Source organism: Serratia sp. FGI94 (assembly GCF_000330865.1).
In the GTDB taxonomy this organism is placed as follows: Bacteria; Pseudomonadota; Gammaproteobacteria; order Enterobacterales; family Enterobacteriaceae; genus Serratia_B; species Serratia_B rubidaea.
Genome location: NC_020064.1, coordinates 807,401 through 922,743, shown reverse-complemented (window position 1 = coordinate 922,743; position 115,343 = coordinate 807,401). Strand labels below are relative to the sequence as shown.

Here is a 115,343-nt window from a genome sequence, read left to right as displayed (position 1 = left end):
GACGGCTCGTCGCCCAGCAGCCACCGGGTTTGCGGCTGCATGCCCGGCGCGCGGCCGGTACGCAGGCTGTGCGCGGTTTGCGCCAGGGTCATGCCCAGCGCGCTGACCATGCCCAGCGCGGAGAAATAAATCATCGCTTACTCCTCCAGATTCTCAATGGCGATCCGGTAGTGGAACGCCGACTGGCTGATGGACACCGGATGACGACGTTCTGCCGTCTGGTAGCGGATCTCGCTGATCAGCACCCCGCGATCGTCATACAGACGGCGGCGATCGTCGCGCTCCTCCAGCCGCCAGCCTGCCGGCAGCCGCGCCTGCCACTGCGCCTGCGGCCAGTAGCTCAGCATAATATCCGCCAGCACCTGGGCGGCCGGCGGCAGTTCGCCCAGCTTGATAAACTGCCGACTGTGAATACCCTGCTCATCATAAACCAGATTAAACAGGCGAATGCCCAGCGGCGACATCCCCACCAGCGTCAGGCGCTGACCATCGGCATTGAGCAGCACCATCATCGTATGCCGCTGCCCTTTCACTTCGGCGGTCAGCAACTGTTGCTGGCTGAACGGTTCCGCCAGCGTCGGCGACGGCAGGGCCACCCGGGTGCCGGGCTTCAGCCAGGCGCTGGGCGCATCGGCCGTAGAAGATGAACCGGCACAGCCGGTCAGCAACGCGCCAAGCAGCACGATCGGGAGCAATAGGCCGCGCATCAGACATTACCTCTTAACGTTTTTCTCAGGGTCAGCGGCGCCAGCAGAAACGCCACCGCAATACCGCCGCTCAGCACGATGCCAAAGCTGGCGATCGCCTGCGTATGGCTGAACACCAACATGCCGAAGGTCAGCTGCGTGGTGAACACCGCCATAAAGATGGCAAACATCGAGGTGGTCGGCGTTCCGCGCGGATTGGTGAAAAACAGCGTGTAGTTAATCCCAATCCCCAGCACCAGCACCAGCGCCAGCAGTGAAAACAGATTCAGCGTATGGCCGCTTAACGCCAGCGCCGCAATGCCGCCGCCCAGCGACAGCAGGGTCGGCACCATACAGCGCAGCGCGTGACGCAGGCCGAAGCGCCACAGATAGATGACCGCGATAGCCGCCACCGACAGCATCAGTAAATAGGACAGGTACAGGCGGTAGTGGCCAAACAGCTCGCTGAACTCCGTTTTACGGTCGATCCAGCCGCCGCCGGGAATCTGCTGCGCCAGTTTCAGCATGGCGGCGCTGTCCTGCACGCCGCTGACGGGCACCAGCACCGCACTGCGGCCGTCCGGCAGCGACAGCCATAATAGCCGCCACCCTTCGCTGACCACGCTGGTTAACCATTGTTCCGGCTGCACCCAGCGCGCCTGCAGATCGGGCGGAGCAACCTCAACGCCGGCCTGCTGCAGCTGCGCCGTTACCTGCGGGGCAACGCGCGCCAGCAGCGCCGCATCTTCACGCTGCTGGCGCAGGGAAGGCAGCGGCAGCAGGCGGTAATCCTCCAACAGCCCCCGCTGCTGCGCCTGCTGCAGTTTCGGCCGCAGCATTTCCAGCCGCTGCAGCGTCTGCTGGGCATTCTGCCCATACACCACCAGCCATTTCTGAGCGTTATGCTGCCCGGTCAAGGCGGCGATCTGCCGCTCCTGCTGCTGCAGCCCGGCCGGCAGCGACTGCAGCTGGCCAATATCATCATCAATGCGCAGCTGGCCAATCCCCGCCACCACCGTCACGGCGATCGCACCGGGCAGGCCGAAGCGCAGCAGCGGCCGACACCAGGCCCGCAGCCAGCGCATAATCAGCGTCAGTCCCGGCGCGCTACGCACCGGCAGGCGGCGCGACAGCTGCGGATACCAGCAGATTACCGTCATGCACGCCGCGCTCAGCCCCACGGCGGCAAACACCGCCAACTGCTGCAACCCGGGGAACGGCGCGATCAACAGCGCCAGATAGGCCACCACCGTCGTCAGCAGCGCCATCGACAGCGCCGGCAGCAGCTTGCGCAGGCTCTGCAACGGCGTCGACTGCCGGCCATGCACCATGCGTTCGCTGAGGAAGTACAGCGTATAGTCGGCGGAAATGCCGACGATGCTGATGCTCAGCACCAGCGTCATCAGGTGAATCTCGCCAAACGCCAGCAAGGTGGCGACCGTTCCCGCCAGCGCGCCGACGCCGACCGACAGCGCGCACAGCAACAACGGCAGCGGCGAACGGAACATCAGCAGCACCAGCAAAAATACGCCGGCCACGGAGGCCAGCCCGATGGTGGAAATATCGTGCTCAGCCTGCTGGCTGGCATAGTCGCTGTAATACAGCGCGCCGCGCTTCAGTACTTCGCTGCCCGGAAAACGCTGCTGCAACTGCTGCTGCAACGCGTTCAGCGTCACCACCATCTGCCGCGCGCTGTGCATATCGTAAGAGGAGGCACGTAATTCGCCATGCAGCAGGTACCAGCTGCGCCCCTGCCGATCCTGCGCCGTCAGCCAGCCGTCCTGCAAACGCAGCGCGCCGCCGTTTTGCTGCTGCGCCAGCTGCGCGCCACGCACCAGCAACAGCGGATCGTGCGCCAGCTCTTTGCCGCTGACGCCGGCGAACGCCGAATACAGCTGGCCGAGGATCCACTGGCTTTGCGCCTCCGCGCCCTGCCGCAGGCGCTGGCGGGTCGCGTCATCCAGCAGCGCATTGCGGTGCTGATAGAAAAACTGTCCCCACTGCTGCTGACGCCCGGCGTCCAGCGGGCCGGCGACCTGCTGCAACGTCGGCAGCGCCCGCAGCTGCTGATACCACCAGATCACCGCAGCGTCGCCTTGCCCCGGCGCCGGGCTGACCAGCCACATCAGTTGGCGATCCAGGCGCTGGCTGAAGCCGTCCGCCAGCGCCTTCGGCACCTGAGACTGCGAGGAGTGCGGCAGCAGCGCCAGCACGCTGCTGTTAATCTGGCTGCGCGGCGCCAGCACGCACAGCGCCGCGAGTAATAACACGCAGACCGCCAGCCAGCCGTAGGCCAGCCGACGGTGGACGTTAGGGCGCAAAACGCTGCTGCTCCTCGGCGGTCAGCGTCGCCGGTTCGGTTCGCTGATTAAAAAAGCGAATATGGGTGGCGTCGTTTTGTTTATCATCAATATCAATGGTGTTCAGGAAGCGGGCGCCGTTGAGCGTAATGCGCGTAAACAGCTTATCCAGCGGGGTGGTTTTCGGCGTCAGCACCAGACGCCAACGTTCGTCGCCCAGGTCGCTGAACTGCAGGGTGAAGTTTTGCTCCAACGCCTGACCGTCCGCATGAAACAGCGCGCTCAACAGATGGTTGAACTGAAACATCTGCGGGTTATTTTCCGCCGTCACCACCTGCGGCGCCTGCCCGGCCACGGTTTGCACCATGCGCCGATCGTCCAGCAGCAGCGTCAGCGGGAAGGGACGCTGCTGCGCCCACCACAACCCTTTCTGCTGGGAGATCAATAGCTCACCGCCGGACTGCAGCGGCTTGGCCATCCCGCTGATGCTGCGCTGCTGCTCAAATTCGGCGCGCAGCACCGCCTGCTGGCTGAAGCGCTGTTGCAGCTGTGGCAACGTAACGGCCTGCGCCCCTACGGCGAACAGGCACAGCGCCATCAATAGCCACTTTTTCATCGCTTCTCCTCCAGCTTGTCCAGCAGCACCTGCGGCGCAACAAAACACATCTCCTGACGGCTCTCGTCCACCGCCACCTGAATGGTGTAACCACTGGTGGTGCGCTGGCCGCTGTCCGCGTCCAGGATCTGGTAGCCGATACGCAGGCGATTCTCGTACTCCTGCAGCGTGGCGCAGACAATCACCCGCTGCTCAAAACGCAGCGGCGCGATGTATTTCACCCGCGTGTCCACAATCGGCCAGACGTAGCCTGAGGCCTGCATTTGCCGATAGCCGTAATCAAACTGCTTCAGCAGCGCTTCGCGCGCCACTTCAAAATAGCGGAAGTAGTTGCCGTGCCAGACCACGCCCATTGCATCGACATCGTGAAACGGCACGGTAATCTCCACCCGTACGGAAAAACGCGGATCGTCTTGCAGGCTCATGCCTCAGGCTCCTGTCGTGCCGGCGGCTCAACGGCCGCCAAATGCCAGAAATCGAAAAAGTTAAACCAGTCGAGCGGCGCCAGCAGGCAGTAGTGCTCCAGCCGCGCCGCATAGCGATCCACCGCCTGCTGCAGCGCCCGCTGCCGATCGCCGCGCGGCAAAGGCAGCGGATCGGCGAAGGGTTCGAAATAGACCCGCAGCTCGCCCTGCTGTTTAAGGCCAAACATCAGGAAAACCGGGCAGCGCAGCGCCGCGGCCAGCACGAACGGCCCTTGAGGAAACGGCGCCGCCTGGCCGAGAAACTCGCTCCAGACCACGCGCGGCTGTTCGCCGCGCTGATACTGCCCGGCGGAGGTGCGATCGCCGACGATGGCCACCCATTCACCGGCGTTCAGCTTATCCATCAGCCGCATGGCGGTTTCCGGCCCCAGCGAGGAAACCTGGATCAGGTTCAGATTGGCGCGCGGGTTTACCTCGCGCATCACCTGATTAAAGCGTTCGGCATGTTCGGTAAACACCAGCGCATTGACCTTAACCTCGGCGCCCAGCTCTCCCAGCGCGCGACAGGATTCGATATCACCGAGGTGCGACGCCAGAATCAGCGTGCCCTTACCCGAGTCGATCTGCTGCTGGCAACGCTGGCGATCCACCAGCCGGATCCCCTGTAGCTCGCCCTGCCAGCTGGCCAGCTTATCCAGCATCGCGTCGCCAAAGCGCATAAAGTGGCGAAAGCTGTTCAGCGGCTGCGGCAACGGCTGCTGGCGCTGCTGCGCAAAATGGTGCAGGCGCTGCAGGTAATCGCGCGATGCCCGGCGCTGCGCCCGCCCGGTCAGCCAGAAATAGCCGATCACCGGGTACAGCAGCAGCTGAAACGCCCGACGGCCGAACAGTTTATACACCTTGAGCATCAGACGGATGCCCCACAGCCCCTGACGCTCGCGCGCCGCCGACCAGTGCTGCGGCTCTGCCTGCCGCCGACGCTGGCGTAATAGCCGCGGAATGCGCGGCAGCATGCCGAGAAACAGCCGGGTGTGCATCCAGGAAATACGTAGGTTGTCGCGCAGCGCGTCAAAATGGGAAATGCCGTCCGCCGGATAGATCACGCGGGTGGGTAAAAAGCGGCTGGGCACGCCCCGCCAATACAGACGCACCATCACTTCGGTATCGAAATCCATACGCTGCCCCAGCCGGCGGCTGTTCAGCAGCGCCAGCGTTTCCGCCAGCGGATAGACGCGGAAGCCGCACATGCTGTCCTGCAGCGAAAAGGAGAGCGTCTCCAGCCATACCCAAAAGTGCGTGATATAGCGGCCGTACAGCCGCGCCTTCGGCACCGACGCATCGTAGAGCGGGCGGCCGGAGATCAGCGCCTGCGGATAGCGGCGGGCCTCATCCAGCATGGCGGGGATATCGCTTAACTGATGTTGACCGTCGGCATCCAGCTGCAGCGCATGGCTGAAGCCACGCTGCTGCGCCAGTTGCAGGCCGGCGCTCACGGCACCGCCCTTGCCGAGGTTCTGTTCCAGCCGCTGCAGCGTCACCCACGGCCTCTGTGCCGCCAGGCGCTGTAACTCCGTCGCCGTAGCGGCATCGCTGCCGTCGTCAATCACCAGGCACGGCAGCTGATAGCCCGCCAGCTGATCCAGGACATCGGCCATCATCGCGCCGTGATTAAAACAAGGGACGAGCAAACAGGGTCGAAACTCATGATTCAGCGACATAGGGCAATCTTTCCGCTGCTGGCGATAACCTCACCGACGCGATAGCTGAACAGCAGTTTCTGTCGGGCCGGCTGCCACTCCAGCGTCAACGTCACCGTTTCCAGCGGCAGGATCGGTCGCTGGAACTTCAGCACTTCCATACCCGAGAAGCCGCCCTCAATCGGCAGCAAGGCGGCGGCAAACTGCATTGCCCAGTTGACCTGCGCCACGCCGGGCAAAATGGGATGCTGAGGGAAATGACCGCGAAACCACGCCAGCTCGGCGGGCAGCCGCATCGTCACCGCGGCATGGTTCGTCTCCGTTGTCTGTTGTTGCAGCACCTCGGGATGCATCATAAAAAGAGTTCCTGTAATTCGGCATAGGCGCGTTTACCCTGCGGATTACGCGGGATCGCCGTGACAATCCGCCAGCTGCGCGGCAGCGCGACCGGCTCCAGCCACGGACGCAGCGCCTGATGTAAACGCCGGGTGAACAGACCTTCCGGCAGCGACTGACGCTCGGCGCGTCCCTGCGCGGACAGAACGATCACCGCGGCCAGGCTGGTGCGCCCCTTACGCCGCAGCGGCAATACCGCCGCATCGCTGATGGCCGGCAGCGCCAGCAGCCGTCGTTCAACTTCGCTGAGCGACAGGCGTTTTTCTTCAATTTTGATAATGCGATCGCTGCGCCCCAGCAGCTGAAAATAACGCGTATCCGCCGCCGGTTGCAAAATATCATTCAGCGCCAGCGGCGCATCAAGCAGCGGAGAATCGATCTGCGCCAGCCCCTGCGCATCCACCTGCAGGGTGACGCCGTCAAACAAACGCCACGGCGTCTCTGGCCGTTGCTGCTGCCGCCAGCCGATAACGCCGGTTTCCGTCGCGCCATAGATCTCCAACGGCAACGCGCCCAGCAGATGCTGTGAGCGCTGTGCCTCAGCGAACGTCAGCGGCCCGCCGGCGGAGAACACCTGTGTGCAATCCAGCGGGCTCAGCGCGCTATCCAGGCGTTTCAGCCAGGCCGGGCTGCTGATAAACAGCAGTTGTCCCACCTGACGTTTAGCAATCAGCTGTTCATGGTATTGCGTGAGCTGCGCGTCGAACGGCACGCCGCAGGCCATCGGCATAAACAGCCGGAAGCTCAGGCCGTATAAATGCTGATGAGAAACGGAGGCGGCGATCCAGCACCCCTGAAACTGCGGCAACCAGCAGGCAGCCAGCAGCGCGCATTCATCATCCAGCACAGCAACCGACTTATGCACCTTCTGTGGCTCCCCCGTCGACCCGGAGGTATAGAGAACCAGACCGGCGTCCTCCGGCCAGTCCGGCAACGCGGCGCGCGCTGTGCGCCCTTCTGTCACCGTCAGGCTCGGCACGCCAAGCATCAGCGGCAAATCACTCAACAACGCGTCAAAGTCCGCGCGCTGCTCTTGTAAAATGGCTTCCCGCTGATGACCGAAAATAATTGGCTCTTTACCGCAGTACAACGACGCTAACAACGCGACCGTAAAACGGTAGCAGTCATCAAAACAGAGCGCCCAGCGCCGTTCCCTGCGCGCATTCAGCTCGTGATACAGCCCGGCGACATCGCGACGCAGCTGGCCCAGCGTTATTCGCTGCTCGCCACGCCAGGCAACCACGCGGTCAGACGCCCGCTCCTGCGCCAGCCAGCGGCTCATCGGCAAGGTCAGCGGCGTTTTATCCTTTGTCTCGCGATCCATTCTCCCCCCATCAGGGCGCCCATCAGCAGGTAACTGATCCCGCCGTTGTACAACGTCCATAGCTTGATATCCCCCAGTTGGCAGGTGATTAACGCTATTGAGGCGTTCACAATAAAGAACCCGCACCAAACCTGGGTGACCCGGCGCGTATAGGCTACGCCCGCGGCGGACAGCTCCGGCTCACGCAGGCGCGCCAACCGCTCGACCACCGTCGGAGGAAACCACAGGGAACCGGCGAACAGCGCCAGCAACAGCAGGCTGACCAGCACCGGGTAATACAGCAGCCAGTGGGATTGCCCCAGCAGCCAGCTGCTCAGCGCCAGTACCATGCCGACCAGGGCCAGCATTTTCGCCAGGCCGCCGTGCTGACGCCACCCACCGCGCAGTGACAGCAGACGCAGGGTGAACAGCACGGCCAGCAACGGCGCCAACAGCTGCGTGCCCCAGCGGCTAACGCCAAACCATATCGCAAACGGATACAGTACCAGCAATAGCCAGGTCAGCGCCTGCAGCAGCGTTCGGCTACGCGCCAGCCAGCGTCTCACCGTACGCCGCCTGCGTCAGCTGCCGGGGTTGAGCAATTGATCGATTGCATCGACCACGTCTTGTACCGTACGCACCGACTTGAACATTTCCGGTTTGATCTTTTCACCGGTAATCTTTTGCAGGTGCACCACCAGGTCAACGGCGTCGATGCTGTCCAGATCCAGTTCGTCATACAGACCGGACTGCGGCGTAATCGTCTGGGCATCAAGCTCAAACAGCTTGGCCATCAACGTCTGAACCTCGACAAAAATCTGCTGCTTATCCATGAAAACCCCTTATTTGCTACGCCGTGCGGAAACAAACGCGGCCAGCGTTTCCACAGAATAAAAATGCTGACGCATATCGTCGCTTTCGGCCGACAACACAACGCCATAACGGTTTTTCAGCGCCAGACCCAATTCCAGCGCATCAATCGAATCCAGACCTAAGCCTTCGCCGAACAAAGGCGCCTGTGTGTCAATCTCATCCGGCGTCATACCTTCAAGATTGAGCGAGTCAATAATCAATTGCTTGATTTCGGTGCTCAATAAATGCATTCCACTATTTCTCATTATTTATAGAATCTGACTGTAAGGCGTCAGTTAAATGCTGGGTTAAACGTCTTGCTGCGCGGGCAGGAGAAACATCGTCCTCGTGCATAAAAGTGCGAGTGTCGATCTTATCCAGAACAGTTACGCGAAACTGCGGTTTTATCGCCGGGATATTATACCATTTGCCCTGTTTCGTCAGCATTGGCGGCTCGCAGCGGATCTGGACCAGCCGAATCGGACACTGACTGCGAATCGCAATATTTGCGGCGCCGCGCTGCAGCGTCAGCGCACTTCCCGGTGTGGTGCGCGTTCCTTCGGGAAAGATAAGGATCGTGCCGCCGCTGGCCAGGCGCTGCTGACACAGCGCCAGCAGACGCTCGGATTCGGCATTAGCCAGATAGCCTGCCGCCTTGATCACACCGCGCACGAACACATTACACAACAGCGCCTGTTTAACGATGCAGTCACAGCGAGGCATGCGCGAAGCCAGCAGCACATAGTCCAGCAAGCTGGGGTGATTGGCGATCACCAGACAGCCGGCATCCTCCTGCAGGCGTTCTTCATGTTCGAAAGCATAATCAAACACGCCGAAAAAACGGCAGGCGGACAGAAAAGCGCGAAAGCTGTAGCGAATGGCATCCTGGGTTAGCTGGTGACGTCGGCCCGAGTCACGTACTACCAGGCGTAACAGGTTGAACCAAACGCAGGAGAGCAGCAGACCGCCGACGCCAAATAAGGCAAATAATCCGCCGGTCGCCAACACGCGCCAGCAGCGGTTCAGCCAGGATGAAGGGGCGGCCCGATTTGCTGCGTTAGCCATGATGCGTCCAGCGCCAGTCGTGGCGCGGGCCTGGTACGATAAAATCGCGTTGCCCGCTTAGCCAGTAGCGCAGAAAGGATAAACTTTGTGGTAAGGGTTCAGCGGCCTGACGCCTGGCAACCGCCGCGCATTGCCATGACTCCCCCGCCTCCAACAGTAGCGCCAGCGCATAGGGCCGAGCGGTTAGCGCGACAAAAGGCTGATAGACCTCAGGCAGCGCGCCGTCAAAGTCCACCAACAAAACCCGTGTCGCCGCGCCGCTGGCTAATGCTCCCTGCGCTTCAATCATTCCCTGCTGAAAGCTGTCTTCGCCAGCCGCCAGCGAAGTGGTAGGTAACGTATTTTTAGCAATGATGGTTAACCAACCTGCGGCGGTATTATGCACCGACATGGCAAAATCGGTCGGCGATAGCGGCTGTTGCTGATACAGGTGCTGCAGGATCTTATGGGTACGCTCCAGCTCACCGTGGCGGCTGGTAAAGATAGCCAGATCCACAGGCTGCTGCTCCAACAGAGTCAGCCCACACTCGACGGCCAATCGCGTACCTGCGCTCATACGCCGTGAGGACATCATAGGGATATGCGGGCAAGGCGGTAACGTCTGCGGGGTGACCTCACCGAGTGGCTGGCTGGCCCATTGACGCCAGCTATCCGCGGTTTCATATCCGGCGGCCAACGCCCGCCAATTGAGTATCTTCATGCGACCCGCTTGTCACCAGAATATATCGTGCATAAATTTATGATATTTATCCTCGGATAACATGGTTAAAAATCTGATTTTATAACCTGCGTTTATTTCAATGAAAATAAATTTTATTTATTAGTCAGTTAACTATATATCAACCGGCGGCGCGTTGCGCTAACGCATTAAAGTTAATCGAAGTGGCAATTAAATACGCGGATAGCCGCAGCTTTCTTTCAAAAACAGGTATTAAGCGTTTTAGCAGGCGGGGATTTTTGGCATATGAAAAAGCCCTGAGTCAGAGACTCAGGGCTTATCAATAAAGTGGCGGAACGGACGGGGCTCGAACCCGCGACCCCCTGCGTGACAGGCAGGTATTCTAACCAACTGAACTACCGCTCCACCGATTCTGTTACGTTGCTTTTTACAAAGCAGCAAGGTCTCTTTTCAACCTTGCGATTATCAGACGTCACGCTGATAACGTTTATTTGATGCCTGGCAGTGTCCTACTCTCGCATGGGGAGACCCCACACTACCATCGGCGCTACGGCGTTTCACTTCTGAGTTCGGCATGGGGTCAGGTGGGACCACCGCGCTATTGCCGCCAGGCAAATTCTGTTTCATCCCGACCGCTACCTCGTAGCCATCAGAACCAATCTCGGAACTTCACTGAAAATATCAACCAATCTCTCTAAAACACCTTCGGTGTTGTAAGGTTAAGCCTCACGGTTCATTAGTACTGGTTAGCTCAATGCATCGCTGCACTTACACACCCAGCCTATCAACGTCTTAGTCTTAAACGTTCCTTCAGGGGCCTTAAAGGCCCAGGGAAGACTCATCTTGAGGCAAGTTTCGCGCTTAGATGCTTTCAGCGCTTATCTTTTCCGCACTTAGCTACCGGGCAGTGCCATTGGCATGACAACCCGAACACCAGTGGTGCGTTCACTCCGGTCCTCTCGTACTAGGAGCAACCCCTCTCAATCTTCCAACGCCCACGGCAGATAGGGACCGAACTGTCTCACGACGTTCTAAACCCAGCTCGCGTACCACTTTAAATGGCGAACAGCCATACCCTTGGGACCTACTTCAGCCCCAGGATGTGATGAGCCGACATCGAGGTGCCAAACACCGCCGTCGATATGAACTCTTGGGCGGTATCAGCCTGTTATCCCCGGAGTACCTTTTATCCGTTGAGCGATGGCCCTTCCATTCAGAACCACCGGATCACTAAGACCTGCTTTCGCACCTGCTCGAGCCGTCACTCTCGCAGTCAAGCTAGCTTATGCCTTTGCACTAACCTCACGATGTCCGACCGTGATTAGCTAACCTTCGTGCTCCTCCGTTACTCTTTGGGAGGAGACCGCCCCAGTCAAACTACCCACCAGACACTGTCCTCACCCCAGATTATGGGGCCGAGTTAGAACATCAAACATTAAAGGGTGGTATTTCAAGGATGGCTCCATGCAGACTGGCGTCCACACTTCAAAGCCTCCCACCTATCCTACACATCAAGGCTCAATGTTCAGTGTCAAGCTATAGTAAAGGTTCACGGGGTCTTTCCGTCTTGCCGCGGGTACACTGCATCTTCACAGCGAGTTCAATTTCACTGAGTCTCGGGTGGAGACAGCCTGGCCATCATTACGCCATTCGTGCAGGTCGGAACTTACCCGACAAGGAATTTCGCTACCTTAGGACCGTTATAGTTACGGCCGCCGTTTACCGGGGCTTCGATCAAGAGCTTCTCCTTACGGATAACCCCATCAATTAACCTTCCGGCACCGGGCAGGCGTCACACCGTATACGTCCACTTTCGTGTTTGCACAGTGCTGTGTTTTTATTAAACAGTTGCAGCCAGCTGGTATCTGCGACTGGCTTCAGCTCCATCCGCAAGGGACTTCACCTACGCGCCAGCGTGCCTTCTCCCGAAGTTACGGCACCATTTTGCCTAGTTCCTTCACCCGAGTTCTCTCAAGCGCCTTGGTATTCTCTACCTGACCACCTGTGTCGGTTTGGGGTACGATTTCGTGTTACCTGGAGCTTAGAGGCTTTTCCTGGAAGCTTGGCATCAACTACTTCTGCACCGTAGTGCATCGTCATCACGCCTCAGGGTTAATAGCGTTCCGGATTTACCAGGAACACCCCCCTACACGCTTAAACCGAGACAACCGTCGCTCGGCTAGCCTAGCCTTCTCCGTCCCCCCTTCGCAGTAACACCAAGTACAGGAATATTAACCTGTTTCCCATCGACTACGCTTTTCAGCCTCGCCTTAGGGGTCGACTCACCCTGCCCCGATTAACGTTGGACAGGAACCCTTGGTCTTCCGGCGAGCGGGTTTTTCACCCGCTTTATCGTTACTTATGTCAGCATTCGCACTTCTGATACCTCCAGCAACCCTCGCAGGCCACCTTCAACGGCTTACAGAACGCTCCCCTACCCAACAACGCCTAAGCGTCGCTGCCGCAGCTTCGGTGCATGGTTTAGCCCCGTTACATCTTCCGCGCAGGCCGACTCGACCAGTGAGCTATTACGCTTTCTTTAAATGATGGCTGCTTCTAAGCCAACATCCTGGCTGTCTGTGCCTTCCCACATCGTTTCCCACTTAACCATGACTTTGGGACCTTAGCTGGCGGTCTGGGTTGTTTCCCTCTTCACGACGGACGTTAGCACCCGCCGTGTGTCTCCCGTGATAACATTCTTCGGTATTCGGAGTTTGCATCGGTTTGGTAAGCCGGGATGGCCCCCTAGCCGAAACAGTGCTCTACCCCCGAAGATGAGTTCACGAGGCGCTACCTAAATAGCTTTCGGGGAGAACCAGCTATCTCCCGGTTTGATTGGCCTTTCNCCCCCAGCCACAAGTCATCCGCTAATTTTTCAACATTAGTCGGTTCGGTCCTCCAGTTAGTGTTACCCAACCTTCAACCTGCCCATGGCTAGATCACCGGGTTTCGGGTCTATACCTTGCAACTAGACGCCCAGTTAAGACTCGGTTTCCCTACGGCTCCCCTATTCGGTTAACCTTGCTACAAAATATAAGTCGCTGACCCATTATACAAAAGGTACGCAGTCACACCACGAAGGATGCTCCCACTGCTTGTACGTACACGGTTTCAGGTTCTATTTCACTCCCCTCGCCGGGGTTCTTTTCGCCTTTCCCTCACGGTACTGGTTCACTATCGGTCAGTCAGGAGTATTTAGCCTTGGAGGATGGTCCCCCCATATTCAGACAGGATAACACGTGTCCCGCCCTACTCATCGAACTCACGACCTGTGCATCTTCGTGTACGGGACTATCACCCTTTACTGTGCGACTTTCCAGACGCTTCCACTGACACACAAGCCGATTCAGGTTCTGGGCTGTTCCCCGTTCGCTCGCCGCTACTGGGGGAATCTCGGTTGATTTCTTTTCCTCGGGGTACTTAGATGTTTCAGTTCCCCCGGTTCGCCTCCTGCCACTATGTATTCATGACAGGATAGTGTGTCGAAACACACTGGGTTTCCCCATTCGGGTATCGTCGGTTGTAACGGTTCATATCACCTTACCGACGCTTTTCGCAGATTAGCACGCCCTTCATCGCCTCTGACTGCCTAGGCATCCACCGTGTACGCTTAGTCACTTAACCTCACAACCCGAAGATGTTTCACTTCGCGTTGCAAACATTTGAGAGACTCTATGACAGGTTACTCCTTATCCCAAACTTATACGGAGGGACAAGTTTCAGCCGTCATGTTTCAATTTTCAGCTTGTTCCAGATTGTTAAAGAGCAAATATCTCAAACATGACTCGCAAGTCAGTTTTGAGATATCGTTTGATACCGTCTTTCACCCGATATCAGCAAGTGGCGTCCCCTAGGGGATTCGAACCCCTGTTACCGCCGTGAAAGGGCGGTGTCCTAGGCCTCTAGACGAAGGGGACACGAAATTTGCTTAGCGAATCACTGATTCGCTAATTTCGTGTAAGGGTGAGATTTTCCCAGGAAAATCGAGCGACATTGTTATTTGTCACCGTACCCCCAACGCATCGACGCTTTGCTCGTTCTTTTCATCAGACAATCTGTGTGGACACTGCACAGTCAGGATATCTTTCGGTAAGGAGGTGATCCAACCGCAGGTTCCCCTACGGTTACCTTGTTACGACTTCACCCCAGTCATGAATCACAAAGTGGTAAGCGCCCTCCCGAAGGTTAAGCTACCTACTTCTTTTGCAACCCACTCCCATGGTGTGACGGGCGGTGTGTACAAGGCCCGGGAACGTATTCACCGTAGCATTCTGATCTACGATTACTAGCGATTCCGACTTCATGGAGTCGAGTTGCAGACTCCAATCCGGACTACGACGTACTTTATGAGGTCCGCTTGCCTTCGCAGGTTCGCTTCTCTTTGTATACGCCATTGTAGCACGTGTGTAGCCCTACTCGTAAGGGCCATGATGACTTGACGTCATCCCCACCTTCCTCCAGTTTATCACTGGCAGTCTCCTTTGAGTTCCCGGCCTAACCGCTGGCAACAAAGGATAAGGGTTGCGCTCGTTGCGGGACTTAACCCAACATTTCACAACACGAGCTGACGACAGCCATGCAGCACCTGTCTCAGAGTTCCCGAAGGCACCAATCCATCTCTGGAAGTTCTCTGGATGTCAAGAGTAGGTAAGGTTCTTCGCGTTGCATCGAATTAAACCACATGCTCCACCGCTTGTGCGGGCCCCCGTCAATTCATTTGAGTTTTAACCTTGCGGCCGTACTCCCCAGGCGGTCGATTTAACGCGTTAGCTCCGGAAGCCACGCCTCAAGGGCACAACCTCCAAATCGACATCGTTTACGGCGTGGACTACCAGGGTATCTAATCCTGTTTGCTCCCCACGCTTTCGCACCTGAGCGTCAGTCTTCGTCCAGGGGGCCGCCTTCGCCACCGGTATTCCTCCAGATCTCTACGCATTTCACCGCTACACCTGGAATTCTACCCCCCTCTACGAGACTCTAGCTTGCCAGTTTCAAATGCAGTTCCCAAGTTAAGCTCGGGGATTTCACATCTGACTTAACAAACCGCCTGCGTGCGCTTTACGCCCAGTAATTCCGATTAACGCTTGCACCCTCCGTATTACCGCGGCTGCTGGCACGGAGTTAGCCGGTGCTTCTTCTGCGAGTAACGTCAATTGATGAGCGTATTAAGCTCACCACCTTCCTCCTCGCTGAAAGTGCTTTACAACCCGAAGGCCTTCTTCACACACGCGGCATGGCTGCATCAGGCTTGCGCCCATTGTGCAATATTCCCCACTGCTGCCTCCCGTAGGAGTCTGGACCGTGTCTCAGTTCCAGTGTGGCTGGTCATCCTCTCAGACCAGCTAGGGATCGTCGCCTAGGTGAGCCATTACCCCACCTACTAGCTAATCCCATCTGGGTTCATCCGATGGTGTGAGGCCCGAAGGTCCCCCACTTTGGTCTTGCGACGTTATGCGGTATTAGCCACCGTTTCCAGTGGTTATCCCCCTCCATCGGGCAGATCCCCAGACATTACTCACCCGTCCGCCGCTCGCCGGCGAGGAAGCAAGCTTCCTCCCGCTGCCGCTCGACTTGCATGTGTTAGGCCTGCCGCCAGCGTTCAATCTGAGCCATGATCAAACTCTTCAATTAAAAGCTTGATTCGCTAAGTTAATAGCTGTTGCTCAAAGATTACTGCATGAATTTTACTTCAGTTAGTCACTCTTCAAGACTTGATATTTTTTGCATCCGAAGATGCTGGATATCGTCTTGTGAGTGCCCACACAGATTGTCTGATAAATTGTTAAAGAGCATCGCCGGAGATAATTCCCATCGGCGCGGGCTGCGTATACTACGCTTTTCACCCGGAGAGTCAAGCGTTTATTTCGCTTTCTTCTCGCTGACCCGGCGGCTTGTCAGTCGTTGTTCCCGGTCAGTGGAGGCGCATTATAGGGAGTTCTCAGAACGCCGCAACCCCTAATTGCAAAAAAAATGCCAACCGCACAAAAAACACTCAGAATCGCCGTTTTAGGATGTTTATTAGGCGGAAAGGGTGTGTTTTTCCTCCTATTCAATAACAAACCCGGTAAAGCCCGCAAAAAGAAAAAGGAGCGGTTGCCCGCTCCTCTTTATAACTACCACTCGTGCCGCTTACTGTTTGGCGACAATGTGGTCGTTTTCCACATCCAGCGTCACCGGTTTGCCCGGCACCAGCTCGCCCGACAGGATTTGCTGCGCCAACGGGTTCTCGATCTCCTGCTGGATTGCGCGTTTCAACGGACGCGCGCCATAGACAGGGTCGTAACCGGTCTTGCCGAGCAGCTCCAACGCCGGTTCGGTAATGGTGACTTCGTAACCGCGCTCTTCCAGACGTTGATACAGACGGTCCAGCTGAATCTTGGCGATGGCGGCAATGTGTTTCTGCCCCAGAGGGTGGAATACCACGACCTCATCGATACGGTTGATGAATTCCGGACGGAAGTGGTGACCCACCATTTCCATAACCGATTCTTTCATCTGCGCATAGTTCATCTGGCCAAAGTGCTCCTGAATCAAATCGGAGCCCAGGTTCGAGGTCATGATCACCACGGTGTTACGGAAGTCGACGGTGCGCCCCTGGCCATCCGTCAGGCGACCATCATCCAGCACCTGCAGCAGGATGTTAAACACGTCCGGGTGCGCCTTTTCCACTTCATCCAGCAGAATGACGGAATAAGGACGACGGCGGACGGCTTCCGTCAGGTAACCCCCTTCTTCATAACCGACATAGCCCGGAGGTGCGCCCACCAGCCGAGATACTGAGTGCTTCTCCATAAACTCGGACATATCGATGCGCACCATCGCGTCGTCGCTGTCGAACAGGAACGATGCCAGTGCCTTACACAGTTCGGTTTTACCCACCCCGGTCGGGCCGAGGAACAGGAAAGAACCGATCGGCCGGTTCGGATCCGACAGGCCGGCGCGGCTGCGGCGAATCGCATTGGAGACCGCACTAACCGCTTCGTCCTGGCCAATCACCCGAGAATGCAACTCTTGCTCCAGACGCAGCAGCTTATCGCGCTCGCCTTCCAGCATGCGCGCCACCGGGATACCGGTCGCTTTGGCCAGCACTTCGGCAATCTCTGCGTCCGTCACGCGGTTACGCAACAGCTTCATGGTCTTGCCTTCGGACTGCGTCGCCGCCGCCAGCTGTTTTTCCAGATCGGGGATCTTGCCGTACTGCAGCTCAGACATCCGCCCCAGGTCGCCAACGCGGCGCGCCTGCTCCAGTGAGATCTTCGCCTGTTCCAGTTCAGCCTTGATCGTCTGCGTACCGGACAGGGAGGCTTTTTCCGCCTTCCACTCCTCTTCCAGTTCAGAATATTCGCGCTCTTTCTGTTCCAGTTCAGTACTCAGCATTTCCAGCCGTTTCTTGCTGGCGTCGTCGGACTCTTTATTCAGCGCCTGCTGTTCCAGCTTCAGTTGGATAATGCGGCGTTCCAGACGATCGAGCGATTCCGGTTTGGAATCCATCTGCATGCGGATGCTGGAAGCGGCCTCATCGATCAGGTCGATGGCTTTATCCGGCAGCTGGCGGTCGGAAATATAGCGGTGCGACAACGTCGCCGCCGCCACGATCGCCGGGTCGGTAATCTGCACGTGGTGGTGAAGCTCATAGCGCTCTTTCAGACCACGCAGAATCGCGATGGTGTCTTCCACGCTGGGTTCCGCCACAAAGACCTTCTGGAAACGACGTTCGAGCGCCGCATCCTTCTCTATATACTGACGGTATTCGTCCAGCGTCGTCGCCCCGACACAGTGAAGCTCGCCGCGCGCCAGCGCCGGCTTCAGCATATTGCCGGCGTCCATCGCGCCGTCGGCCTTGCCGGCCCCGACCATGGTGTGCAGTTCATCAATAAACAGAATGACGCTGCCTTCCTGTTTAGCGAGATCGTTCAGCACGCCTTTCAAACGCTCTTCAAACTCGCCGCGATATTTGGCGCCGGCAATCAGCGCGCCCATATCCAGCGACAGCACGCGTTTGTTCTTCAACCCTTCCGGCACTTCGCCGTTCACAATACGCTGCGCCAGCCCTTCGACGATCGCGGTTTTACCCACGCCCGGCTCACCAATCAGCACCGGGTTGTTTTTGGTACGGCGCTGCAGCACCTGAATAGTGCGGCGGATTTCTTCGTCACGGCCGATGACCGGGTCAAGCTTGCCCTGTTCGGCGCGTTCGGTCAGGTCGATAGTGTATTTCTTCAATGCCTGACGCTGATCTTCAGCCCCTTGGTCTTCCACGCTGTCACCACCCCGCATTTGGTCAATTGCCTTGCTGATTTTGTCGCTCGTTGCGCCGGCGGCTTTCAGCAGTTCAGTCAGGGTGCCGCGATCTTCCAGCACCGCCAGAACGAATAATTCGGAAGAGATAAATTTATCGGCGCGCTTTTGCGCCAGTTTGTCGCACAGGTTCAGTACGCGCACCAGTTCGTGGGACGGCTGTACGTCACCACCGGTGCCTTCAACCTGCGGCAGGCGCGATAACGCCTGTTCGATATCAATACGTACGCGACCGGCGTCAATACCGGCGGACGTTAATAAAGGACGAACCGAGCCCCCTTCCTGATTAAGCAAAGCGCTCATCAGATGTAACGGTTCAATAAATTGGTTGTCGTGCCCAAGGGCGAGAGACTGGGCATCGGCGAGGGCCAGCTGGAATTTGTTGGTAAGACGATCCAGACGCATAACACCTCCAATATGGTCAAAATTGCTACTGGAGATTAAATGAGGTCATTCCTCAAATTTTCAAGGTTATTTCGACACTATATTATCGGTACGACGTTATGCGTCAGTGGATCGTCCTAATTCAATAGGTTATATCAGCCAGATTAAACTTGCCAGACGTCCGGTGACGCCGTCGCGCCGATAGGAAAAGAAATCGCTCTTTTCGCTAACGGTACAGCGGTCGCCGCCGTAGACGGCGCTGACGCCGGCACGCTGTAAACGCTGGCGCGCCAGCAGATAGATATCGGCCAGGAATTTCTCCCCGTAAGGCGTAAAAGCCTGTTCGGCATAGGGGTCCGCCGTGATAAATGCCGCCCGCACCTCTGCGCCGACTTCAAACCGGCGCGGACCGATCGCCGGCCCGAGCCAGGCGCTGATATCGCCCGGTGCGGCCTGAAACTCAGCGAGCGTCTGCTCCAACACGCCGTTACACAGCCCGCGCCAACCGGCGTGGGCGGCGGCCACTTCGTCGCCGCGACGGGAGCAAAACAGCACCGGCAGACAGTCCGCCGTCATCACCGCACATACCTGCCCCGGCACACGCGTATACGCCGCATCGGCCTGCAGATCGGCGGGCGTCAGCCCGTCAAGGCGCACCACCCGCGTGCCGTGCACCTGCTCCAGCCAGTACGGCATCTGCGGCAGGCCGGCGGCACTCACCAGGCATTCCCGGTTCTGCTGCACCGACTGCGGCCGGTCGCCGACGTGCATGCCGAGATTCAATGAGTCGTAAGGCGGCAGGCTGACTCCGCCCCTGCGGGTCGTGCTGCAGGCCTGAACGCCTTGCGGCAACGGCCAGTCGGGCAGAATCAACGTTTCCATCACCAATCCATCTGATCTTTAAATTCTTCGGTATCCGCTTTCAGCGCGTCGATCAGATCGACCATATCCTGCGGCAGCGGCGCATGCCACTCCATCTGGATGCCGCTGATCGGATGGTACAGACGCAGCATGGTGGCATGCAGCGCCTGACGGTCAAACCCGCGCAAGGTATGGATAAACGCTTCCGATGCGCCCTTCGGCGGACGCGGACGGCCGCCGTACAGCGGATCACCCACCAGCGGGTGGCTGATATGCGCCATATGCACGCGAATCTGGTGCGTACGCCCGGTTTCCAGCCGCAGCCGCAGGCGCGTATGCGCGCGGAAGTGCTCCATAATGCGGTAGTGGGTCACCGCCGGTTTGCCCATCGGATGCACCGCCATATGGGTGCGTTTGGTGGAGTGGCGCGCAATCGGCTCTTCCACCGTACCGCCGGCGGTCATAGTGCCGATCGCCACCGCTTCATACTCACGGGTAATCTCACGCGCCTGCAGCGCTTCCACCAAGCGCGTCTGCGCCGGTACGGTTTTGGCGACCACCATCAGGCCGGTGGTGTCTTTATCCAGGCGGTGCACGATGCCGGCGCGCGGCACGTCGGCAATCTCAGGATAATGGTACAGCAAGGCGTTGAGCACCGTGCCGTCCGGGTTGCCCGCCCCCGGGTGCACCACCAGATCGCGCGGTTTGTTGATCACCAGAATATCGCCGTCTTCATAGACGATATCCAGCGGGATGTCCTGCGGTTCCCAACGCGCTTCTTCTTCAATCTGCGCATCAATGGCGACCGTCTCTCCTCCCAGCACCTTCTCTTTCGGTTTGTTTATCGTTTTGCCGTCGACCTGCACCCGATCGTCCAAAATCCACTCTTTTATGCGAGATCTTGAATAATCAGGGAACAATTCAGCCAAAGCCTGATCTAAACGTTGTCCGAGTTGAGATTCGGCCACCGTTGCGGTGAGTTGTACTTGTTGTGCCATATGCAGCTTCTTCGTTAACGTTGGGTTTTCACGGCGATGCCGTTTAATATAATGTGCTATTGTAACTGGTCTTTGTCGGGAGCTTAACGGACAGTCTCCCGGAATAACACCCTGAGGATAATCAAAACGTCATGACGCGTATGAAATATCTGGTGGCTGCAGCCACGTTGAGCCTGGCGCTGGCAGGTTGCTCCAGTTCCAAGGATGCGGTTCCCGACAACCCGCCTTCGGAAATCTATGCTAACGCCCAGCAAAAACTGCAGGACGGTAACTTCAAGGGCGCGATTACGCAACTCGAAGCGTTAGACAACCGCTATCCGTTCGGGCCTTACTCCCAGCAGGTACAGCTCGATTTGATCTATGCCTACTATAAATCGGCCGATCTGCCGCTGGCGCAGGCGTCCATCGATCGCTTTATCCGCCTTAACCCGACGCACCCGAACATCGACTACGTGATGTATATGCGCGGGCTAACGGATATGGCGCTGGATGATAGCGCGCTGCAGGGCTTCTTCGGGGTCGATCGTTCAGACCGCGATCCGCAGCACGCCCGTGCCGCATTCCGCGACTTCAGCCAGCTGATTCAGCAGTATCCGAACAGCCAGTACGCGACCGACGCGCAAAAGCGTCTGGTGTACCTGAAGAACCGTCTGTCCAAGTATGAGCTTTCAGTGGCGGAATACTACACTAAACGCGGTGCGTACGTCGCGGTTGTTAATCGCGTCGAGCAGATGATGCGTGAATACCCGGACACCAAGGCAACCCGCGATGCGCTGCCGCTGATGGAAAATGCATACAAGCAGCTGCAGCTGAACAGCCAGGCGGACAAAGTGGCGAAAATCATCGCCGCCAACCGCGCCTGATGCATCCAGCATGGCAGAACGACAAAACGGCAGCCCTGGGCTGCCGTTTTTTTTTGGCGCACGCTCCACGCATGAGGAAAAATACGCCAGTGAAAACACGGCGTTAGCAAAGAACTTTCACCGGTTAACCTATCAATAATGCGCCATTGCGCGCCAAGACTCAAGCGCCAGTTAACGGTTTCCGAAAGCAAATCACAGATTGAACTAACTTTGCAAAAAGTGACAAAAAAAGGCGATTTTCCTCGCCCATTTACGCCAAAACGGGGGTATGCTGAATTCATCCAAAGACGGAAAGACAAGAGAGGTAAGTCATATGACAATCAACATTACCAGTAAGCAAATGGATATCACCCCCGCAATCCGTAGTCATGTCGAAGACCGTCTCACCAAACTGGATAAATGGCAGGCCCAGCTGATTAACCCGCATATCGTGCTGTCCAAAGAGCCGAAAGGGTTTGTGGCTGACGCCACCATCACTACGCCGAACGGCCCGCTGGTCGCCAGCGCCAAACATGAAGATATGTATACCGCCATCAATGACCTGCTCGCCAAGCTGGAGCGCCAGCTGAACAAGGTGCAGCACAAGGGCGAAGCACGCCGCGCCTACGCCAGCGTGAAAGATATCGTGCCGGAAGCGGCGCCGGAACAAGAATCATAAAATCAGGCAGAGGCCACATCAAACGCGCCGGAAGGCGCGTTTTTTGTCTGTCGGTTTTTATTGACACAGGGAAAAGCCTGCGGTTACTTTAAAACCTGTTGGTTAAAGACTTGGGTACCCAAATGCAGCGCACACCGTTTTTCTTCGCATTCTTTTTTACCTTCCCCTGATTGGGAGGCGTTTCGTCGTGTGATAAAGAATGCGAAGACGAACAGCAAAGCCTCCTGGAAACAGGGGGCTTTTTTTATGACTATTAGAAAAACATAAGGCAAACCTGATTATGACCGATAACCCGTTACTGGTGCTGCGCGAACGCATCAGCGCCCTGGATCTGAAACTGCTGGCGCTGCTGGCAGAGCGCCGTGAGCTGGCGCTGGAAGTAGGGAAAAGCAAGCTGCACTCCCACCGGCCGATTCGTGATAAAGAACGCGAGCGCGACCTGCTGGATGCGCTGATTGCCGCCGCCAAGCCTTATGACCTCGACGGTTTTTACGTCACCCGCCTGTTCCAGCTGATTATCGAAGACTCGGTGCTGACTCAACAGGCGCTGCTGCAACATCAGCTGAACCAAACCAGCCAGCACTCCGCGCGCATCGCGTTCCTTGGCCCCAAAGGCTCCTATTCGCATCTGGCGGCGCGCCAGTACGCCGCCCGCCATTTCGACCAGTTAATCGAGCATGGCTGCCAGAAATTCCAGGACATCTTCACCCAGGTTGAAACCGGCCAGGCGGACTACGCGGTGCTGCCGATTGAAAATACCAGCTCCGGCTCCATCAACGACGTCTACGATCTGCTGCAGCACACCAGTTTGTCAATCGTCGGCGAGCTGACCAATCCGATAGACCACTGCGTGCTGACCGCCGGTAACAGTACGCTGGATCAGATTGAAACCGTCTACAGCCACCCGCAGCCGTTCCAGCAATGCAGCCAGTTCATCAACCGCTTCCCGCATTGGAAAATCGAATACTGCGAAAGCAGCGCCGCGGCGATGGAAAAAGTCGCCAAGCTCAATTCGCCAACGGCCGCAGCCCTCGGCAGCGAAGCCGGCGGCGCGCTGTATGGCCTGCAGGTCCTGGAGCACAACCTGGCCAACCAGCAGCAAAACATCACCCGCTTTATTGTGCTGGCGCGCAAGGCTATCGATGTCTCCGAGCAGGTGCCGGCGAAAACGACGCTGATTATGGCGACCGGCCAGCAATCCGGGGCATTGGTGGAAGCGCTGCTGGTGCTGCGCGAGAACGGCATTATCATGACCAAGCTGGAGTCGCGCCCGATCAACGGTAACCCGTGGGAAGAGATGTTTTATCTGGACGTGCAGGCCAATATCCGTTCGGAGGCGATGCAAAAAGCGCTGCAGGATCTGACGCCAATCACCCGCTCGCTGAAGGTGCTCGGCTGTTATCCCAGCGAAAACGTGGTGCCGGTCAACCCGTCCTGACCCACATAAAAAAGGTCTGGCACATGCCAGACCTTTTTTTCACCGAAACGCTTTAACGGCGGCTGTCGTTCGCCTGGCGCAGCAACGAGCGGCTCTCGACCAGGAAACGCTGGGCATAATCGCCAAACCAGTGCTCGACCTTACGGAAGCTGTCGATAAACGCCTGCTTATCCCCCTGCTCCAGCAGCTGAATCGCCTCGCCAAAGCGGGCATAGTAGCGCTTAATCAGCTGCAGGTTATCGCCCGAAGACATAATAATATCGGCGTACAGTTGCGGATCCTGCGCAAACAGCCGCCCCACCATCGCCAGTTCCAGGCGGTAAATCGGCGATGACAGCGCCAGCAGCTGCTCAAGCTGGACGTTCTCTTCCGCCAGATGTAATCCGTAAGCAAAGGTGGCGAAGTGGCGCAACGCCTGAATAAACGCCATATTCTGGTCGTGCTCCACCGCGCTGATGCGGTGCAGCCTGGCGCCCCACACCTGCAGCTGTTCCAGCAGCCATTGGTAGGCCTCCGGCTGGCGACCGTCGCAGTACACCACCACCTGCTTGGCCACGCTGCCGACGTCCGGGCCGAACATCGGGTGCAGGCCCAGAACCGGCCCGCTATGCGCCGAAAGCATCGCCTGCAGCGGCGGGTTCTTCACCGAGGCCAGGTCAACCAAGATGCAATCGTCCGGCAGTTTGGGCAGGCGGCCAATCACCTGCTCCGTCACGTGGATCGGCACGCTGACGATCACCATGCCGGCATCGCTGAGCAGGCTTTCCGCCTGCGGCCAGTCCTGCTGATCCAGCACTTTGACCTGATAGCCGGACAGCGTCAGCAGGCGGTTGAACAGACGCCCCATCTGCCCGTTGCCGCCGATAATTACGATGGGCCGCAGCTGCGGACACAGCGTTTTAAACCCTTTGTCATTTTCGCTGGTGTACGATTCGCGCATCACCCGGCGCAGGATATCCTCAATCAGATCCGGCGGCACGCCGAGCGTTTCCGCCTCCTGCCGGCGCGACGCCAGCATGGCCGCCTCCCGCTCGGGGACATACACCGGCAGGCCGTAGCGGCTTTTTACTTCTCCGACTTCCGCCACCAGATGCAGGCGCTTTGCCAGCAGATCCAGCAGCGCCTTATCCACCTCATCAATTTGATCGCGTAATGCGGTCAGTTCAGCCACCATAACTTGCTACTCTCCAGTGCGGGTCATCAGCGCGGCACCCAGTTGCTGGTGCATGTCTCGCAGCAGCGTTTCCGTGCTTTCCCAGTCGATGCAGGCATCGGTCACGGACACGCCGTAGCGCATATCCGCGCGCGGCTGTTCGGAAGACTGATTGCCTTCATGCAGGTGGCTCTCCAGCATAATGCCGGTAATCGAGCGGTTGCCCGCTTTAATCTGTTCAACCACGGAGGCGGCAACCGCAGGCTGACGACGGTAATCTTTGTTTGAGTTGCCATGGCTGCAATCTATCATCAGGGACGGGCGGAGTCCCGCATCGCGCATCTGTTTTTCACAGTCGGCGACATCCTCTGGGCCGTAGTTCGGCGTTTTGCCGCCGCGCAGAATCACATGGCCGTCCGGGTTGCCCTGCGTCTGCAGCAGACACACCTGCCCGGCCTGATTGATGCCGACAAAGCGGTGCGGCATCGCCGCGGCGCGCATGGCGTTAATGGCCGTACTCAGGCTGCCGTCGGTGCCGTTCTTGAAGCCGACCGGCATCGACAGACCAGAGGCCATTTCGCGGTGGGTCTGAGATTCGGTGGTGCGTGCGCCAATCGCCGACCAGCTGAACAGATCGCCCAGGTATTGCGGGCTGTTCGGGTCCAGCGCTTCGGTCGCCAACGGCAGCCCCATGTCCACCAAATCCAGCAGCAAACGACGGGCAATATGCAAACCCGCCTCAACGTCAAACGAACCGTTCATATGCGGATCGTTGATCAGGCCCTTCCAGCCGACGGTGGTTCTCGGCTTTTCAAAATAGACGCGCATAACGATATACAGCCGATCGCTCAAGTCGGCCGCCAGTGCTTGCAAACGACGGGCGTAGTCCAGCGCCGCATCCGGATCATGGATAGAACACGGCCCGCAGACCACCAGCAGACGGGGATCGCGCCCCTGCAGAATATCGGCGATAGTTTTGCGCGCCGTAGCGATCCTGGCTTCATCCGCCACGCTGAGCGGGAACTGATTCTTCAGCTCTTCCGGCGTAATCAAAACCTGTTCTGCACTGATGTGCACGTTGTTGAGCGCGTCTTTTTGCATGGTGTTTATCCTGTCGTTTGCCGTTATGCATAAATGAAGTAAAACATTGAGCGTTTCGAGGACTACCTTACCATGCATTGTAAAGTTTTCAATCCATTTACTGTAAATTAAAAATTACCACGGCAACACGCAAGGGAGTTAAAACAAAAAATCATGTAAAAACAATTGGTAAAATAAACACCTTGCTATAGAAAGCATAGAGGAAAAACAAATAAAAAATACAGACAGTAAAAATAAGTTTACACCATAGGCCGGATAAGTGAGTTACCAGCAACGACATAAATCATAGAATACAGCGAGTTATTATTACGCACAAAGAGCAAGCGAGAAATTTAACCGATTGATTTTAAATATTTATATAAGGCAGACATAAGTAATTACCGCCCACCGCTCGCATAAACATTGAGCTATCTCAAGATTTCATCCCCTTAATTCGTTAATGATACGAGGAAAACGGTTTGTACCTCTTTCCGGTGACCCTCATAAGATCGCCGGTGCCGGCAGGCAACCGCATTTTTATTTAATGCTGCTCAGGGATTTGCATGATAACTCTGGAATTCATCATCATCATTGTCTGCCTATTGGTCGGCACGCGCTATGGCGGTATGGGGCTGGGATTAATCAGCGGCATCGGTATCTTCGTGCTGTGCTTTGTTTTTGGCTTACAGCCGGGTAAGCCGCCCATTGAGGTGATGCTGACCATTCTGGCGGTCATTGGCTGCGCCTCGGTACTGCAAACCGCCGGGGGACTGAACGTACTGATGCAATACGCCGAACGTCTGCTGCGTCGACACCCTCAGCACATTACGCTGCTTGCGCCGCTGACTACCTGGACGCTGACGTTTTTGTGTGGCACCGGCCACGTGGTGTACACCATGTTCCCGATCATCGGTGATATCGCGCTGAAAAAAGGCATCCGCCCGGAACGCCCGATGGCCGTTGCCTCGGTCGCCTCACAAATGGCGATTACCGCCTCACCGGTTTCCGTGGCCGTTGTCTCTCTGGTATCGATTATCGCCGCCGGGCACGGAATAGGTCGTGCATACTCTCTGGTGGAGATTCTGGCGATTTCCATCCCCTCCTCGCTGGTCGGCGTGCTGATTGCGGCGCTCTGGAGCCTGCGGCGCGGCAAAGACCTGGAGCAGGATGCCGACTTTCAGGCACGCATCCGCGATCCTGAACAGCGCGCCTATATTTACGGCGCCAGTGAGACCTTACTGGATCAGCGCTTTGCCAAATCTGCCTATGCGTCAACCCTGATCTTTTTCGCCGCGATCGCCGTCGTCGTATTACTCGGCGCCTTCTCCGAGTTGCGTCCGTCCTTCGCCGTCAACGGAGTGTTGAAGCCTCTCTCGATGAACCTGGTGATCCAAATGATGATGCTGATTGCCGGCGCCGCCATACTGATTGGCTGTAAGGTCAAACCGGGCGAGATCGCCAACGGCGCGGTATTTAAAGCGGGTATGGTCGCCATTTTCTCGGTATTCGGCGTCGCCTGGATGAGCGACACCTTTTTCCAGGCGCATATGGGGGAGTTAAAACTGCTGCTTGAGGACGTGGTCAAAAGCCAGCCCTGGACTTACGCCATCGTGCTGTTTCTGGTCTCGAAACTGGTGAACAGCCAGGCGGCCGCGCTGACCGCCATTGCGCCGATGGCGTTACAACTGGGCGTCGAACCGAAAATACTGCTGGCGTTTTTCCCGGCGGCCTACGGCTACTTTGTACTGCCCACCTACCCCAGCGATCTGGCCTGCATCGGTTTCGACCGCTCAGGTACGACGCGCATCGGGAAATTTATCATCAACCACAGTTTTATCGTGCCAGGGCTGATCGGCGTGTCATCCGCCTGCGTTACCGGCTATCTGCTGGTTACGACATTTCTGTAGGCCAACCTTTTACGCCTGCGGCGTCAGCGTCAACCACACCATACCCAGTGCCTTAACCGCATCGGTGCAGCACTGGAAATCGGCACTGTTGCCGCTGACCTGCAGCTGATTGCCCGGCAAGCGGGCAATATCGTACACGTCCAGGTTACCGTCGATATCAAGCAGCCAGCGTCCGTTGGCGATATTCGTCACCGACAAATCCACCAGCCATGCGAGGCGGCCGCCGTCCACATACGCCGGCCGTTCAGCCGTGGACGGAATCAACGTTCGGTCGGCCAACCACTCACCGCCATCTTTTAACTGACCGGCGATCAGCCGATACAGCGGCAATGCACGTACACCTTCCGCTTGTGTCGACTGCGCCGTCGCATCGCGCATTTCCCCTTCTCCGGTCGCTAACCACTGCAGAGAAACGCCGGTATCCAACGCACAGGTCACCACAATATCCCCCGGGAAATAGTTGCGGCGCACCCAGGTGCTCATAGTGCCAGACGAAATTCCCAGTAAATCGCCCAGCTCTTTCTGTAGGCTGAAACCATAAGCGTCCAAAATGCGACGCAGCACGCCTTTACCGCCGGATGCCAGTACGCGCTCGTACAGTGCTTTACCGTGAACCGCCGCCTGTTGCTTGGCCTTCGGTTTCACCGCGGTGGACTCGCCGGTCATTAACCAGGCCAAATCAGCGCCGGTGGTCAATGAGCAATTGATAATGACATAGCCTGGTACGCTGCCGCGCTGCTGCCAACTGCTCACATTATTTGGCGCAATGCCCAAAATCTCACTCAACTCTTTCTGCGTCGTAATGCCGTAAGCAGACAGAATTCTTTCTATCACGGCCCCGACGGCGGCCCGCTCATTCACAGTATCTTCAGCCATATTTTCCCCGGTCACAATTAAAGCTTGCATAAGCAAGTCACACTTTACGACTTAGCCTGGATAAAATGCATGATCAACACCAGGTTAGCCTATTATTTAACCTATGGTTAAATAATGCGGTATGGACGCCGAAAATACAAATACCGTCACAGGCCACAAAAATCGGCCTATGATAATTAGTTGCCTATTTTGTCTGCACCGGAATGATAATTAAAGAAAAATATCAAGCTCGATTTTGCGAGAAATAACGGCATAAAATGCATGGCGGCCACTCTCCGCCTTGCCTCACATGGCTCAGAGCAGCAGTGCCCACTCACCGAGTGCTTTATCCCTCCTTATCATTTCAGATTAATCCGTATTTGCCGTCTTCAGCGTCAACAATTGGCGCGCAGAAGCATTGACCCATTTAGCATTTTGCTTAATACTGTATAGATACACAGTATATTTAAGCGAGGGCAAACACGGTGGAAATTATGGATAAACAACAACTAACACTGTCACGCATCCAGTTCATCGCCGATGTATCACAGGCTGCACAGTGCACCCCGTCCGAGTTCCTGGTCGCCATGTCACTGATTTCCGATCTGGCCGCGCAGGAACTCCCCGAGAACGATTATCAAACCGTCTACTATCCGGCAGACCAGCAGCAACGCTCCCGCTAGCCCCCGCACCCTACATTTTGCTGCCAATTTTTACCCGCCGACCGGCGGGTATTTTTTTATCCGCACCACGGTAATTATCCCGATCCGTTGTGTCACTACGCCCACAACCCTATTGCATTGTGGCGACAAGACTCTGCCGGGAAACTACGGATAACCGGGCGCACTCCCTGCGTCCCTGACCAACAACCGCATCGCAGGATGGTAATGATGAAAATTTATGCACAACAAGGCGACACCATTGACGCGATGTGCTGGCGCTATTACGGCAGCACAGAAAACGTGGTGGAACAGGTTTATCGCGCTAATCGCGGGCTGGCGGCATACGGAGCACGCCTGCCGCACGGCTATCCGGTAGAAATGCCTGAACTTAACGCCGCCGCCAGGCGGGAAACGGTGAAATTGTGGGACTAAACGATGGAAAAACTCACCTCAACGCTCTCCTACCTCTCCGCTGCCGCACTGGCATGGTTTGGCCGTTACTCAACGGCGGATATCACCACCATGCTCGGCGCAGCGGTCGGCGTAGGCACCTTCGCGGTGAACTGGTACTACCGCCATAAAAGCTACCAGTTACAAAAGTCGCTTAATAAAGAAAATTCTCAAACGGTGGAAAAACGATGAGCCCAACTCTTAAACGCTGCAGCGCCGTCGCCATTTTAGCGCTGGCCGCCACACTGCCGCAGTTCGGCCAGGTACGCACCTCCGAACAGGGATTACGCCTGATTGCCGACTTTGAAGGCTGCCAGCTGTCGCCCTATCAATGCAGCGCCAACGTCTGGACCAACGGCATCGGCCATACTGCGGGCGTAAAACCCAATACGGTGATCACCGAACGTCAGGCGGCGGCCAACCTGTTGGACGACGTACGCAACGTGGAAAAAGGCATCGCGCGCTGTATGAACGTGGACATGCCGCAACCGGTTTACGACGCGGTCAGCGCCTTTGCCTTTAACGTCGGCGTCGGCGCCGCCTGCGGCTCCACGCTGGCGGGCTTTATCAAACAGCGCCGCTGGCAACAAGCCTGCGATCAGCTGCCGCGCTGGGTGTATGTCAACGGTGCCAAAAGTAAAGGGCTGGAGCGCCGTCGCCAGGCCGAGCGTGCTCTGTGTCTACAAGGGGTGTCGTCATGAACCGCTGGCTGCTCAGCCTCGGCGCGCTGCTGTTAGCCCTGCTCGCCGCGTCGCAATGGCAGAACCAGCATCTACAGCAGACGCTGGAACAGCAGCAGCAGCGTCTTGGCGCCACGCAGGCCACGTTAACGGCACGCGACGCCCAAATCAGCCAACTGGAACAACAGCTCCAACAGCGTGAGCGCGCTGAACTGGCGCTGCGTCAGGCGCTGAGCGGCGCTCAGGGTTTAACGCTGCAACGTGAACAACGGTTACAGGGGTTACTCAATGAAAACAAGAAACTACGCGACTGGTATCGCACTGGGCTGCCTGATGATGTTATCCGGCTGCACCAGCGTCCTACCTTCGCCAAACCCGGAGATTACCTACGCTGGCTGTCCGAAAGTCAACAGTTGCCCCATTCCCGGTAATCACCTCGCCACTAACGGCGATCTCAGCGCCGATATCCGTCAGCTCGAACACGCGCTCATACAGTGCGCATTACAGATAGAAGCGATTAAACAGTGTCAGGAGAAACATGATGTTAAAACCCAACCAGCTGCGTGACGCCTTGTTCAAGGCGCTACCGGACCTGCAGGCCCAGCCGGAAAAACTGACGATGCAACTGGCGGACGGCCGGATCGTCGCTACGCCGGGCCCATCGTTGTCATTTGAATACCGATACTCGCTTAAGTTGACGCTGGCCGAACATGCGGCCGACTGCGATCTGGTGATGGTTACCGTATTGGCGTGGCTGCGTAACCACCAGCCGGATCTGCTGGCTAACGTGGAAAAACGCAACAACGGCTTTGCGTTCAGCCTCGACGTTACAGAGAACGGCCAGCTCGACATTCAGCTGCAGCTTACCGAACGGATTTTGGTCGAGCAGCGTGAAGATGCATTGCATATCACGCCGCTGCCGGAACCGCCGGAGCCGCAAAACGTGCTGCGTTTTACCGACGTCTATCTGCATGGGGAGCTAATCAGCCACTTGCAACAGCCTTAACCCCGGACAGGGCGACGGGTTTTGTTGTGCTGTCAGCAGTCAAACCCCGCCGCGTTGCTGCCCTTTTCTCTTACCGGCATGGTAACCCTATGAACACATATAACCCCGATATTCAGCGCCTGGTGCGCAACCTGATCCGTATCGGCACCGTCAGCGAGATCGATCTCGAACGCGGACGCTGTCGCGTGACCACCGGTGGCAATCACACCGACTGGCTGAACTGGCTGACCAGCCGCGCCGGCAGCGCCCGCAGCTGGTGGGCGCCCAGCCTCGGCGAGCAGGTGCTGGTGCTGTCGCTGGGCGGCGAACTGGACACCGCTTTCGTGCTGCCCGGCATTTTCTCCCATGACTTCCCGCCACCGTCGCATTCGGCCGAAGCGCTGCATATCGCCTTTGGCGACGGTGCAGTCATTGAGTACGAGCCGGCGCAAGGCGCCTTGACCGCCCGCGGTATTAAAAGCGCCACGCTGGAGGCAGCGGAAGCGGTAACGGTCAGCGCCGCCAATATCGTCTGCCGCGCCAGCAGCAAAATTACCCTGGATGCCCCGGAAGTGGAGTGCAGCCAACATCTGGTCACCGGTTCGCTCGCCGTCCGTCAGGGCGGTGATGTCACCGGTAATGTCACCCACTCCGGCGGCAGCCTCACATCTAACGGCGTCGTGCTGCATACCCACACGCACGGCGGCGTACAAAACGGCGGAGGCCAAACGGATAAACCCTTATGAACAGTGAAAAATATATTGGCATGAACCGTAACTCCGGCCGTGCCATTAACGATATCGAACACATTCGCCAGTCGGTGAGCGATATTCTGATTACCCCGATTGGCTCACGCGTCATGCGTCGTCAATACGGTTCTCTGCTTTCCGAGCTGCTGGATCAACCGCAAAACGATGCGCTGCGGCTACAAATCATGGCCGCCTGTTACAGCGCGCTGCTGCAGTGGGAGCCAAGGATTCGTCTGACCGATATCGCGATTAACACCACCTTTGACGGAAAAATGGTGGTCGACCTGACCGGCAGTCGTACCGACACCCCGGATAACTTTTCCCTTTCAGTTTCAGTGAGCTAATACCATGCCTACGATTGATTTGAGCTTATTGCCCGCCCCGACGGTGGTGGAACCGTTAAATTACGAAAGTTTACTGGCCGAACGTAAGGCCAGGCTACTCGCCCTGTCTCCTGAAGATCAGCGCGATGCTATTGCCCGCACCCTGGCGCTGGAATCGGAGCCGCTGGTTAAGCTGCTGCAGGAAAACGCCTATCGCGAACTGATTTTGCGTCAACGCGTGAATGAAGCAGCGCAGGCGGTGATGCTCGGCTACGCCACCGGCAGCGATCTGGATCAGATCGGCGCCAATTTCCAGGTTGAGCGCCTGATAGTGCAAAAACCCGATAACAGCGTCGTGCCGCCGGTGCCAGCGATTATGGAGTCCGACAGCGACTTCCGCGTGCGTATTCAGCAGGCATTCGAAGGGCTGAGCGTTGCAGGTTCCAGCGGCGCCTATGAATACCACGGACGCTCGGCGGACGGGCGCATCGCCGATGTTTCCGCCACCAGCCCCAGCCCAGCCACCGTTGTCATCACCGTGCTGTCCCGCGAGGGTGACGGCACCGCCAGCGATGAACTGCTGGCGATCGTCGAACGCGCGCTGAACGACGAAAACGTGCGGCCGGTCGCCGATCGCGTAACGGTGCAGTCCGCCGCGATTGTCAATTACGCCGTTGATGCGACGCTGTACCTTTACCCCGGCCCGGAAGCCGAGCCGATTCGCCAGGCGGCCGAAGCCAAACTCAAACAGTACATCAGCGCCCAGCACCGTCTGGGGCGCGATATCCGCCTGTCAGCCATTTACGCCGCGCTGCATGCCGAAGGGGTACAGCGCGTCGAGCTGGCCAGTCCGAAAAACGACATTGTGCTGGACAAAACCCAGGCCTCTTACTGCAACAGCTATGCGCTGAAAGTCGGAGGATCGGATGAGTAGCCGCCTGTTGCCGGTCGGCTCCTCGCCGTTGGAAGTTGCCGCAGCGCAGGCCTGCGCCGAGCTGGCCGAAACGCCGGCACCACTGCGCGAACTGTGGAATCCGGCGACCTGCCCGCTCAATCTGCTGCCCTATCTGGCATGGGCATTCTCCGTCGATCACTGGGATGAAAGCTGGAACGAAGAGACCAAACGCAGCGTCGTCTCCTCCGCGTTTTTCGTTCACCGCCATAAGGGCACCATCGGCGCCATTCGCCGCGTCGTGGAGCCGCTCGGTTACCTGATTCGCGTCGCGGAGTGGTGGCAATCCGATGAACCGGCGGGAACGTTTCGTCTTGACGTCGGCGTGCAGAATCAGGGGATTACGGACGAGATGTACCAGGAACTGGTGCGGCTGATCGACGATGCCAAACCGGTCAGCCGTCATCTGATCGGGCTGGCAATCAATTTATCCGTACACGGCCGAGCCAACGTTTTTGCCGGCTGTTACAGCGGCGATGAGTTCACCGTTTATCCCTACCTGCCTGAGCTCCTCAGCGTTAGCGGCTACAGCCACATAGGCGGAGCTATCCATATTATCGACAACCTAAGAGTAAACGTATGAATACCAAATTTATTGCCATATTAACCAATCAAGGTGCGGCCAAGCTGGCCAATGCCACCGCACTGGGCACTCAATTGGAAATAACCCAGATGGCGGTCGGTGACGGCGGTGGCACGCTGCCCACCCCAAACCCTGAACAAACGGCGCTGGTGGCGGAAAAGCGCCGGGCCTTACTAAATTCCCTCAGCGTTGATGCCAATAACAGCGCGCAAATCATCGCCGAACAGATAATCCCCGAAAATGAAGGCGGCTGGTGGATCCGTGAAATTGGCCTGTTCGATAAAGAGGATACGTTGGTGGCCATCGCCAACTGCCCGGAAACCTACAAACCCCAGTTGCAAGAGGGCAGCGGCCGTACGCAGACCATCCGTATGGCGCTGATTGTCTCCAGCAGCGATGCCGTGACGTTAAAGATCGACCCTGCCGTCGTTCTAGCGACGCGTGCCTATGTGGATGATGAAATTCAAAAACATGCCAAGACCCGCAACCATCCCGACGCCAGCCTTGCGGATAAGGGGTTTGTGCAACTGAGTAACGCAACGGACAGTACCGATGACACCTTGGCGGCAACGCCAAAAGCGCTCAAAACAGTGAACGACGACGTTGCAAAACGCCTGCTGAGAACGGATATGCCCGTCGGTATTCCACTGCCATGGCCAACCGACACGCCGCCTGCAGGCTGGCTTAAATGCAATGGCGCAACATTTAATAAAACGAAATATCCGCTGCTGGCTCAGGCTTATCCTACATTGCAACTGCCTGACTTACGTGGGGAATTTATTCGTGGTTGGGATGATGGGAAAGGCGTTGATAGTGGGCGCAACTTACTCTCGTCACAAGCGGCGACGAGTATAGCAGTAGCACTTGGGGCGTTTAATCAGTACCACGGTATTGACACAGATAGTGCTGAGATAGGTGTATATAACCCTTCTTATGCTGTTTATAAAGCCCAGACAACACAGACATCAACGGGTACAGCATACCGAGCCGTACGCCCGCGAAATATCGCATTTAACTATATCGTGAGGGCCGCATAATGGCTAAAGCAAAACTTACTAAAAAATTGATCGCGACCACCGCCGGGGATATTACCGTCTTTAACTACTCTGGTGATACGCGCGAATATCTCTCTTCATCCGTGGAATATCTTGCTGCTGGCGTTGGCCTGCCGGCAAACTCATGTATCGACGCGCCGGGAGACAAAAAAGACGGCTATGCCATCTGCAGAACGGCCGACCTCTTGGCCTGGGAATATCTGCCGGACCACCGCGGCGAAACGATCTACGGCACCCTCACCCGGGAGCCGCAGCTCATGACCACGATCGGTGATTACCCGCCCGACACCACGCCGGTTGCCCCCCGTTCGCCCTATGACAAGTGGAAAGGGAAGAAATGGGTTACGGACAGCGCAGCGGAGCGCGACGGCGATATCACCGCGGCAGAACAGCAGCGACAAACGCTGCTGGCACACGCCGACGCCATCATCACCGACTGGCGGGTTGAGTTGATGCTCGGTGACATCAGCGCCGGCAATAAAACAAAACTGTCAAAGTGGATGGCCTATAAAAAAGCGGTAAAAGCCGTCGATGTTTCGACTGCGCCGGATATCAGCTGGCCGGCACAGCCCAAACTGTAGGCCCGTTACCCGTTGACGTAACGTCACGACTCCATCACCAACAACGCCCCTCCCGGGGCGTTTTTTTACCTTATTTTTCCTGATGTTGTGTCAGATTTGATACATACCCAATGACGTGCACGCCCGCCTTGAGAAGCGCATCCTACTCCTACCAACCAACAAACGGAGTAATACTATGGGTGACTATCACCACGGCGTACGTGTCCTTGAAATCAACGAAGGCACTCGCGTAATTTCCACCGTCTCAACGGCGGTCATCGGCATGGTTTGTACCGCAGAAGATGCCGATGCCAGCGTTTTTCCACTTAACCAACCGGTGCTGATCACCGACGTACTGGCCGCCAGCGGCAAAGCCGGTAAAAAAGGGACGCTGTCCGCTGCGCTGCTGGCCATTGCCGAGCAAGCCAAACCGGTCACCGTGGTCGTACGCGTCGCCGAAGGTCAGGACGAAGCGGAAACCACCTCCAACATTATCGGCGGCGCCGATGAGAACGGTAAATACACCGGCATGAAAGCCCTGCTGGCGGCACAGGCCGAACTGGGCGTGAAACCGCGTATTCTCGGCGTGCCCGGCTTCGATAATCTGCAGGTCGCTACGGCGCTGGCAGCCATTTGTCAGCAGCTGCGCGCCTTCGGCTATATCAGCGCCTACGGCTGTAAAACCGTTACGGAAGCCATTGCCTACCGTAAAAACTTCAGCCAGCGCGAGCTGATGCTGATTTGGCCTGACTTCGTCAGTTGGAACACCACCACCAACAGCAGCGATATTGCCTATGCCACCGCCCGTGCGCTCGGCCTGCGCGCCAAGATTGACCAGGAGACCGGCTGGCATAAGTCACTGTCCAACGTCGGCGTCAACGGCGTCAGCGGTATTTCCGCCAGCGTCTTCTGGGATCTGCAAACGACAGGCACCGATGCCGACCTGCTGAATGAAGCCTGCGTCACCACGCTGATCCGCAAAGACGGCTTCAAATTCTGGGGTTCACGCACCTGCGCCGACGATCCGCTGTTCCAGTTTGAAAACTATACCCGCACCGCACAGGTGCTGGCAGACACCATGGCCGAAGCACACCTGTGGGCAGTGGATCGTCCCCTGACGCCAACGCTGATCCGCGACATGATCGACGGCATTAAAGCCAAATTCCGCGAGCTGAAATCCGCCGGCCTGATCATCGACGGCGACTGCTGGTACGACGAAAGCGCTAACGACCAGGAAACCCTGAAAGCCGGCAAGCTGTTCATCGATTACGACTACACCCCGGTGCCGCCGCTGGAAGACCTCACCCTGCGTCAACGCATTACCGATCGCTACCTGGCGAACTTCGCCGCGTCCGTAAACAGCTAAGGAGAACAACAAGATGGCATTACCAAAGAAATTGAAATACCTGAACCTGTTTAACGACGGCTTCAACTATATGGGCGTGGTTTCCTCGCTGACCCTGCCAAAACTGACCCGCAAGCTGGAGAAATACCGCGGCGGCGGCATGAACGGCGCGGCATCGGTCGACTTTGGCCTGGACGATGATGCGCTGGTGGTCGAGTGGACCATGGGCGGCATCGATGAACTGGTACTGAAGCAATGGGGCCAGGTCGACGCGGTACCGCTGCGTTTCACCGGTTCTTTCCAACGCGATGACAGCGGCGACGTTTCCGCGTTGGAAGTGGTGATGCGCGGCCGCCACAAAGAGATCGACAGCGGTGACTTCAAGCAAGGCGAAGATACGGAAACCAAGGTTTCGACCGACTGTACCTACTTCAAGCTGAGCATCGACGGCAAAGAGCTGATTGAGATCGATACCGTCAACATGATCGAAAAAGTGGACGGCGTCGACCTGCTGGCCGCACACCGCAAGGCCATCGGCCTGTAATCGTTATACCGACGGCCAGCCGGGCGCTGGCCGCTTTACCCCATAGCCAACACAGTTAAGGAAAAAACAATGGAAATGAACACCTCTCAGGATACCAGCGTCGTACTCGATACCCCAATCAAACGCGGCGACAGCGAAATTAGCGAAGTCATGGTCACCAAGCCCAACGCCGGCAGTCTGCGCGGCATCGGCCTGGCGGCGCTGGCAAATGCCGACGTGGACGCGCTGATCACCATTTTGCCGCGCGTCACCTACCCGAACCTGACCAAAGAAGAGTGCGCCCGTCTGGAACTGCCGGATCTGATCGCGCTGGCTGGCATGGTGATCGGTTTTTTAGCGCCGAAGTCGGCGGAGTAAACATCGACCCGGTGCTGACCGTGGACGATCTGATGGCGGATATTGCGGTGATTTTTCACTGGCCGCCATCGGAGATGAACGGTATGGGGCTGGGGGAGTTGATCGACTGGCGTCGCCGAGCCCTTCAACGTAGTGGAGTAGAAACCGATGAGTAACCAACAGGCTGCCGACGATATTATTCTCAACGGCATTACGCTAAAAGCAGCCAACCGCGATGTCATTCTGTCGACCAAGCGGGTTCACTATGCGCAAAAACAGCTCGCACAGCTGAAAAAGTTGGCGGCGCTGAAGCGCCAGGCTGACGAGGTTCAACAACAGTTAAATCACAACCGGGCGGCGCGCGCATCGCAGCCCGCCACCATATCCTCTATGGAGGATATCAAAACTGGTCAGCAATTAATCTTCGATGCCGTCTTCCAACAGGCGCGGAGCAAAATGCTGGCCTTCCAGCAGGGCCGGCTGAGCAAAAAACTCGGAAAAAAAGGTGTCAACACCGCGCAACTGGATGAGGCCACGCAACAGCAAAGTAAGCGCCTGAATTGGGAGCAAATGTTGCTCGGGGCGAACAAATCCATACAAAACGACCAACGTCAGCGCAGTCGTGCACAAGTATTTGTTAACCAGGACCGCCGTCAGGGGCGTATTGATGCGCTGGGCAAATTTACCGAACCCGCAGCCGCAGTCAGCAATACGCTGTTCAGCGGCGGCAAGCAGCTATTTACGCCTGGCGTGCAGTTTGAGCAGCAGCTTTCTGCTCTGCAGGCACAGCTGGGATTGGCACAAAACGATCCGCACTTGCTGGCGCTGCAACAGCAGGCCAGCCAACGACAAAACGGCGCCGATACGCCAGCCGATATACAGCAGGCACAGGCGGCGCTGGCAAACAGCGGCTATGACGCCAACGCAGTGCTGGCCGCCGCGCCGGCCGCATTACGTTTAGCCAAGGCAAGCGGCAGCAGCATTGACGAGGCGGTAAAAGCGCTCACCGGCGTACAGCAGGCCTTCAAACTGCCGGTCGATCAGGCCAATAACATCGCCGACGTTATGGCCAAAGCCAGCAACAGCTATGCGCTCCCTCTGACGGACCTGAACAAACAGCTGGTCTCGGCAGCGCCCGACGCGCTCAGCCGGGGAACAGGCCTGGAACAAACGGCGGCGCAATTGGCTCCGGCCGGTAAACAGTTAGGCAATGTTGCCGGCGCCGCTCAGGCGATAGTGACGGTACGGGGCGACAACCTGGACGGCGATATACAAAAACTGTTCGCCAGCTGGGATCGCATCCGCATTGATCTGTTCGGCGGACAGAACAGCGCGTTGCGGGAGCTAACGCAAACGGCGACCAAGTGGCTGGATACGCTGCAGCAATGGGTAACCAATAACCCGGAACTGACCGCAACGCTGATCACCGTTGCCGGCGCTATAGCCGTACTGCTTGGCGGCCTTGCCGGCATCGGCACATTTATTGTTCCGGCCCTCAGCGCCATCAATATGCTGATGAGCGGCGCCGCACTGCTCGGCGGTATTTTCAGCGGTGTCGGCAGCGCCATCGCCGCCGCATTTGCCGCGCTTGGCCTCCCCATTTTTGCGGTCATCGCCGCCGTCATCGCGGGCGCGGCGGTCATTTATAAATATTGGGAGCCAATTTCCGCATTTATTGGCGGCATTATCGACGGTGTTCTTGAAGCACTCGCGCCGTTTAAAAGCCTATTCGAGCCGATCGGTGAAGTGTTCAGCTTCATCATAGGAGAAATCAAGGAGTTCCTTACTCCGGTCAAAATGACGCAAGAAGGCTTAAACAAGATTTCAGACGTTGGGAGATCCATGGGGAAAGCCTTGGCTGAAGCCTTAACCGACCCGCTATCGCTCGTGAAAAGCGTCAGCGGTTACGTCGTCGGGTTGCTGGAGAAAGTGGGTTTGCTGAAGAAGGAGGCAAAACAGGAAAACAGCCTGCCACCGCCTGCCGCTCCCGTATTGGAACACGATACCCCCATTAACGCAGTGCGTTCTCCGCTAACGACCTATCAACCGGCCATAACGCCCGGCGTCGCTGCCACGGCCGGCAACAGAACGGTGACCAATAACGTGACGATTCATACCACGCCGGGCATGGACCGCGAAGAAATTCATAATATCTATTACCAACTCAATCAGGAGCAGCAGTGGGAAAGCGACCGTTTATCACAATCCCAATTTGCCCATATTTAAGGAGCCAACGCCATGATGCTAACCCTTGGGATCTACGTATTTAAGCTGCGTACGCTTCCCTACCAAACCATTAAACGTGATGTCACCTATCAGTGGCCGGAAAACAAACGCGTAGGCCAACGCGCGACCTCGCAGTTTCTCGGCCCCGACGTCGAAACCATCACCCTGGCGGGACAGTTAATGCCGGAACTGACGGGAGGCCGCATCTCGCTCGCCGCTTTGCAGGCAATGGCGGACCAGGGGCGAGCCTGGCCGCTGATTGAAGGGAGTGGAACGATTTACGGCATGTTTGTGATTCAACGGTTAAGCCAGACCGGCACGCAGCTGTTCCCCGATGGCCAACCACGACAAATTAATTTTGATATCACGCTGAAGCGCGTGGATGAGTCGCTGCACGCCATGTTTGGCGATCTGCGTACGCAGGCGGAAGGCGTGTTGCATAAAGCCGGCGTGCTGTTGGACAAGGCAAAACAGGCTGCGGGACTTAACTCATGATCACCGACACCGCTTTGCCAATGGGGGGCAAGATTGCCCCTGACTTTATTATCACGTTGGATGACAAAGATATTACTGCGTCCATCGCACCCCGGTTGATTTCGCTGAAGCTTAAAGACGTCAGCGGCTTTGCCGCAGACTCTCTGAGCATCACTTTAGACGATAGCGACGACCAGCTCATCATGCCCAGACGCGGCGCGCTGTTAACGCTTTATATTGGCTGGCAAGGTTCGGCGTTATTTGGACATGGCTCATTCGTCATTGACACCATTACCCATACCGGCGCACCGGACCAACTGACAATATCGGCTAACAGCGCTGATTTTAGACGCTCACTCAACCAATTACGCAGCCAGTCTTATTCTGATATTGCACTGAGAGACATCATTAAACAAATATCGGAACGCAACCAGCTGCGCGCCCCGAATGTAGACACAGGGCTCAGCGAAATAACCATTCCGCATATCGATCAGACCAATGAGTCAGACCTGCAATTCCTGGTACGGCTGGCGACGCTCAACGGCGCCAAGGTGAGTTTACGCTTCCAGAGGATTTCATTCTTCAAGCCTGGAGTGGGCGGCGTCAGCAACGGTGAGCCTCTGCAAGTACAGGTTCTTACCCGCAATGACGGTGATAGCCATCACTTCAATATCGCGGATAAAAACGCCTATAGCGGCGTCAGCGCCGTTTGGCTAAACACCGATAAACCCAACGAAGCGAATAAAAAAATTCGTCTCGACCGCCAGTTGCCGGGAGGCTCCAAAAATACCGCCGGTTCACCACCAGCAAAACCTGGCGCTCAAACATCGCCAAACAACTATCTACTCGGTGCCGGAGACAACATATTTAATATCCCCAAGGTCTTTCGGGATAAAGATGCTGCGATGCGCGGCGCCGAAGCCGTATTCAAACGAATACAGCAAGGATTGGCCAAGTTCACCATCAACCTGGCTATCGGGCGACCGGACCTGGTGCCAGGCACGCCAATCATCGTTCGCGGCTTCAAATCGCAGATTGATAGTCAGCGGTGGGCCATCAACACCATCACCCACATCCTGAGCAGCAGCGGATACACCTGCACTTTGGACCTACAGGTGATGCTTGATGACGTCACTTACCACACAACAGAAATATGAACTCAATTACGAGTTAATATCTTGTATTTGCGAGATACGGATGTAATATAAATCACAGAGCTTGAATAAACGATAGAGGGATTTGATTATGATGCACTGTCCAGTATGCGGTAACGTCGCTCACACCCGTTCCAGCCGTTACCTGAGCGAATCAACCAAAGAACGCTACCACCAATGCCAGAACATTAACTGCAGCTGTACGTTTGCTACGCACGAGTCGGTTGCGCGCGTCATCGTTAAGCGTGGCGATACCCCGCAGGCACCGGCTGCAGTGGCCACGGGCAAAGCGCGCCCAACAACGCAAACCGCGGCCAAGAGGTAAACCATGTCAGCGTTTGACGCCGATTTATTACCGAATCAGGCAACCAACCGGCTGTTGCCGGTTGGTTCAACGCCGCTCGAAGTCACCGCCGCCCAGGCCTGTGCCGAACTGGAACACGTATCGGTGTCACTGCGCGACTTATGGAACCCGGCAACCTGCCCGGTCAATTTATTACCTTACCTGGCCTGGGCCTTTTCCGTCGATCACTGGGATGAAACATGGCCGGAAGAGACAAAACGCAGCGTTATCGCCTCAGCCTTTTTTGTCCACCGGCATAAGGGCACGCTCGGTGCAATACGCCGCGTAGTTGAACCACTGGGCTACCTGATTAACGTTGACGAATGGTGGCACGGCGGCGATGACCCACCCGGCACCTTCCGGCTCAATATCGGCGTACTGGAAAGCGGCATCAGCGAAGACATGTACCTTGAGATGGAACGCATGATCGCCGATGCCAAACCCGTAAGTCGCCATTTACTTGGCCTGACAATTTCACAAGCCGTGGCAGGATACGTCTATACAGGCGCAGCGGCTCTTGACGGTGATGTCACCACCGTTTACCCCGGATAGAGATACCCAACATGACGAAATATAAAGCGATAATAACCACTGCCGGCGCAGCAAAAATTGCCGCCGCAACGGCCGGCGGGACACAGCTAAAGATTACGCACATGGCCGTCGGCGACGGCAATGGCGCACTGCCCGAACCCACGCCAGAACAAACGAAGCTGCTTAATGAACAATACCGTGCTGCGCTCAACGCATTGGATATTGCCAATGCGTCGAAAGATCATATCGTCGCCGAACAGATCATACCGGCAAACGTCGGCGGTTTCTGGCTGCGTGAAATGGGGTTGTTCGACGAATCCGGCGAACTGATCGCCGTCGGCAATATGGCCGAAAGCTACAAACCCAAGTTGGAAGAAGGTAGCGGGCGTACGCAAACGCTGCGCATGATCCTGATCGTCAGCAATACCGACGCCATCCAGGTAATTGCCGGTGACGATACGGTGTTGGCGAGCAGAGACTTTGTCGAGAAAGCCTTATTGGATCATGAAGGCTCACGCCGCCACCCCGACGCCACCACCACGGCAAAAGGTTTCGTGATGTTGTCAAACGCCACTAACAGCCCGGATGAAAACAAAGCAATAACTCCGGCGGCGCTGAAACAGGTCAATGATGCCGGGTTGAAAAAAGCGTCAAACCTCAGCGACGTGCCAAATAAAGAAACGGCCCGACGTAATCTGCAGCTGGGTAGTGCAGCCACCAAAAACGTCGGTACCGAAAGCGGGCAGCTGATGGCCGTAGGCGCTTTCGGCCTGGGGGGAGCGGCAATTAACATCAGCGATGCTAATGCTGCCAGTAAAACCGGCTTTTACAAGTTAGCACCTGGAGCCGCAAATACACCTAATCCCGCAGCCAACTGGGAAATGCTGTGTATTAAATACGATGCAATATCCGCCAAACAGCTTTTTTGGCACGCTGGTGCAAATACTACCCGCACATATATACGCTACTGCACCTCTCCCGCAGGCGTATGGGGGCCATTTCAACAGTACTACAGCACGGAAAACAAACCGACGTCTGCGGATGTGGGAGCCTGGAGTAAAAATGAAGCGGATGGAAGATATTTGAAACTAACGGGAGGAAAAGTTTCGGGGAAAACAGAATTTTCCAACGGTATTTATGTTGGGGAAGACACGACCCTCAACAATAATCTGTTCATCAATGGTTATTCATACGTTGAAAAACGTGGAAACATGGAAGATCTCCCTAACAACTATCGCAATACCGCTGGTCATCGCATCTGGGGGGCCGGGGATCTGTTCGTTGACCTCTATCACGGTGAACGTATTGGCCAACATCACTTTTTCGGTATTCATGTTGCCAATGGTGGTGCGGACGGCTGGTACGAGTTCAGAAATGGTGGGGAATTCATTGCCAGTTCGACAGTCGGCGCCGGAGGCGGGGGCGGGGGCGGTTCAAAACTCTACCCTGATGGTAATATTTCAGGTTCACTATGGGGGGGTTATCTGTTCAATTACATTAATAATCGCACCCATGTAGCCGGCGGCCGTAATGCCTGGTGGTACAAAGATGAAGCCTCGGGACTGATATTTCAGGGTGGAATCGTTAATCGAGCTTCAGACGTTACCTGGGTAGGATTCCCAATAGGGTATCAGAGAGAGTGTTTCGGCATTCAGATGACTTTACATAGCCGCGTAGGTGATAGTTCGTCCAATATTGAAGCTCGTAATCCGCAGAATGGCGGCTTTGATGCAGTCATGTTTAGCAATGAGCGCCAAGCATTTTGGTGGGCTGTAGGAGTATAAATATGACTTATGGATATAGCGCAACAACCAATACATTTTATGTAATCGAAAATAAAGCTGGCTATGAGCAATTCGGCAACTGGCCCACAGATGTTAAACCTGTTCCCGATAAGGTATGGGAGACATTTATTGAACAAGGCCCCCCGGGAAAAATGCGCGGTGCAAGTGAAAATGGCTTCCCGACTTGGGTAGATATTCCCGCACCAACACAAGAGCAAGCAATAGAAAGTGCCACGATACAGAAAGTAAGGTTAATGGCTGAAGCGACGAAAACAATAGCCCCGTTGCAAGATGCTGACGATCTAGGTATTGCAACAGCGGATGAACTGGAGAAGCTAAAAAGCTGGAAAATATACCGGGTGCAGTTGAGTCGTCTTACCCCCGAAGATGCCCCAAACATCCGCTGGCCATTGACTCCAGAAGCATAAGCCTCAAAACAACGTTTCAGCTGATAAAAAAAGCGAGGACGAACCTGCCCTCGCCATAACATTCAGCACTTCTACACCGCAGCCGACAAGCCTGCTCCTGCAGGCTTTTTTACCCTCAGCCACCAAAGTAGCAATTGCAAGCCAAGCTAAATAATCCGCAAAACAATAACTTCCAGTATATTAAACTTACAATCAATCAGCTACCATGATGATAGTGTGGGAATAACATCATTCTCAACGCTCAGGCTTCGTTCAAAAATCACTCAGACAGGGAACATAGTCGCAATATGGCGGAACCGGATCCTCCCGCCCTTATCAATACTTCAATAAACTACACGCACAAAGAGGTTGTCATGCAAGTTAAAAAAACGCTGCTCGCCCTGGGGTTACTGCTGCCTATGGCGGCGATGGCTATGCCGAAAGGCTTTGTCGATCCCACCACCTTCAAAGGCAGCGAGGCGGAAAAACAGTCGGCGATCAACTACATCAAAGCCAGAACGCAAAAAGATATGAAAACCATCGGGGTCGATAGCCCGGCCACATTACGCATGATGGAACAGAGCAATCTGGACGCCTTTAAACAGCTGACGGCGGCTACCGATAAGAAACTGCTGAAAAAAGTCATCAAGACGTATTGCGGCCAGATCGATATGTGCACCTATCAAAACCTGAAGATGATGTACGACCGCGATCTTGAGGCCAGCAAGCAGGACTTAAACTGGTAAGCTCCCTGTTTTTATTTGACCATAAAAAAAGGGTCTGCCATCAGGCAGACCCTTTTATCACTATTAACTTTCGGATGCAGCGTTAGCCGACGCGGTTCAGACGCTCTTTGATACGAGCAGCCTTACCAGTACGCTCACGCAGGTAGTACAGTTTGGCTTTACGAACGGCACCACGACGTTTCACAGTAATGCTGTCGATTACTGGGGAGTGAGTCTGGAATACGCGCTCAACACCTTCGCCGTTGGAAATCTTACGAACAGTGAATGCAGAGTGCAGACCGCGGTTACGGATAGCGATAACCACGCCCTCGAATGCCTGCAGACGTTTTTTGCTACCTTCAACGACCCATACCTTAACTTCCACGGAATCACCCGGACGGAACGCAGGTACGTCTTGCTTCATCTGCTCTTGTTCAAGTTGCTTAATAATGTTGCTCATAATATGTCTCTTACCCTAGGTAAACTGATATATCGGCGTCGTCTTAGACGTTGCCTTCATAGTCCTGTTGCGAAGCCCGATGTTCCCGTTGGAACTCGGCCAGCAACACCTCTTGCTCGTCAGTCAGAGCTAGGCTTTCTAGAAGTTCAGGTCTTCTAAGCCAGGTTCGGCCCAGCGACTGCTTTAAGCGCCAGCGACGTATCTCGGCATGGTTTCCCGACAGTAAAACCGGCGGTACCTCCATCCCTTCCAACACCTCAGGCCGGGTATAGTGCGGGCAGTCCAGCAATCCGTCGGCAAAAGAGTCTTCTTCTGCTGACGCCTGACGTCCCAGCACGCCCGGAATAAATCGGGCGACCGAATCGATCAGGGTCATTGCCGGCAGTTCCCCGCCGCTGAGTACGTAATCGCCGATTGACCATTCTTCGTCAATTTCGGTTTGGATCACGCGCTCATCAATCCCTTCGTAGCGACCGCACACCAAAATCATCTTTTGGTTGGCCGCCAGTTCGCACACGCCGGTTTGATCCAGCTTGCGCCCCTGAGGTGAAAGATAAATCACCTTTGCACCCTCGCCTGCCGCTGTTTTCGCCGCTGCGATGGCTTCCCGTAAAGGTTGCACCATCATCAGCATTCCCGGGCCGCCGCCGTATGGGCGATCGTCCACGGTACGATGCCGGTCGTAGGTGAAGTCACGCGGACTCCAACACTGGACGCTCAGCAGGCCATTCTTTACTGCCCGGCCAGTCACTCCGTAATCGGTGATGGCGCGAAACATTTCAGGAAACAGGCTTACAATACCAATAAACACAAGCCAATCTCCGTACCGTTATTCCGCTTGCTTCGACCGTATAATCCGGAGGTCAAAAACCAGGATCCCAATCTGCCTCGATAACCTTGGCAGCGAGATCGACTTTCTTGATAACCTGCCCATGAAGGAATGGAATTAACCTCTCCTTCATACCGAATGCATCTTTCAGGTTTGCCCGCACGACCATCACGTCGTTTGAACCGGTCTCCATCATATCGATGACTTTGCCCAGATCGTAGCCGGAGGCGGTGACTACCTGGCAGCCCATCAGGTCTTTCCAGTAGTAATCATCCTCTTCCAACTGCGGAAGCTGATTGGAATCCACGACAATTTCGCAATTGGTCAGCAGATTCGCTTCATCCCGATCGTCAATGCCTTTGACCTTAACGATCAGATCCTGATTGTGGCGACGCCAGCTCTCAAGCTCAACGTGCTGCCACTGGCCCGCCTTCTGGATAAACCAGGGCTGATAGTCAAAAATGCTTTCGGCGTTCTCGGTGGATGAAAACACTCTGAGCCAACCACGAATGCCGTAACTGGAGCCCAGTTTGCCGAGTACAATCGGCTGCTCAGGCGCCAGCGGTTTATGTTGCTTGCTCATTGCCACCACCGCGACAGATTAAGCTGCTTTCTTAGCGTCTTTGATCAGCGCGTGAACGCGATCAGAAACGGTTGCACCCAGGCCGACCCAATGTTCGATGCGGTCCAGGTCCAGACGCAGTGCTTCAGCCTGACCAGAAGCGATCGGGTTGAAGAAGCCTACGCGCTCGATGAAGCGACCGTCACGAGCGTTGCGGCTGTCGGTCACTACTACTTGATAAAACGGACGCTTTTTAGCGCCGCCACGTGCCAAACGAATTGTTACCATAACATCCTCTTTAGTTAATAAAACAGCCGGGCCCCATTGAGGGACGGGGCCCGGTTGCAATATAAAAAGCCCGAAAATTTTACTCATTTTGGCGCAAAAAGCAATCTAAAGCGTAGATTGCCGCTAATTCGTTTTGTCGCCATCACACTTTCGGACGTTTTTTTGCCGCAAGCGGCAATACGGTCAGCGTCGCAATCACTGAAGATCGGCGACGCTTAGCGGCCCGGGAAGCCCGGCGGCATCATGCCCTTCATGTTGCGCATCATCTTCGCCATGCCGCCTTTTTTCATCTTCTTCATCATGCGCTGCATTTCGTCAAACTGCTTGAGCAGACGGTTGACGTCCTGCACCTGCATGCCGGAACCCGTCGCGATACGGCGCTTGCGCGACCCTTTGATGATTTCCGGTTTGGCGCGCTCTTTCAGCGTCATCGAGTTGATGATCGCTTCCATACGCACCAGCACTTTGTCATCCATCTGCGATTTGACATTATCCGGCAGCTGGCCCGCGCCCGGCAGTTTGCTCAGCATGCTGGCCATACCGCCCATATTGCGCATCTGTTTCAGCTGGTCCAGGAAGTCGGTCAGGTCGAAGCCGTCGCCTTTTTTCAGCTTGCTGGCCAGTTTCTCAGCCTGCTCGCGGTCAACCTTGCTCTCGATATCTTCGATCAGCGACAGCACGTCGCCCATGCCGAGAATACGCGACGCCACACGGTCCGGGTGGAACGGCTCCAGCGCTTCGGTTTTTTCGCCGACGCCGAGGAATTTGATCGGTTTACCGGTGATATGACGGATGGAGAGCGCGGCACCGCCGCGCGCATCGCCGTCAACCTTGGTCAGCACCACGCCGGTCAGCGGCAGCGCTTCATTAAAGGCTTTAGCGGTATTGGCGGCGTCCTGGCCGGTCATGGCGTCGACCACAAACAGCGTTTCCACCGGGTTGATCGCCGCGTGCACCTGTTTGATTTCGTCCATCATCGCTTCGTCGACGTGCAAACGGCCGGCGGTATCGACGATCAGCACGTCGTAGAACTTCAGCTTCGCCTGCTGCAGCGCGCGGTTGACGATATCAAGCGGCTTGTCTTTGGCGTCAGACGGGAAGAAGTCGATGCCGACGTTTTCGGCCAGGGTTTCCAGCTGTTTGATCGCCGCAGGGCGATAAACGTCGGCAGACACTACCAGGACCTTCTTCTTCTGTTTCTCTTTCAGGAATTTGCCGAGCTTACCGACGCTGGTGGTTTTACCCGCGCCCTGCAGGCCCGCCATCAGCACCACTGCCGGCGGCTGGGCCGCCAGGTTCAGCTCGGTGTTCACCTCGCCCATCGCGGCGATCAGCTCGCCCTTAACGATTTTGACGAACTCCTGACCCGGCGTCAGGCTTTTGTTGACTTCATGACCGACCGCGCTCTCTTTTACGCGATTGATAAAGTCCCGCACTACCGGCAGCGCAACGTCGGCCTCCAGCAATGCCATCCGCACTTCGCGCAGGGTGTCTTTGATATTCTCTTCTGTCAGCCGCCCGCGGCCGCTGATATTGCGCAGTGTGCGCGATAATCGATCGGTTAAATTTTCAAACATCGTCTCAGGCTCAACGTAATGACAGGCCGCCATGGCGACACAATTGCGGCGATTATAACACGAAGCGTGAACGATCTCTGCCTCAGCGTTGGAGATCGGTTGGAGTGCGGCGCGCTCAACGCTATACTGACCCTTCGATTAACCACGCCGATGCCTAAAATAACGCTATGCCAGTATTTTCCATCGTGGCTTTGATAGCCTACCTGCTCAGCCTTGGACTGATCATTCCCAGCTTGTTGCGGCAGAATAGCGCATACCGTCGGCTCGCCATCATTTCCGCCGTGGTGGCGCTGGTCAGCCACGCCATTGCACTGCAGCAACGGGTGTTCGACGTCAGCACCGGACAAAACCTGAGCCTGCTGAACATCGGCTCGATTGTCAGCCTGATCATCTGCACCGTGATGACCATCGTCGCCTCGCGCAACCGCGGCTGGTTCCTGCTGCCGATCGTCTACAGCTTCGCCATGATCAACCTGGCCTTCGCCAGCCTGCTGCCCGGCGAATTTATCACCCATCTGGAGGCCAGCCCCGAACTGATGGTGCATATCGGCCTGGCGCTGTTCGCCTACGCTACGCTGATTATTGCCGCGCTGTACGCGCTGCAGCTGGCCTGGCTCGATTATTTGCTGAAGAACAAAAAGCTCAGCTTCAGCGCGGATATGCCGCCGCTGATGAGCATTGAACGTAAAATGTTTCATATCACGCAGATCGGCGTCGTATTGCTGACGCTAACCCTGTGCACCGGGCTGCTGTATATGGATAATCTGTTCAGCAAGGAGAACGTGCACAAGGCGGTGCTGTCGATTATGGCGTGGTTTGTCTATATCGTCCTGCTGTGGGGCCACTACCACGAAGGCTGGCGCGGCCGCCGCGTGGTCTGGTTCAGTTTCGCCGGGGCGTTCTTACTCACGCTGGCCTATTTCGGCAGCCGACTCATTCAGGAAATCATGGTGCGCTGAGCGCGCCATGCCTCATTCACCCATGAGGCTATTTTTCTCCATCTATAAGGAATCTCGCGTTGGAGCACGTTTCGACCGCCACCCTAATCATCATTCTGGTGATCATGATTGTGGTTTCCGCTTATTTTTCAGCATCCGAAACCGGCATGATGACGCTCAACCGCTATCGTCTTCGTCACCTTTCCAAACAGGGCAACCGTTCTGCCCGCCGGGTAGAAAAGCTGCTGCAAAAGCCTGACCGCCTGATCGGGCTGGTGCTGATCGGCAATAACCTGGTGAATATCCTGGCTTCTGCACTGGCAACCATCGTCGGGATGCGTCTGTATGGCGATCTGGGCGTGGCGATTGCTACCGGCGTGCTCACCTTCGCCGTCCTGCTGTTCGCCGAAGTGCTGCCGAAAACCTTTGCCGCCCTGTACCCGGAACGCATCGCGTTCCCCAGCAGTATGCTGCTGGCGCCGCTGCAAAAGGTCATGTTCCCGCTGGTATGGCTGCTGAACGGCATTACCAGCATCGTGCTGCGGCTGTTCGGCATCCGTATTAACCACCAGATCAGCGACGCCGTCAGTAAAGAAGAGCTGCGCACCATCGTCAACGAATCCCACTCGCAGATTTCACGCCGCTATCAGGACATGCTGATTTCGGTTCTCGATCTGGAAAAGGTCACGGTGGAAGACATCATGGTGCCGCGCAATGAGATCATGGGCATCGACGTTAACGATGACTGGAAGTCCATCATGCGCCAGCTGACGCACTCACCGCACGGCCGCATCGTGCTGTATCGCGACTCGCTGGACGACGCCATCGGCATGCTGCGCGTGCGCGAGGCCTACCGCCTGATGACGGAAAAGAACGAGTTTAACAAAGAGAACCTGCTGCGCGCCGCCGATGAGATCTACTACGTGCCGGAAGGCACCCCGCTTAACGTGCAGCTGGTCAAATTCCAGCGTAATAAAGAGAAAGTGGGCATCGTCGTTGATGAATACGGCGATATTCAGGGGCTGGTCACGGTAGAGGATATCCTGGAAGAGATCGTCGGCGACTTCACCACCTCCATGTCCCCGACGCTGGCGGAAGAGGTTACGCCGCAAAGCGACGGCTCGGTGCTGATCGACGGCACCGCCAACGTGCGGGAGCTGAACAAAGCCTTTAACTGGAACCTGCCGGCCATTGAAGCGCGCACTATCAACGGGCTGCTGCTCGAAGAGCTGGGGGAGATCCCGGAAAGCGGCACCCGCATCCGCATCGGCCACTATGATTTTGATATTCTGGACGTGCAGGACAATATGATTAAGCAGGTGCGCGTCACGCCGATTAAACCGCTGCAGGAAAGCGTGCAAAATAGTTAACGCTCGCGCGGCATCCATAAAAAAGACGCGATCATCGCGTCTTTTTTATTGTCTGCGGCCGGCACCTTATCAGATGTGCAGTTCCTGCAGCTTCTCTGCCGGCAGCGCCAGATCGTCGTTGCGGTTGACCACTACGTCGCGATCCAGAATATGCTTGGCGATATCCTGCGCTTCCTGCAGCGAGTGCATCTCATACGTCCCGCACTGGAATTCATTCAGCTCAGGGATTTTACGCTGGTCGGTCACCTTCAGCACGTCCGCCATCGCCGCTTTCCAGGCGTCAGCAACGCGTTGCTCTTCCGGCACGCCGATAAGGCTCATATAGAAGCCGGTGCGGCAGCCCATTGGCGAGATATCGATAATCTCTACGCCCTGGCCATTCAGGTGATTACGCATAAACCCTGCGAACAGGTGTTCCAGCGTATGAATGCCGCGCTCTGGCATCACTTCTTTGTTTGGGATGCAAAAACGCAGGTCAAACACGGTGATGGTATCGCCATGAGGAGTTTTCATGGTTTTCGCAACGCGGACAGCCGGGGCTGCCATGCGAGTGTGGTCTACGGTAAAGCTATCCAGCAGTGGCATGTTGTCACCTCCTCGTAAAAGAAAAATTATTTAGGATTTTTTTTAGCGATCCAAGGAAACCTTTTCCCACCCTGCGAGTCTCAGTATATGAAAGACGCGCATTTGTTATCATCATCCCTGTCATCAGAGATGCATATTTGGCCACATTGATGTGGCCTTTTTCTTTTTCAGCCCCCGCCGTTTGCCTTCAGGAACTGTTCAAAGCTTAGCGTATCCGCCGCTTCTGTGTCGCGCTGTCGTTGCCACGACTCGCGAGACTCCTGTGCAAACAGCTCGTCGCTGAGAATCTCCAGCGGTTCAGCGCGTAGCATCTGACGGTAATGCTCCGCCAGCTCCAACCCTACCTTACCGGTTCCGTCTTCCAGCATCGCCTTTAAGATGCGGGCGGAGAAGGTCTGCTCCGGATCGTCGAAAGCGGCGACCAGCCGATCGCACACCTGCTGATACGCCCGGTCGCCGGCTTCACTGTCCAGCACTTCCGCCACGCGTCGCAGATCGGCAAACAGCGCCTTGCCCACCTGGACCAGCGGTTTACGCGTATCGTTGCAGCCGATGCCGATGGTCTGCCCCGGTTTACGGCCTTCCAGAATCACGCGGTTCCAGTTTTTACGTGTACACAGCAATTCATCGCTGTTCATTTCCGGCGCGTCCGCCAGGGTGCACCAGATCAGGAACAGATCCAGGAAACGCGCCTGCACCGCATCGACGCCAATCGGCGAGAACGGGTTGATATCCAGCGAACGCACTTCGATATATTCAATGCCGCCGCGCAGCAAGGCATCAGACGGCGTCTCACCGCTGCGGGTTACGCGTTTGGGACGAATCGGCGCATACAGTTCATTTTCAATCTGCAGCACGTTGGTATTCAGCTGCAGGTAATGGTCGCCCTGCTTCACCCCTAGTTGCGCAAACTCTTCCGACGGTGTCGCTATCGCCTTCTTCAGCCCTGCAACATAGCTGTGCAGGTCGTTGAAGGTAATTCCCAGATTGCTTTGCGACTTGTTGGTATAACCCAGATCGCTCAGGCGCAGCGAGGTGGCATACGGCAGATACAGCATGCCGCGCCCGTTGCTTTCAAACGGCAGCGAGGTTTCCCGCCCCTTCAGGAACGAGGAGCAGATAGCCGGCGAGGCGCCGAACAGATAAGGGATCACCCAGCCAAAGCGGTAATAGTTGCGGATCAGGCGGAAATAACCGGCAGATATCTGCTCTTTACCGCTTTCCTCGTCCTCACCCCCCGCCCAGGCCCGCCAGAACTCCAACGGCAGCGAGAAGTTGTAGTGAACGCCGGAAATCGTCTGCATCAAGGCGCCATAGCGGTTTTTCAGCCCTTCGCGGTACAACGTTTTCATCCGGCCGATATTCGATGAGCCGAACTGCGCCAGTTCAATATCCTGCTCGGTGCCGATAAAACACGGCATGCTCAGCGGCCACATGCGCTCTTCGCCAATATTACGCGCCACGTAGCGGTGGATATCGCGCAAGAACGTCAGCAGGTGATCGATATTGTCATCAACCGGCGTAATAAACTCTAACAGCGCCTCGGCAAAATCCGTGGTAATCCAATGGTGCGTTAATGCTGCCCCCAGATGTTCCGGATGCCCGGTCGTCGCCAGCTTGCCATCGGCCGTTACGCGTAGGGTTTCGCGCTCAATACCGCGGCGAATGCCTTTTAATGCCTGAGGGTGGGCTTCCAACCAAGAAAGCGCCTGTGATACGTCCGGGATCAAATTGACCTCCCGCTCCAAAAAACGATGACTCGTAAGCATACTGAAACCACGCCCGAAGAATATTGTATTCATTCCCACCCATGCCGGCCGCGGCAGCGCGCACGCCGTTCACCGCCAACCTAATGGCGTTTGGGGTTATGTTTAACTTCGTTAGTGCCACCAGGAAATCCCCTGTAGCGTTATCATAGTCAAAATGACGTAACGCAGCGCTTTTCCGATCGTCAGAAACAGCACCACAGGTCCCCATGGCATGCGCAGCCAACCTGCCAACACGCACAACAAATCGCCCACTACCGGCAACCAACTGAGCAACAGCGCAGCAGGGCCAAAGCGTTGCAACCACTTCAGCGCCGTTTCCAGCCCGCGTTGTGGTTTTAACGCCGGTAACAGGCGCCCGATAATCACATTGGTCAACCCGCCAAGCGTATTGCCCAACGTCGCCGCCAACACTAACCATGCGGGGGCAACCAGACTTTTCGTCAGCAAGGCGACCAGAAGAATTTCTGAATTTCCCGGCAGCAGCGTCGCACTGAGAAAACTGCTGCCGAACAATGAAAGTAGCGTTAGCGTACTACTCACAGCGTACGGACGTCTACCACCGCCATATTGGCGCTGCGCGCCGCCTGAATGCCAAAGTCCGCATCTTCAAACACCACGCACTGTTCCGGCGCTACGCCTATCAGTTCAGCGCAGCGCAGAAACGTCTCCGGTTCCGGCTTGTGACGTTGGACATCATCAGCGCCGACAATCGCGTCAAAGCACTGATACAGCCCCAGATGGCGCAGCAGTCGCTCCGCCATACGGTGTTCACTGCCAGTGCCCACCGCCATCGGACGGCGGCCATGATAAGACTTCACCACCTCCGCCAGCGGCAACGGACGCACGCTGTCGAGCAGCATCGCTTCCACCGCGCGAGTTTTCTCTGCGGCGAGCTGATGAGGATCAAGATCGGCCTGATGAGCGGTAAGAATCGCTTCGGCGATGCGCCAGGCCGGCGAACCGTTCAGCGCCACCACGGCAGACTCGTCAAACGTCATGCCATAGCGCCCCAGCACGTCACGCCACGCCTGCCGGTGTGTGGGTTCGGTATCCAGAATCGTGCCGTCCATGTCAAAGATCAGACCTTGGTAGCGATCGTACATCGTTACTCCATGATCATTGCGGAAAGAAAACTACTTTATCGCAAAGCAGGGAAATTGTCGCCGATCGCGTGATGTCTGAAAATGCCGCGTTGTGGGTAAGGACTTCATGGATGATGCGGAGAACAGAAAGCGAAAAACCCGCCGAAGCAGGTTTCTCTTAGAGGGGGCATCCGGGAGGATGATTCGGCTGCGCCTCCCCTGCGGGCCGTTGCTGACGCAACGTTGTCTCTCTGCGCTCGGCTCGAACCTCCAACCGCTCTCCTCGCGGCCGGAAAAGCGAAAAACCCGCCGAGGCGGGTTTTTCTTAGATGGTGCATCCGGGAGGATTCGAACCTCCGACCGCTCGGTTCGTAGCCGAGTACTCTATCCAGCTGAGCTACGGATGCATTGTCTATTTTTGCTTTCCTGATAATCAGGTAAGACTTGAAGAATGGTGCATCCGGGAGGATTCGAACCTCCGACCGCTCGGTTCGTAGCCGAGTACTCTATCCAGCTGAGCTACGGATGCACAGTAATTCTTTTTGATACCGTATGGTATTTTGTTACTCACCCTACCATACTGCTCTATGGCGTGACACGAGTTCGAATTACGACGTTCAAACACATGCCTAAATATGGTGCATCCGGGAGGATTCGAACCTCCGACCGCTCGGTTCGTAGCCGAGTACTCTATCCAGCTGAGCTACGGATGCAAATGGCGGTGAGGCGGGGATTCGAACCCCGGATGCAGCTTTTGACCGCATACTCCCTTAGCAGGGGAGCGCCTTCAGCCTCTCGGCCACCTCACCAACACGCTTCTTTCGAATTGTGCCTAACTCGCTTTAGAGAAGCTCATCGGCACTGCGTGGCGCACATATTACTTTCCCCGACTTATAAGTCAAACAATTTTTCCCAACTTATTTTTGTTTGCACACTTCGCAGGCAATATGGGCAATTCGACGACAAAAAGGGTGTTTTATCAACAGGCAAACGGCGATAGGCCGGCAATAAAGTGAATAACGCCCAGAGAAAAAATTGTCAGCGAGAGAGGGAAAAACCAGAGGAAAGAGAGAAAAAAGGCAGAAGCGTCCCGTCAGAGGCAACGAGACGCTACGATTGAAATCAGTAAGTCGTCTGCTGAGACTTCTCGGCCTGGATACGTTGATAGATTTCTTCCCGGTGTACGGACACTTCTTTCGGAGCATTTACACCAATACGAACCTGGTTGCCTTTTACCCCTAGCACTGTGACCGTAACCTCATCGCCAATCATGAGGGTTTCACCAACTCGACGAGTCAGAATTAACATTCTTTGCTCCTTGAAAGATTAAAAGAGTCGGGTCTCTCAGTTTCCCCGCCATTATCCATCATATGTGGTGAAAAAGTAAGCCATAGAACCCACAATAAATGTAAGTAGACTTGGTATCACCCCAGTTAATGATAAGTTTAGCCGACCTGAAAAACTTTGTTCCCGTTATTATAACCGCATTGTTTTAGCACCCTGAAAAAACGCCATAATCAACAATAGGTTATGGCGTTCATCTGGGCTATTTATTTATATTCACAGTTTCGAAGCCACCCAGGCTTCTACGCTGCCTAATGCCGCAGGCAAGGCGTCGACGTCGCTTCCCCCCGCTTGCGCCATATCCGGACGACCACCGCCCTTGCCACCCACCTGCTGGGCGACGCTGCCGATCAGCTCGCCGGCTTTTACCCGGTCGGTCAGATCTTTGGTCACACCAGCAATCAGGCTGACTTTACCGTCAGCAGCCGTAGCCAGAACGATGATTGCAGAACCCAGTTGATTTTTAAGATCGTCAACCATGGTACGCAGCATTTTCGGTTCAACGTTATCCAGCTGGCTAACCAGCAGCTTCACGCCGTTCACCAATTGCGCCTTACTGGACAGCGACGCGCTTTCCGACGCCGCCTGTTGGTCTTTAAGCTGCTGCAGCTCTTTTTCCAACACGCGGGAACGATCGAGCACCGCACGTACCTTGTCCGTCAGGTTGTTGCTGTCACCTTTCACCAGGTGGGCAACCCCCTGCAGTAAATCACTCTGCTGATGCAGTGAGGCTATCGCGCCTTCACCGGTCAGCGCTTCAATACGGCGGATCCCCGCGGCCGTACCCGACTCGCTCTGAATACGGAACAGACCGATATCACCGGTGCGGGCCACATGGGTGCCGCCACACAGTTCGGTAGAGAAGTCGCCCATGGTCAGTACGCGCACATGGTCATCGTACTTCTCACCGAACAGCGCCATCGCGCCCTTCTCTTTCGCATCCTCCAGCGCCATCACCTCGGTCTGCACCGGCAGATTACGACGCACCTGCTGGTTGACCAGGTCTTCCACCGCACGCAGCTGTTCCGGCTTGATCGCCTCAAAGTGCGAGAAATCAAAACGCAGGTATTTATCGTTAACCAGAGAGCCTTTCTGCGCCACATGCTCACCCAACACCTGGCGTAATGCCTCGTGCAGCAGGTGGGTGGCGGAGTGGTTCAGACGGATGCGATTGCGGCGCGCCTGATCGATCTCGGCATCAACACTGTCGCCGACTTTCAGCGTACCTTGCGCCAGCTTGCCCTGATGACCGAGCGCCTGACCATATTTTTGCGTATCGGCGACGACAAATTCCGCCGCTGCCGCTTTCAGCACCCCTTTATCACCAACCTGGCCGCCAGACTCGCCGTAGAACGGCGTGCTGTCCAGCACCACCACTGCGTCTTCGCCGGCATGGATTGCTTCAACGGGTTGGCCGTCACGGAACAGTGCGGTAACCTTGGCCTGCAGCTTGTCATGGTCATAGCCGCAGAACTCGCTGGTGCCATCAACGCGGATCATACTGTTGTAATCAGCGCCGAAGCCGCTGGATTCACGCGCACGACGGCGCTGCGCTTCCATCGCCTCGTCAAAGCCAGCCTCATCAACCTTCAGGCCGCGCTCGCGGCAAACGTCTGCGGTCAGATCAACCGGGAAGCCGTAGGTGTCATACAGACGGAAGGCCGTTTCACCGTCCAGCGTATCACCCTGCAGCTTGGACAGCTCTTCATCTAGCAGCGCCAAACCACGCTCCAGCGTGCGGGCAAACTGCTCTTCTTCCGTTTTCAGCACCTGCTCAACCATCGCCTGCTGGCTCTTCAGCTCTTCAGCCGCCGGCCCCATCACTTCGATCAACGGCGCAACCAGCTTGTAGAAGAAGGTATCTTTTGCACCCAGCATATTGCCGTGACGTACCGCGCGGCGAATGATGCGACGCAGCACATAGCCACGGTTCTCATTGGATGGGATAACGCCGTCGGAAACCAGGAAGGCGCAAGAACGAATATGGTCGGCGATAACGCGCAAGGATTTGTTATCCAGATCGGTCGCGCCGGTGACTTTGGCAACCGCCGCAATCAGGGTGCGGAACAGATCGATTTCATAGTTGGAATTAACGTGTTGCAGTACCGCGGTGATACGCTCCAGTCCCATGCCGGTATCAACCGATGGTTTAGGCAGCGGCAGCATCGTGCCGTCAGCCTGACGGTTAAACTGCATAAAGACGATATTCCAAATCTCGATATAACGGTCGCCATCCTCTTCCGGGCTGCCCGGAGGGCCGCCCCAGATGTGATCGCCGTGATCGTAGAAAATTTCGGTACACGGACCGCACGGGCCGGTATCACCCATCTGCCAGAAGTTATCGGAAGCAAACGGCGCGCCCTTGTTGTCGCCGATGCGAATGATGCGTTCAGCAGGGATACCGATTTCGTTCTGCCAGATAGCAAACGCTTCATCATCGGTTTCGTAGACGGTCACCCACAGCTTTTCTTTCGGCAGGTTAAACCAGTTTTCACCGGTCAGCAGTTCCCAGGCATAGGCAATGGCGTCACGTTTGAAGTAATCACCGAAGCTGAAGTTACCCAGCATTTCGAAGAAGGTATGGTGGCGCGCGGTGTAACCGACGTTTTCCAGGTCATTATGCTTACCACCTGCGCGTACGCAGCGCTGAGAGGTGGTCGCGCGGGTATAAGCGCGTTTATCCAGCCCCAGGAAAACATCTTTGAATTGGTTCATACCGGCGTTGGTAAACAGCAACGTCGGATCATTGTTAGGCACCAGGGAGCTGCTTGCTACGACCTGATGACCTTTACTATGAAAGAAATCGAGAAACGCTTGACGGATCTCAGCGGTGCTCTTGCTCATATTTTTCCCGGAAAGACTAGAATAACGATACGTGAACAGGGCGCGCGTCATCCTTACGATGGCAGCCTGCTCACGAACTAAAGTGGGGATAAGATAAATTTTCTTCAGAGGGAAGTAAAACCCCGTGTGCGATGATTACGCAAAATCACGGTAAATCGACTGAATTTCTTCCTGGAAAAAGCCTCGATAAAGCAGATAACGCTGCACTTTAGCTTTGTCTTTCCACTCTTTCGGCAATGGTTCGCCAAATTTGCGCTGAGCAACCTCTTTGGCCTGTTCGCACCAGTCGATGTCACAGTCGGCCAACGCCGTCTGCACCACCTCTTTATCCACACCCTTTTGCATCAGCTCGGAACGAATGCGCTGCGCGCCGTAGCCCTTACGGCTGCGGCTGCCGATATAGCTCGCAGCAAAACGCCGATCGTCCAACCAATTATGCTGATAACAATAATCAATGACCTGTTCGACAACGGCTGGGTCGGTGGGTTCATCGCAAGATGGGGAGTCGTTTTTGTCGGAGAATCTGGCGCGGGAGAAAAACGGCTGCGCCGCAAGCTTGCGGCGCAGTTCGTCTTCACTATGATCGCGTTGTGACAGCAAGCGCATCGCGCGGCTCAGCAGGTCATTCAGCGTGTTTCCGGTCTTTGGGGAAACCCGTTCGTTCATAGGATTACAACCTTGGCGTGCGGCGATACGCCAGAATCAGTGCGTACCGCCACTGTCGCGATTAAAACTCTTCGCTGGTTTCAGCTTCGTCATCGAAGCCTTCATCCGCTTCAACGGCGCTGCTGTGCAGCAGCAGATCGCGCAGCTTCTTGTCCAGTTCGGCGGCAATTGCCGGGTTTTCCTTCAGGAAGTTGCAGGCATTTGCCTTACCCTGGCCAATTTTATCGCCGTTGTAGCTGTACCAGGCGCCGGCTTTTTCAATCATCTTGTGCTTCACGCCCAGGTCAATCAGCTCACCGCGGCTGTTGATGCCTTCGCCGTACATGATCTGGAATTCAGCCTGTTTGAACGGTGCGGCAACCTTGTTCTTCACCACTTTTACGCGGGTTTCACTACCGACCACTTCATCGCCCTCTTTAATCGCGCCGATACGGCGGATATCCAGACGAACGGACGCATAGAACTTCAGCGCGTTGCCGCCGGTGGTGGTTTCCGGGTTGCCGAACATCACGCCGATTTTCATACGGATCTGGTTGATGAAGATCAGCAGCGTGTTGGCATTTTTCAGGTTACCGGCCAGCTTACGCATTGCCTGGCTCATCATACGCGCCGCCAGACCCATGTGCGAATCACCGATTTCACCTTCGATTTCCGCTTTTGGCGTCAGCGCCGCAACGGAGTCGACGATGATCACGTCAACCGCGCCGGAGCGGGTCAACGCGTCACAGATTTCCAGCGCCTGCTCGCCGGTATCCGGCTGAGAACACAGCAGGTTATCGATATCTACACCCAGCTTTTTCGCATACACCGGATCCAACGCGTGTTCGGCATCGATAAAGGCGCAGGTTTTGCCTTCGCGCTGCGCGGCGGCGATAACCTGCAGCGTCAGGGTGGTTTTACCGGAGGATTCCGGCCCGTAGATTTCAACGATACGGCCCATCGGCAGGCCGCCGGCGCCCAGTGCGATATCAAGTGACAGTGAGCCGGTAGAGATCGTTTCCACATCCATGGAACGGTCTTCACCCAGACGCATGATGGAGCCTTTGCCGAATTGTTTTTCAATCTGGCCCAGTGCCGCAGCTAACGCCTTTTGCTTGTTCTCATCAATAGCCATTTTTGCTCCTTCGTTGCGCAATGTCGGTGTTACCCCACACTGCCACTGAATGTATGTTGTGCAGGAAATGTCACTAATTATACTGTACAGTCATACAGTATCAAGCCTAATTTTATAAAAATTCGTCGAGCACGGTTTGCAGCGCGAAAACCGTCGCCTGCAGCCGGACGGCGTCGCGATCGCCGCTGAAACGCCTCTCGCACGCCAGCACCCGCCCCGAGCGTTCGGCAAAGCCGAACCATACGGTGCCGACCGGTTTCGCCGCGCTGCCGCCGTCCGGCCCGGCGATGCCGCTGACCGACAGCGCGATATCGGCGTCGGCCGCATGCAGCGCGCCCTGCGCCATTTCACGCACCACCGCTTCGCTGACCGCGCCATGCACCTGCAGCGTGCTCTCGGAAACGCCCAGCAGCTGGTGCTTCGCCCGGTTGCTGTAGGTGACAAAACCGCGATCGAAGTAGGCAGAGCTGCCGGCAATATCGGTGATCGCCTTGGCGATGCCGCCGCCGGTGCAGGACTCCGCCGCCGTGATCCAGCGCCCGTCGGCCTTCAGTTTTTCGCCGACGGCCACGCTAAGTTTACGCAGGTTCTCTTCGCTCATCACGCCCCCTCAATGAATCATCGCTATATGCGCCCGATAGTAGCATTTATCAAGCGCCGGCGACGGCGGGATCGGCAAATTGCGCTGCGCAGCGCAAAAGCGGCGAGGTTTTAAGCTGCCAAGCAAGCTGCTAGTATCAGAGGAGGTGCCCAGGTAACGGGCAACGCGCGATAGCGCACGCAACAAGGATGCTGGTAGCCGGCAGTAATCAGCGCCGATGACCATAGGATGAGCGAGTGAAAAAAACGTTTGGCGTATTCTTTCCGTTATATACCACAACGCTGCTGATGCTGTTGGGATCCGGGCTGCTGACTACCTATATCTCCTTGCGTCTGGCCTCGATTCACGTCACCGGCGGCCTGATCGGCGCCATCACCGCCGCCAACTATATCGGGCTGGTGGTCGGCGGCAAGGTCGGCCACTTTTTGATTGCGCGCGTCGGGCATATCCGCGCCTACGTCTCCTGCGCGGGCATTATTACCGCTGCGGTGCTGGGACACGGCCTGACCGAATACATCCCGGTTTGGGTGGTGCTGCGCATGATTATCGGCCTGTGCATGATGTGCCAGTTTATGGTGTTGGAAAGCTGGCTTAACGATCAGGCCGAGTCCAATCAGCGCGGCGTGGTCTTCGGTTTCTACATGGCCGCCACCTATCTGGGCCTGTCCCTCGGCCAGGTGGTGTTGATGCTGCAGACCGATCTGGGCATCAGCACCCTGCTGATTATCGCCCTGTGCTTCGCGCTCTGCCTGGTGCCCATCGCCCTCACCACCCGCACCAACGTCCGCCATATGTCGCCGGCGCCGCTGGAGCTGCGCTACTTTATCCGCACCATTCCCAGCGTGCTGGCCAGTACGCTGGTGATCGGCATGGTGGTCGGCTCGTTTTACGGCCTGGCGCCGGTGTATACCAGCCAGCAGGATTTAAGCACCCAGCATACCGGCCTGTTTATGGCACTGGCGATTTTCGCCGGCCTGGTGGCGCAGTTCCCGCTGAGCTGGCTGTCCGATCGTTATAACCGTACGCTGCTGATGCGTCTCAACGCCATTTTGCTGGTGCTGGCGGCGCTGCCGCTGGCGATTCTGCCGCACATCACCTTTCCGCTGCTGCTGGCTATCGGCTTTGTCGTCAGCATGCTGCAGTTTACGCTCTATCCGCTGGCGGTGGCGCTGGCCAATGACCTGGTCGAACCGGAGCGCCGCGTGTCTCTGGCGGCCTGTCTGCTGATGGCCTTCGGCGTGGGCGCCAGCATCGGACCGCTGACGGTCGGCATGCTGATCCAGCCGCTGGGCGGCAATATCCTGTATGTGTTTTTCGCCCTGTGCGGCGTGTTGATTGTCGGCTTCAGCCGCACGGTGAAAGAGGACGAGTCGCAGTTCGTCGAGGATGCGCCGCTACCGCATATCCCGATGCCGGACAGCCTGGTCAGTTCGCCGCTGTCGCCGGCGCTGAACCCGACCTTCGATGAACAAACGATTCATGACACCATGCCGCCGCCGGAAGCCGCGCCGGATCCGGTTGAGACAGAACCTGCCGAGGCCGAAGCGGAGCCTGCCGACGTCGCAGCGGAGGAAGAGGAGCCGCCTGCGCAAGGGGCCGACCCGGATGAGGACACCGGGCTGAAGAAAGCCTACACCATGCTGTAAGCCAACAAAAAGGAGGTTGATGACAAAGTGCTCTGGTAGCTCAAGATACCCGGGCCTAGCGTAACGAGGGGTGCTCCGGCGGCTAATGCCGCTACGACCCCATCGCCACGCTCTCCCTAATAACGAACTTTGTCAGCAGTCTGAAAGGGCGTCACCGGCCCTTTTTGCTGCTCAGAATACGCTGCCGCCGCGCCGCGCGCGGCCGACCGCCTCACCCAGTTGCCATACCGCCATCGCGTAGTGCGTACTGTGGTTATAGCGGGTGATGGTGTAGAAGTTGGGCAGCCCGTACCAGTACTGATAGTCGCTGCCCATATCCAGGCGCAGCAGGCTCACTTCCTGATCGTGGCCCAGCCCGCCCTGCGGCGTCAGCCCCGCAGACTGCAGGGCGCCGACCGTATAGCGGGTCTTGAAGCCGTGCTCCATATATGGCGCCTGGCCGCTGGCCGGCACCGCAACCAGCGCATCGCGCTGCCAGCCGTGCGCGCGGAAATAGTTTGCCACGCTGCCGATCGCGTCCTCAGGATCCCACAGGTTAATGTGCCCGTCGCCGTTAAAATCGACCGCGTAATCCTTGAAGGAGGACGGCATAAACTGGCCGTATCCCATCGCACCGGCATAAGAGCCGCGCAGTTCCAGCGGATCGCGCTGCTCTTTACGCGCCATCAGCAGGAAGGTTTCCAGTTCTCCGGTAAAGTAGGTCGCACGGCGGGGATAATCGAAGGAGAGCGTTGCCAGCGCGTCGATAATGCGCGTTTTGCCCATCACCCGTCCCCAGCGGGTTTCCACCCCGATGATGCCGACGATGATTTCCGGCGGCACGCCGTAGACCCGGTGCGCGCGCTCCAGCGCATCGGCATACTGATTCCAGAAGGCTACGCCGTTGGGAATATTATCCGGAGTAATGAATTTATTACGGTACCGCAGCCAGGCACCGTTTGGCCCGGAAGGCGGCTGGCCGGTCGGTCTTGGCGCCTGACGATCCATCAGCCGGATCACCCAGTCCAGTCGCTTGGTCTGCGCGAAAACATCATGCAGCTGCTGGCGATCAAAGCCGTGCTCGCGCACCATTTTGTCGATAAAGCGCTGGGCCGACGCGTTGTAGGCATAATCGCCGGACAGCATCGGATTGACGTGATCGGCTTCCAGCAGGAAACCGCCTTGCACCGCACGGCCCTGCGGCGGCTGGGTGGTATTTTCCGGCTTGCTGCTGCAGGCGGAAAGTAAAACGACCAAGGGAATAAGAGGGGCAAATTGACGCATCAGGTATCCATACAGCCAGGCTAAAAATATTTTGGTTATGGTAAATCATAGACGGTGATGCACAAACAGGAATATTCGCATCGAATAATCAGTCAAATACCGCCCATTTTTCCGCTACTGGTACCCGTAATGCGAACGATTTGGCAGAAGCAGAGGAAAAAAGCGCCGGCGCTTGCAGATGCGTTTGAAACTGCGTTATCACCTGTTAACATCTTCACTCTACAGAGCAGCCGGCATTTAGCCTTCTTGCAGGACGCTTCAACGTGGCTACGGTAAGCATCATGCTCATGACGCATAATCAGAACATAACGCAGTGAACATTATGGAAAACAAAGAATACGTCGAACACACGCCGATGATGCAGCAATACCTGCGCTTAAAGGCGCAGCATCCTGAAATTCTGCTGTTCTATCGGATGGGTGACTTCTACGAGCTGTTTTATGACGATGCCAAGCGCGCTTCACAGCTGTTGGATATCTCCCTGACCAAGCGCGGCGCCTCCGCGGGCGAACCTATCCCGATGGCCGGCGTGCCGCACCATGCGGTAGAAAACTATTTGGCCAAGCTGGTGCAGCTGGGCGAATCCGTCGCCATCTGTGAGCAGGTCGGCGATCCCGCCGCCAGCAAAGGCCCGGTGGAGCGCAAAGTGGTGCGCATCGTCACGCCCGGCACCGTCAGCGACGAAGCGCTGCTGCAGGAGCGGCAGGACAATCTGCTAGCCGCCATCTGGCAGGACGCGCGCGGCTTCGGCTACGCCACGCTGGACATCAGCTCCGGCCGTTTCCGCGTTGCCGAGCCGGAAGACGTGGAAACCATGGCGGCCGAACTGCAACGCACCAATCCGGCCGAGCTGCTGTACCCGGAAAACTTTGAGCAGATGGCGCTGATCGAACAGCGCCACGGCCTGCGCCGCCGCCCGCTGTGGGAGTTTGAGCTGGACACCGCGCGTCAGCAGCTGAACCTGCAGTTCGGCACCCGCGATCTGACCGGCTTCGGCGTAGAACAGTCGCAGCAGGCGCTGCGCGCCGCCGGCTGTCTGCTGCAGTATGTCAAAGATACCCAGCGCACCGCGCTGCCGCACATCCGCGGCATCACCATGGAGCGCCAGCAGGACGGCATCATTATGGACGCCGCCACCCGCCGTAACCTGGAAATCACCCAAAGCCTGTCCGGCGGCAGCGAAAACACCCTGGCGGCGATCCTCGACCGCACCGTCACGCCGATGGGCAGCCGGATGCTGAAGCGCTGGCTGCATATGCCGACGCGCGACGTTAAGGTGCTGAACAACCGCCAGCAGGCGATTGGCGCATTACAGGATCTGACCGCCGACCTGCAGCCGCCGCTGCGCCAGGTGGGCGATCTGGAGCGTATTCTGGCGCGTCTGGCGCTGCGGACCGCACGCCCGCGCGATCTGGCGCGTATGCGTCACGCCTTCCAGCAACTGCCGGATATTCGCGCGCTGCTGCAGGACGTCGAGGCAACGCACGTGCAGCAGTTGTTGGCGCTGGTCGGCCAGTTCGACGAGCTGCAGGACCTGCTGGAGCGCGCAGTGGTTGAAGCACCGCCGGTGCTGGTGCGTGACGGCGGCGTCATCGCCACCGGCTATAATGCCGAGCTGGACGAATGGCGTGCTCTGGCGGACGGCGCCAGCGACTACCTCGATCGGCTGGAGATCCGCGAGCGTGAAAAGCTGGGCCTGGATACGCTGAAGGTCGGCTTCAACGGCGTACACGGTTACTATATTCAGGTCAGCCGCGCCCAGAGCCATCTGGTGCCTATTCATTACGTACGCCGCCAGACGCTGAAAAACGCCGAGCGTTACATCATTCCCGAACTGAAGGAGTATGAGGACAAGGTTCTCACCTCCAAGGGCAAAGCGCTGGCAATTGAAAAGGCGCTGTATGACGAGCTGTTCGACCTGCTGCTGCCGCATCTGGGCGAGCTGCAGCAAAGCGCCAGCGCACTGGCGGAACTCGACGTGCTCGCCAACCTAGCGGAGCGGGCGGAAACGCTCAACTATGCCTGCCCGACCATGAGCGAGCAGCCAGGCATCCGCATCACCGAAGGCCGCCACCCGGTGGTGGAGCAGGTGTTGAGCGAGCCGTTTATCGCCAACCCGGTCGCACTGTCGCCGCAGCGTCGCATGTTGATCATTACCGGTCCGAACATGGGGGGTAAAAGCACCTATATGCGACAAACGGCGCTGATCGTGCTGATGGCGCATATCGGCAGCTACGTGCCGGCCGCTAAAGCCAGCATCGGCCCGGTCGACCGTATCTTTACCCGCGTCGGCGCGGCGGACGATCTGGCCTCCGGCCGCTCCACCTTTATGGTGGAGATGACCGAAACCGCCAATATTCTGCACAACGCGACCGAACATAGCCTGGTGCTGATGGATGAAATCGGCCGCGGCACCTCGACCTACGACGGTCTGTCGCTGGCCTGGGCCTGCGCTGAAAATCTGGCTAACCGCATCAAGGCGATGACGCTGTTCGCCACCCATTACTTCGAGCTGACTACCCTGCCGGAGAAAATGGAAGGCGTGGTTAACGTGCATCTGGACGCGCTGGAGCATGGCGACACCATCGCCTTTATGCACAGCGTGCAGGACGGCGCCGCCAGCAAGAGCTACGGGCTGGCGGTAGCCGCGCTGGCCGGCGTACCGCGCGACGTCATCAAACGCGCACGGCAGAAGCTGCGCGAGCTGGAAACGCTCTCCAACCACACCGCTGCCGGTACGGTAGACGCCACTCAGATGACGCTGCTGGCCGAAGAGACCTCGCCGGCGGTAGAGGCGCTGGAGACGCTGGATCCGGATTCACTCAGCCCGCGTCAGGCGCTGGAGTGGATTTACCGTCTGAAAAGCCTGGTCTAATCCGCCTTACCGGCCATAAAAAAACGGTGAGCTAACGCTCACCGTTTTTATTTCATCCTCAGGCAACCGAGATTATTCGCGGAACAGCGCCTCAATGCTCAACCCTTGCGTCTGCAGGATTTCACGCAGGCGACGCAGCCCTTCCACCTGAATCTGGCGCACGCGCTCACGCGTCAGGCCAATCTCGCGGCCAACGTCTTCCAGCGTCGCCGCTTCATAGCCCAGCAGGCCGAAACGTCGCGCCAGCACTTCACGCTGTTTGGCGTTCAGTTCGAACAGCCATTTGACGATGCTCTGTTTCATATCATCGTCCTGCGTGGTGTCTTCCGGGCCGTTATCCTTTTCGTCAGCCAGAATATCCAGCAGCGCTTTCTCCGAGTCGCCGCCCAGCGGCGTATCCACTGAGGTAATGCGCTCGTTTAGACGCAGCATGCGGCTTACGTCATCCACCGGCCGGTCGAGCTGCTCGGCAATCTCTTCGGCGCTCGGCTCATGATCCAGTTTATGTGAAAGCTCGCGCGCGGTGCGCAGATAGACGTTAAGTTCTTTGACGATATGGATAGGCAGGCGAATGGTGCGGGTCTGGTTCATGATCGCACGTTCAATGGTCTGCCGGATCCACCAGGTGGCATAGGTGGAGAAACGGAAACCTCGTTCCGGGTCGAATTTTTCGACCGCGCGGATCAGGCCCAGGTTACCTTCTTCAATCAGATCCAGCAGCGCCAGGCCGCGGTTGCTGTAGCGACGGGCGATTTTCACCACCAGACGCAGGTTACTTTCGATCATACGACGGCGGGACGGCACGTCACCACGTAGCGCCCGCCGCGCAAAATAAACTTCTTCCTCTGCGGTCAGCAGAGGCGAATAGCCGATTTCTCCGAGATAGAGCTGCGTTGCGTCTAGCACACGCTGGGTTACCCCTTGAGACAGCAGCTCTTCTTCAGCTAAATCATTCTCGCTGGCCTCGGTTTCAGCCAGCGCTTTTTCATCAAATGATTCCGCCTCAACTCCGTTCTCGTCGAAATCTGCATCACTGTGTAACTCGTTAACTTTCAGCGTATTGTGGCTCATAAGCTGCTCCTACCCGTGATACCGCGAGCAGAATATCAGCATATTCTGCCCAATCTATCGCTGCGGAAGATAACGCAGCGGGTTTACGGATTTCCCCTTGTAACGAATTTCAAAATGCAAACGTACTGAACTGGTTCCGGTGCTACCCATGGTGGCTATTTTTTGACCCGCCTTCACTTCTTGTTGTTCCCGGACCAGCATTGTGTCGTTATGAGCGTAGGCGCTCAGGTAATCATCATTATGTTTGATGATGATTAGATTACCGTAACCCCGTAAAGCATTGCCGGCGTACACAACGCGACCATCGGCGGTCGCAAAAATGGCTTGCCCACGAGTGCCAGCGATATCGACCCCTTTATTCCCACCGTCTGATGAGGAAAAGTTATCAATGACCTTACCGTCAGTCGGCCAACGCCAGGTACTGACTGGCGAATTATTACTGGCGGCGCTGCTCGCCGGAGGCGTAGCAACTGGCGCGGTAACAGGAGCAGTGGCGCTTCCCGCCGCGGCGGCTCCTGCTGCAGGTAACATCTTACCTACATTCTGTTTACCCGAATTGTCAGAATACGCGTTAGTTGGTTGAGAATCAACCGTTGCCGTTTGGATCTGACTGCTGGACGGTGGTTTAGGAATACCGCCAGCGGTGGCGTCCGTTGCCGCCACGACGCCGCCGCCGGCATTGGCTGAACCATTACCAAGTTGAATGGTTTGGCCAACATTCAGGCTATAAGGTTCAGGAATATTGTTGCGTTGCGCCAGGTCACGGAAGTCATTGCCGGTAATCCAGGCGATATAGAACAGCGTGTCGCCGCGCTTTACCGTATAGGTACTGCCGTTGTAGCTGCCTTTTTGAATTGAATCATAGCTGCGATTATAAACAATGCGCTCTTGCGGCGTGGCCTGCGCGGCCGGCACGGCGGCACTGCCGGCCGTCATCGGGCTGCCGCCACCGCCGTTAACGCTGCTGATAGGGGCAGAAGACGAACCGCTGTTCGTACAACCCGCCAACCACATACCGATCATCGTACACACCGCAACCCGGCGAAAAGTAATCATTGGGCTTCCCGTGCTCATGCTTCCCCCATTACAGCATCTATAGCCAAAAAATATCCTATACAGCGTAGCTGAGCTTTAAGTCTTTTCTCAGTTTCTGGCTGGAAAGGTTCCCCTGACCGACGCCCGAATACCAGGCCATCTCCCGTCAGAGAGTCAAAAATGCGTTGTCAATGTAGCGGTCTCAACGCGTCCGCGCTATCAGATAACGCCGCAGATAAGGCAATTGTATTGAAAATTAGTCTTATTGGAACGCTAAAAACCGCTCCTGACGTATGAAAGTGCAACAGATTTTGCGTTTAGTCGATAAAACAGACAATCGGTTACGCCAGCTCGCCTTTTACCAGCGGAACAAAGCGCACTGCCTCCACCGCATCAATCACAAACTCGCTACCGCGACGTTGGATGCGCTTGAGAATCTGTGACTGGTCCCCCACCGGCAACACCATAATGCCGCCGTCGTCCAGCTGCGCCATCAGCGCCTGCGGGATTTCCAGCGGCGCCGCCGTCACGATAATGGCGTCGAACGGCCCGCGCGACGCCCAGCCTTGCCAGCCGTCGCCGTGGCGGGTGGAAACATTGTGCAGGTCGAGCTGCTTCAGGCGGCGCTTGGCCTGCCACTGCAGCCCTTTGATGCGCTCGACGGAGCACACGTGCTGAACCAGATGTGCCAGAATGGCCGTCTGGTAGCCGGAACCGGTGCCAATCTCCAGCACGCGCGAGGTCGGCGTCAGGTTCAGCAGTTCGGTCATGCGCGCCACTGTATACGGTTGGGAGATCGTTTGCCCCGACCCTATCGGCAACGCGGTATTTTCATAGGCTTTATGCTGGAGCGCTTCATCGACAAAGCGCTCACGCGGCACGGCCGCCATGGCCTGCAACAGTTTTTCGTCCTGGATCCCCTGCTGACGCAGCTGCGCCAGCAATGTTTGCATTGGCTTACTCACCATTCCCCGCTGACCTCGGCTTTGGTTAACCATGTTTTTACCACATCCTGGGCGGCATACGCGGTTAAATCCACCTGTAACGGCGTCACCGCAACATAGCCCTGCTCAACGGCAGCAAAATCGGTATCCGGTCCGGCATCACATTGCTCCCCCGGCGGCCCAATCCAATAAAGATCCCGCCCGCGCGGATCCTGCTGACAAAATACCTGCTCCGCCGGATGACGGCTGCCGCAGCGGGTCACACGGATCCCTTTGATATCAGCGAGCGGTACGTCCGGCACGTTGACGTTGAGAATTTTTCCGGTGCGCAGCGGCTCGCGCAGCAACGCGCGCAACAGTCGGCAGGTCACGGCCGCCGCGGTCTCATAATGCTGATGACCATTGAGCGATACCGCCAGCGCCGGCAGGCCCAAATGCCGCCCTTCCATCGCCGCCGCCACGGTGCCGGAATAGATCACGTCGTCGCCCAGATTGGGGCCGGCGTTAATGCCGGAGACGACAATATCCGGTGCCGGGCGCATCAGGGCGTTTACGCCCAGATAGACGCAGTCGGTCGGCGTGCCCTGCAGTACGGCAATATCGCCGTTCGGCAACGTTTGGGTGCGCAGCGGCGCATCCAGCGTCAACGCATTGGAGGCGCCGCTGCGGTTGCGATCGGGCGCCACCACCATCACGTCGGCGAACTCGCGCAGCGCCGCCGCCAGCACCTGAATGCCCGGCGCGCTGACGCCGTCGTCGTTACTCAGTAATATCCGCATCACGGTTATCCTGCTGCATAATTTCGCGAACTACGCTGGTAGCGAAACTGCCGGCCGGCAGCCAAAAACGCAGTTCAACGGTGACATCATCCCACCAGTTCCATTGCATATTCTGCGGCTGCAACAGCAAAGCGCGTCTGGCGGGGTCTACGCGTTCGCGCTTTAAGAGACTAAGCAATTCCGGCTGTTGCGCCAAGCACTGTTGTTCAAAATCCAGCGCGGCGCCGGCAGTGCCAGGCTCGCCGTCGCCAGGTAACGGCGCAGTAATCAGCAGTTCGCCGTCATTCACACGCTGCTGTACGCTCTCCAGCTCGTCCGCCTTGGCGACAAACCAGCTGCCGCGTCCGCTCAGCTGCAGCGCGTCGCCTTCCAGCACGCAGCGTTGCTGCTGATTGGCCAGCCGCGCCGAGGTCACCAGATTAAACAGGGCACTGCGGCTGGCGGAAAGGTAAAAGCTACGCTTGTTGCGCTCTTTGACGCGGATTTCATCATTGGCCCAGCGGCGCGCCATCGTCAGGTTATTGCCGCCGTGACCAAAGCGCTGGCTGCCGAAATAGTTCGGCACGCCGTCCGCGGCAATCGCCTGCAGGCGCTGCTCAACGTCGTCACGATCGCTGATATGGCGCAGCACCAGCGTAAAGCCGTTGCCTTTCAGCGTGCCAATGCGCAGCTTACGGCGGTGACGGGCGGCGGCGAGCACTTCGCAGCCCTCCAGTTCGAAACGGCCGAGGTCGGGCGTCTCCTTGCCCGGCAGGTGCAGACAGAACCACTGCTCGGTCACCGCATGACGGTCTTTCAGGCCGGCATAACTGACCGCGCGGCCGTGAACGCCAGCAAAACGCGCCAGATAGTCGGCGACAAACTGCGTATTGCAGCCGTTTTTACGAATATTGACCAGCAGATGCTCGCCTTCGCCGTCCGGCGTAAAGCCCAGGTCTTCCACCACCACGAAATCTTCCGGGTTGGCCTTCAGCACGCCGCTGGCCTGCGGCTGACCGTGCAGCCAGGTCAGATTTGCCATATCCATCGGTTTACTCCTTGATTAACAAGGCAACCGCTTCGCAGGCAATCCCTTCGCCACGGCCGGTGAACCCCAGTTTTTCCGTGGTGGTCGCCTTCACGTTGACGTCGTCCATATGGCACTGCAGATCTTCCGCCAGGAAAACACGCATCTGCGGGATATGCGGCGCCATCTTCGGCGCCTGAGCGATAATCGTGACGTCCAGGTTGCCCAGGCGGTAGCCTTTGGCGCGGATACGGCGCCAGGCCTCACGCAGCAGCTCACGGCTGTCGGCACCTTTAAAGGACGGGTCGGTATCCGGGAACAGTTTGCCGATATCGCCCAGCGCGGCGGCGCCCAGCAGCGCATCGGTAGCAGCGTGCAGCGCCACATCACCGTCGGAATGGGCCAGCAAACCTTGTTCGTAAGGAATGCGGACGCCACCGATCACCAGCGGGCCTTCGCCGCCGAATTTATGTACATCAAAACCGTGACCGATTCGCATCAAGCCTGCTCCTATTGGTTCAACTGGGTTAAATAAAACGCCGCCAGCCGTAAATCTTCCGGCCGCGTCACTTTAATATTATCGGCGCGCCCCGCCACCAGCAGCGGATGGTAACCGCAATGCTCCAGCGCCGAGGCTTCATCGGTGACGTTCGCCCCTTCATCCATCGCCCGCTGCAGGCAGTGCTTCAGCAACGCCAGCGGGAAAAACTGCGGCGTCAGCGCATGCCATAAGTCCTGGCGCTCCACCGTATGGGCGATGGCCGCCACGCCGCTTTCCGCACGCTTCATGGTATCGCGCACCGGCGCGGCGAGGATGCCGCCCACGTTGCTGTGTTCGGCGATCGCCAGCAGGCGCTCGAGATCGTCGGCATGCAGACACGGGCGCGCGGCATCATGCACCAGCACCCACTCGGCGTCGCCTGCCAGCTGCAGGCCGGCCATCACCGAATCGGCGCGCTGCCGGCCGCCGACCGTCACCACCACCCGCGGGTCGCGGGCAATCGGTAAACGGGCAAAATGGTCGTCGTCCGGGCCGATGGCCACGATCGCCTGACGGACACGCGGATGACGCAGCAACGCGTGGATCGCATGTTCAAGAATAGTTTGGTTGCCGATGGTGAGGTACTGCTTTGGGCAATCTGTTTGCATACGGCTGCCGATGCCTGCCGCCGGCAGCACGGCAACCACCTGCGGCAAGGAGCCTGCGGAGTGATTCATGTTTATTTTACGTTGTTTTGCGAGGAAGGCGTCACGCCGCGTCTGGCTTGGTCAGGAACCAGACGATAGAAAGTTTCTCCGGGCTTGATCATGCCCAGCTCGTTACGCGCGCGCTCTTCAATCGCTTCCTGACCACCGTTAAGATCGTCGATTTCGGCGAACAGCTGATCGTTACGCGCCTTCAACTTGGCGTTGCTGCCCTGCTGGACTGCAACATCGTCATTGACCCGCACGTAATCGTGAACCCCATTTTTGCCCAGCCACAGCGAATACTGTAACCAGCCAAGCAATGCCAACAATAGTAGCGTAAGTTTTCCCATCCGCGCCCCCTGAAAAACCGCCTAATCATCCCACAACTTTCCGTTGGACTCCACACTGAGAGCGGCATTTCGCCGCCAGTTTAAGAGTACGGATGAGAACTTATGTGCGTTTATAACCTAAAAATGCGCTAAAAGCGGCAAAAAAACCTTCGCGACCGGAAAAAACCGGATGAAAGCCCAACAACCGCGCGCCCGCGGTGCATATTTTGTACAGAGCATAACACTGGCCGGGTGGCAAAGCCGCCACGGTTTCCACCAGCCAACCGCTAAAAATGAATATTTAACACCATAAACCAACAAAACCTACCGGTACGGTTGTAATTTCATCCTCTCGTTATTATTTTTATGCAGTAAATATGAATAAACACCAACAAAGACAACCATAACCTTCCGGGGATCCACCATGTTAAAACACCTGCTGTTAATGGCAGCCTGCCTGACCGTCGGCTTTTCCGCCGCGGCTGAAACTACCTACGTCGTCGGCTCCGGCGGCACTTACCGCCCATTCGAGTTCGAAAACAGCAATAAACAGCTGGAAGGTTTTGATATTGATATTATCAAGGCCGTCGCCGCGGCCGAAGGCTTCAAGATCAAGCTGGTCAATACGCCGTGGGAGGGCATTTTCGCCACGCTGAACTCCGGCGACCGCGACATCATCATCTCCGGCATTACCATTACCGATAAACGCAAGCAGATGGTGGAGTTCTCCACGCCGTACTTCCCGGCAGAACAGGCGATCGTGGTGCCGAAGGACTCGACGGTCGACGCCATTGCCGCACTGAAAACGCTGAAGGTCGGCGTGGTCAACTCCAGCACCGGCGATATCGTCGTCTCCGACGTGCTGGGGAAAAACAGCACCGCCATCAAGCGCTTCGACAACACGCCGCTGATGCTGCAAGAGCTGTATGAAGACGGCATCGGCGCTGCGGTTGGCGACGTCGGCGTCGCCAAGTTCTATATCAAAACGCATCCGGAAAAGCAGTTTAAGCTGGTGTCCGACGCCAAGTTTGAGCGGCAGTATTTCGGCATCGCCGTCGCAAAAGGCAACGATGAGCTGCGCGACAAAATCAATGCCGGCCTGAAGAAAATCATCGCCGACGGCACCTACGCCAACATCTACCAGACCTGGTTTGACAATAACGTTCCCACGCTGCCGGCCCAATAATCCACTGCCTGATACGGGCCGGATGCCTCCGGCCCTGCAACTGCCAATAAGGAACTTATCGTGAATTTCCGCTGGGAGATCATCCAGGAATACGCGCCGCTGTTTATGGAAGGCGCCTGGATGACCATCAAATGCACCATTATCTGCGTGCTGCTGGGCACCACCTGGGGTCTGATCCTCGGTTTAGGCCGGCTGGCGCAGGCGCCGCACGGCGTCTGGAAACCCATTTTGCACTACGGCGTTCAATGGCCGGTGCGTATCTATATCAGCGCCTTCCGCGGTACGCCGCTGTTTGTGCAGATCATGGTGGTGCACTTCGCCCTGGTGCCGCTGTTTATCAACCCGCGTGACGGCCTGCTGGTCGCCTGGGGCATCATGAGCAGCGATTTCGCCCGCGAGCTGCGCGCCGACTACGGCGCCTTCCTGTCCTGCGTGGTGGCGATCACGCTCAACGCCGGCGCCTATGTGTCGGAAATTTTTCGCGCCGGTATCCAGTCCATCGACCGCGGGCAGATGGAGGCCTCGCGCTCGCTCGGCATGAGCTACGGCAAAACCATGCGCAAGGTGATTTTGCCGCAGGCATTCCGCCGTATGCTGCCGCCGCTGGGCAACAACGCCATCGCCATCGTGAAGGACTCCTCGCTGGCCTCCGCCATCGGCCTGGCCGATCTGGCCTACGCGGCGCGCACCGTGTCCGGCGCCTACGCCACCTATTGGGAGCCCTACCTGACCATCTCACTGGTCTATTGGGTCATCACCTTCTTGCTGTCGCTGATGGTGCAACATATGGAAAAGAGGTTCGGTAAAAGTGATTCGCGTACATAACCTGCAAAAACAGTTTGGCGCCACCCACGTGCTGCGCGGCATTGACTGCCAGATTGCCGCCAATGAAGTGGTGTGCGTTATCGGTCCGTCCGGCTCCGGCAAGAGCACCTTTCTGCGCTGCCTCAACGCGCTGGAAACGCTGTCCGGCGGTGAGATCGAGGTCAACGGCTTCGCCATTCACGATCAGAAGACCGATCTCAATAAAATGCGCGCCAGCGTCGGCATGGTGTTCCAACGCTTTAATCTGTTCCCGCATATGACGGTGCTGGAAAATATCATTATGGCGCCGATGGACGTAAAGCGGCTCGCCCGCGCCGACGCCACGCGGCAGGCTGAAACGCTGCTGCGCAAGGTCGGCCTGCTGGATAAGATCGACGCCTATCCCGGCAGCCTGTCCGGCGGTCAGCAGCAGCGGGTGGCGATTGCGCGCGCGCTGGCGATGGAGCCGAAAATCATGCTGTTTGACGAGCCGACCTCCGCGCTGGATCCGGAGCTGGTCGGCGAAGTGCTGGCGGTGATCAAGGCGCTGGCCCACGAAGGCATGACGATGGTGGTAGTGACGCACGAAATGGCGTTCGCCCGCGAAGTGGCGGATCGGGTGCTGTTTATCGATCAGGGGGTTATTCAGGAGGAAGGTACGCCGCAGCAGATATTTACCCAGCCGGTCAACCCGCGGACGCAGGCGTTTTTAAGCAAAGTTTTGTAACCTTCGGCACGGCTTTGCAATCAGTCGGCGTGCGCTGCGCGCCCGGCTGGTTACCAACCACTCAGCAGGCTGAACACCAGCCAGAACAGACAAAGCACCGCAACGCCGGTCAGCAGCAGCGTCAAAATCAGACGTCCGCGCAGCAGCATGCTGAGCGTAATGCCGATCAGCACCGAAACCGGCATCAGCGCCAGGAAAAAGGGCCAGGTATACAGCAGGAAAAACAGCGTGTTGGAGCCATAGACCAGGAACGGCAACGCAAACGCCAGCCAATAGAACACAAAGCCGCTGACGCCACCGAGAAACGAGTAAGAAGGCTCTTCTTTCTCTGATGTTGGATCAACCACGACGGGTGAGACATTTTGCATAGTAATCCCTGGTTATTCATCGCGCTCAGCACGCTCTGCGGCGTGTCAGAGTAAAAAGCGCATGGCAGATAACCGCCACACGCTTTTTGGGAACTCAGGGTTTGATAATAGCCTGACCACGCAGCACGTCTAACAATTGCGCAACCAAATTTGTTACCAATTGTTCGCCATCCAGGTGGATATCCACCGCCTCCGGTGCCTGATAAACCGCGTCGATACCGGTAAAATTACGCAGCTCGCCGGCGCGGGCTTTTTTGTATAAGCCCTTCGGATCGCGCGCTTCACAGATGGCCAGCGGCGTGTCGACAAACACTTCGACAAACTGACCGTCACCCAGCATCTCGCGCACCATTTGCCGTTCAGCGCGGTGCGGGGAGATAAACGCGGTCAGCACCACCAGACCGGCGTCCACCATCAGCTTCGCCACTTCACCAACCCGGCGGATATTCTCGCGTCGGTCATCATCCGAGAAGCCCAGATCGCGGCACAGCCCGTGGCGTACGTTATCGCCGTCAAGCAGGTAGGTGCGCACGCCCATCGCGTGCAGCGCCTGTTCCAGCGCGCCGGCCACGGTGGATTTCCCCGAGCCGGACAGCCCAGTAAACCACAGCACCACACCGCGGTGGCCATTGCGCGTTTCACGGTCCGCACGCGTTACCGCATGCGGATGCCACACCACGTTTTCATCATCCGGCCCGGTCGGCCGTACTTCACGCTCGGCCACGCTTACCGGCCTCCGAGCAGGTCGCGCGCACCCCAGTGCGGGAAGTGTTTACGCACCAGCGCATTCAGCTCCAGCTCAAAGGCGCTGAACTCGCCGGCGGCGGCGGCGGTAGCCTGCTGCGCCTCGCGGATCAGGCCTGCGCCGACGGTGACGTTGCTCAGGCGATCGATAATGATCATGCCGCCGGTGTCCGGGTTACTCTGGTAGCTGTCGAGCACCAGCGGTTCGTCAAAGGTCAGCTCCACCAGGCCGATGCCGTTCAGCGGCAGGCTGTCGGCCTGGTACTGCGCCAGAGAGTTGATTTCTACCTGATGGCGAATCGCCTCCACCCGGGCGCGGGTTTTCTTGCCGGCCACCTTGATATCGTAGCTTTGCCCCGGCTGCAGCGGCTGTTCCGCCATCCAGACCACGTCCACCAGCGCGCTCTGCGCCGCCTGCAGCGCGTCATCGGCCGCCACCAGCAGATCGCCGCGGCTGATATCGACTTCATCCTGCAGCACCAGCGTCACCGCCTCGCCCGGCACCGCTTCCTGCAGGTCGCCGTCAAAGGTGACGATGCGCGCGATGCTGGACTCCACGCCGGAAGGCAGCACTTTTACCCGCTGGCCGACGTGCGCCTTGCCGGCAGACAGCGTACCGGCGTAGCCGCGGAAATCCAGGTTCGGACGGTTGACATACTGCACCGGGAATCGCAGCGGCTGAGTGGCCGAACGGCCAATCACCTCAACGCTTTCCAGCACTTCCAACAGCGTCGGGCCGCTGTACCATGGCATATGGACGCTCTGGCCGGCGACGTTATCACCGTCCAGCGCCGACAACGGCACAAACTTGATATCCAGATCGTTTGGCAACTGCTGGGCAAACGTCAGGTAGTCCTGCTTGAACTGTTCAAACACCTGCTCGCTGTAATTCACCAGATCCATTTTATTGACCGCCACCACCAGGTGACGAATGCCGAGCAGCGTGGCGATAAAGCTGTGGCGGCGCGTCTGATCCAGCACGCCTTTGCGCGCGTCAATCAGCAGAATCGCCAGATCGCAGGTCGATGCGCCGGTGGCCATATTGCGGGTGTACTGCTCATGCCCCGGCGTATCGGCGATGATAAATTTACGCTTCTCGGTGGAGAAATAGCGGTAGGCCACATCGATGGTGATGCCCTGCTCGCGTTCCGCCTGCAGGCCATCCACCAGCAGCGCCAGGTCAAGCTTTTCCCCCTGCGTGCCCAGACGTTTGCTGTCGGTGTGCAGCGTGGACAGCTGATCTTCATAAATCTGGCGGGTATCGTGCAACAGGCGGCCAATCAGGGTGCTTTTGCCGTCATCGACGCTGCCGCAGGTCAGGAAACGCAGCAGGCTCTTATGCTGCTGCGCATGTAAATAGGCTTCCACCCCGCCCTGTTCGGCGATTTGTTGTGCAATTACGTTGTTCATCCGGTGGCTCCTCAGAAATACCCTTGACGCTTTTTCAGCTCCATCGAACCGGACTGATCGCGGTCAATCATCCGGCCCTGACGTTCGCTGGTGGTGGAGACCAGCATCTCCTCGATGATTTCCGGCAGCGTTTCCGCCGAGGATTCCACCGCGCCGGTCAGCGGCCAGCAGCCCAGCGTACGGAAGCGCACCATGCGCTGGCTGATCACTTCGCCCGGCTGCAGGTCGATACGGTCGTCGTCCACCATCATCAACATACCGTCGCGCTCCAGCACCGGGCGCGGCTTCGCCAGATACAACGGCACGATGTCGATATTTTCCAGGAAGATGTACTGCCAGATATCCAGCTCGGTCCAGTTCGACAGCGGGAAGACGCGGATGCTTTCCCCTTTGTTAATCTGGCCGTTGTAGTTGTGCCACAGCTCTGGGCGCTGGTTCTTCGGATCCCAGCGGTGGAAACGGTCGCGGAATGAGTAAATGCGTTCTTTGGCGCGGGACTTCTCTTCATCGCGCCGCGCACCGCCGAAGGCGGCGTCAAAACCGTACTTGTTCAGCGCCTGCTTCAGGCCTTCGGTTTTCATGATATCGGTATGCTTGGCGCTGCCATGCACGAACGGGTTAATCCCCATCGCCACCCCTTCCGGGTTTTTATGCACCAGCAGCTCAAAGCCGTACTCTTTCGCCGTGCGGTCGCGGAACTGATACATCTCCTGGAATTTCCAGCCGGTATCCACGTGCAGCAGCGGGAACGGCAGGGTGCCCGGATAGAAGGCCTTGCGCGCCAGATGCAGCATCACCGAGGAGTCTTTACCGATGGAGTACAGCATCACCGGGTTGCTGAATTCAGCGGCAACTTCACGGATGATATGGATACTCTCCGCCTCCAATTGCCGCAAGTGAGTGAGTCGTTTTTCGTCCATAACAGATCCTTTAAGCCAAATTCACTACGGCGGGACGCGCGGCCCCGTCCGTCTGAGGTTGATGCCCAAACCAGGCGATTTGATGGTGCAGTTCCACCACCTCGCCAATCACCAACAGCGCCGGCAACGGCGCCTGCTGGGCTAATTGTTCCAACTGCTGCAACGTGCCGGTCAGCACCTGCTGGTCAGCGCGCGTGCCGCGGCTGATGACCGCCACCGGAGTCTGCGCCTCGCGGCCATGGGCAATCAGGCGCTGGCTGATATCCGCCGCCTTCATGGTGCCCATGTAAATCGCCAGCGTCTGACGCGCGCGCGCCAGGTCGGCCCAGTCCAGCCCGTCACCGTCGGGACGACAGTGGCCAGTGATAAAAGTCACGCTCTGCGCATGGTCGCGGTGGGTCAGCGGGATACCGGCATAGGCCGTTGCGCCGGCCGCCGCCGTCACGCCCGGCACCACCTGGAACGGGATCCCCGCCGCCGCCGCAACCTGCAACTCTTCGCCGCCGCGGCCGAAAATAAACGGATCGCCGCCTTTCAGGCGTACCACGCGTTTCCCCTGTTGCGCCAGTTCCACCAACAGGCGGTTGGTCTCTTCCTGAATAACCAGATGCGCGCCGGCGCGTTTGCCCACGCAGATGCGTTCCGCGTCGCGGCGCACCAGATCGAGGATCTGGTCGCTCACCAGGTGGTCGTACAGCACCACATCGGCCTGCTGCATCACCTGCAGGCCGCGCAAGGTCAACAAACCGACATCCCCCGGCCCGGCGCCGACCAGGGCAATCTCGCCCTGCGTCGCCTCATCACCGGCGGCAAACGCGGCCAGATCCTGCTCCAGCTGCTGCTGCGCCTGCTGCGGTTGCTCATTGGCCGTCAGCGTGGCGAAGCGGCCGTTCAGGGACTTCTCCCAGAAACGACGACGTGCGCCGATCGAACTCAGCTGCTGTTTCACCCGAGTGCGGAAACCGCCGGCCAGCTGCGCCATCGTGCCAAGACTGGCCGGCAGCAGCGCCTCCAGCTTTTCACGCAGCATCCGCGCCAGCACCGGCGCTTTGCCGCCGGACGACACCGCCACCACCAGCGGCGAGCGGTCGACAATCGATGGGAAAATAAATGAGCAGCGCGGCTGATCGTCCACTACGTTGGCCAGCACGCGGCGCTTATCCGCCTCGGCGTAAACCTGTGCGTTCAGCGCGGCGTCGTCGGTCGCGGCGATCACCAGAAACACCTCGTCCAGCTGATGCGGCGCAAACGCCTGCCCCAGCCAGTTGATGCCTCCAGACTGGCGACGTTGTTCAAGTTCAGGTGACAGCGACTGCGCAACTATCCGTATTTCAGCCCCGGCGCGCGCAAGCAGTTCCACCTTGCGCGCAGCAACTTCACCGCCGCCAACGACCAGTACCGGACGCTGTTTCAGATCGGCAAATATTGGTAGATAGTCCACAACAGCCTTTTCATATAACGGAAAGATAGTGTGACTATACGGGCTGCGATTTAGCCCCTGAAATGACGAAAAGGAATGAGATGTGCATTTATGGAATATAGGCCGCAGCGCGGGCACGGCAAGCACCATGCGCGCGCCGGGCAGAGGCGTCTTGCCAGCCGTTCAAAACAGGGCGAAGCGGCTCAGAACCACAGCTTGGCGGCGGTCATGCACAGTGCGGCAACGCCAATAATCGTCGACGCCATCCACTTGGTTTGCGTCGTTATTTCCCGGTGCAGCAGAGCCACCTCCTTATGCAGATCGCCCTTGGTGACAAACTCCAGCGAACGCATGTTCAGCGCCGCCAAATCCAGTTTGACCTGGTTGACGTCCACCTCCACCCGTTCAACACGTTTTTCCACGCCTTCAATACGCCGATCCATCCCCTCAATACGCAGATCCATTCGCTCAACGCGCTGCTCCATCCGTTCGACACGCAGATCCATTCGCTCAACGCGCTGCTCCATCCGTTCGACACGCAGATCCATCTGTTCCACGCGCTGTTCCATCCGTTCAGCACGTTGGTCCATGCGCTCAATCTGTTGCTCAACCACGCCCAGCCGGTTGTCCAGTTTATCCAGCATCATACGCTCTCCCTGCCGTGAAAAGTCATCTCGTCGGATAGTAGCCCTATTTTTCAGGTGGTTAAATAGCGATACCGCTAATTTGCCATACGTCTCGCAATCACCGCCGGCCCCTCCTTACGGCCACGTTCGCGGCATAAATTAAGAGCGGATGAAATTGTTTAATCCGGCATTGCGTTTCATACTAAGGCCGAAAAAAATAATCGGCGTGATTGAGCGCCTACGAGAAGGATTTTCCGCTATGTATTCCCGCCAGAGTCTGAAAGCCGGCCTGTTGGCCGCGGCATTCAGCAGCGTTTTTTGCGCCTCCGCCGCCACTCAACCCGGCCAGGACGCGCCAATGGGTAAATACGCCGCCGAAAAAATGCGTTATATCGCCACCTACTTCCCGGGACGTATGGCCGGCAGCCCGGCAGAGCAGCTGGCCGCCGACTACCTGAAACAACAGTTCGGCCAGATGGGCTACCAGAGCAATATCCGCAGCATTAACAGCCGCTACCTCTACAGCAACAAAAACGGCAGCGAAAACTGGCGCAATATCCGGGTGAATTCGGTGATCGCTGCCAAAAGCGGCGAGCAGCCGCAGCAGATCATCGTGATGGCGCACTTCGATACCTATACGCCGCGCAGCGATGCCGACGTCGACAACAACCTGGGCGGCCTGACGCTGCAAGGGGTCGACGATAACGCCTCCGGCGTCGGCGTGATGCTGGAGCTGGCGCAGCGGATGAAGGATATCCCCACCCGCTACAGCCTGCGCTTTATCGCCGCCAGCGGCGAAGAGCTGGGCTCGCTGGGCGCAAAAAATTACCTGCAGCGCATGAGCGCCGAAGAGCGGGCGAACACGCTGCTGGTGATTAACCTCGACAGCCTGATCACCGGCGACAAACTCTATTTCCACGCCGGCCGCAACACGCCGCCGAAGATCGCCAAACAGAGCCGCGATCGGGCGCTGGATATCGCCCACCGCTACGGTATCGCCGCCGCCCTTAACCCGGGCAACGACAAATACCCGCGGGGCACCGGCTGCTGTTCCGATCAGCAGGTGTTTGACGTCGCGCGCATCCCGGTGATGGCGGTCGAGGCCACCAACTGGACGCTGGGCAAAAAAGACGGCTATCAGCAGCGTGCCGTCAGCCCCCACTTCCCGCAGGGCGTCAGCTGGCACCGGCCGCAGTACGACAACGTGCAGTATCTGGATCGCCATCTGCCGGGGCGGATTGATAAACGCAGCCGGGACAGCGTGCAGGTACTGCTGCCGCTGTTAAAAGAACTGGCGCAGGCGCACCCGGCGGCCAAAGCGAAAAAATCATAAAAAAAGGGATGGCTGACGCCATCCCTTGCCGGTTATTCCGTGCGCATACTCAGCGCATCCGGTTTACTCATGCAGCCCGCATTCGCGTTTCAGGCCAAAGAAGCGCGTCTCTTCTTCATTCATGCCCGGCTCCCACTTGCGCGTGGTATGGGTATCGCCCACCGACAGGTAGCCCTGATCCCGCAGCGGGTGGTAGCTCAGCCCGTGTTCCGTCAGATACTGATAAATCTGCCGGTTATCCCAGTCGATAATCGGCAGCACCTTAAAGACGCCGCGCTGCACCGCCAGCACCGGCAAATGGGCGCGGCTGCCGGATTGCTCGCGGCGCAGGCCGGCGAACCAGGTGTTGGCACCCAGCGTTTCCAGCGCACGGTTCATCGGTTCAACCTTGTTAAGCTGGTTATAGCGCTCAATGCCCTCAACGCCCTGCTCCCACAGTTTGCCGTAGCGCGCCTCCTGCCAGGCCGGCGAATGCTCGGCGCGGAACACCTGCAGGTTCAGATTCAGTTTGTCGGTCAGCTGATCGACAAACTGATAGGTTTCCGGGAACAGATAGCCGGTATCGGTCAGGATCACCGGGATATCCGGCTGGATACGCGTTACCAGATGCAGACAGACCGCGGCCTGAATCCCGAAGCTGGAAGAGAGCACAAACGCGCCCGGCAGTTGCTCCAGCGCCCACTCGACGCGCTGCTGCGCGGAGAGCCGCTCCAGTTTGCCGTTGACCTCAGCCAGCGCCAACGCCTGCCCGGATTTCGGCAGCGCATTCAGCGCCGCCAGATCGAATTCAGCCATGTTGTCAGCCTCCACGGTTAGTCCCAGAAATCCTGCGCCGGATCCACCACCGGGCGAATAATGCCGGCGCGGATGGTGAAGTCGCCGAACCCTTCGCCCGCGTTGCGCTCTTGCGCCCAGCGGCCGACCAGTTGGTCGATCTCCTGCAGGATCTGCTCCTCATTGATGTTCTCGCGATACATGCGCGGAATACGCGTACCTTCACGGTTGCCGCCCAGATGCAGGTTATAACGGCCGACCGCCTTGCCCACCAGGCCGATCTCCGCCAGCAGCGCGCGGCCGCAGCCGTTCGGGCAGCCGGTCACGCGCAGCACCATGTGCTCATCGCCCACCCCGTGCTGATGCATGATGCCTTCAACCTTGGTGACGAACTGCGGCAGGAAGCGCTCGGCCTCCGCCATCGCCAGCGGACAGGTCGGGTATGACACGCAGGCCATTGAATTTTTACGCTGTTCGCTGACGCCGTCGTCGATCAGGCCGTGCGCACGGGCGATGGCTTCAATACTGGCCTTCTCACTTTCCGGCACGCCGGCGACGATCAGGTTCTGGTTGGCGGTCAGGCGGAAGTCGCCCTGATGCACTCTGGCGATTTCCGCCACGCCGCTTTTCAGCGGACGGCCCGGATAGTCCAGCAGGCGGCCGTTTTCGATAAACAGCGTCAGGTGCCAGTGGTTATCCACCCCTTTCACCCAGCCGATGCGGTCGCCGCGGCCGGTAAACTCATAGGGCCGAATCGGCTCGAAGGTGATGCCGGCGCGTTTTTCCACTTCGGCGCGGAAGGTCTCCACGCCGACGCGCTCCAGCGTATATTTGGTTTTGGCGTTTTTACGATCGGTGCGGTTGCCCCAGTCGCGCTGGGTAGTGACTACCGCCTCGGCCACCGCCAGCGTATGCTCCAGCGGAATGTAGCCGAACTCACTGGCGTTACGCGCATAGGTTTTCTTGTTGCCGTGCTCAATCGACAGGCCGCCGCCCACCAGCAGGTTAAAGCCCACCAGCTTGCCGTTTTCCGCAATGGCGACAAAGTTCATATCGTTGGCGTGCAGATCGACGTCGTTCTGCGGCGGGATCACCACCGTGGTTTTAAACTTGCGCGGCAGATAGGTCGGGCCGAGGATCGGCTCCTCGTCGGTGGTCGCCACCTTCTCTTTATCCAGCCACACTTCCGCATAGGCGCGGGTGCGCGGCAGCAGATGTTCAGAGATTTTCTTCGCCCACTCGTAGGCTTCCTGATGCAGCTCAGACTCCACCGGGTTCGAGGTGCACAGCACGTTGCGGTTGACGTCGTTGGCGGTCGCCAACGCGTCCAGCCCCAGTTTGTTCAGCAGCTGATGCACCGGCTTCACATTGCCCTTCAGAATACCGTGGAACTGGAAGGTCTGACGGTTGGTCAGGCGAATGCTGCCGTACAGCGTGCTCTCTGCGGCAAACTTATCAATACCCAGCCACTGCTGCGGGCTGATAATGCCGCCGGGCAGGCGGCAGCGCAGCATCATCGCATGGCGCGGCTCCAGCTTCTGCTCGGCGCGTTCGGCGCGGATATCGCGGTCATCCTGCTGGTACATGCCGTGGAAACGGATCAGCAGAAAGTTGTCGCCGTTAAAGCCGCCGGTCAGACCGTCGTTCAAATCGTCGGCGATGGTGCCGCGCAGGAAGTTACTCTCACGCTTCATGCGTTCGGCATCGGCCAGTTTGCCTTCTACAACCAGAGGGCCGGGGTGTTTATCACTCATCAGTAAACATCTCGCTGATAACGGCGCTCAAAGCGCAGCTCACTTAAAAATTCGTCGGCCTGCTCGGCATCCATTCCACCGTGCTCGGCGACCAGTTCCAGTAATGTATTTTCCACGTCTTTCGCCATGCGATTGGCATCGCCGCAGACGTAAATGTGCGCGCCTTGCTGGATCCAGCGCCACACTTCCGCGCCCTGTTCGCGCAGTTTGTCCTGTACATACACCTTGTGCTGCTGGTCACGTGACCAGGCCAGATCGATGCGGGTCAACAGACCGTCTTTCACATAGCGCTGCCACTCCACCTGATAAAGGAAGTCTTCGGTAAAGTGCGGGTTGCCGAAGAACAGCCAGTTTTTACCGCCGGCGCCGTCGGCGTCGCGCTGCTGCATAAAGGCGCGGAACGGCGCAATGCCGGTGCCGGGGCCGATCATGATCACCGGCGTATCCGGGTTGGCCGGCAGGCGGAAATTGTCGTTGTGTTCGATAAACACCCGCACATCGCCGTCTTCCTCCAGGCGGTCGGCCAGGAAGCTCGAGGCGCCGCCGGCGCGCGCGCGGCCGTCAATGTCATAACGCACTACGCCGACGGTCACGTGCACTTCGTTTTCCGTTTCCGCCTGCGAAGAGGCGATGGAATAGAGGCGCGGCGTCAGCGGACGCAGCAGGCCGAGCAGCTGTTCGGCACTGAGTTCGACCGGCGCCTGACGCACCATATCGACGATCGGCGTATTGTGCGCATACTGCTGCAGCGCGGCTTTATCGGCCACCAGCGCCAGCAGTTTTTCATCCCGCGCCAGCGCCGCATATTTTTCCACGATCGGCGTGGTGTTCTGGGTCAGTTCATAGTAGCTGCGCAATGCGTCGCTCAGCGACAGCGTTTTGCCGTCCACCTCGACCGTTTCATCGCCTTTCAGCCACAGCAGCTGCACCAGTTCGTCAACCAGCGCCGGATCGTTATCGAACCAGACGCCCAAGGCGTCGCCCGGCTGATAGCGCAGTCCGGCGTCCCCCAGGTCGATCTCGATGTGGCGCACGTCTTTATCGGAATTGCGGCCGGTGACCTTCTGGTTCACCGCCAGCTGCGCCGTCAGCGGCTGCTCTTTGCTGTACGGGCTGCTGTCGAGCAGGTCCACCGCACCGCCGGCCAGCACGCCCGGTGCCACGCTTTCCGTCGGCGCGCGATCTTTCAGCACCGTCACCACCTGCTTGCGCCAGGCGGTCGCGAGATCCTGATACTCGACGTCGGCATCAACGCGCTCCACCAGACGCTCGGCACCCAGCTCCGCCAGTTTGGCGTCGAAATCCTTGCCGGACTGGCAGAAGTTTTCATAGGAGGTATCGCCCAGGCCAAACACCGCAAAGGCGGTCTCGTTCAGCTTCGGCGCTTTTTTGGAGTGCAGGAACTTATGCAGCGCCACCGCCTCTTCCGCCGGCTCGCCTTCGCCCTGCGTGGAGGCCACCACGATCAGCAGGCGCTCCTGAGCGATCTGCTTGTATTTGTAATCTCCGGCACTGACCAGATTGACGCTCAGCTTGGCCGCCAGCAGATCGTCGCGCAGCTGCTCCGCCAGGCGGCGGGCGTTACCGGTCTGCGAGGCGGAAATAATGGTAATGCTCGGCGCGGCAGCAGCGGCGGGCGCGGCCGGCAAGGCGACGGCTCCGGGCTGTTGGTTAACCATTCCCCAGAAGTAACCGGACAGCCACGCCAGCTGCGTCGGCGAATAGTCGCCAATCGCCGCCTGCAGGTTAGAGAGCTGTTCGGGCGTCAGCGGGAGCAAAGATGTTGGAGGAGCCTGAGTCGTCATTGCGGACATAATTCCTATGCTTAGCCAGTGTCATTCGCTGTCTTTTCGTTCAGTCTGATTTCCTGAAAAGATCAGGAGAGTTTGTAAGGTTACCGAGCCAAATAGCAACGAATAAATAAGGGATAGCAATAATTAATAACCAAAATGACTAAGCTGTTTTACTGGTAAGGCATAACGCTTAAAGCGCTAAGGATTCATTTTTATCATCATGAATTTAAAATGATTTTTTTGATGTTTTTTGAATGAATCGCATTCAGCGGCTAACCGCTTCTATTGATATGCCCACGGCGATCAATAAAAAACCGGCAACCGGCGGCACAGCGATGGCCCAAAACCAGCATCCCCAGCATAGTTGGCGCTGCGGCAAGGCGGCAAGTACGCGAGTCCCCGGGAGCTTACATCAGTAAGTGACCGGGGTGAGCGTGCGCAGCCAACACCGCCGCGGCGTCAAATATGAAGGGGATTAAATGGCAAGCAATGCGGCTTTCCGGTAGTATGCGTCGGTTTTTGAGTCAATGAGGCCGTAACAATGGCAACCACGCTGTTTAAAGATTTTCAATTTGAAGCCGCACACCGCCTGCCGCATGTGCCTGAAGGCCATAAATGCGGCCGTCTGCACGGGCATTCGTTTATGGTGCGTCTGGAAGTAACCGGTGAGGTCGATGCCCACACCGGCTGGGTAATGGACTTTGCCGAACTGAAAGCCGTATTCAAACCCGTTTGGGAGCGGTTGGATCACCATTATCTGAACGATATTCCAGGGCTGGAAAATCCGACCAGCGAAGTGCTCGCCGCCTGGATTTGGCAGCAGCTGAAGCCGCAGCTGCCGGAACTGAGCGCGGTGATGGTGAAAGAAACCTGCACCGCCGGCTGCGTATATAAAGGCTAAGGGTGCGAAGATAACGGGCGCGCTGCGCCGCGTCCCGCTATCTGCCCCGACGGGCTCAGGCAATATTCAGATATTTATGCGTCTGCATCGACAAACGCCAGTTACGTTCAATGCAGGTGGCAATACAGAGTTTGGTCGCTTCATCTTTCTGGCTGATCGGCTGCAGGGCGATCACCCGCCGTTTCTCATCGTGCAGCGTTGCCAGCAGCGCATCCAGCGCCTCGATATCCCGCTGACGCCCGACCGGGTGTTTGATTTCATCCGCGCGCATTAACGCCTGATCCAACACTTTCATCCCCCCGCGCATATTCACCTTCGGTGAAACCGTCACCCAGGTATTCTCTGTACACCGCACTTCATGGGTGCCGCTGGTTTCAATCTGGCAACCGTAACCGTGCGCTTCAAACAGACGGGTCAGCGGGAGCAAATCGTAAATGCACGGCTCGCCGCCGGTAATGACGATATGACGCGCGCTGTAGCCCTGCTGGCCGATTACCGCCAGCAGCTGCTCGGCGCTGGCGCTGCCCCAGGCGTCGCTCTCTTCGGTTTTCACCAAAATGCGCTGCATGTCCACTTCCCGATGAGCATCCTTTTCCCAGGTGTGTTTGGTATCGCACCAGCTGCATCCTACCGGACACCCCTGCAGGCGGATAAAAATAGCCGGAACGCCGGTGAAATAACCTTCGCCCTGTAAAGTCTGGAACATCTCGTTAATCGGGTACTGCATGCATCTCTCAATTTGAACGGGTAAAACGCGATTATCTCAGATTCCCGTCCGGCGGCCAAATAACCTCATTGCCGCCCTTTTGCCGCACCGGCGCGCAACTTTCGATCCTGCGTCGCAAAAATAACAATTAGCCAACAAATAAGATAAATGTATTTGACATTAATCCCCGCAAACCTCACTGATGTATATACATGCAAGCACAAGTCGGACAGCCGTTCCGGCGCTAATCACAATAACCACCACCAGCACTTTCGAGGGGACTATGGCTCATTCCACCAAGTTGAACATCCAGCAGGCGATCGACGACAGTAAGTTCTCGCTGTTCCACTGGACGCTGATTATTCTCGGTTTTTTGGTCCTGGCGATCGACGGTTTCGACACCGCCGCCATGGGTTATATTGCCCCGGCGCTGGCCGAGGACTGGGGGATCGTCAAGCAGGATCTGGGGCCGGTGCTGAGCGCCGCGCTGCTCGGGCTGTCGCTGGGCGCGCTGGTGGCCGGGCCGCTCTCCGACCGCATCGGCCGCAAGCGGGTGCTGGTGTTTTCCTGTCTGTTCTTCGGCCTGTCCAGCCTGGCGACCGCCTATGCCGGTTCGCTCGACAGCCTGACGCTGTGGCGTTTTCTCACCGGCCTTGGCCTGGGCGCCGCCATGCCCAACGCCATTACGCTGATTTCCGAGTATGCGCCGCAGCGCTGCCGTTCGCTGGCAATTAACACTATGTACTGCGGCTTTCCGCTGGGCGCCGCCGCCGGCGGCGCGATCTCCTCCTGGCTGATCCCCAGCTACGGCTGGCACAGCGTGCTGCTGCTCGGCGCCATCGCGCCGCTGATGCTGACGGTGCTGCTGGTGCTGTTGCTGCCCGAGTCGGTCAAATATCTGGTCAACCGCGGCAAGGATAGGCAGAAGATCAAACGCATTACCCAGCGCTTCAGCGGGAAAAACCTCGACGGCATCGAACACTTCTATCTGTACGAAACGCCGCTGGCGGCGTCAAAAAGCAGCGTCGGCCTGCTGTTCAGCCGCCCTTATCTGCTCGGTACCCTGATGCTGTGGGTCACCTACTGCATGGGGCTGGTGATCTACTACATGCTGCTGAGCTGGATGCCGATTCTGATGCAGGGCCTAGGTTATCAGTTGGAGCAGTCCGCCATGCTGACTTCGCTGTTCACCTTCGGCGGCACCGCCGGCATCCTGATGGCCGGCTGGATGATGGACCGCTGGAACGCGCATAAGGTGGTCGCCGCCGGCTTTATCATCACCGCGCTGCTGATCGTCGGCATGGCTACTGAAGATCGCCATATCGTTCTGCTCGGCGGGTTTATTTTCCTGATGGGCATTACCATGAACGGCGCGCAGTCGGGGCTGCAGACGCTGGCTGCCACCTACTACCCGACCCACAGCCGCGCCACCGGCATCGCCTGGATGCAGGGCATCGGTCGCTTCGGCGGCGTGGCCGGCACGATGGTCGGCGCACAGCTGATGGCGATGCAGTGGGAAGTGCGCAGCATCCTGCTGTTCCTGTGCCTGCCGGCGGCCATTGCCGCCGTCGCCACGCTGGTCAAAATGGCGCGCCGCAAGACGCTACAAACGGCCAGCTCCTGACGCTGACGGGCGCGGCTGGCCGCGCCCGACTCTCCGGTCATAACGCTTTTTTATCCATCACTTCAACTTGTAATTCTTATGTAAATTAATTGTGATTTGACACTCAAAAATGACGCGTTTTTTATTCATTTTTGCCTATCAGCTCACTATTCTGGCTCTCTTCTCCGACCTGACACCGTGCAAAAAAACAAATAACAAACTGATTATAAACAAAAATAATTTTATCTTATGTCATTTATTCGCTTAAGCGATTCGCTATTGCATATGCTTGTACATACAAGTATATGTTAATAAAACCTGACGCACTATTCAGACGTGATGGACAGGCAACAACGCCATCAATTCACACCGATTGAATTGCCATACTTCAAGTTGAGGAAAGAGCTGTGACTGCAAATAACAAAGTTCGCAATGTCGATGTACGCGCGCCTCGCGGCACACAATTAAACGCAAAAAGCTGGCTGACCGAAGCGCCGCTGCGCATGCTGATGAACAACCTCGATCCGGAAGTCGCAGAAAACCCGCATGAGCTGGTGGTTTACGGCGGCATCGGCCGCGCCGCCCGCGACTGGGACTGCTACGACAAAATCGTCGAAACCCTGAAAACGCTGGAAGAGGACGAAACGCTGCTGGTGCAGTCCGGTAAACCGGTCGGCGTATTCAAAACCCACAGCAACGCACCGCGCGTGCTGATCGCCAACTCCAACCTGGTGCCGCACTGGGCCACCTGGGAACACTTTAACGAATTGGATGCCAAGGGGCTGGCGATGTACGGCCAGATGACCGCCGGCAGCTGGATTTATATCGGCAGCCAGGGCATCGTGCAGGGCACCTATGAAACCTTCGTCGAAGCCGGCCGCCAACACTACGACGGCAATCTGCAAGGCCGCTGGGTGCTGACCGCCGGTCTGGGCGGCATGGGCGGCGCGCAGCCGCTGGCGGCCACGCTGGCCGGCGCCTGCTCGCTGAATATCGAGTGTCAGCAGAGCCGCATCGACTTCCGCCTGAAAACCCGCTACGTCGACGAACAGGCCAGCGATCTGGATGACGCGCTGGCGCGCATCAAGCGCTATACCGCCGAGGGTAAAGCGATTTCCATCGCGCTGTGCGCCAACGCCGCCGATATTCTGCCGGAACTGGTCAAACGCGGCGTGCGTCCGGATATGGTCACCGACCAGACCAGCGCCCACGATCCGCTCAACGGCTACCTGCCGCAGGGCTGGAGCTGGGAAGAGTACCGCGAGCGCGCCCAGCGCGAGCCGGCGGCGGTGGTGAAGGCCGCCAAAAACTCCATGGCGGAACACGTCAAGGCGATGCTGGCGTTCCAGCAGATGGGCATTCCCACCTTCGACTACGGCAACAACATCCGCCAGATGGCCAAAGAGATGGGCGTCGACAACGCCTTCGATTTCCCGGGCTTTGTGCCGGCCTACATCCGTCCGCTGTTCTGCCGCGGCATCGGGCCGTTCCGTTGGGCCGCGCTGTCCGGCGACCCGCAGGATATCTACAAGACCGACGCGATGGTCAAGGAGCTGATCCCCGACGACGAGCACCTGCACCGCTGGCTGGATATGGCGCGCGAGCGCATCAGCTTCCAGGGCCTGCCGGCGCGCATCTGCTGGGTCGGTCTGGGCCAGCGCGCCAAGCTGGGCCTGGCGTTCAACGAAATGGTGCGCCGCGGCGAACTGTCGGCGCCGATCGTCATCGGCCGCGACCACCTGGACTCCGGCTCGGTCGCCAGCCCGAACCGTGAAACCGAAGCCATGCAGGACGGTTCCGACGCCGTGTCCGACTGGCCGCTGCTCAACGCCCTGCTGAACACTGCCAGCGGTGCCACCTGGGTGTCGCTGCACCACGGCGGCGGCGTCGGCATGGGCTTCTCACAGCACTCCGGCATGGTGATCGTCTGCGACGGCAGCGACGAAGCCGCCGAACGTATTGCCCGCGTCCTGCACAACGACCCGGCCACCGGCGTAATGCGTCATGCCGACGCGGGTTACGACATTGCTATCGACTGCGCCCGCGAGCAGGGTCTGAACCTGCCGATGGTCGCCGCCACTCAGGGGAAAAAAGCATGAAAAATCTAACCATCCGCCCTGGTAAACTGACGCTCGCCGAACTGCGCGACGTGTATCAACAGCCGGTCAAGCTGACGCTGGACGACAACGCCTACGCCGCCATTGAGCGGAGCGTCGCCTGCGTTGAACGCATCGTCGAAGAGAACCGCACCACCTACGGCATTAACACCGGCTTCGGCCTGCTGGCCTCGACCCGCATCGCGCGGGACGATCTGGAGAATCTGCAGCGATCCATCGTGCTGTCCCACGCCGCCGGCGTCGGCGCGCCGACCGACGACAGCCTGGTGCGCCTGATTATGGTGCTGAAAATCAACAGCCTGTCGCGCGGTTTCTCCGGCATTCGTCTAGAAGTGCTGCAGGCGCTGATCGCGCTGGTGAACGCCGAAGTCTACCCGCATATTCCGCTGAAAGGCTCGGTGGGCGCCTCCGGCGACCTGGCGCCGCTGGCGCATATGAGCCTGCTGCTGCTGGGAGAAGGCAAGGCGCGCCATCAGGGCGAGTGGCTGTCCGCCGGCGACGCGCTGGCGAAAGCCGGCCTGAAGCCGCTGCAGCTGGCGGCCAAAGAGGGGCTGGCCCTGCTGAACGGCACCCAGGTTTCCACCGCCTTCGCGCTGCGCGGTCTGTTTGAGGCGGAAGATCTCTACGCCGCCGCCACGGTCTGCGGCAGCCTGAGCGTAGAGGCGGCGCTGGGGTCGCGCAGCCCGTTCGACCCGCGCATTCACGAGGTGCGCGGCCAGCGCGGCCAGATCGACGCGGCGGCGGCCTACCGCCACCTGCTGGGCGAGCGCAGCGAAGTGTCCGACTCGCACCGCAACTGTGAAAAAGTACAGGATCCGTACTCGCTGCGCTGTCAGCCGCAGGTGATGGGCGCCTGCCTGACGCAGATTCGTCAGGCCAGCGAGATCCTGGCGATTGAAGCCAACGCGGTGTCCGATAACCCGTTGGTGTTCGCCGAACAGGGCGACGTGCTGTCCGGCGGCAACTTCCACGCCGAACCGGTGGCAATGGCCGCGGATAACCTGGCGCTGGCGTTCGCCGAGATCGGCTCGCTGTCCGAACGCCGTATCTCGCTGCTGATGGATAAGCATATGTCGCAGCTGCCGCCGTTCCTGGTGAAAAACGGCGGCGTTAACTCCGGCTTTATGATCGCGCAGGTTACCGCCGCGGCGCTGGCCAGTGAGAATAAGGCGCTGGCGCACCCGGCCAGCGTTGACAGCATCCCGACCTCGGCCAACCAGGAGGATCACGTCTCCATGGCGCCGGCCGCCGGCCGTCGCCTGTGGGAAATGGCCGATAACGTGCGCGGCATTCTGGCGGTGGAGTGGCTGGCCGCCATTCAGGGGCTGGATCTGCGTGAAGGGCTACACACCAGTGAAGGACTGGAGCAGGCTCGCCGCCTGCTGCGCGAGCAGGTCAGCCATTACGATCAGGATCGCTTCTTCGCGCCTGATATTGAAGCGGCCAGCCAGCTGTTGGCGGCCCGTCACCTGACAGCGCTGCTGCCTGCCGCGCTGCTGCCTAGTCTGGCATAACCTTACACTGACCACGCAGTTTGTTCTGCCCCGCCGGGTACGTTTCACCCGGCGCGGGCAGCATGTACCTGTTCCACAAAACAACAACAACGGGAAGCAACATGCGTAGCGACACAACACAACTCAGACGCGGACTCAACGCGCGACATATCCGATTTATGGCGCTGGGCTCGGCGATCGGCACCGGCCTGTTTTACGGCTCCGCCGGCGCCATTCAGCTGGCCGGCCCGGCGGTGTTGCTGGCCTATCTGGTGGGCGGCGCGGCGGTATTTATGGTGATGCGCGCGCTGGGAGAGATGGCGGTGCACCAGCCGGTTTCCGGCTCGTTCGGCCATTACGCCAGCCGTTACCTCGGCCCGCTGGCCGGCTTTCTCACCGGCTGGACCTATACCTTTGAAATGGTGATCGTCGCGCTGGCCGACGTCACCGCCTTCGGCATCTATATGGGATTGTGGTTCCCGGACGTCGCCCAATGGGTCTGGGTGCTGAGCATCATCCTCTTTATCGGCGCGCTGAATATGTGCAGCGTAAAAGTATTCGGCGAAATGGAATTCTGGCTGTCGCTGATCAAAGTGGCGGCGATCGTCGCCATGATTATCGGCGGCGCGGCGGTGATGATGTTTGGCTTCGGCCAGGCCCAACAGGCCACCGGCCTCAGCAATTTATGGCAGCACGGCGGCTTTATGCCTAACGGTTTCGGCGGCGTGGTGGCCTCGCTGGCGGTGGTGATGTTCGCCTTCGGCGGCATTGAAATTATCGGCATCACCGCCAGCGAAGCGAAGGATCCCGCCAAGGTGCTGCCGAAGGCAATTAACGCCGTCCCGCTGCGCATCCTGCTGTTTTACGTGCTGACGCTGATGGTGCTGATGGCGATCTATCCGTGGAACAGCATCGGCCAGAACGGCAGCCCGTTTGTCGAGATCTTCAGCAGCCTGGGCATTGAATCGGCCGCCAACCTACTGAACGTGGTGGTAATTACCGCCGCTATTTCCGCCATCAACAGCGATATCTTCGGCGCCGGACGCATGATGTACGGCATGGCGCAGGAGGGCCAGGCGCCGAGGAGCTTCACCAAACTGACCGGCAACGGCGTGCCCTGGATGACGGTGCTGGTGATGGCGATCGCCCTGCTGGTCGGCGTGGTGCTCAACTACCTGATCCCGAAACAGATCTTTATGATCATCGCCTCCATCGCCACCTTCGCTACCGTGTGGGTGTGGCTGATGATCCTGCTGTCGCAGATCGTGATGCGCCGCACCATCAGCAAAGAGGAAGCCGCCGCGCTGAGCTTCCCGGTGCCGTGGTGGCCGGTCGCGCCGGCGCTGGCGACGGCGTTTATGGTGTTTGTCATCGGCCTGCTCGGTTACTTTGAGGAGAGCCGCATCGCGCTGTATGTCGGGCTGGCCTGGGTGGCACTGCTCACGCTGGCGTACTGGCTGTGGGTACGTAAGAAAAGCGACGACGTCAACGCCCGTCACTCAGTGCAGGAGTCATAATCTGTTGGGGCGCTCAGCGCCCCTTCTTCTTTATCCTTTGGCCAGCGCCTGCTCGATATCCGCCAGCAAATCGTCGGCGTCTTCCAGCCCGGCGGAGATCCTGATCAACCCGTCGCTGATATGGTGGCGCTGCCGCTCCTCCTCGCTATAGGACGAATGCGTCATGCTGGCCGGGTGCTGCGCCAGCGTTTCACAGTCCCCCAGGCTGACCGCCCGCAGGATCAGCTGCAGCGCATTGAGGAAGCGAATGCCCGCCGCCATGCCGCCCTTCAGCTCACAGGCAATCATACCGCCCGGCCGCGCCATCTGCCGCTGCGCCAACGCATGCTGACGGAAGGCGGGCAGGCCCGGGTAATACACCTGCTCAACCGCCGGATGCTGCGCCAGCATTTCCGCAATGCGCTGGGCGGTGTCGCAGTGGCGCTCCATCCGCAGCGGCAGGGTTTTCAGCCCGCGCAGCAGCAGCGCCGCATCCTGCGCCGACAGCACCGCGCCGTTCATATCCTTCAGGCCAATCAGGCGGATATCCTGCGCCAGCTCGGCGCGGGTCACCACCACTCCGGCCAGCAGATCGCCGTGCCCGCCCAGGTATTTGGTCGCCGAGTGCAGCACGATATCCGCCCCCAGCGCCAGCGGCCGCTGCAGATAAGGCGTACAGTAGGTGTTATCCACCAGCAGCAGCGCCGCATGGCGGTGGGTAATTTCCGCCACCGCCGCGATATCCACCAGCCGCATATTGGGGTTGGCCGGCGTTTCACAGTACACCAGCCTGGTGCTCGGCCCGATCGCCGCCGCCAGCGCCTCCGGCTGCGTCATATCGACGTGGGTCACCTTGACGCCAAAGCGCTCCAGCCCGTGATGGAAGTAGCTGAAGGTGCAGCCATACAGCGTCTCATCCACAATCAGTTCATCGCCCGGCCCGAGCAGGGTCCAGCAGCAGGCGGTCACCGCCCCCATGCCGGACGAAAACGCCACCGCCGCTTCGCCGCCCTCCAGATTGGCGATGCGCTGCTCCAACAGGTTAAGCGTCGGGTTAGCGATGCGCGAATAGAAATAGCCGGGTTCGGTACCGGCAAAGCAGGCGCCGCCGTATTCCGCCGAGGAAAAGGTAAAGGTGGAGCTCATAAACACCGGCGGGCAAAGTGCGCCATGGTACTGCTGCGGATCGTAGCCATAGTGGATGGCCCGCGTGGCGAAAGCCTGTTTACTTACTGACGACATAGTGAATCCTCGAGGTGGATAAGAACGGTTATTCCGGAGAGATGTCCGCCGGTAAGCGCGCGGCGCGCATACGCCCGCCGATGATATTCAGCGTACGCAGCACCAGCATCAGCCCGAGCAACGTTTCCGGCTGGCGCAGCAACGCATACAGCCCGCGCAGGGTGGCCGGCTGTTCACTCTGCTGCAGTTCGCTATAGGCCATTTTCAGCGCCATTCCCCCTTCCCAGCCGGCGCTGGTCAGGTCGTCAAACAGCGCGGCCAGCTTGTCGACCAGCGCGTTATCCGCAATATCGACCAAATCCGAGGTGAGCGAGAGCGCATCGACCACGTTATCCAGCCGGCCGCTCGCCAACAGCGGAGAGAGTTTTTCCATCAGCGCCGCCAGCGCCTCAGTCTGCGTATTTTCCATGCTCAGCTCCGTTATATCAGGCCGCGCACCGCGGCCCAGTACAGACCGCGGTTCACGCCGTTGCGTAACATCCCGCCCAGCTTGGTAGCCGGGGTCGGCACGACGTCGTGACGATAGTCATACACCAGCGGCATGCCACTGCTCAGGCCGAACTGCGCCACCGCCTGCACCTTGCCGTCGTAATGGCGCACCGGGTGGCCCAGCTGCATCTCCGCCACGATATTGTCGGCGATCACCGGCGCCTGATTGTGGCAGGAGCCGCCCGCCTTGCTGATGGGCAGGTCAACCGTATCGCCGATCACATACACCCCCTGCTGATCATAGACCTGCAGCGTCTGCGGGTCGGTCGGCAGCCAACCTTCACCGTTGGCGATATCGCTCAGGCCGGTGTTGCGCACCATTTCCACCGCGCGAATCGGCGGCGTCGCCATCAGAATGTCGAACGGCTGCTCTTCCCCCTCGGCGGAATAGGCGATACGCCGCTCGGCGTCCACCTGATTCAGCGTAAAGCCGCGCTGATGTTTGATGTCGCGCGCGGCAAAAATCTCCGGCAGCGCTTCGCCGGTGGGGCGTTGTAAAAACAGGCAGTTACGCAACAGCTGGGAAATGGTCGGGTAGGTATAAACGATCTCTATATGCTTGCGCACGCCGCGCTGGCGCAGGTACTCATCCAGCATCAGGGTGGTTTCAATCGGCGCGATGCCGCACTGGTGCGGAACGTTGGGGGTTTGCGGGAAGGAGACGGTAATAAAGATGCGCCCTTTTTCAATCGTCGCCAGCTTATCCGCCAGCCGGCGCGCCGCCTGATACTGATAAAAGTGATCGCCCGCCTCGGCCAGGCCGGGGATTTTTTCCGTCCAGGGCAGGCAGCCGGTAGCAAACACCAGAAAGTCATAGTCATAATTATTGCCGCTGGCGGTTAATAGCCGGCGCTGTTGAAAATCAACGCCTTCCGCCTTATCGACAATAAACTTAATTTCCGGACGTAACAGGCTTTGCTGCGCGCGCATTAATTCATGTTTAAAAAACGCGTTAAATGCGACATACATAAACGCCGGCTTGTAATAATGCGCAGCGGTTTGCGAGATCATTAATAACTCAACTTTATTATTAATAATTTCGCGATGCAGCTTATGCGCCAGGATATTGGCCAGCATGGTACCGCCGGTACCGCCGCCGACAATCACGATTCTTTTCCGCATGATATCTCCGTTCAGTCTGGCTCCGAGCCGACAAATAATGGGAGTATCCTTACGGAATATAAGTCTAGTGATAAAAGGTTATAATACCAGTCAAAAAAGAATAAATAATTAACGACATGGTTATTAACGATAAATACTCAGGCAGGCCGCTAAAAAAATAAATGATACGCTAGTAATAAATAACCGGGATAGAGTTTCACTGCGCACAGCCGTAAAAAAACCCGCCGCAGCGGGTTTTTATTATTTACGGCAGGAGGCGAATCAGTTCTGGCCTTTAACTTCTTTCAGACCGTTGAACGGCGCACGCTCGCCCAGCGCTTCTTCGATACGAATCAGCTGGTTGTACTTGGCAACGCGATCAGAACGGCTCATGGAACCGGTTTTGATCTGGCCTGCTGCAGTACCTACCGCCAGGTCGGCGATGGTAGCATCTTCGGTTTCACCGGAGCGGTGAGAGATAACCGCGGTGTAGCCGGCATCTTTCGCCATTTTGATCGCCGCCAGAGTTTCGGTCAGAGAACCGATCTGGTTGAACTTGATCAGGATGGAGTTGGCGATGCCTTTTTCGATGCCTTCTTTCAGGATCTTGGTGTTGGTCACGAACAGGTCGTCGCCAACCAGCTGGATTTTGTCGCCCAGAACTTTGGTCTGGTAAGCGAAGCCGTCCCAGTCAGACTCGTCCAGGCCATCTTCGATGGAGACGATCGGATACTGTTTGGTCAGTTCTTCCAGGAAGTGGGTGAACTCTTCAGAGGTGAAGGCTTTGTTGCCTTCGCCGGCCAGCACGTACTTGCCATCTTTGTAGAATTCGGACGCTGCGCAGTCCATCGCCAGGGTGATGTCTTTACCCAGCTCGTAGCCCGCTGCTTTTACCGCTTCAGCGATAACCGCCAGCGCTTCGGCGTTGGAGCCGAGGTTTGGCGCGTAGCCGCCTTCGTCGCCCACTGCGGTGTTCATGCCTTTGGACTTCAGCACTTTCGCCAGGTGGTGGAACACTTCAGAACCCATGCGCACCGCTTCTTTCAGGGTCTTCGCGCCAACCGGCTGAATCATGAATTCCTGAATGTCGACGTTGTTGTCAGCGTGCTCGCCGCCGTTGATGATGTTCATCATTGGCAGAGGCATGGAGAATTTGCCTGGGGTACCGTTCAGTTCAGCAATGTGCTCGAACAGCGGCATGCCTTTGGAGGCCGCGGCAGCTTTGGCAGCCGCCAGGGAAACCGCCAGAATGGCGTTGGCGCCGAACTTGGATTTGTTCTCGGTGCCGTCCAGCTCGATCATGATCTTATCGATGTTAGCCTGGTCTTTGGCATCTTTGCCCACCACGGCTTCAGCGATTGGACCGTTTACCGCGGCAACGGCTTTCAGTACGCCTTTACCCAGGAAACGAGACTTGTCACCGTCACGCAGTTCCAGCGCTTCACGGGAACCGGTAGAAGCACCTGACGGCGCAGCAGCCAGACCAACGAAACCGCCTTCCAGGTGAACTTCGGCTTCTACAGTTGGGTTACCGCGTGAGTCGATGATTTCACGGCCGATGACTTTAACGATTTTGGACATAGTAGGTTTTCCTCAAGTCACAAGTTAACTAAAACTCCAGACAAACAACGCGCGGTTCTCACCGCGCGTTGCCGCTAAAAACGTTTACTTCTCCTGACGCTTCTGCTGGTCAGCCGCCGCCTTCACAAAACCGGCGAACAGCGGATGCCCGTCACGCGGCGTCGAAGTGAATTCCGGGTGGAACTGACAAGCGACGAACCATGGATGATCCGGCAGCTCGATAATTTCAACCAACTTGTTGTCCGCAGAGCGACCGGCTACGCGCAGCCCGGCGGCTTCAATCTGCTTCAACAGCATATTGTTAACTTCATAGCGGTGACGGTGACGCTCAACGATGGTCGGCTCGCCGTACAGCTGGCGCACCAGGCTGTCATCGCTCAGATGACACTGCTGGCCGCCGACGCGCATGGTGCCGCCCAGATCGCTCTCCTCGCTGCGCACTTCGAGGTTGCCTTCTTCGTCGCGCCATTCGGTGATCAGCGCCACCACCGGGTACTTACAGTCTGGCTCAAATTCGGTGGAGTTGGCGTTTTCCATCCCGGCAACGTTACGGGCAAACTCCATCAGCGCCACCTGCATACCCAGGCAAATGCCCAGATAAGGAATGTTGTTCTCGCGCGCATAGCGGGCGGTCATCACTTTGCCTTCCACGCCGCGGTAGCCGAAGCCGCCAGGGATAAGGATAGCATCCAGCCCCTTCAGCAGTTCCACGCCGCGCGTCTCAACGTCCTGTGAATCAATCAGCTTGATGTTCACGGTCACGCGGTTTTTCAGGCCGCCGTGCTTGAGCGCCTCAATCACGGACTTATAGGCATCCGGCAGTTCAATATACTTGCCGACCATACCGATAGTCACTTCGCCGCCCGGATTGGCTTCTTCGTAAATCACCTGCTCCCATTCGGCCAGGTTGGCTTCCGGCGCGTTGAGGCTGAATCGTTTACAAATATAATCATCAAGCCCTTGAGATTTCAATAGGCCCGGGATTTTATAAATGGAATCAACGTCTTTCAGGGAGATTACCGCTTTTTCCGGCACGTTGCAGAACAATGCAATCTTCGCCCGCTCATTGGCAGGAACGGCGCGGTCGGAACGGCAGATCAGCACATCCGGCTGAATACCGATGGAAAGCAGCTCTTTAACGGAATGCTGGGTCGGCTTGGTTTTCACTTCACCGGCGGCGGCCATGTACGGCACCAGCGTCAGGTGCATGTACAGCGTGTGCTCGCGGCCCACTTCCACCGCCATCTGACGGATAGCTTCGAGGAACGGCAGCGATTCGATATCGCCGACGGTGCCGCCGATTTCCACCAGCACCACATCGTGGCCTTCGCCGCCTTCGATGATGCGCTCTTTGATCGCGTTGGTGATGTGCGGAATAACCTGTACGGTCGCGCCCAGATAGTCGCCGCGGCGTTCTTTACGCAGCACGTCGGAGTAGATGCGGCCGGTAGTGAAGTTGTTGCGGCGCGTCATTTTGGTGCGGATGAAACGCTCGTAGTGACCCAAGTCCAGGTCGGTTTCTGCGCCGTCTTCGGTGACGAAAACTTCCCCATGCTGAATCGGGCTCATGGTGCCCGGATCCACGTTGATGTACGGGTCCAGTTTCATGATGGTAACGTTGAGGCCACGGGCTTCAAGAATAGCCGCCAGAGAGGCTGCGGCAATGCCTTTACCCAGAGAGGATACGACCCCGCCGGTCACAAAAATATAATTAGTTGTCATGCTGAACCTGAGAGTTTAGGTTTAAAGACGATGGAAGAACCAAGACGGGAAAGTAGTATACCCGAACCTGTCTTGACCTACAAACGATCGTTTTACTCTCCATCATCTCTGTCATCCCCGCGCGTTCCTCAGGTTTTGGCCGGTTACGGCTATCTGGTCAGGCTTTTAAAACAAAGGCTTAGTGATAAAAACCGTCGATTAACAGCACATTGAGCCGCTAAAACGCCTTAGATTTCAGTTTGTTGGCTTTTTAACGCCCGTTATTTCCGACTGTGCGCAACTGACGGCAAGCTTAACCGTTTCAGCCACGGTGAACCTTGTGATCGATCAAACAAGCCGCCGGATATCATCACGCTAAATCAGACAGCGCAAAGCGTATTTAGTTTTCCTGCTGTTTGACCTGCTGCCAGGCATCTTCCATCTGTTCCAGCGTCGCGTCGCTCATCGTTAGCCCCTGGCGGGCGATGATGCTCTCCACCTGGCGGAAGCGCCGTTCGAACTTGCGGTTGGCGACCTGCAATGCGTTTTCCGCCTTGTGGCCCAGGTGGCGCGACAGATTGACCGTGGCGAACAGCAGATCGCCGATTTCCTCTTCCAGCTTTTGCTGGTCCACCACCGCCTGCTGCGCTTCGTGCATCACTTCGTCAATCTCTTCATGCACCTTGTCGAGCACCGGCCCCAGCGTATGCCAGTCAAAGCCCACCGCGGCGCAACGCTTCTGGATTTTGTGCGCCTTCATCAGCGCCGGCAGCGCGTTGGGGATATCGTCCAGCGCCGAGTGCAGCGCCTTTTCCGCCCGCTCACCGGCCTTCAGCTGCTCCCATCGCGCCGCAATCGTCGCGTTGTCCGCCGCGTCGGCATCGCCGAAGATGTGCGGGTGGCGCCGCTCCAGTTTGTCGCTGATGGCGCTGCACACGTCGTCAAAATCAAACAGCCCCTGCTCCTGTCCCATCTGGGCGTAGAACACCACCTGGAACAGCAGATCGCCCAGCTCGTCGCGCAGGTCGGCATAGTCCTGGCGCTCGATCGCATCCAGCACTTCATAGGTTTCTTCCAGCGTATACGGCGCGATGGTGGCGAAGGTCTGCTTGCGGTCCCACGGGCAGCCCGCCTGCGGATCGCGCAGCGTTTTCATAATATTCAGCAGACGCTGCAGCGGAGTGGATGAGGTCATGGCAAAATCTCGGCAAAAAAACGGACGCCCATTATGGCGTCCGTCTCCTTGATGGCTCAATAAGTTTTAACCGTGCGGTTACCGCATCCAGGCGTCAGACGCCTGAGTCCCCAATGGATTTCGCGCCGCATCCAGGCGTCAGGCACCTGAATCCCCAATGAATTTCACGCCACACCCAGACGTCAGACACCTGAGTCCCCAATGGATTTCGCGCCGCATTCAAACGTCAGGCACCTGAATCCCCAATGGATTTCGCGCCGCATCTAGGCGGCAAAAACGTGAACCCCCGGGAGCTTAGTAAGCTAAGCGACCGGGGTGAACGTTTGCAGCCAACAACGAGGCGGAGTGAAAGACGCCGGGGATTCCCCGGGAGCTTAGTAAACTAAGCACCCGGGGTGAGCGTTTGCAGCCAACAACGAGGCGGTGTGAAAGGCGCCGGGGATTCAGCTGCCGTGCAGACGCTTGGCGTCGATCACATCCGGCAGCTGGTTCAGCTTCGCCAGCACTCGGCCCAGCACCTGCTGGTTGTAGATTTCGATATCCATATCGATGGTCGCCATCTGCTTTTTGGTATCGCTGCGGCTGGCGACGCCCAGCACGTTCACCTTCTCATTGGCGAGGATGGTGGTGATATCGCGCAGCAGGCCGCTGCGATCGTTGGCCATCACCCGCACCACCAGCGAATAGCCGCTGGAGTAACTTTCCCCCCACACCGCGTCGACGATGCGCTCCGGCGCGTGGGACTGCAGTTCGGTCAGTTGGTCGCAGTCGGCGCGGTGGATGGAGATGCCGCGCCCCTGGGTGATAAAGCCGACGATATCGTCGCCCGGAATCGGCTGGCAGCAGCGGGCGATGTGGTGCATCAGGTTGCCGACGCCCTCCACCACCACCCGGCCGTCATCCTTCTTACGGGTGGCCGGCGGCGCCTTGTGCTGCACCAGCTGACGCAGCGCTTCGCGGTCCTGCTCCTCGGCGCTCGGCTTGTTGAACTTGCTCTGCAGGAAGTTCACCATCTGATTGAGGCGGATATCCCCGCCGCCGATCGCCGCCAGCACTTCATCCAGCGAGTTCATGTTGTAACGCGGAACCAGCAGTTTCTCCGCCTCTTTCAGGCTGATGCCGAGGTGCTCCAGTTCGTTGTCCAGCATCTGGCGGCCGGCGAGGATGTTTTTATCGCGATCCTGTTTGCGGAACCAGTTATGGATCTTCGAACGCCCGCGGCTGGTGGTGACGTAGCCGAGATTCGGGTTCAGCCAGTCGCGGCTCGGGTTCGGCTGCTTCTGGGTGATGATTTCAATCTGGTCGCCCATCTGCAACTGGTAAGTGAACGGCACGATACGCCCGCCAATCTTGGCGCCGATGCAGCGGTGGCCGACGTCGCTGTGAATATGGTAGGCGAAGTCCAGCGGCGTTGAACCGGCCGGCAGGTCGACCACGTCGCCCTTCGGCGTAAACACGTACACCCGGTCGTCGAACACCTGGCTGCGCACTTCGTCGAGCATTTCGCCGGAGTCGGCCATCTCTTCCTGCCAGGCGATCAGCTTACGCAGCCAGGCGATGCGCTCCTCGTAGCCGGAACGCACGGTGACGCCGGCGCCCTCTTTGTACTTCCAGTGCGCGGCGACGCCCAGCTCGGCGTCCTCGTGCATCTGGCGGGTACGGATCTGGATTTCGACCGTCTTGCCGCGCGGGCCGAGCACCACGGTATGGATCGACTGATAACCGTTAGGCTTCGGGTTGGCGACATAGTCGTCAAACTCGTCCGGCAGATGGCGGAAATGGGTATGCACGATGCCGAGCGCCGCATAGCAGTCCTGCAGCCGTTCGGCCACGATGCGCACCGCACGCACGTCGAACAGTTCGTCGAACGCCAGCGCCTTTTTCTGCATTTTGCGCCAGATGCTGTAGATATGCTTGGGGCGGCCGTAAATTTCCACCCGGATATCCTCGTCCGCCATCGCCTTGCGCAGCGAGGCGACAAAATCGTCGATAAACTGTTCGCGGTCGATGCGGCGTTCGTGCAGCAGTTTGGCGATGCGCTTGTATTCGTCCGGGTGCAGGTAGCGGAAGCAGAAATCCTCCAGCTCCCACTTCAGCTGGCCGATGCCCAGACGGTTGGCCAGCGGCGCATAGATATTGGAACACTCCTTGGCCGCCAGCACCCGTTCATCTTCCGGCGCGTCCTTCACTTCGCGCAGGTGGGCAATACGCTCCGCCAGCTTGATCACCACGCAGCGGAAATCCTCCACCATCGCCAGCAGCATGCGGCGCACGTTGTCGACCTGCTCGGATCCCATCGAGTCGTTGTGGGTCGCCTTCAGCTGACGAATGGCGTCCATATCGCGCACGCCGTGCACCAGCGCAACGATATTGCTGCCGAACACCTCATTCAGGGTCGTTTCCTGCACCAGACCCGCGTCGGCCAGCGGGAACAGCAGCGCCGCGCGCATGCTGTCGTTGTCCATGCTGAGGGTCGAGAGAATTTCCACCATTTCCAGGCCGCGCCCCAGCAGTTTCGGCGCCTCCGGATGGTCTTTGGTCTGTTGTTCGCAATAGCGCCAGGTATCGGCCAGTCGTTCAACGGACTGTGGGTTGGGTAGCCCAAGACCGGCAAGCCACTCGTCAAGAGCGAATTCACCTGCCGTGTTCAAATGTGCACTTCTTACCGCAACCATACCTTCTCCCTACTATGCAGCGACCACAGGCGACCGTTATTCCTGACGAATAAACAGCGCCATTGATTCAAGATGCCCCGTGTGCGGGAACATATCCAGCATACGCACACGCGCAAGACGATAACCAGCGGACAGCAACGCTTTGCTGTCGCGCGCCAGCGTGGTGGGGTTACAGGAGACGTATACCACCCGCGCCGGCGCCAGTTTTACAATATGTGACATCACTCCAGCCGCGCCCGCCCGGGCAGGATCCAACATAACCTTATCAAATCCCTGTTGCGCCCAAGGCTGCCGCTCCACGTCCTCTTCCAGATTCTGATGAAAGAACGACGCATTACTCAGCAAATTCTTATGTGCATTATATTGCCCATTCGCTACCAGCGTGGCAACACCTTCAATGCCGACCACCGCTTTCGCCCGCCGCGCCAGCGGCAGGGTGAAATTGCCCATGCCGCAGAACAGGTCCAGCACCCGATCGTCGGGCTGAATCTCCAGCCACTCCAGCGCCTGCGCCACCATCTGCTGGTTGACCGCATCGTTCACCTGAATGAAGTCGCGCGGACTGAAGTCTAAGCGTAGCCCGTCAACCTGATAATACGGCGCGTCACCGCACAGTTTCTCCAGTTGTTCGCTGTCCGACGCCAAATAAATCGTTACGGCATTTTGCCGGGCAAACGCCAGCAGCGCCTCGCGGTCGGCCGGCCTGAGCGCATCCAGATGGCGCAGCACCAGCAGCGGCCCGTTGTCCGCCAGCACCAGTTCGGCATGCCCCAGACGCTTCACCGCCTGCAGCCCGCTCAGGCAGGCGCGCAGCGGCGTCAACAGCTGCTCCAGCTCCGGCGCCAGCACCGGACAGCGGGTGACCGTCACCAGCTCGCTGGAGCCGGACTGACGAAAGCCCATCTGCAGGGTCTGCTGTTTCGGCTGCCACATCAGCCCCAGACGCGCGCGCCGGCGATAGCCGTATTGCGGCCCGGCGATCACCGCTTCCGGCGGCACGCTGACGCCGGTTTCGCGGGCGATCATCCGCCCCAGCGCCGCCAATTTGCTTTGCTGCTGCAGGCTTTCATCCGCATGCTGCTGCTGGCAGCCGCCGCAGACGCCAAAGTGCGGACAGCGCGGCTCCACCCGCTGCGGGCTGCGGGTCAGCAGGCGTTTCAGCTTGCCTTTAGCGAACTGACGCTTGTCTTCCGTCAGCTGAATTTCCGCCTGTTCGCCCGGCAGCACGCCCGGGATAAACACCGCTTTACCGTTATGGCGCGCCACGCCCTGGCCGAAGGGATCGAGGTCGCTCACCGTCACGGTGAAGATTTGTGTGTTCTGCCGGGTCGTCACGCGGCGTTTGGGAGAGTAGAATTGCGCCATAAAATTGTCGGTTGCTGGTTCATTAAGCTAGGATTAGCGCAATTCTCCCACATTGGAATCCCATGACCAAATACAGCCTGCGCGCGCGCATGATGATATTGATTCTGGCCCCCACATTATTGATCGGCCTGCTGCTCAGTACCTTCTTCGTCGTGCACCGTTATAATGAGCTGCAGGAACAGCTGGTGGACGCCGGCGCCAGCATTATCGAGCCGCTCGCCGTCGCCAGCGAATACGGCATGACCTTCCGCAGCCGCGAGTCGGTGCGCCAGCTGGTCAGCCTGCTGCACCGCCGCCACTCCGATATCGTACGCTCCATCACGGTGTTCGACGCGCAGAACAACCTGTTTGTCACTTCCAATTATCACCATAATTTCGCCCAGCTGCAGATCCCGAAAGGTGTGCCATTGCCCACCGATCTGATGCTGACGCGCCGCGGCGACTCGCTGATCCTGCGCACGCCGATCCTGTCGGAGAACCAATATCCCGACGAGGCCGCCGAAAGCAGCGCGCACGGCGACAATAACCTCGGCTATGTGGCCATCGAGCTGGACCTGCAGTCGGTGCGCCTGCAGCAGTACAAAGAGGTGTTTGTCTCCACGCTGCTGTTGCTGCTGTGCATGTGTATCGCCATTCTGTTCGCCTACCGGCTGATGCGCGACGTCACCGGGCCGATCCGCAACATGGTCAACACCGTCGACCGCATCCGCCGCGGCCAGCTCGACAGCCGGGTGGAGGGCTTTATGCTCGGCGAACTGCATATGCTGAAAAACGGCATCAACTCCATGGCGATGTCGCTGACCGCCTACCACGAAGAGATGCAGCAGAATATCGATCAGGCGACGTTCGACCTGCGTGAAACGCTGGAGCAGATGGAGATCCAGAACGTCGAACTGGATCTGGCGAAAAAGCGCGCGCAGGAAGCCGCGCGTATTAAATCCGAGTTTCTGGCCAATATGTCGCACGAGCTGCGCACCCCGCTGAACGGCGTTATCGGCTTTACCCGCCAGATGCTGAAAACCGAGCTGAGCGCCACCCAGAACGACTATCTGCAGACCATCGAGCGCTCGGCAAACAACCTGCTGACCATCATCAACGACGTGCTGGACTTCTCCAAGCTGGAGGCCGGCAAGCTGGTGCTGGAGCACATCCCGTTCGCGCTGCGCGAAACGCTGGATGAAGTGATCGTGCTGCTGGCGCCGTCCGCCCATGAAAAAGGGCTGGAGCTGACGCTCGACGTCCACAACGACGTGCCGGAGCAGGTGATCGGCGACTCGCTGCGCCTGCAGCAGGTGATCACCAATCTGCTGGGTAACGCGGTCAAATTTACCGAAACCGGCAATATCGATATCCGGGTAGAGCTGCGCAACCAGCTGGAGCATCAGGTCGAGCTGGAGGTGCAGATCCACGACACCGGCATCGGCATCTCCGAACGTCAGCAGTCGCAGCTGTTCCAGGCGTTCCGCCAGGCGGACGCCAGCATCTCGCGCCGCCACGGCGGCACCGGCCTCGGGCTGGTCATCACCCAGAAGCTGGTGAAAGAGATGAACGGCGATATCTGTTTCCACAGCCAGCTCAACCGCGGCTCCACCTTCTGGTTCCATATTACCCTGGACCTGAATGAAGATATGCTGACCCGCCAGCCGTGCCTGCCGGAACTGAGCGGCAAGACGCTGGCCTATATCGAATCCAACCCCACCGCGGCGCAGGCGACGCTGAACATGCTTAACGCCACGCCGCTGGTCGTCACTCATTCGCCGACCCTCGGCCAGCTGCCCGGCGACAATTACGACTTTATGCTGGTAGGCGTGCCGATCCCGTTCCGCGACAATATGGCACAGCATCAGGACAAACTGCTGAAGGCGCTCAACTATGCCGGACGGGTAATTCTGGCCCTGCCGTACCAGTCACAGATCGACGCCGAACTGCTGAAAGAACAGGGCGCGGTGGGCTGCCTGGTCAAGCCGATCACCAGCACCCGCCTGTTCCCGCTGCTGCGCATGGAAACGCCGCGTCAGGAGCTGGCCGCCCCGGCGCGCAACCGCCTGCCGCTGACCGTGATGGCGGTGGACGACAACCCGGCCAACCTGAAGCTGATCGGCACCCTGCTGGCGGAGCAGGTGGAAAAAACGCTGCTGTGCGAAGGCGGCGAAGAGGCCATTGCGCTGGCGCGCGACAACGTGCTGGATCTGATTCTGATGGATATCCAGATGCCGAATATCGACGGCATCCGTACCAGCGAGCTGATCCGTCAGCTGCCGCACCATAACTCCACGCCGATCGTCGCGGTCACCGCCCACGCGGTCAGCGGCGAACGCGAGCACCTGCTGCAGGCCGGCATGGACGACTATCTGGCGAAGCCGATCGACGAAGCCATGCTGACCCGCGTCCTGTCGCGCTACCACAGCGGCGTGCAGGAGACGGAGGCCGCGATGCCGCCGGCGAACGCGGAGCCGCTGGCGTCGCTGGACTGGTCGCTGGCGCTACGTCAGGCGGCCAATAAGCAGGATCTGGCGCGCGATCTGCTGCAAATGCTGCTCGACTTCCTGCCGCAGGTGAGAGAACGGGTGCAGGCGGTGCTGGACGGCGCGCAGGACGAGACGCTGCTGGATCTGATCCACAAACTGCACGGTAGCTGCAGCTACAGCGGCGTGCCGCGGCTGAAACAGCTCTGCTTCTACATTGAACAGCAGTTGCGTCAGGGCGTCGCCATCGGCGATCTGGAGCCGGAGTGGCTGGAACTGCTGGATGAAATCGAACTGGTCAGCGAAGCGGCCAGAAAACACCTGGGCTAAGCGTCAGCGTGCGGCCTCTCCCCCACAGGAAGAGGCCGCCGTTACTGCTCCTGCGTCATCCTCAGCGTCGCGGCGATATTGCGCGCCGTCGCCCGCACGTTGTCGGCGGCGTCATGCAGCGCCTCCTCCAGCGTGCAGATGCGGTACAGCACGCTGAACACCGCGTCCACCCCGTGCTGATGCACCACGCCGACGTCGTCGCTCAGGCTGCCGGCGATGCCGATCACCGGTTTGCCGTAGCGTTTGGCGACCCGCGCCACGCCAATCGGCACCTTGCCTTTGATGCTCTGGCTGTCAATGCGCCCTTCGCCGGTGATCACCAGCGTCGCGTCGCGCACCAGCGCGTCCAGCCCCAGCGCCTCGGTGACGATCTCGATCCCCTGACGCAGCTCCGCCCGGCAAAACGCCAGCAGTCCGGCCCCCATGCCGCCGGCCGCACCGGCGCCGGGCACCTGCTCCACGTCCACCCCCAGCGTGCGCTTGATCACCTGCGCATAATGGCCCAGCGCGCCGTCCAGCTCCGCCACCATCTGCGGCGTCGCTCCCTTCTGCGGGCCGAAAATGGCGGAAGCGCCCTCCGGGCCGGTCAGCGGGTTGGTCACATCGCAGGCCACCTCAAACCGGCAGCGGCCGATACGCGCATCCAGCCGGCTGAGGTCGATCTGCGCCAGCGTCGCCAGCGCGGCGCCGCCGAAACCAATCTCCTCGCCGCGCTCATCCAGCAGCCGCGCCCCCAGCGCCTGCACCATGCCGGCGCCGCCGTCATTGGTCGCGCTGCCGCCAATGCCGATAATGCAGTGCCTGACGCCGTGCTCCAGCGCGCAGCGGATCAGCTCTCCGGTGCCGTAGGAGGTGGTTTTCAGCGGGTTGCGCCGCCCGGCGGGCAGCCGCTCCAGCCCGCTGGCCGCCGCCATCTCGATAAACGCGCTGCGTCCGTCGCCGGACAGGCCGAAAAACGCCGGCGTGACCTCACCGAGCGGCCCGGTCACATCTACTGTGATAATCCGCCCACCGGTCGCCGCCACCATCGCTTCCACCGTTCCTTCCCCGCCGTCGGCCAGCGGCAGTTTGACGAACTCCGCGGCGGGGAAAACCTCGCGGAATCCCTCCTCAATGCAGTTGGCCACCGCCAGCGCGGATAAACTCTCTTTATATGAATCCGGCGCGATCACTATTTTCATAAGCTGCCTGCGCAATCCCTAACTGGTGACTTGGACTTTAGCCAATTTCTCGTAATAGCAGGCCAAAGCGCTGTGATCCGCACCGCCCAGATCGTCGACCCGCAGCGCCTGCATCATCTCCATCACCGCCGAGGTCAGCGGCAGCTGCGCACCAATGCCGTGCGAGGTGTCCAGCGCGTTGGCCAGATCCTTGATATGCAATTCGATGCGGAACCCCGGTTTGAAATTGCGCGCCAGCACCATCGGCGCCTTGGCGTCCAGCACCGTGCTGCCCGCCAGCCCGCCGCGGATCGCCTGATAAACCCGCTCCGGATCGACGCCGGCCTTGGTCGCCAGCACTAGCGCTTCCGACATCGCGGCGATGTTCAGCGCGACGATCACCTGGTTTGCCAGTTTGGTCACGTTGCCCGCGCCGATCTCGCCGGTATGCACCACCGAGCCGGCCATCGCTTTCATCACCTCATAGCAGCGGTCAAACACCGCCTTCTCGCCGCCGACCATCACCGACAGCGTGCCGTCAATCGCCTTCGGCTCGCCGCCGCTGACCGGCGCATCCAGCATCGCCACCTGCTTTTCCGCCAGTCTGGCGCTGATTTCCCGGCTGGCCAGCGGCGCGATCGAACTCATATCGATCACCACCGTGCCCGGCCGGGCGCCCTCGATCACGCCGTTTTCCCCCAGCACCACCTCCTGCACCTGCGGCGAGTTGGGCAGCATGGTGATCACGATGTCGCACTGCACCGCAACCGCCCTCGGCGTATCGGCGCTCTCCGCGCCCAGCTCGGTCAGTTCCGCGGTGGTTGCCGCCCGATGATTCAGCACCACCAGCGCATAGCCGGCTTTCAGCAGGTTCTTGCTCATCGGTTTGCCCATAATGCCCAGGCCGATAAATCCAATTTTCATCTTCTGCTCCTTATTTCACACCAGGTTTAAAACGGTCGCACAGCGCCTGCGTCGCACCGCGCAGCACGCCCAGATCGCTGCCAACGGCGACAAATGTCGCGCCCCACTCCAGGTAACGGCGCGCATCGGCTTCGGCCGGCGCCAGAATGCCGCTCGGTTTGCCCGCCTCCGCCGCGCGCGCAAAGATATGCCGGATCGCCGCCTGCACCTCCGGATGATTCGGCTGGCCGAGATAGCCCAGCGCGGCGGACAGATCGCCCGGGCCGACGAAAATGCCGTCGACGCCGTCCACCGCCGCGATGGCGTCCAGATGGTCGATGCCCGCCTGCGATTCGATCTGCACCAGCACGCTGATATGGTCATTCACGGTGCTGAAGTAATCGCTGACCGTGCCGTAGCCGTTGCTGCGGTGGGAGACCGACACGCCGCGGATGCCAGCCGGCGGGTAGCGCGTCGACGCCACCGCCTGCAATGCCTGCTCTTCGCTCTCGACAAACGGGATCAGAAAGTTAAAAAAACCGATATCCAGCAGGCGCTTGATAATCACCGGTTCATTGCAGGGCGGCCGCACCACCGCCGCGCTGCTGCTGCCCTTCAGCGCCATCAGCTGCGGCACAAAGGTGGTGATATCATTCGGCGCATGCTCGCCGTCCAGCACCAGCCAGTCGAAACCGGCCAGCCCCAGCACTTCGGTCGAGATCGGATTGCCCAGCGCCGACCAACAGCCGATCAGGGTTTCCCCCTGCTGCAGAGACTGACGAAAGCGGTTGTGACAACGGTTCATGACGTATCCTTTACGTTAAGAGAGTGAAAAGACGGATAAAACGGTTTAGCGCACCAGGCACGGGCGTTTGTTATCGAAGGCCCAGCCCGGCACCAGATACTGCATGCCCATGGCGTCATCGCGCGCGCCGAGGCCGTGGGTTTTATACAGCTCATGCGCCTTCATCAGGCGATCGTGGTCCAGCTCAATGCCCAGCCCCGGCTTTTGCGGCACCGCCACGCGGCCGCCGGCAATGGTCAGCGGCTCGCGCGTCAGACGCTGGTTGCCCTCCTGCCAGATCCAGTGGGTATCGATGGCGGTGATGTCGCCCGGCGCGGCGGCGGCCACGTGGGTGAACATCGCCAGCGAGATGTCGAAGTGGTTGTTGGAGTGGGATCCCCAGGTCAGGCCGAACTCGTGACACAGCTGCGCCACCCGCACCGATCCCTGCATCGTCCAGAAGTGCGGATCCGCCAGCGGAATATCCACCGACTGCAGCTGCAGCGTATGGTGCATCTGGCGCCAGTCGGTGGCGATCATATTGGTGGCGGTCGGCAGGCCGGTGGCGCGGCGGAACTCCGCCATCACCTCACGGCCGGAGAAGCCCTGCTCCGCGCCGCACGGATCCTCGGCGTAGGCCAGCACGTGGCGCAGCCGCTTGCCCAGTCGGATCGCCTCTGCCAGCGACCAGGCGCCGTTCGGATCGAGCGTAATGCGCGCCTGCGGGAAGCGCTCCGCCAGCGCGGTGACCGCGTCGGCCTCTTCGTCGCCGGCCAGCACGCCGCCTTTCAGTTTGAAATCGTTAAAGCCGTATTTCTCGTAGGCGGCTTCCGCCAGGCGCACCACCGCCTGCGGCGTCAGCGCCTCTTCATGACGCAGCCGGTACCAGTCGCAGGCATCATCCGGCTGGCTCTGATACGGCAGCGGGGTTTTCCGGCGGTCGCCGATGTAGAACAGATAGCCGAGCATCTCCACCGACTCGCGCTGCTGTCCGTCCCCCAGCAGCGCCGCCACCGGCACCTCCAGGAACTGCCCCAGCAGATCGAGCATCGCCGCTTCGATGCCGGTCACCACGTGGATGGTGGTGCGCAGGTCAAACGTCTGCTGGCCGCGGCCCGCCGCATCGCGATCGGCGAAGCGCTGACGCACCGCCGTCATCACATTTTTATATTCGCCGAGCGTTTTCCCCACCACCAGCGGCTGCGCGTCCTCCAGCGTCTGGCGAATCTTTTCGCCGCCCGGTACTTCGCCGACGCCGGTATGGCCGGCGTTATCCCGCAAAATGACGATATTACGGGTGAAAAACGGCGCGTGGGCGCCGCTCAGGTTCAGCAGCATGCTGTCATGGCCGGCGACCGGCACCACCTGCATGGCGATAATCTTTGGAGCACTGTGAAACGTGGTCATAAGTCTGTCCTTTCAGAGTGAAATCAACGGCCGAACGCCGGGCGCTGGCGGTCAAAGCGCCAGCCGGGCACCAAGTACTGCATCGCCAACGCATCGTTGCGCGCCCCGCTCGGCAGCGTCTGGTGCAGCCGGTGCGCCTGTTCCAGCGCCTGCCAGTCCAGCTCAATGCCGAGGCCCGGCGCGTCAGGCAGCGCAATGCTGCCGTCGACGATTTGTAATGGGTTTTTGGTCAGATGCTGGCCTTCCTGCCAGATCCAGTGGGTGTCGATAGCGGTCGGGTGGCCCGGCGCCGCCGCGCCGACGTGGGTAAACATCGCCAGCGAGATATCGAAGTGATTATTAGAGTGGCAGCCCCAGGTCAGCCCCCATTCATCGCACAGCTGCGCCACCCGCACCGCGCCGGACATCGTCCAGAAGTGCGGATCCGCCAACGGGATATCCACCGCCTGCAGCTGCGTGGCGTGACGCATCTCTCGCCAGTTGGTGGCGATCATATTGGTCGCCACCGGCAGCCCGGTCGCCCGACGAAACTCCGCCATCACTTCGCGGCCGGAAAAGCCCTGCTCCGCGCCGCACGGATCTTCCGCATAGCTCAGGATGCCGTTCATGCCCCGGCACAGCGCGATGGCCTCATCCAGCCGCCAGGCGCCGTTGGGATCGACGGTGATGCGCGCCTGCGGGAAGCGCTGCGCCAGCGCGCGCACCGCCTCGATCTCCTGCTCGCCCGGCAGTACGCCACCCTTGAGTTTGAAATCCTTAAAGCCGTAGCGATCCTGCGCCGCCGCCGCCAGCTCGACGATCGCCGCCGCGTCCATCGCCGCCTGATGGCGCAGGTGGTACCACGGGTGGCCGCCCTGCTCGCCGGCCTGATACGGCAAATCGGTGCGCCGGCGGTCGCCGATATAGAACAGATAGCCCAATACCGTCACCGCATCGCGCTGTTTGCCGGGGCCGAGCAGCTCCGCCACCGGTACGCCGAGACACTGCCCCAGCAGATCGAGCAGCGCGGCCTCCAGCGCCGCCACCGCATTGACCCGCAGCTCAAACGTCCAGGCGCCGCTGCCGAAGGCGTCGAAATCCGCCGACTGGTTACCGCCGTGCAGCGCGTGCACCAGGCTGTTCATCCGCGCCACCTGCTGCCCCACCACCTGCGGCATCGCCGCCGTCAGGGTCTGGTAAATCACCTCGCCGCCCGGCGCTTCGCCTACGCCGGTGTGCCCGGC

Annotated in this window: 109 protein-coding genes, 6 tRNA genes, 3 rRNA genes, 1 other RNA gene and 1 other annotated feature (2 of these 120 running past the window's edge); of the genes, 44 read left to right on the top strand and 75 right to left on the bottom strand. The window is 58.2% G+C overall.

Annotated elements, in window-relative coordinates; all coding sequences use genetic code 11:
• The 21 genes from D781_RS04130 to rluD all read right to left on the bottom strand — a co-directional run.
• Positions 1-134 carry the 5' portion of a beta-ketoacyl-[acyl-carrier-protein] synthase family protein gene (locus D781_RS04130; RefSeq protein WP_015671052.1) on the bottom strand. 1,039 nt of this gene lie to the left of the window's left edge, so 134 of the gene's 1,173 nt are visible here — the first part of the coding sequence; its start codon is at positions 132-134; the stop codon falls past the left edge of the window.
• Between the two features lie 3 nt (positions 135-137).
• Positions 138-707 (bottom strand): DUF3261 domain-containing protein, encoded by a 570-nt coding sequence (locus D781_RS04125; protein WP_015671051.1) that lies wholly within the window; start codon positions 705-707, stop codon positions 138-140.
• On the bottom strand, positions 707-3,007 hold the full coding sequence (locus D781_RS04120) for an MMPL family transporter (RefSeq protein ID WP_015671050.1): 2,301 nt from the start codon (positions 3,005-3,007) through the stop codon (positions 707-709). Before D781_RS04120 ends, D781_RS04125 begins: the two co-directional genes overlap by 1 nt.
• Positions 2,997-3,602 (bottom strand): outer membrane lipoprotein carrier protein LolA, encoded by a 606-nt coding sequence (locus D781_RS04115; RefSeq protein WP_015671049.1) that lies wholly within the window; start codon positions 3,600-3,602, stop codon positions 2,997-2,999. Before D781_RS04115 ends, D781_RS04120 begins: the two co-directional genes overlap by 11 nt.
• On the bottom strand, positions 3,599-4,027 hold the full coding sequence (locus D781_RS04110) for a thioesterase family protein (protein ID WP_015671048.1): 429 nt from the start codon (positions 4,025-4,027) through the stop codon (positions 3,599-3,601). Before D781_RS04110 ends, D781_RS04115 begins: the two co-directional genes overlap by 4 nt.
• The gene (locus tag D781_RS04105) at positions 4,024-5,745 is read right to left on the bottom strand and encodes a glycosyltransferase family 2 protein (protein ID WP_015671047.1); all 1,722 of its coding nucleotides are present in this window, start codon (positions 5,743-5,745) and stop codon (positions 4,024-4,026) included. The genes D781_RS04110 and D781_RS04105 overlap by 4 nt, the downstream gene beginning before the upstream one ends.
• On the bottom strand, positions 5,736-6,080 hold the full coding sequence (locus D781_RS04100; RefSeq protein WP_015671046.1) for a 3-hydroxymyristoyl-ACP dehydratase: 345 nt from the start codon (positions 6,078-6,080) through the stop codon (positions 5,736-5,738). The genes D781_RS04105 and D781_RS04100 overlap by 10 nt, the downstream gene beginning before the upstream one ends.
• The gene (locus D781_RS04095; protein WP_015671045.1) at positions 6,077-7,444 is read right to left on the bottom strand and encodes an AMP-binding protein; all 1,368 of its coding nucleotides are present in this window, start codon (positions 7,442-7,444) and stop codon (positions 6,077-6,079) included. The genes D781_RS04100 and D781_RS04095 overlap by 4 nt, the downstream gene beginning before the upstream one ends.
• Complete coding sequence (locus tag D781_RS04090) at positions 7,411-7,989, bottom strand: hypothetical protein (protein ID WP_015671044.1); 579 nt, start codon at positions 7,987-7,989, stop codon at positions 7,411-7,413. The genes D781_RS04095 and D781_RS04090 overlap by 34 nt, the downstream gene beginning before the upstream one ends.
• A 15-nt stretch (positions 7,990-8,004) precedes the next feature.
• Positions 8,005-8,256 (bottom strand): acyl carrier protein, encoded by a 252-nt coding sequence (locus D781_RS04085; protein ID WP_015671043.1) that lies wholly within the window; start codon positions 8,254-8,256, stop codon positions 8,005-8,007.
• Between the two features lie 9 nt (positions 8,257-8,265).
• Positions 8,266-8,526: a phosphopantetheine-binding protein gene (locus tag D781_RS04080; protein ID WP_015671042.1), complete on the bottom strand. Its 261-nt coding sequence runs from the start codon at positions 8,524-8,526 to the stop codon at positions 8,266-8,268.
• 4 nt (positions 8,527-8,530) lie between these two features.
• Positions 8,531-9,340, bottom strand: coding sequence for a lysophospholipid acyltransferase family protein (locus D781_RS04075; RefSeq protein ID WP_015671041.1), 810 nt, complete (start codon positions 9,338-9,340; stop codon positions 8,531-8,533).
• Entirely contained in the window at positions 9,333-10,040 is a 708-nt protein-coding gene (locus D781_RS04070) for a beta-ketoacyl synthase chain length factor (protein WP_015671040.1), read from the bottom strand. The genes D781_RS04075 and D781_RS04070 overlap by 8 nt, the downstream gene beginning before the upstream one ends.
• 307 nt (positions 10,041-10,347) lie before the next feature.
• A tRNA-Asp gene (locus D781_RS04065) sits at positions 10,348-10,424 on the bottom strand.
• Positions 10,425-10,515: 91 nt separating this feature from the next.
• Positions 10,516-10,631, bottom strand: a 5S ribosomal RNA gene (gene rrf, locus D781_RS04060).
• A 103-nt stretch (positions 10,632-10,734) separates the two neighbouring features.
• Positions 10,735-13,643, bottom strand: a 23S ribosomal RNA gene (locus D781_RS04055).
• 217 nt (positions 13,644-13,860) lie between these two features.
• A tRNA-Glu gene (locus D781_RS04050) sits at positions 13,861-13,936 on the bottom strand.
• A gap of 173 nt (positions 13,937-14,109) precedes the next feature.
• A 16S ribosomal RNA gene (locus D781_RS04045) occupies positions 14,110-15,650 on the bottom strand.
• The 16S, 23S and 5S rRNA genes sit together here with 2 tRNA genes alongside, the layout of an rRNA operon.
• Before the next feature lie 498 nt (positions 15,651-16,148).
• Positions 16,149-18,722, bottom strand: a complete 2,574-nt coding sequence (clpB, locus tag D781_RS04040) for an ATP-dependent chaperone ClpB (RefSeq protein WP_015671039.1) — start codon at positions 18,720-18,722, stop codon at positions 16,149-16,151.
• A gap of 129 nt (positions 18,723-18,851) precedes the next feature.
• Positions 18,852-19,583, bottom strand: a complete 732-nt coding sequence (gene yfiH / locus D781_RS04035; protein ID WP_015671038.1) for a purine nucleoside phosphorylase YfiH — start codon at positions 19,581-19,583, stop codon at positions 18,852-18,854.
• Entirely contained in the window at positions 19,583-20,560 is a 978-nt protein-coding gene (rluD, locus tag D781_RS04030; protein WP_015671037.1) for a 23S rRNA pseudouridine(1911/1915/1917) synthase RluD, read from the bottom strand. Before rluD ends, yfiH begins: the two co-directional genes overlap by 1 nt.
• Before the next feature lie 131 nt (positions 20,561-20,691).
• On the opposite strand from rluD, the gene bamD reads away from it, so the two are divergent.
• From bamD to pheA, 4 genes are all read left to right on the top strand, one after another.
• On the top strand, positions 20,692-21,423 hold the full coding sequence (gene bamD / locus D781_RS04025) for an outer membrane protein assembly factor BamD (protein ID WP_015671036.1): 732 nt from the start codon (positions 20,692-20,694) through the stop codon (positions 21,421-21,423).
• 313 nt (positions 21,424-21,736) lie between these two features.
• Positions 21,737-22,081, top strand: a complete 345-nt coding sequence (gene raiA, locus D781_RS04020; protein ID WP_015671035.1) for a ribosome-associated translation inhibitor RaiA — start codon at positions 21,737-21,739, stop codon at positions 22,079-22,081.
• Between the two features lie 121 nt (positions 22,082-22,202).
• Positions 22,203-22,329 (top strand) — a sequence feature (Phe leader region).
• Positions 22,204-22,251: a pheA operon leader peptide PheL gene (pheL, locus tag D781_RS23365; RefSeq protein ID WP_102024999.1), complete on the top strand. Its 48-nt coding sequence runs from the start codon at positions 22,204-22,206 to the stop codon at positions 22,249-22,251. Its footprint overlaps the feature before it by 48 nt.
• A 32-nt stretch (positions 22,330-22,361) precedes the next feature.
• Complete coding sequence (pheA, locus tag D781_RS04015; RefSeq protein WP_015671034.1) at positions 22,362-23,519, top strand: bifunctional chorismate mutase/prephenate dehydratase; 1,158 nt, start codon at positions 22,362-22,364, stop codon at positions 23,517-23,519.
• Between the two features lie 52 nt (positions 23,520-23,571).
• Here the strand turns inward: pheA and tyrA are convergent, their stop codons facing one another.
• Complete coding sequence (gene tyrA, locus D781_RS04010) at positions 23,572-24,693, bottom strand: bifunctional chorismate mutase/prephenate dehydrogenase (protein ID WP_015671033.1); 1,122 nt, start codon at positions 24,691-24,693, stop codon at positions 23,572-23,574.
• 6 nt (positions 24,694-24,699) lie between these two features.
• Positions 24,700-25,773: a 3-deoxy-7-phosphoheptulonate synthase gene (locus tag D781_RS04005; RefSeq protein ID WP_015671032.1), complete on the bottom strand. Its 1,074-nt coding sequence runs from the start codon at positions 25,771-25,773 to the stop codon at positions 24,700-24,702.
• A gap of 542 nt (positions 25,774-26,315) precedes the next feature.
• Here D781_RS04005 and D781_RS04000 point away from each other — a divergent pair.
• Positions 26,316-27,659: an anaerobic C4-dicarboxylate transporter gene (locus D781_RS04000; RefSeq protein WP_015671031.1), complete on the top strand. Its 1,344-nt coding sequence runs from the start codon at positions 26,316-26,318 to the stop codon at positions 27,657-27,659.
• 9 nt (positions 27,660-27,668) lie between these two features.
• Here D781_RS04000 and D781_RS03995 read toward each other — a convergent pair whose 3' ends face one another.
• Positions 27,669-28,565: a phage repressor protein CI gene (locus tag D781_RS03995; RefSeq protein ID WP_015671030.1), complete on the bottom strand. Its 897-nt coding sequence runs from the start codon at positions 28,563-28,565 to the stop codon at positions 27,669-27,671.
• 434 nt (positions 28,566-28,999) lie between these two features.
• Between D781_RS03995 and D781_RS03990 the strand changes: the two genes are divergently transcribed.
• The 25 genes from D781_RS03990 to D781_RS03885 all read left to right on the top strand — a co-directional run bounded on the left by D781_RS03990 (position 29,000) and on the right by D781_RS03885 (position 45,403).
• A complete protein-coding gene (locus D781_RS03990; protein WP_015671029.1) occupies positions 29,000-29,197 on the top strand; it encodes a hypothetical protein in 198 nt (65 codons plus the stop codon).
• A 207-nt stretch (positions 29,198-29,404) separates the two neighbouring features.
• A complete protein-coding gene (locus D781_RS03985) occupies positions 29,405-29,608 on the top strand; it encodes a tail protein X (RefSeq protein ID WP_041411715.1) in 204 nt (67 codons plus the stop codon).
• Positions 29,609-29,611: 3 nt separating this feature from the next.
• Positions 29,612-29,818 carry an HP1 family phage holin gene (locus tag D781_RS03980; protein WP_015671027.1) on the top strand — a complete coding sequence of 69 codons (207 nt, stop codon included), beginning with the start codon at positions 29,612-29,614 and terminating at the stop codon, positions 29,816-29,818.
• Entirely contained in the window at positions 29,815-30,327 is a 513-nt protein-coding gene (locus D781_RS03975; RefSeq protein WP_015671026.1) for a lysozyme, read from the top strand. Before D781_RS03980 ends, D781_RS03975 begins: the two co-directional genes overlap by 4 nt.
• Entirely contained in the window at positions 30,324-30,737 is a 414-nt protein-coding gene (gene lysB, locus D781_RS03970; RefSeq protein ID WP_015671025.1) for an Rz-like lysis system protein LysB, read from the top strand. Before D781_RS03975 ends, lysB begins: the two co-directional genes overlap by 4 nt.
• Positions 30,640-30,873, top strand: a complete 234-nt coding sequence (gene lysC, locus D781_RS24085; RefSeq protein WP_102024953.1) for an Rz1-like lysis system protein LysC — start codon at positions 30,640-30,642, stop codon at positions 30,871-30,873. Before lysB ends, lysC begins: the two co-directional genes overlap by 98 nt.
• Positions 30,845-31,312 carry a phage tail protein gene (locus tag D781_RS03965; protein WP_233494116.1) on the top strand — a complete coding sequence of 156 codons (468 nt, stop codon included), beginning with the start codon at positions 30,845-30,847 and terminating at the stop codon, positions 31,310-31,312. The genes lysC and D781_RS03965 overlap by 29 nt, the downstream gene beginning before the upstream one ends.
• An 89-nt stretch (positions 31,313-31,401) precedes the next feature.
• Complete coding sequence (locus tag D781_RS03960) at positions 31,402-32,037, top strand: phage baseplate assembly protein V (RefSeq protein ID WP_015671022.1); 636 nt, start codon at positions 31,402-31,404, stop codon at positions 32,035-32,037.
• Positions 32,034-32,384: a GPW/gp25 family protein gene (locus D781_RS03955; protein ID WP_015671021.1), complete on the top strand. Its 351-nt coding sequence runs from the start codon at positions 32,034-32,036 to the stop codon at positions 32,382-32,384. Before D781_RS03960 ends, D781_RS03955 begins: the two co-directional genes overlap by 4 nt.
• 4 nt (positions 32,385-32,388) lie before the next feature.
• Positions 32,389-33,297, top strand: a complete 909-nt coding sequence (locus D781_RS03950) for a baseplate assembly protein (RefSeq protein WP_015671020.1) — start codon at positions 32,389-32,391, stop codon at positions 33,295-33,297.
• Positions 33,290-33,898, top strand: a complete 609-nt coding sequence (locus D781_RS03945; protein WP_015671019.1) for a phage tail protein I — start codon at positions 33,290-33,292, stop codon at positions 33,896-33,898. Before D781_RS03950 ends, D781_RS03945 begins: the two co-directional genes overlap by 8 nt.
• On the top strand, positions 33,895-34,935 hold the full coding sequence (locus tag D781_RS03940) for a phage tail protein (protein ID WP_015671018.1): 1,041 nt from the start codon (positions 33,895-33,897) through the stop codon (positions 34,933-34,935). Before D781_RS03945 ends, D781_RS03940 begins: the two co-directional genes overlap by 4 nt.
• Positions 34,935-35,534 carry a tail fiber assembly protein gene (locus D781_RS03935; RefSeq protein ID WP_015671017.1) on the top strand — a complete coding sequence of 200 codons (600 nt, stop codon included), beginning with the start codon at positions 34,935-34,937 and terminating at the stop codon, positions 35,532-35,534. The genes D781_RS03940 and D781_RS03935 overlap by 1 nt, the downstream gene beginning before the upstream one ends.
• Positions 35,535-35,709: 175 nt before the next feature.
• Entirely contained in the window at positions 35,710-36,879 is a 1,170-nt protein-coding gene (locus D781_RS03930) for a phage tail sheath protein (protein WP_015671016.1), read from the top strand.
• Between the two features lie 13 nt (positions 36,880-36,892).
• Complete coding sequence (locus D781_RS03925) at positions 36,893-37,402, top strand: phage major tail tube protein (protein WP_015671015.1); 510 nt, start codon at positions 36,893-36,895, stop codon at positions 37,400-37,402.
• 69 nt (positions 37,403-37,471) lie between these two features.
• On the top strand, positions 37,472-37,759 hold the full coding sequence (locus D781_RS03920; protein WP_015671014.1) for a phage tail assembly protein: 288 nt from the start codon (positions 37,472-37,474) through the stop codon (positions 37,757-37,759).
• Between the two features lie 20 nt (positions 37,760-37,779).
• A complete protein-coding gene (locus tag D781_RS22495; protein WP_071823869.1) occupies positions 37,780-37,914 on the top strand; it encodes a GpE family phage tail protein in 135 nt (44 codons plus the stop codon).
• The gene (locus tag D781_RS03915; protein WP_015671013.1) at positions 37,907-39,964 is read left to right on the top strand and encodes a phage tail tape measure protein; all 2,058 of its coding nucleotides are present in this window, start codon (positions 37,907-37,909) and stop codon (positions 39,962-39,964) included. Before D781_RS22495 ends, D781_RS03915 begins: the two co-directional genes overlap by 8 nt.
• Before the next feature lie 12 nt (positions 39,965-39,976).
• Positions 39,977-40,459 (top strand): phage tail protein, encoded by a 483-nt coding sequence (locus D781_RS03910; protein ID WP_015671012.1) that lies wholly within the window; start codon positions 39,977-39,979, stop codon positions 40,457-40,459.
• On the top strand, positions 40,456-41,595 hold the full coding sequence (locus D781_RS03905; protein WP_015671011.1) for a contractile injection system protein, VgrG/Pvc8 family: 1,140 nt from the start codon (positions 40,456-40,458) through the stop codon (positions 41,593-41,595). The genes D781_RS03910 and D781_RS03905 overlap by 4 nt, the downstream gene beginning before the upstream one ends.
• Positions 41,596-41,683: 88 nt before the next feature.
• Positions 41,684-41,917, top strand: a complete 234-nt coding sequence (locus D781_RS22490; RefSeq protein ID WP_015671010.1) for an ogr/Delta-like zinc finger family protein — start codon at positions 41,684-41,686, stop codon at positions 41,915-41,917.
• 3 nt (positions 41,918-41,920) lie between these two features.
• Positions 41,921-42,487: a phage tail protein I gene (locus tag D781_RS03900; protein WP_015671009.1), complete on the top strand. Its 567-nt coding sequence runs from the start codon at positions 41,921-41,923 to the stop codon at positions 42,485-42,487.
• A gap of 11 nt (positions 42,488-42,498) precedes the next feature.
• On the top strand, positions 42,499-44,250 hold the full coding sequence (locus D781_RS22200; protein WP_015671008.1) for a phage tail protein: 1,752 nt from the start codon (positions 42,499-42,501) through the stop codon (positions 44,248-44,250).
• Between the two features lie 2 nt (positions 44,251-44,252).
• A complete protein-coding gene (locus D781_RS03890; RefSeq protein WP_015671007.1) occupies positions 44,253-44,678 on the top strand; it encodes a tail fiber assembly protein in 426 nt (141 codons plus the stop codon).
• A 353-nt stretch (positions 44,679-45,031) separates the two neighbouring features.
• Positions 45,032-45,403, top strand: a complete 372-nt coding sequence (locus tag D781_RS03885) for a hypothetical protein (RefSeq protein WP_015671006.1) — start codon at positions 45,032-45,034, stop codon at positions 45,401-45,403.
• A gap of 82 nt (positions 45,404-45,485) precedes the next feature.
• On the opposite strand, the gene rplS is transcribed toward D781_RS03885, so the two are convergent.
• The 5 genes from rplS to ffh form a co-directional block, all read right to left on the bottom strand.
• Positions 45,486-45,842 (bottom strand): 50S ribosomal protein L19, encoded by a 357-nt coding sequence (gene rplS, locus D781_RS03880; RefSeq protein WP_004932484.1) that lies wholly within the window; start codon positions 45,840-45,842, stop codon positions 45,486-45,488.
• Between the two features lie 43 nt (positions 45,843-45,885).
• Positions 45,886-46,653, bottom strand: coding sequence for a tRNA (guanosine(37)-N1)-methyltransferase TrmD (gene trmD, locus D781_RS03875; RefSeq protein ID WP_015671005.1), 768 nt, complete (start codon positions 46,651-46,653; stop codon positions 45,886-45,888).
• 52 nt (positions 46,654-46,705) lie between these two features.
• A complete protein-coding gene (gene rimM, locus D781_RS03870) occupies positions 46,706-47,254 on the bottom strand; it encodes a ribosome maturation factor RimM (RefSeq protein WP_015671004.1) in 549 nt (182 codons plus the stop codon).
• Between the two features lie 18 nt (positions 47,255-47,272).
• Complete coding sequence (gene rpsP / locus D781_RS03865) at positions 47,273-47,521, bottom strand: 30S ribosomal protein S16 (protein WP_004932501.1); 249 nt, start codon at positions 47,519-47,521, stop codon at positions 47,273-47,275.
• Positions 47,522-47,736: 215 nt separating this feature from the next.
• Positions 47,737-49,098: a signal recognition particle protein gene (ffh, locus tag D781_RS03860; RefSeq protein WP_015671003.1), complete on the bottom strand. Its 1,362-nt coding sequence runs from the start codon at positions 49,096-49,098 to the stop codon at positions 47,737-47,739.
• Positions 49,099-49,265: 167 nt separating this feature from the next.
• Here ffh and D781_RS03855 point away from each other — a divergent pair, with 167 nt between their 5' ends.
• The gene (locus tag D781_RS03855) at positions 49,266-50,057 is read left to right on the top strand and encodes an inner membrane protein YpjD (RefSeq protein WP_015671002.1); all 792 of its coding nucleotides are present in this window, start codon (positions 49,266-49,268) and stop codon (positions 50,055-50,057) included.
• Positions 50,058-50,116: 59 nt separating this feature from the next.
• Positions 50,117-51,406: an HlyC/CorC family transporter gene (locus D781_RS03850; RefSeq protein WP_015671001.1), complete on the top strand. Its 1,290-nt coding sequence runs from the start codon at positions 50,117-50,119 to the stop codon at positions 51,404-51,406.
• A 69-nt stretch (positions 51,407-51,475) separates the two neighbouring features.
• Here the strand turns inward: D781_RS03850 and luxS are convergent, their stop codons facing one another.
• The 14 genes from luxS to pncC all read right to left on the bottom strand — a co-directional run bounded on the left by luxS (position 51,476) and on the right by pncC (position 61,411).
• Positions 51,476-51,991, bottom strand: a complete 516-nt coding sequence (gene luxS / locus D781_RS03845; RefSeq protein ID WP_015671000.1) for an S-ribosylhomocysteine lyase — start codon at positions 51,989-51,991, stop codon at positions 51,476-51,478.
• A 167-nt stretch (positions 51,992-52,158) separates the two neighbouring features.
• Positions 52,159-53,760: a glutamate--cysteine ligase gene (gene gshA, locus D781_RS03840; RefSeq protein ID WP_199557139.1), complete on the bottom strand. Its 1,602-nt coding sequence runs from the start codon at positions 53,758-53,760 to the stop codon at positions 52,159-52,161.
• Positions 53,761-53,871: 111 nt separating this feature from the next.
• The gene (locus D781_RS03835; RefSeq protein ID WP_015670998.1) at positions 53,872-54,300 is read right to left on the bottom strand and encodes a YqaA family protein; all 429 of its coding nucleotides are present in this window, start codon (positions 54,298-54,300) and stop codon (positions 53,872-53,874) included.
• The gene (yqaB, locus tag D781_RS03830; RefSeq protein WP_015670997.1) at positions 54,297-54,863 is read right to left on the bottom strand and encodes a fructose-1-phosphate/6-phosphogluconate phosphatase; all 567 of its coding nucleotides are present in this window, start codon (positions 54,861-54,863) and stop codon (positions 54,297-54,299) included. Before yqaB ends, D781_RS03835 begins: the two co-directional genes overlap by 4 nt.
• Before the next feature lie 161 nt (positions 54,864-55,024).
• A non-coding RNA gene (locus D781_RS22485) (RtT sRNA) lies at positions 55,025-55,145 on the bottom strand.
• Between the two features lie 27 nt (positions 55,146-55,172).
• Positions 55,173-55,249: transfer RNA gene (locus tag D781_RS03825), tRNA-Arg, on the bottom strand.
• Between the two features lie 45 nt (positions 55,250-55,294).
• A tRNA-Arg gene (locus D781_RS03820) sits at positions 55,295-55,371 on the bottom strand.
• 107 nt (positions 55,372-55,478) lie between these two features.
• Positions 55,479-55,555 (bottom strand) — tRNA-Arg (locus D781_RS03815).
• A gap of 3 nt (positions 55,556-55,558) precedes the next feature.
• Positions 55,559-55,651, bottom strand: a tRNA-Ser gene (locus D781_RS03810).
• A gap of 313 nt (positions 55,652-55,964) precedes the next feature.
• A complete protein-coding gene (gene csrA, locus D781_RS03805) occupies positions 55,965-56,150 on the bottom strand; it encodes a carbon storage regulator CsrA (protein ID WP_004091602.1) in 186 nt (61 codons plus the stop codon).
• A gap of 252 nt (positions 56,151-56,402) precedes the next feature.
• Entirely contained in the window at positions 56,403-59,030 is a 2,628-nt protein-coding gene (gene alaS / locus D781_RS03800) for an alanine--tRNA ligase (RefSeq protein WP_015670995.1), read from the bottom strand.
• A 135-nt stretch (positions 59,031-59,165) separates the two neighbouring features.
• The gene (gene recX / locus D781_RS03795) at positions 59,166-59,660 is read right to left on the bottom strand and encodes a recombination regulator RecX (protein WP_041411991.1); all 495 of its coding nucleotides are present in this window, start codon (positions 59,658-59,660) and stop codon (positions 59,166-59,168) included.
• Between the two features lie 97 nt (positions 59,661-59,757).
• Positions 59,758-60,810 (bottom strand): recombinase RecA, encoded by a 1,053-nt coding sequence (gene recA / locus D781_RS03790; protein WP_015670993.1) that lies wholly within the window; start codon positions 60,808-60,810, stop codon positions 59,758-59,760.
• A 112-nt stretch (positions 60,811-60,922) separates the two neighbouring features.
• The gene (gene pncC, locus D781_RS03785) at positions 60,923-61,411 is read right to left on the bottom strand and encodes a nicotinamide-nucleotide amidase (RefSeq protein ID WP_015670992.1); all 489 of its coding nucleotides are present in this window, start codon (positions 61,409-61,411) and stop codon (positions 60,923-60,925) included.
• A 236-nt stretch (positions 61,412-61,647) separates the two neighbouring features.
• On the opposite strand from pncC, the gene D781_RS03780 reads away from it, so the two are divergent.
• Positions 61,648-63,057: an MFS transporter gene (locus D781_RS03780; protein ID WP_015670991.1), complete on the top strand. Its 1,410-nt coding sequence runs from the start codon at positions 61,648-61,650 to the stop codon at positions 63,055-63,057.
• Between the two features lie 171 nt (positions 63,058-63,228).
• On the opposite strand, the gene mltB is transcribed toward D781_RS03780, so the two are convergent.
• Positions 63,229-64,320, bottom strand: coding sequence for a lytic murein transglycosylase B (mltB, locus tag D781_RS03775; protein ID WP_015670990.1), 1,092 nt, complete (start codon positions 64,318-64,320; stop codon positions 63,229-63,231).
• Positions 64,321-64,642: 322 nt separating this feature from the next.
• Between mltB and mutS the strand changes: the two genes are divergently transcribed.
• Positions 64,643-67,195 carry a DNA mismatch repair protein MutS gene (gene mutS, locus D781_RS03770; protein WP_015670989.1) on the top strand — a complete coding sequence of 851 codons (2,553 nt, stop codon included), beginning with the start codon at positions 64,643-64,645 and terminating at the stop codon, positions 67,193-67,195.
• 72 nt (positions 67,196-67,267) lie between these two features.
• Here mutS and rpoS read toward each other — a convergent pair whose 3' ends face one another.
• From rpoS to ftsB, 8 genes are all read right to left on the bottom strand, one after another.
• On the bottom strand, positions 67,268-68,266 hold the full coding sequence (rpoS, locus tag D781_RS03765; RefSeq protein ID WP_015670988.1) for an RNA polymerase sigma factor RpoS: 999 nt from the start codon (positions 68,264-68,266) through the stop codon (positions 67,268-67,270).
• Between the two features lie 54 nt (positions 68,267-68,320).
• Positions 68,321-69,322 carry a murein hydrolase activator NlpD gene (gene nlpD, locus D781_RS03760; RefSeq protein WP_015670987.1) on the bottom strand — a complete coding sequence of 334 codons (1,002 nt, stop codon included), beginning with the start codon at positions 69,320-69,322 and terminating at the stop codon, positions 68,321-68,323.
• A 320-nt stretch (positions 69,323-69,642) separates the two neighbouring features.
• A complete protein-coding gene (locus D781_RS03755) occupies positions 69,643-70,269 on the bottom strand; it encodes a protein-L-isoaspartate(D-aspartate) O-methyltransferase (protein WP_015670986.1) in 627 nt (208 codons plus the stop codon).
• A complete protein-coding gene (gene surE, locus D781_RS03750) occupies positions 70,263-71,024 on the bottom strand; it encodes a 5'/3'-nucleotidase SurE (protein WP_015670985.1) in 762 nt (253 codons plus the stop codon). The genes D781_RS03755 and surE overlap by 7 nt, the downstream gene beginning before the upstream one ends.
• The gene (truD, locus tag D781_RS03745) at positions 71,005-72,051 is read right to left on the bottom strand and encodes a tRNA pseudouridine(13) synthase TruD (protein ID WP_015670984.1); all 1,047 of its coding nucleotides are present in this window, start codon (positions 72,049-72,051) and stop codon (positions 71,005-71,007) included. The genes surE and truD overlap by 20 nt, the downstream gene beginning before the upstream one ends.
• 4 nt (positions 72,052-72,055) lie before the next feature.
• Positions 72,056-72,529: a 2-C-methyl-D-erythritol 2,4-cyclodiphosphate synthase gene (ispF, locus tag D781_RS03740; protein WP_015670983.1), complete on the bottom strand. Its 474-nt coding sequence runs from the start codon at positions 72,527-72,529 to the stop codon at positions 72,056-72,058.
• A gap of 11 nt (positions 72,530-72,540) precedes the next feature.
• Positions 72,541-73,248 carry a 2-C-methyl-D-erythritol 4-phosphate cytidylyltransferase gene (ispD, locus tag D781_RS03735; protein WP_041411713.1) on the bottom strand — a complete coding sequence of 236 codons (708 nt, stop codon included), beginning with the start codon at positions 73,246-73,248 and terminating at the stop codon, positions 72,541-72,543.
• Positions 73,249-73,250: 2 nt separating this feature from the next.
• Positions 73,251-73,568, bottom strand: a complete 318-nt coding sequence (gene ftsB, locus D781_RS03730) for a cell division protein FtsB (RefSeq protein ID WP_015670981.1) — start codon at positions 73,566-73,568, stop codon at positions 73,251-73,253.
• A gap of 403 nt (positions 73,569-73,971) precedes the next feature.
• Here ftsB and D781_RS03725 point away from each other — a divergent pair, with 403 nt between their 5' ends.
• The 3 genes from D781_RS03725 to D781_RS03715 are packed head-to-tail and all read left to right on the top strand — an operon-like array spanning position 73,972 to position 76,264.
• A complete protein-coding gene (locus tag D781_RS03725) occupies positions 73,972-74,733 on the top strand; it encodes a basic amino acid ABC transporter substrate-binding protein (protein ID WP_015670980.1) in 762 nt (253 codons plus the stop codon).
• 57 nt (positions 74,734-74,790) lie between these two features.
• Positions 74,791-75,558: an amino acid ABC transporter permease gene (locus tag D781_RS03720; protein ID WP_102024951.1), complete on the top strand. Its 768-nt coding sequence runs from the start codon at positions 74,791-74,793 to the stop codon at positions 75,556-75,558.
• The gene (locus tag D781_RS03715; protein ID WP_015670978.1) at positions 75,542-76,264 is read left to right on the top strand and encodes an amino acid ABC transporter ATP-binding protein; all 723 of its coding nucleotides are present in this window, start codon (positions 75,542-75,544) and stop codon (positions 76,262-76,264) included. The genes D781_RS03720 and D781_RS03715 overlap by 17 nt, the downstream gene beginning before the upstream one ends.
• Positions 76,265-76,314: 50 nt before the next feature.
• Here D781_RS03715 and D781_RS03710 read toward each other — a convergent pair whose 3' ends face one another.
• The 6 genes from D781_RS03710 to D781_RS03685 form a co-directional block, all read right to left on the bottom strand.
• A complete protein-coding gene (locus D781_RS03710; protein WP_015670977.1) occupies positions 76,315-76,632 on the bottom strand; it encodes a DUF3561 family protein in 318 nt (105 codons plus the stop codon).
• 94 nt (positions 76,633-76,726) lie between these two features.
• Entirely contained in the window at positions 76,727-77,356 is a 630-nt protein-coding gene (gene cysC / locus D781_RS03705; RefSeq protein WP_015670976.1) for an adenylyl-sulfate kinase, read from the bottom strand.
• 2 nt (positions 77,357-77,358) lie between these two features.
• Positions 77,359-78,786, bottom strand: coding sequence for a sulfate adenylyltransferase subunit CysN (gene cysN / locus D781_RS03700; protein ID WP_015670975.1), 1,428 nt, complete (start codon positions 78,784-78,786; stop codon positions 77,359-77,361).
• A gap of 11 nt (positions 78,787-78,797) precedes the next feature.
• Complete coding sequence (gene cysD / locus D781_RS03695) at positions 78,798-79,706, bottom strand: sulfate adenylyltransferase subunit CysD (RefSeq protein ID WP_015670974.1); 909 nt, start codon at positions 79,704-79,706, stop codon at positions 78,798-78,800.
• A gap of 10 nt (positions 79,707-79,716) precedes the next feature.
• Positions 79,717-81,147 (bottom strand): siroheme synthase CysG, encoded by a 1,431-nt coding sequence (gene cysG, locus D781_RS03690; RefSeq protein ID WP_015670973.1) that lies wholly within the window; start codon positions 81,145-81,147, stop codon positions 79,717-79,719.
• A 182-nt stretch (positions 81,148-81,329) separates the two neighbouring features.
• Entirely contained in the window at positions 81,330-81,773 is a 444-nt protein-coding gene (locus D781_RS03685; RefSeq protein WP_015670972.1) for a hypothetical protein, read from the bottom strand.
• Between the two features lie 238 nt (positions 81,774-82,011).
• Here D781_RS03685 and D781_RS03680 point away from each other — a divergent pair, with 238 nt between their 5' ends.
• Positions 82,012-83,085 carry an aminopeptidase gene (locus tag D781_RS03680; protein ID WP_015670971.1) on the top strand — a complete coding sequence of 358 codons (1,074 nt, stop codon included), beginning with the start codon at positions 82,012-82,014 and terminating at the stop codon, positions 83,083-83,085.
• A 63-nt stretch (positions 83,086-83,148) separates the two neighbouring features.
• Here D781_RS03680 and D781_RS03675 read toward each other — a convergent pair whose 3' ends face one another.
• Genes D781_RS03675 through cysJ form a run of 3 tightly spaced genes read right to left on the bottom strand, consistent with a single transcriptional unit; the run spans position 83,149 to position 87,418 of the window.
• Positions 83,149-83,880 carry a phosphoadenylyl-sulfate reductase gene (locus D781_RS03675; protein ID WP_015670970.1) on the bottom strand — a complete coding sequence of 244 codons (732 nt, stop codon included), beginning with the start codon at positions 83,878-83,880 and terminating at the stop codon, positions 83,149-83,151.
• 17 nt (positions 83,881-83,897) lie between these two features.
• On the bottom strand, positions 83,898-85,613 hold the full coding sequence (gene cysI, locus D781_RS03670; RefSeq protein WP_015670969.1) for an assimilatory sulfite reductase (NADPH) hemoprotein subunit: 1,716 nt from the start codon (positions 85,611-85,613) through the stop codon (positions 83,898-83,900).
• The gene (gene cysJ / locus D781_RS03665; RefSeq protein ID WP_015670968.1) at positions 85,613-87,418 is read right to left on the bottom strand and encodes an NADPH-dependent assimilatory sulfite reductase flavoprotein subunit; all 1,806 of its coding nucleotides are present in this window, start codon (positions 87,416-87,418) and stop codon (positions 85,613-85,615) included. The genes cysI and cysJ overlap by 1 nt, the downstream gene beginning before the upstream one ends.
• A gap of 529 nt (positions 87,419-87,947) precedes the next feature.
• On the opposite strand from cysJ, the gene queD reads away from it, so the two are divergent.
• On the top strand, positions 87,948-88,307 hold the full coding sequence (gene queD / locus D781_RS03660; RefSeq protein WP_015670967.1) for a 6-carboxytetrahydropterin synthase QueD: 360 nt from the start codon (positions 87,948-87,950) through the stop codon (positions 88,305-88,307).
• Positions 88,308-88,362: 55 nt separating this feature from the next.
• Here queD and queE read toward each other — a convergent pair whose 3' ends face one another.
• Positions 88,363-89,034, bottom strand: coding sequence for a 7-carboxy-7-deazaguanine synthase QueE (gene queE, locus D781_RS03655; protein ID WP_015670966.1), 672 nt, complete (start codon positions 89,032-89,034; stop codon positions 88,363-88,365).
• 262 nt (positions 89,035-89,296) lie between these two features.
• Here queE and D781_RS03650 point away from each other — a divergent pair, with 262 nt between their 5' ends.
• The 4 genes from D781_RS03650 to D781_RS03635 all read left to right on the top strand — a co-directional run bounded on the left by D781_RS03650 (position 89,297) and on the right by D781_RS03635 (position 95,743).
• Positions 89,297-90,637: an aromatic acid/H+ symport family MFS transporter gene (locus D781_RS03650; RefSeq protein ID WP_015670965.1), complete on the top strand. Its 1,341-nt coding sequence runs from the start codon at positions 89,297-89,299 to the stop codon at positions 90,635-90,637.
• A gap of 386 nt (positions 90,638-91,023) precedes the next feature.
• Complete coding sequence (hutU, locus tag D781_RS03645; RefSeq protein ID WP_015670964.1) at positions 91,024-92,715, top strand: urocanate hydratase; 1,692 nt, start codon at positions 91,024-91,026, stop codon at positions 92,713-92,715.
• Positions 92,712-94,247 (top strand): histidine ammonia-lyase, encoded by a 1,536-nt coding sequence (gene hutH / locus D781_RS03640; protein ID WP_015670963.1) that lies wholly within the window; start codon positions 92,712-92,714, stop codon positions 94,245-94,247. Before hutU ends, hutH begins: the two co-directional genes overlap by 4 nt.
• 101 nt (positions 94,248-94,348) lie before the next feature.
• The gene (locus tag D781_RS03635; protein ID WP_015670962.1) at positions 94,349-95,743 is read left to right on the top strand and encodes an amino acid permease; all 1,395 of its coding nucleotides are present in this window, start codon (positions 94,349-94,351) and stop codon (positions 95,741-95,743) included.
• A 30-nt stretch (positions 95,744-95,773) separates the two neighbouring features.
• On the opposite strand, the gene D781_RS03630 is transcribed toward D781_RS03635, so the two are convergent.
• The 8 genes from D781_RS03630 to rlmD all read right to left on the bottom strand — a co-directional run bounded on the left by D781_RS03630 (position 95,774) and on the right by rlmD (position 107,071).
• Complete coding sequence (locus D781_RS03630) at positions 95,774-96,964, bottom strand: methionine gamma-lyase (protein WP_015670961.1); 1,191 nt, start codon at positions 96,962-96,964, stop codon at positions 95,774-95,776.
• 28 nt (positions 96,965-96,992) lie between these two features.
• Entirely contained in the window at positions 96,993-97,373 is a 381-nt protein-coding gene (locus tag D781_RS03625; RefSeq protein WP_015670960.1) for a hypothetical protein, read from the bottom strand.
• An 11-nt stretch (positions 97,374-97,384) separates the two neighbouring features.
• Positions 97,385-98,575 carry an FAD/NAD(P)-binding oxidoreductase gene (locus D781_RS03620; RefSeq protein WP_015670959.1) on the bottom strand — a complete coding sequence of 397 codons (1,191 nt, stop codon included), beginning with the start codon at positions 98,573-98,575 and terminating at the stop codon, positions 97,385-97,387.
• Positions 98,576-98,836: 261 nt separating this feature from the next.
• The gene (gene eno, locus D781_RS03615) at positions 98,837-100,135 is read right to left on the bottom strand and encodes a phosphopyruvate hydratase (protein ID WP_015670958.1); all 1,299 of its coding nucleotides are present in this window, start codon (positions 100,133-100,135) and stop codon (positions 98,837-98,839) included.
• Between the two features lie 84 nt (positions 100,136-100,219).
• Positions 100,220-101,857, bottom strand: coding sequence for a CTP synthase (glutamine hydrolyzing) (pyrG, locus tag D781_RS03610; protein WP_015670957.1), 1,638 nt, complete (start codon positions 101,855-101,857; stop codon positions 100,220-100,222).
• 379 nt (positions 101,858-102,236) lie between these two features.
• A complete protein-coding gene (mazG, locus tag D781_RS03605; protein ID WP_015670956.1) occupies positions 102,237-103,031 on the bottom strand; it encodes a nucleoside triphosphate pyrophosphohydrolase in 795 nt (264 codons plus the stop codon).
• 443 nt (positions 103,032-103,474) lie between these two features.
• On the bottom strand, positions 103,475-105,706 hold the full coding sequence (gene relA, locus D781_RS03600) for a GTP diphosphokinase (protein ID WP_015670955.1): 2,232 nt from the start codon (positions 105,704-105,706) through the stop codon (positions 103,475-103,477).
• Positions 105,707-105,742: 36 nt separating this feature from the next.
• Positions 105,743-107,071 (bottom strand): 23S rRNA (uracil(1939)-C(5))-methyltransferase RlmD, encoded by a 1,329-nt coding sequence (gene rlmD, locus D781_RS03595; protein ID WP_015670954.1) that lies wholly within the window; start codon positions 107,069-107,071, stop codon positions 105,743-105,745.
• A gap of 62 nt (positions 107,072-107,133) precedes the next feature.
• Here rlmD and barA point away from each other — a divergent pair, with 62 nt between their 5' ends.
• On the top strand, positions 107,134-109,866 hold the full coding sequence (gene barA, locus D781_RS03590; RefSeq protein WP_015670953.1) for a two-component sensor histidine kinase BarA: 2,733 nt from the start codon (positions 107,134-107,136) through the stop codon (positions 109,864-109,866).
• A gap of 41 nt (positions 109,867-109,907) precedes the next feature.
• Here the strand turns inward: barA and D781_RS03585 are convergent, their stop codons facing one another.
• The 5 genes in view from D781_RS03585 to D781_RS03565 are tightly spaced (at most 45 nt apart) and all read right to left on the bottom strand, a layout consistent with a single transcriptional unit that may run on beyond the window.
• A complete protein-coding gene (locus D781_RS03585; RefSeq protein ID WP_015670952.1) occupies positions 109,908-111,047 on the bottom strand; it encodes a glycerate kinase in 1,140 nt (379 codons plus the stop codon).
• Positions 111,048-111,065: 18 nt separating this feature from the next.
• Positions 111,066-111,950, bottom strand: coding sequence for a 2-hydroxy-3-oxopropionate reductase (gene garR / locus D781_RS03580; RefSeq protein ID WP_015670951.1), 885 nt, complete (start codon positions 111,948-111,950; stop codon positions 111,066-111,068).
• Between the two features lie 10 nt (positions 111,951-111,960).
• Positions 111,961-112,734: a 2-dehydro-3-deoxyglucarate aldolase gene (garL, locus tag D781_RS03575; RefSeq protein ID WP_015670950.1), complete on the bottom strand. Its 774-nt coding sequence runs from the start codon at positions 112,732-112,734 to the stop codon at positions 111,961-111,963.
• Between the two features lie 45 nt (positions 112,735-112,779).
• Complete coding sequence (gudD, locus tag D781_RS03570) at positions 112,780-114,120, bottom strand: glucarate dehydratase (RefSeq protein ID WP_015670949.1); 1,341 nt, start codon at positions 114,118-114,120, stop codon at positions 112,780-112,782.
• A gap of 23 nt (positions 114,121-114,143) precedes the next feature.
• Positions 114,144-115,343, bottom strand: the 3' portion of a protein-coding gene (locus D781_RS03565; RefSeq protein ID WP_015670948.1) for a glucarate dehydratase. It continues 138 nt past the right edge of the window; the window shows 1,200 of its 1,338 coding nt (coding positions 139-1,338); its start codon lies off the right edge, out of view; it ends in the stop codon at positions 114,144-114,146.

What these genes read in the sequence shown, in the direction of transcription:
- barA (WP_015670953.1), top strand. Translation starts at nt 107,134, where the DNA reads ATGACCAAATACAGCCTGCGCGCGCGCATGATGATATTGATTCTGGCC.
- mltB (WP_015670990.1), bottom strand. Translation starts at nt 64,320, where the DNA reads ATGCGTCAATTTGCCCCTCTTATTCCCTTGGTCGTTTTACTTTCCGCC.
- D781_RS03900 (WP_015671009.1), top strand. Translation starts at nt 41,921, where the DNA reads ATGTCAGCGTTTGACGCCGATTTATTACCGAATCAGGCAACCAACCGG.
- D781_RS03910 (WP_015671012.1), top strand. Translation starts at nt 39,977, where the DNA reads ATGATGCTAACCCTTGGGATCTACGTATTTAAGCTGCGTACGCTTCCC.
- garR (WP_015670951.1), bottom strand. Translation starts at nt 111,950, where the DNA reads ATGAAAATTGGATTTATCGGCCTGGGCATTATGGGCAAACCGATGAGC.
- D781_RS03975 (WP_015671026.1), top strand. Translation starts at nt 29,815, where the DNA reads ATGAGCCCAACTCTTAAACGCTGCAGCGCCGTCGCCATTTTAGCGCTG.
- rlmD (WP_015670954.1), bottom strand. Translation starts at nt 107,071, where the DNA reads ATGGCGCAATTCTACTCTCCCAAACGCCGCGTGACGACCCGGCAGAAC.
- rpoS (WP_015670988.1), bottom strand. Translation starts at nt 68,266, where the DNA reads ATGAGCCACAATACGCTGAAAGTTAACGAGTTACACAGTGATGCAGAT.
- alaS (WP_015670995.1), bottom strand. Translation starts at nt 59,030, where the DNA reads ATGAGCAAGAGCACCGCTGAGATCCGTCAAGCGTTTCTCGATTTCTTT.
- pheA (WP_015671034.1), top strand. Translation starts at nt 22,362, where the DNA reads ATGACCGATAACCCGTTACTGGTGCTGCGCGAACGCATCAGCGCCCTG.
- D781_RS03980 (WP_015671027.1), top strand. Translation starts at nt 29,612, where the DNA reads ATGGAAAAACTCACCTCAACGCTCTCCTACCTCTCCGCTGCCGCACTG.
- truD (WP_015670984.1), bottom strand. Translation starts at nt 72,051, where the DNA reads ATGGATATGGCAAATCTGACCTGGCTGCACGGTCAGCCGCAGGCCAGC.
- D781_RS03930 (WP_015671016.1), top strand. Translation starts at nt 35,710, where the DNA reads ATGGGTGACTATCACCACGGCGTACGTGTCCTTGAAATCAACGAAGGC.
- relA (WP_015670955.1), bottom strand. Translation starts at nt 105,706, where the DNA reads ATGGTTGCGGTAAGAAGTGCACATTTGAACACGGCAGGTGAATTCGCT.
- D781_RS04110 (WP_015671048.1), bottom strand. Translation starts at nt 4,027, where the DNA reads ATGAGCCTGCAAGACGATCCGCGTTTTTCCGTACGGGTGGAGATTACC.
- D781_RS03915 (WP_015671013.1), top strand. Translation starts at nt 37,907, where the DNA reads ATGAGTAACCAACAGGCTGCCGACGATATTATTCTCAACGGCATTACG.
- D781_RS03885 (WP_015671006.1), top strand. Translation starts at nt 45,032, where the DNA reads ATGCAAGTTAAAAAAACGCTGCTCGCCCTGGGGTTACTGCTGCCTATG.
- D781_RS03855 (WP_015671002.1), top strand. Translation starts at nt 49,266, where the DNA reads ATGCCAGTATTTTCCATCGTGGCTTTGATAGCCTACCTGCTCAGCCTT.
- yqaB (WP_015670997.1), bottom strand. Translation starts at nt 54,863, where the DNA reads ATGTACGATCGCTACCAAGGTCTGATCTTTGACATGGACGGCACGATT.
- mazG (WP_015670956.1), bottom strand. Translation starts at nt 103,031, where the DNA reads ATGACCTCATCCACTCCGCTGCAGCGTCTGCTGAATATTATGAAAACG.
- D781_RS04070 (WP_015671040.1), bottom strand. Translation starts at nt 10,040, where the DNA reads ATGAAGATACTCAATTGGCGGGCGTTGGCCGCCGGATATGAAACCGCG.
- D781_RS04005 (WP_015671032.1), bottom strand. Translation starts at nt 25,773, where the DNA reads ATGCAAAAAGACGCGCTCAACAACGTGCACATCAGTGCAGAACAGGTT.
- D781_RS03995 (WP_015671030.1), bottom strand. Translation starts at nt 28,565, where the DNA reads ATGCAAGCTTTAATTGTGACCGGGGAAAATATGGCTGAAGATACTGTG.
- cysJ (WP_015670968.1), bottom strand. Translation starts at nt 87,418, where the DNA reads ATGACGACTCAGGCTCCTCCAACATCTTTGCTCCCGCTGACGCCCGAA.
- D781_RS04100 (WP_015671046.1), bottom strand. Translation starts at nt 6,080, where the DNA reads ATGATGCATCCCGAGGTGCTGCAACAACAGACAACGGAGACGAACCAT.
- D781_RS04000 (WP_015671031.1), top strand. Translation starts at nt 26,316, where the DNA reads ATGATAACTCTGGAATTCATCATCATCATTGTCTGCCTATTGGTCGGC.
- nlpD (WP_015670987.1), bottom strand. Translation starts at nt 69,322, where the DNA reads ATGATTACTTTTCGCCGGGTTGCGGTGTGTACGATGATCGGTATGTGG.
- pncC (WP_015670992.1), bottom strand. Translation starts at nt 61,411, where the DNA reads ATGAGCGAAGAGAACCTGCGTAAACTTAGCGTGGCCGTCGGCGAAAAA.
- D781_RS03965 (WP_233494116.1), top strand. Translation starts at nt 30,845, where the DNA reads ATGATGTTAAAACCCAACCAGCTGCGTGACGCCTTGTTCAAGGCGCTA.
- lysB (WP_015671025.1), top strand. Translation starts at nt 30,324, where the DNA reads ATGAACCGCTGGCTGCTCAGCCTCGGCGCGCTGCTGTTAGCCCTGCTC.
- D781_RS04080 (WP_015671042.1), bottom strand. Translation starts at nt 8,526, where the DNA reads ATGCATTTATTGAGCACCGAAATCAAGCAATTGATTATTGACTCGCTC.
- D781_RS03940 (WP_015671018.1), top strand. Translation starts at nt 33,895, where the DNA reads ATGAATACCAAATTTATTGCCATATTAACCAATCAAGGTGCGGCCAAG.
- D781_RS22200 (WP_015671008.1), top strand. Translation starts at nt 42,499, where the DNA reads ATGACGAAATATAAAGCGATAATAACCACTGCCGGCGCAGCAAAAATT.
- yfiH (WP_015671038.1), bottom strand. Translation starts at nt 19,583, where the DNA reads ATGGAAACGTTGATTCTGCCCGACTGGCCGTTGCCGCAAGGCGTTCAG.
- D781_RS03945 (WP_015671019.1), top strand. Translation starts at nt 33,290, where the DNA reads ATGAGTAGCCGCCTGTTGCCGGTCGGCTCCTCGCCGTTGGAAGTTGCC.
- D781_RS04105 (WP_015671047.1), bottom strand. Translation starts at nt 5,745, where the DNA reads ATGTCGCTGAATCATGAGTTTCGACCCTGTTTGCTCGTCCCTTGTTTT.
- D781_RS03630 (WP_015670961.1), bottom strand. Translation starts at nt 96,964, where the DNA reads ATGTCGTCAGTAAGTAAACAGGCTTTCGCCACGCGGGCCATCCACTAT.
- ispD (WP_041411713.1), bottom strand. Translation starts at nt 73,248, where the DNA reads ATGAATCACTCCGCAGGCTCCTTGCCGCAGGTGGTTGCCGTGCTGCCG.
- tyrA (WP_015671033.1), bottom strand. Translation starts at nt 24,693, where the DNA reads ATGGTGGCTGAACTGACCGCATTACGCGATCAAATTGATGAGGTGGAT.
- bamD (WP_015671036.1), top strand. Translation starts at nt 20,692, where the DNA reads ATGACGCGTATGAAATATCTGGTGGCTGCAGCCACGTTGAGCCTGGCG.
- D781_RS03635 (WP_015670962.1), top strand. Translation starts at nt 94,349, where the DNA reads ATGCGTAGCGACACAACACAACTCAGACGCGGACTCAACGCGCGACAT.
- D781_RS03955 (WP_015671021.1), top strand. Translation starts at nt 32,034, where the DNA reads ATGAACAGTGAAAAATATATTGGCATGAACCGTAACTCCGGCCGTGCC.
- D781_RS03890 (WP_015671007.1), top strand. Translation starts at nt 44,253, where the DNA reads ATGACTTATGGATATAGCGCAACAACCAATACATTTTATGTAATCGAA.
- D781_RS03905 (WP_015671011.1), top strand. Translation starts at nt 40,456, where the DNA reads ATGATCACCGACACCGCTTTGCCAATGGGGGGCAAGATTGCCCCTGAC.
- luxS (WP_015671000.1), bottom strand. Translation starts at nt 51,991, where the DNA reads ATGCCACTGCTGGATAGCTTTACCGTAGACCACACTCGCATGGCAGCC.
- D781_RS04115 (WP_015671049.1), bottom strand. Translation starts at nt 3,602, where the DNA reads ATGAAAAAGTGGCTATTGATGGCGCTGTGCCTGTTCGCCGTAGGGGCG.
- queD (WP_015670967.1), top strand. Translation starts at nt 87,948, where the DNA reads ATGGCAACCACGCTGTTTAAAGATTTTCAATTTGAAGCCGCACACCGC.
- D781_RS03710 (WP_015670977.1), bottom strand. Translation starts at nt 76,632, where the DNA reads ATGCAAAATGTCTCACCCGTCGTGGTTGATCCAACATCAGAGAAAGAA.
- rplS (WP_004932484.1), bottom strand. Translation starts at nt 45,842, where the DNA reads ATGAGCAACATTATTAAGCAACTTGAACAAGAGCAGATGAAGCAAGAC.
- D781_RS04095 (WP_015671045.1), bottom strand. Translation starts at nt 7,444, where the DNA reads ATGGATCGCGAGACAAAGGATAAAACGCCGCTGACCTTGCCGATGAGC.
- lysC (WP_102024953.1), top strand. Translation starts at nt 30,640, where the DNA reads ATGATGTTATCCGGCTGCACCAGCGTCCTACCTTCGCCAAACCCGGAG.
- csrA (WP_004091602.1), bottom strand. Translation starts at nt 56,150, where the DNA reads ATGTTAATTCTGACTCGTCGAGTTGGTGAAACCCTCATGATTGGCGAT.
- rpsP (WP_004932501.1), bottom strand. Translation starts at nt 47,521, where the DNA reads ATGGTAACAATTCGTTTGGCACGTGGCGGCGCTAAAAAGCGTCCGTTT.
- D781_RS03925 (WP_015671015.1), top strand. Translation starts at nt 36,893, where the DNA reads ATGGCATTACCAAAGAAATTGAAATACCTGAACCTGTTTAACGACGGC.
- raiA (WP_015671035.1), top strand. Translation starts at nt 21,737, where the DNA reads ATGACAATCAACATTACCAGTAAGCAAATGGATATCACCCCCGCAATC.
- D781_RS03985 (WP_041411715.1), top strand. Translation starts at nt 29,405, where the DNA reads ATGAAAATTTATGCACAACAAGGCGACACCATTGACGCGATGTGCTGG.
- surE (WP_015670985.1), bottom strand. Translation starts at nt 71,024, where the DNA reads ATGCGGATATTACTGAGTAACGACGACGGCGTCAGCGCGCCGGGCATT.
- gudD (WP_015670949.1), bottom strand. Translation starts at nt 114,120, where the DNA reads ATGACCACGTTTCACAGTGCTCCAAAGATTATCGCCATGCAGGTGGTG.
- cysN (WP_015670975.1), bottom strand. Translation starts at nt 78,786, where the DNA reads ATGAACAACGTAATTGCACAACAAATCGCCGAACAGGGCGGGGTGGAA.
- D781_RS03685 (WP_015670972.1), bottom strand. Translation starts at nt 81,773, where the DNA reads ATGATGCTGGATAAACTGGACAACCGGCTGGGCGTGGTTGAGCAACAG.
- pyrG (WP_015670957.1), bottom strand. Translation starts at nt 101,857, where the DNA reads ATGACAACTAATTATATTTTTGTGACCGGCGGGGTCGTATCCTCTCTG.
- D781_RS04085 (WP_015671043.1), bottom strand. Translation starts at nt 8,256, where the DNA reads ATGGATAAGCAGCAGATTTTTGTCGAGGTTCAGACGTTGATGGCCAAG.
- D781_RS03725 (WP_015670980.1), top strand. Translation starts at nt 73,972, where the DNA reads ATGTTAAAACACCTGCTGTTAATGGCAGCCTGCCTGACCGTCGGCTTT.
- mutS (WP_015670989.1), top strand. Translation starts at nt 64,643, where the DNA reads ATGGAAAACAAAGAATACGTCGAACACACGCCGATGATGCAGCAATAC.
- ispF (WP_015670983.1), bottom strand. Translation starts at nt 72,529, where the DNA reads ATGCGAATCGGTCACGGTTTTGATGTACATAAATTCGGCGGCGAAGGC.
- ffh (WP_015671003.1), bottom strand. Translation starts at nt 49,098, where the DNA reads ATGTTTGAAAATTTAACCGATCGATTATCGCGCACACTGCGCAATATC.
- cysI (WP_015670969.1), bottom strand. Translation starts at nt 85,613, where the DNA reads ATGAGTGATAAACACCCCGGCCCTCTGGTTGTAGAAGGCAAACTGGCC.
- D781_RS22490 (WP_015671010.1), top strand. Translation starts at nt 41,684, where the DNA reads ATGATGCACTGTCCAGTATGCGGTAACGTCGCTCACACCCGTTCCAGC.
- D781_RS03625 (WP_015670960.1), bottom strand. Translation starts at nt 97,373, where the DNA reads ATGGAAAATACGCAGACTGAGGCGCTGGCGGCGCTGATGGAAAAACTC.
- D781_RS03675 (WP_015670970.1), bottom strand. Translation starts at nt 83,880, where the DNA reads ATGGCTGAATTCGATCTGGCGGCGCTGAATGCGCTGCCGAAATCCGGG.
- D781_RS04075 (WP_015671041.1), bottom strand. Translation starts at nt 9,340, where the DNA reads ATGGCTAACGCAGCAAATCGGGCCGCCCCTTCATCCTGGCTGAACCGC.
- D781_RS03950 (WP_015671020.1), top strand. Translation starts at nt 32,389, where the DNA reads ATGCCTACGATTGATTTGAGCTTATTGCCCGCCCCGACGGTGGTGGAA.
- D781_RS03755 (WP_015670986.1), bottom strand. Translation starts at nt 70,269, where the DNA reads ATGGTGAGTAAGCCAATGCAAACATTGCTGGCGCAGCTGCGTCAGCAG.
- gshA (WP_199557139.1), bottom strand. Translation starts at nt 53,760, where the DNA reads ATGCTTACGAGTCATCGTTTTTTGGAGCGGGAGGTCAATTTGATCCCG.
- D781_RS03920 (WP_015671014.1), top strand. Translation starts at nt 37,472, where the DNA reads ATGGAAATGAACACCTCTCAGGATACCAGCGTCGTACTCGATACCCCA.
- D781_RS03960 (WP_015671022.1), top strand. Translation starts at nt 31,402, where the DNA reads ATGAACACATATAACCCCGATATTCAGCGCCTGGTGCGCAACCTGATC.
- cysD (WP_015670974.1), bottom strand. Translation starts at nt 79,706, where the DNA reads ATGGACGAAAAACGACTCACTCACTTGCGGCAATTGGAGGCGGAGAGT.
- hutH (WP_015670963.1), top strand. Translation starts at nt 92,712, where the DNA reads ATGAAAAATCTAACCATCCGCCCTGGTAAACTGACGCTCGCCGAACTG.
- clpB (WP_015671039.1), bottom strand. Translation starts at nt 18,722, where the DNA reads ATGCGTCTGGATCGTCTTACCAACAAATTCCAGCTGGCCCTCGCCGAT.
- D781_RS03650 (WP_015670965.1), top strand. Translation starts at nt 89,297, where the DNA reads ATGGCTCATTCCACCAAGTTGAACATCCAGCAGGCGATCGACGACAGT.
- rluD (WP_015671037.1), bottom strand. Translation starts at nt 20,560, where the DNA reads ATGGCACAACAAGTACAACTCACCGCAACGGTGGCCGAATCTCAACTC.
- rimM (WP_015671004.1), bottom strand. Translation starts at nt 47,254, where the DNA reads ATGAGCAAGCAACATAAACCGCTGGCGCCTGAGCAGCCGATTGTACTC.
- D781_RS03680 (WP_015670971.1), top strand. Translation starts at nt 82,012, where the DNA reads ATGTATTCCCGCCAGAGTCTGAAAGCCGGCCTGTTGGCCGCGGCATTC.
- eno (WP_015670958.1), bottom strand. Translation starts at nt 100,135, where the DNA reads ATGTCCAAAATCGTTAAAGTCATCGGCCGTGAAATCATCGACTCACGC.
- queE (WP_015670966.1), bottom strand. Translation starts at nt 89,034, where the DNA reads ATGCAGTACCCGATTAACGAGATGTTCCAGACTTTACAGGGCGAAGGT.
- garL (WP_015670950.1), bottom strand. Translation starts at nt 112,734, where the DNA reads ATGAACCGTTGTCACAACCGCTTTCGTCAGTCTCTGCAGCAGGGGGAA.
- D781_RS03585 (WP_015670952.1), bottom strand. Translation starts at nt 111,047, where the DNA reads ATGAAAATAGTGATCGCGCCGGATTCATATAAAGAGAGTTTATCCGCG.
- D781_RS04125 (WP_015671051.1), bottom strand. Translation starts at nt 707, where the DNA reads ATGCGCGGCCTATTGCTCCCGATCGTGCTGCTTGGCGCGTTGCTGACC.
- D781_RS03620 (WP_015670959.1), bottom strand. Translation starts at nt 98,575, where the DNA reads ATGCGGAAAAGAATCGTGATTGTCGGCGGCGGTACCGGCGGTACCATG.
- D781_RS03935 (WP_015671017.1), top strand. Translation starts at nt 34,935, where the DNA reads ATGGCTAAAGCAAAACTTACTAAAAAATTGATCGCGACCACCGCCGGG.
- ftsB (WP_015670981.1), bottom strand. Translation starts at nt 73,568, where the DNA reads ATGGGAAAACTTACGCTACTATTGTTGGCATTGCTTGGCTGGTTACAG.
- recA (WP_015670993.1), bottom strand. Translation starts at nt 60,810, where the DNA reads ATGGCTATTGATGAGAACAAGCAAAAGGCGTTAGCTGCGGCACTGGGC.